A 115,343-nucleotide genomic window follows, 5' to 3' on the forward strand; every position below is an offset into this window, starting at 1 on the left:
TCCTGGTCACCTGGATCTTCGACGCCGACGTCGACGCCCAGGGCGGCGCCTACGCCACCGGCGTCCTGGTTCTCATCAGCTCGGCGGCGATCGCGGTGACGATCGCCGCCCACAAGGCCGGCCAGCGCAACTGGACCGTCGCGTTCGGGGTCATTTCGGCGGTCTTCCTCTACACGACGGTCCTGAACGTCATCGAGCGCCCCGACGGTGTGAAGATCGGCGCCTGCTTCATCGCGGGCATCATCCTGGTCTCGCTGCTGTCCCGGCTGGCCCGCGCCTTCGAGCTGCGCGTGACCAGCATGACGCTCGACCCGATGGCGGAACGATTCATCCGCGACATGGCCAGCCGCAAGATACGGTTCATCGCCAACGAGCCGGACCAGCGCGACAAGGCCGAGTACCGAGACAAGATCGAACAGATCCGGCAGGACAACGACATGCCGGAGCGGGAGGACTTCGTCTTCGTCGAGGTGACGGTGACGGACCCCTCCGAGTTCGAGGCGGGCCTGACGGTACGCGGCGAGGTCCTGCACAACCGCTACCGCGTCCTGACCCTGGAGTCCGCCTCCATCCCCAACGCCCTTGCCGCGCTGCTCCTCCACGTCCGCGACGAGACCAATTGCATCCCCCACATCTACTTCGAGTGGACCGAGGGCACCCCCTTCGCCAACTTCCTGCGCTTCTTCCTCTTCGGCCAGGGCGAGGTCGCCCCTGTCACCCGGGAGGTCCTGCGCGAGGCCGAACCGGACCGGGCCCGCCGCCCCCGCGTCCACACCGGCTGAATCGGCACCGCGTCAGAACCCCGTCAGGATTCGCCCGTCGGCGTAAGGACCCCGTCAGCGCCGGCCTCCCCGCCGCGCGCAGCCGCCTAGCGTCGGCGACATGACTCGGACGGACCCGTGGGCCGCGGCCGGCGACCGCCACTGGCGTGGCAGCGCCCGCCTGGCGGCCACCTGCGCACTGGCGTTCTGCGCGCTCTCCCTGCTCGTGGACTGGGACGCTGAGACGCTGACGCTCCCGCGAGCCGTGCTGTGGCTGACCATGTCCGTCATCGTCTTCACTGTCCTGCTCCCACACCGGGTGACCGCGGGGGCCGGCCGGCTGGCGGTACGCACACCCTGGCGCAGACACCTGGTGCATACGGACGCGCTGGTGGCCGTACGGCAGTACAGCGGCGTCTCCTCGCACCTGGTCCTGTGCGACCTCCACGGCGGGCGCCTGGAACTCGACCCCCGCGTCCTTGCCGCGAACCCTCTGATCTGGCACGAGCTCGACACCGGCGTCCGCCGCTCCGTCGAACGCGGCACGCTCCGCCAAGGCGCGGACGTCCTGGCACAGCTCGGCCACCGGATCGACGACGAGACCACGCGAGCGGTCCTGAAAGCGTCCGAGCTTTCCTGACCTGATGGAGATGACACGAACGTCGGTCGGCTGCCCGCCCTCGCTCTTGCCCTGGCCGGCGCGGCAGCTGGGACATGGCGGCTGGGCCGACGCCGGACCTGAGTCGGCTGCTCCTGCTCCCCTCGGCCGCGCGATCCGTGCGAGTACGGCGGCAGAGCTGCACCGGCCTCGGAGGGCGCCGGTGACCTGCGTAAGGTCCCTCCCATGACCGTTGTGCGCTCCGTTGCCCTGTTCGTCGTTGCCGCCTTGTTCGAAATCGGTGGCGCCTGGCTGGTCTGGCAGGGCGTCCGTGAGAACAAAGGCTGGATCTGGGCCGGAGCTGGTGTCATCGCACTCGGCCTGTACGGGTTCGTCGCCACCTTGCAGAACGACGACAACTTCGGCCGCGTACTGGCCGCCTACGGCGGCATTTTCGTAGCCGGCTCCATAGCCTGGGGCATGGTCGCCGACGGCTACCGCCCGGACCGCTACGACATCACCGGCGCCCTCATCTGCCTCACCGGCATGGCCGTCCTCATGTACGCACCCCGCAGCCACTGACCCGCCTGCGCACAAGTGTCGGCGACCCTCCAGCGTGACGGTCAGATCGCGGCCAGCGCGATGGTCAGCATCCTGCTTGTCGCCCAAGCGGTACGCGAACCCGGGCCGGAGCCGGTCGCCGTCTCGGTCTGGTGCCGCAGCGGTTGTTCACTGCCTTCGGAAGGCGGTTGGATCAGGCCGGGTCGGTGTTCACGAGAGCGAGAGGCATCCCGGTCCGGAGCCTGCTCGACGGCGCATCGGGACGGTCGTCGCTCAAGGGGACTGTGGTGGCGCGGTCAACGGGGCCCTGATGAACGCGGTGCGCCGTCCATGGGGCCGTTTCCTCTTCGGGCAGTTTCCCTGGCCCCTGCTTGTGTGCCAGACGCCGGCATCCGCGCCGCCTTCGGTGCCGACCCAGCACTCGACTCTGCACACGGGGACGACAGCCCATGCCACGAAACCGACAAACGGGACAACGAATCGGTCCGGAAACACCCTCGGCCTGACCCTGGTCGCGCCCTCCCGGCCCCTGTACGGCCCCTGGGTCTTGCCATCGGCCCTCGGGACAGTCACCCGGACCGCGAGCGGCAATCTCGATCACCTGCTCCGCCGCAGGTCAGAGGGCTTGAACTCCCCCGAGCACCGCCGGACCCCAAACCCACGAGCAGCGGATCCAGTCCGTTCAGGCGAAGTTGACGCCCCGACACCCAAAAATGAACGTTTCCGCAGGTCAGAGACCTGCACAGGTGGGGCGGGTGGGACTCGAACCCACGGCCGACGGATTATGAGTCCGCTGCTCTAACCGGCTGAGCTACCGCCCCATAGCGGCGTGTCGCGTACATGTGTGCGCGCCGTCTGCCGCAGCATAGCCGCTCATACGATCTCACGCTTCGGCTGGTCGACCTTGCACGACCATGGGCACAGCACCCCTGGCCTGCACGGTTCCCACCGACATGAAAAAGGACCCCCACGGGGTCCTCGTTCACGATGCTCCCCCGACTGGACTCGAACCAGTAACCTGCCGGTTAACAGCCGGCTGCTCTGCCAATTGAGCTACAGGGGACCGAGCTCCCCCGACTGGACTCGAACCAGTAACCTGCCGGTTAACAGCCGGCTGCTCTGCCAATTGAGCTACAGGGGAATGCCTCGTTTGCATCGAACGTACTCACCTGGGTATTCGCCAGGAAGCGCTCGCTCGCTGCGACACATACATTAGCGCAAGCAGGGGGGTGCTCCGCCAATCGGTTCCCCCGGCGCCCATGTCGTGCCAGGGACTACGCAAGGAGAGGATGGCCGTCATGCGCTACAAGCTCACGTTCGTCGTCGGGCTGGCTGCGGGTTACGTACTGGGCACGCGTGCCGGGCGCGAGCGCTACGAGCAGTTGAAGAAGTCCGCGCGGCAGGTCGCCCAGAACCCCGCCGTGCGCAACACCGCCGAGACCGCCGCCCACCAGGGCCGTCAGTACGCGGGCAAGGCGTACCACGCGGTCAGCGACAAGGTCGGCGACCGGATGCCCGAATCGGTGGCGGGCCGGGTGCGGTCCCTGCGCGACCGCAACAGCAACGGCGCCGGTGGGGACGACTGGGGCACCAGCAACACCTAGCGGCTCCTTCGAGGCGCCGGAGGGTCGCCCCGGGGCCGTGGGGGATGTGACATATACGGCTCCGCCTCGGGGGCCCGACCAGCCACAACGCCCCGCGCCGGGCAGGAGCGGGGCACCCCTGCGGTCTCCGCGGCCCAACCCGAGCGGCGCGTGCGGCAGAATTTTGGCCATGGGGATAGTCGCCGGGTTGGACAGTTCACCCGATTTCACTCGTATCGTCGTCTGCGACGCGGACACCGGAGCCGTGCTCCGGCAGGGGTATGCGCCGCATCCGATGGAAGGCGCCGAGAGTGCGGGAGGGCGGCCCTCCGATGTCGATCCGCAGGCCTGGCTGCTGTCCCTGGGCGAGGCCGCGGGTGGTGGGCTGCTCGAGGGGGTGCAGGCCATCGGCGTGTCCTCGCAGCAGAACGCCGTCGTGCCGCTGGACGCGCAGGGCAACACCGTGCGGCCGGCGATGGTCGGCGGGGACAAGCGGGCGCAGGTCGCGGCGGCCGACCTGATCGACGCGGTCGGCGGGCGCGAGGCATGGGCGCAGGCGGTGGGATGCGTCCCGCAGGCCGCCCAGCCGGTGACCAAGCTGCGCTGGCTGGCGAAGAACGAACCGGACGCCGCCGCCCGGACCGCCGTACTGCTCCAGGCCCACGACTGGCTGGTGTGGCAGCTCCTCGGGCGGCCGGTGCGAAGGACCACCGATCGCGGCGGAGCCTCCGGGACCGGGTACTGGTCCGCCGCCACCGGCGGTTATCGGCCAGATCTCGTCGAGCTGGCGCTCGGTCACCAGGCCATGCTTCCCGAGGTGATCGGACCGTCCGAAGCGGCCGGTACGACGCCGGAGGGACTGCTGATCTCCGCCGGGACCGGCGAGACCATGGCCGCGGCCCTGGGGCTGGGAATCGGACACGGGGACGCGGTCGTCTCCCTCGGCGCCTCCGGGTCGGTGATGGCCGTGCACCACGAGGCGCTCGTCGACCAGAGCGGGATGATCACCTCGCTGGCCGACGCGACGGGCATGCACCTGCCGGTCGTCACCACCCTGAACGCCGTACGGACCCTGCGCGGGGCCGCCGAGCTGATCGGGGCGGCCGATCTGGAGGCACTGTCGGACCTGGCGATGAAGTCGACGCCGGGGTCGCACGGGCTGGTCATGCTGCCCTACCTGGAGGGTGAGCGGACGCCGAACCTGCCGCACACGGCCGGGACGCTGGCGGGCCTGCGCCGCGAGTCGATGAAGCCCGAGCACTTCGCGCGGGCCGCCTTCGAGGGCATGCTGTGCGGGCTCGCGGACGCGCTCGACGTGCTGCGCGGCCGGGGCGTGGAGGTGCGGCGCATCTTCCTCCTCGGGGCGGCGGCCGAGCTGCCGGCCGTGCAGGCGGCGGCGCCCGCGCTGTTCGGCGCGCAGGTCGTCGTGCCGCAGCCGGCGGACTACGCGGCGATCGGAGCCGCCCGGCAGGCCGCGTGGGCGCTCGGAGCGTCCCAGGGCACCCTCGACCCGCGGACCCCGCCGGCCTGGCAGGGCGCGGCCGCGCAGGTCCTCGACCCGGGCGAGGAGCTGGCGGTCGGGCAGGCGGTGCGGCAGCAGTACGTGTCGGTGCGGGAGCAGACGCATCCGGGGGCGTTCCGCGGATAGCAGCGAGGGGTTCCGCGGACGGGAGTGAAGCGTTCCGCGGACAGAGGCGCACGCGGCGTACAGGGCGCATGGGGTGCGTCGGGTGTACAGGTGTGCGTCCGGCTTGCGCAGACGGCCGTAAAAGCACTGCTCTCAGCTTAATCAGTTGAGGTAACGCGGGTGGAGTGTTCAACGATAGGGGCCAGGGGCAACCAATGCCCCTCCCCGCCGACTCCGAGAGACGTAGCGTGCTCATACGACTACTACGGACCTATCTCAGGCCCTACAAGAAACCCATCGCCCTGCTCGTGGCGCTCCAGTTCCTCCAGACCTGCGCCACTCTCTACCTGCCCACACTGAACGCGCACATCATCGACAACGGCGTCGTCGAGGGAGACACCGGATACATCCTGTCCTTCGGCGGCGTGATGATCGGCATCTCGCTGGCGCAGGTCGTGTGCAACATCGGCGCCGTGTACTACGGCGCCAGAACCGCTTCCGCGCTCGGCCGGGACCTTCGGGGGGCCGTCTTCGACCGGGTGCAGTCCTTCTCCGCCCGCGAGGTCGGCCAGTTCGGCGCCCCCTCGCTGATCACCCGGACGACCAACGACGTCCAGCAGATCCAGATGCTGGCCCTGATGACGTTCACGCTGATGGTGTCGGCGCCCATCATGTGCGTGGGCGGGGTGGTGCTGGCGCTCGGCCTGGACGTGCCGCTGTCCGCGGTGCTCGTCGCCGTGGTGCCGGTGCTGGGCATCTGCGTGACGCTGATCGTGCGCCGGCTGCGGCCGCTGTTCCGGTCGATGCAGGTGAAGCTGGACACCGTGAACCGGGTGCTGCGTGAGCAGATCACCGGCAACCGGGTGATCCGCGCCTTCGTCCGCGACGAGTACGAGCAGCAGCGGTTCCGGGAGGCCAACAGCGACCTCACCGACATCTCGCTGAAGACCGGCAACCTGCTCGCGCTGATGTTCCCGGTGGTCATGACCACGGTGAACCTGTCGTCGATCGCCGTGGTGTGGTTCGGCGCCCATCGGATCGACAGCGGTGAGATGCAGATCGGTGATCTGACCGCCTTCCTCGCCTACCTCATGCAGATCGTCATGTCCGTGATGATGGCCACCTTCATGTTCATGATGGTGCCGCGCGCGGAGGTGTGCGCCGAGCGCATCCAGGAGGTGCTGGACACCTCGTCGTCCGTGGTGCCGCCGGTGGCTCCCGTCACCGAGCTGCGCCGGCACGGGCACCTGGAGATCCGGGGGGCCGGATTCCGCTATCCCGGCGCCGAGGAGCCCGTCCTGAAGTCCATCGAGCTGGTGGCGCGGCCGGGTGAGACGACGGCCGTGATCGGCTCGACCGGCAGCGGCAAGTCCACGCTGCTCGGGCTGGTGCCCCGGCTGTTCGACGCCACCGAGGGCGAGGTGCTCGTCGACGGCGTGGCCGTCGCCGAGGTCGACCCGGTGCTGCTCGCGAAGACCGTCGGATTTGTACCGCAGAGGCCGTACCTGTTCGCGGGCACGGTGGCGACCAACCTGCGCTACGGCAATCCGGACGCGACGGACGAGGAGCTGTGGCACGCGCTGGAGGTGGCGCAGGCCAAGGGCTTCGTGGAGGGTCTGGAGAACGGGCTCGACTCCCCCATCGCGCAGGGCGGGACGAATGTCTCCGGTGGCCAGCGGCAGCGGCTCGCGATCGCCCGGACGCTCGTGCAGCGGCCGGAGATCTACCTCTTCGACGACTCCTTCTCCGCACTGGACTACGCCACCGACGCGGCACTGCGGGCGGCGCTCGGGCGGGAGACCGCCGAGGCGACCGTGGTGATCGTCGCCCAGCGGGTGGCCACCATCCGCGACGCCGACCGGATCATCGTCCTGGACGAGGGTCTGGTCGTCGGCACGGGCACCCACCGCGAGCTGATGGCGGCCAACGAGACCTACCGGGAGATCGTGCTCTCCCAGCTCACGGAAGCGGAGGCTGCCTGATGGCCGGGCCCATGGGACGCATGATGGCCGGCACCGGTCCCGACAGCCACTCGCTGGACTTCAAGGTGTCCGGCAGGCGGCTGCTCGCCCAGTTCAAGCCGGAGCGGTTCACCCTCTACGCGATGCTGGCCTGCGTGACGCTGAGCGTCGGCCTCAGCGTGGTCGGGCCGAAGATCCTCGGCAAGGCCACCGACCTGGTCTTCGCGGGCATCGTCGGACGGCAGATGCCGGCCGGGGCGAGCAAGGAGCAGGTCCTCGACTCGATGCGGGAACGCGGCGAGGGCAGCGTCGCCGACATGCTCAGGAGCACCGACTTCACCCCCGGCAAGGGCATCGACTTCGGCTCGGTCGGCGAGGTCCTGCTGTTCGCGCTCGGGGTGTTCCTGATCGCCGGTCTGCTGATGGCGGTGGCGACGCGGCTGGTCAACCGGTCCGTCAACCGCACCATGTTCCGGATGCGCGAGGACGTGCAGACGAAGCTGTCCCGGCTGCCGCTGTCGTACTTCGACAAGCGTCAGCGCGGCGAGGTGCTGTCCCGCGCCACCAACGACATCGACAACATCGGGCAGACGCTCCAGCAGTCGATGGGCCAGCTGATCAACTCGCTGCTGACCGTCATCGGCGTGCTGGCGATGATGTTCTGGGTGTCGTGGATCCTGGCGCTGGTCGCGCTGGTGACCGTGCCGCTGTCGTTCGTCGTCGCCACCCGCGTGGGCAAGCGGTCGCAGCCGCACTTCGTGCAGCAGTGGCGCACCACCGGCAAGCTCAACGCCCACATCGAGGAGATGTACACCGGCCACACGCTGGTGAAGGTGTTCGGCCGCCAGGAGGAGTCGGCACAGCAGTTCGCCGAGCAGAACGACGCGCTGTACGAGGCCGGGTTCAAGGCGCAGTTCAACAGCGGGGTCATGCAGCCGCTGATGATGTTCGTGTCGAACATCAACTACGTGCTGGTCGCGGTGGTCGGCGGGCTGCGCGTCGCGTCGGGTTCCCTGTCCATCGGTGACGTGCAGGCGTTCATCCAGTACTCGCGCCAGTTCTCGATGCCGCTGACGCAGCTCGCGTCGATGGCGAACCTGGTGCAGTCCGGTGTCGCCTCGGCCGAGCGGGTCTTCGAACTCCTGGACGCGGAGGAGCAGGAGGCGGACCCGGTGGCGGCCGAGCGGCCCGCGGAGCTGCGCGGGCGGGTGGCGCTGGAGGGCGTGTCCTTCCGGTACGACCCGGAGAAGCCGCTGATCGAGGACCTGTCCCTGACGGTGGAACCCGGCCACACGGTCGCCATCGTCGGCCCGACGGGCGCCGGCAAGACGACGCTGGTGAACCTGCTCATGCGGTTCTACGACGTCTCCGGCGGGCGCATCACCCTCGACGGTGTCGACATAGCGAAGATGTCCCGCGACGAACTCCGCGCCGGGATCGGCATGGTGCTCCAGGACACCTGGCTGTTCGGCGGCACCATCGCGGAGAACATCGCGTACGGGGCGTCGGGTGAGGTCACCCGCGGCGAGATCGAGGAGGCGGCGCGGGCCGCGCACGCCGACCGGTTCGTCCGCACCCTTCCCGACGGCTACGACACGGTGATCGACGACGAGGGCAGCGGGGTCTCCGCCGGTGAGAAGCAGCTGATCACCATCGCGCGGGCGTTCCTGTCCGACCCGACGATCCTGGTGCTCGACGAGGCGACCAGCTCCGTCGACACCCGCACCGAGGTGCTGATCCAGAAGGCGATGGCGAAGCTGGCGCACGGGCGTACGTCGTTCGTCATCGCGCACCGGCTGTCGACCATCCGGGACGCCGACACCATCCTGGTGATGGAGAACGGCTCGATCGTCGAGCAGGGCGCGCACACCGACCTGCTGGCGGCCGGCGGGGCCTACGCGCGGCTGTACAAGGCACAGTTCGCGCAGGCACTGGCCGAGGTCGACTGACGGTCCCTTCCCGGAGGCGTCCCAGGGGCGTCTCCGGGGCGTCCGCGGGACCGGCGGGGGCCGCTCGCACCGGGTGACGGCGAGCGGCTCCGCTCAGTCGAGGTAGCCCCTCAGCTGGTCCGCGAAGGCGTGGTCGCGGAGTTTGTTGAGGGTCTTGGACTCGATCTGCCGGATCCGCTCGCGTGTCACGCCGAAGATGCGGCCGATCTCCTCCAGCGTGCGCGGCCGGCCGTCCGCCAGTCCGTAGCGCAGCTGGACGACCTTCCGCTCGCGTTCGCCGAGGGTGGAGAGCACGGCCTCCAGGTGCTCGCGCAGCAGCAGGAAGGCCGCCGACTCGACGGGGCTGGCCGCGTCGCCGTCCTCGATGAGGTCGCCGAGGGCCACGTCGTCCTCCTCGCCCACCGGGGCGTGCAGCGAGACCGGCTCCTGGGCCAGCCGCAGGACCTCACCGACGCGTTCCGGCAGCAGGTCGAGCTGGGCGGCCACCTCTTCCGCGGTCGGCTCGTAGCCGCGCTCCTGGAGCATCCGGCGCTGGACGCGGACGACCCGGTTGATGAGTTCGACGACATGGACCGGGACGCGGATGGTGCGGGCCTGGTCGGCCAGCGCGCGGGACATGGCCTGGCGGATCCACCAGGTGGCGTACGTGGAGAACTTGTAGCCGCGGGCGTAGTCGAACTTCTCGACCGCCCGGATCAGGCCGAGGTTGCCCTCCTGGACGAGGTCGAGCATGGTGAGCCCGCGCCCCACGTACCGCTTGGCGACCGAGACCACGAGCCGCAGGTTGGCCTCGATCAGCCGCCGCTTGGCCATCCGGCCCTGGACGACCAGCCGGTCGAGGTCGAGGGCCAGTTGACTGTCCAGGTCGGTCGCGCCGCTCAGCTTCTCCTCGGCGAACAGGCCGGCCTCCACGCACCGGGCCAGCTCGACCTCCTCGGCCGCGGTGAGCAGCGGGATGCGGCCGATCTCCCGCAGGTACTGCCGGAACAGGTCCGAGGAGGGGCTGCCGCTGTCGGTGGTGCGGGCGCGGGGTGGCGGGACGGGTTCGGGGGCGTCCTCGGGAACGTCCTCCAGAGCCTCGGCGGGCGGCTCGGACTCGGGCTCGGACTCGGGCTCGGCCTGCGTCTCCGGATGCGCTTCAGGGTGGGTCTCGGGGTGGTGCGCGGCACGGTTCTGCGGCGGGACGGCGGCCAGGACGTCGGTCTCGGCGTCCGGTTCCGTGCCGTCGGCCGTGCCGGCACCGGTGGTACCGGCCGTACTCTCGGCAGTGCTGACGGTCTGGGTCAGGGTCTGGGTCTGCACGGGGGCGACCTCCAGGATGATCGCTGCTGAGGTGAGCAGCAGCGGTACTTCGGGGGCGGAGTCGGCGGCCACGCCGCGTCCGTCCGGGATCGGCCGCGCTCCGAGGACTCAGGCACCGCACCCCAGTGTGGAGTACGACACACAGCCGCCACGAGGGGCGTGCGACGACTTTTTGAGTCCGGTGCGTGACCGCGTGGTTACCCTGCCGCGGGCGGCGGCTCAGAGAGCGGACGGGCCCTCGTGCTGCAACGCCCTGTCGTACCTGGTCAGGATCATCATCTCGTTCTGGACGGCGGCCGACTGGGCCGGGTCCGTGTGGCCGAGACGGGTCAGCGTGCCCTGGAGATCGGTGAGCCTGCGGGTCACGGCCCTGCGGCGGACCGTCACCAGCTGCTCCCCCGCGTAGTTCTCGTCGACCGTGCGGCGCATGATCGCCTCGACAGCGAGCTCCGTCACCATCGCGCGGACCGCGTCGTCGGGCGCGGCCTCCCGGACCCGGACGAGGTACTCCTGCCCGTCCTTGACGCCGAACTCGGCGCCGCCCGCGTCCTGGATCGCCTGGCGTACGGCGGCGTAGGGCGCGGCGGTGAACTCGTCGATCCCGTACGCGTCGAAGGCCGGGGAGACCAGTTCGGGGCGCTGGAGGGCGAGCTTCAGCAGCTCGCGTTCGGTGGCGTAGACGGCGTTGCGGAGATTGAGGGCGGGGCCGCCCGCGGCGGGCCGGGAGGCGGACTCGTACGGCTGGGGGCCACGGGCCGGCGCCGGGCCCTTGCCGCCCCGGTCGCGGGCCCAACGGGCCAGCTGGGCAACCCTCTTGACGACGAACTGGGTGTCCAGGATGCCGAGCATGCCGGCCAGCTGGACGGCGACCTCGTGCTGGGCGCCGCTGTTCTTGATGCGGGCGACGATGGGCGCGGCCTCGTCCAGGGCGGCGGCGCGGCCCGCGGGGGTGTCGAGGTCGTAGCGGACGACGATCTGGCGGAGCGCGAACTCGAAGAGCGGCGTGCGTGGTTCGACCAGGTCGGCGACCGCCTCGTCGCCCTTCGCCAGGCGCAGGTCACAGGGGTCCATGTTGTCCGGCGCGATGGCGATGTACGTCTCGGCGGCGAACTTCTGGTCGTCCTCGAAGGCGCGCAGGGCAGCCTTCTGGCCGGCCGCGTCGCCGTCGAAGGTGAAGATGACGCGGGCGCTGCCGTTGTCCATGAGGAGCCGGCGGAGGATCTTGATGTGGTCGCCGCCGAAGGCCGTGCCGCAGGTCGCGATGGCGGTGGTGACGCCGGCCAGGTGGCAGGCCATGACGTCGGTGTAGCCCTCGACGACGACCGCGCGGCTGGACTTGGCGATGTCCTTCTTCGCGAGGTCGATGCCGTAGAGGACCTGGGACTTCCGGTAGATCGCCGTGTCGGGCGTGTTGAGGTACTTGGGCCCGTTGTCGGCCTCGTAGAGCTTGCGCGCGCCGAAGCCGACGACCTCTCCGCCGATGTCCCGGATGGGCCACATCAGCCGGCCCCGGAAGCGGTCGATGGGCCCGCGGCGCCCCTCCTGGGAGAGCCCGGAGAGGATCAGCTCCTTGTCGGTGAATCCCTTGCCGCGCAGGAAGCGGGTGAGGTGGTCCCAGCCCTGGGGGCTGTAGCCGACGCCGAAGTGCACGGCCGCGGCCTGGTCGAAGCCGCGCTCGGCGAGGAAGATCCGACCGGTGTCGGCCTCGGATCCGGTGGCGAGCTGTTCCGCGTACCACTCGGCGGCGATCTTGTGCGCCTCGACGAGGCGGATGCGTTCGCCGCGCTGGTGGGCGGGGTTGTAGCCGCCCTCCTCGTAGCGCAGGGTGATGCCGGCCTGGGCGGCGAGCCGCTCGACCACCTCGGAGAAGGTGAGGTGGTCGACCTTCATCACGAACGTGATGGTGTCGCCGCCCTCCTGGCAGCCGAAGCAGTGGAACAGTCCCTTGCTCGGGCTGACCTGGAAGGACGGCGACTTCTCGTCGTGGAACGGGCAGAGGCCCTTGAGGTTGCCGCCGCCCGCGTTCCGCAGCTGGAGGTACTCGGACACCACGGCGTCGATCGGGACCGCGTCCCGTACCGCCTTCACGTCCTCGTCGTTGATCCGTCCTGCCACGAGGTGATTCTACGGGGGCGCGCCGACATCTCCGGCGGGCCGTGGTGTCCTTGGGGTGCGCGGGGCTGTGAGATGTGCGGCGCGCCCGCGGGGGCACGAGCGGCCGCACACGCCCCACGGCCGGCGGACGACGGCCCCGCGGACGACCGGAACCCGGCCTAGGCGCCGAGGCCGTCCAGCGGCACCCTGGGGTCCGCCAGGGCCTCCGTGTCGATCCGCTCGCGCGAGCGGATCAGCTTCTGGATCGGCTCTGTGACGTCCCACACGTTCACGTTCATCCCGGCGAGGAGGCGGCCCTCCTTCAGCCAGAACGCGACGAACTCCCGCTTGCCCGCGTCACCGCGGATCACCACCTCGTCGTACGTCCCCGGCGGGGCCCAGCCGCTGTACTCCATGCCCAGGTCGTACTGGTCGGAGAAGAAGTAGGGCACGCGGTCGTAGGTGACGTCCTGGCCGAGCATCGCGCGGGCGGCCGCCGGGCCGCCGTTCAGGGCGTTGGCCCAGTGCTCGACGCGCAGCCGGGTGTCGAAGAGACCGTGCGGGAAGGACGCGACGTCGCCGGCCGCGTAGATGTCGGGGTCGGAGGTGCGCAGCCGGGCGTCGACCGCGATCCCGCCGCCGTGCGCGCGGTCGGCGAGGGTGAGGCCCGCCGCCTCCGCGAGGCCCGTGCGGGGGGCCGCGCCGATCGCCGCGAGGACGTCGTGCGCCGGGTGTTCCTCGCCGTCGTCGGTGCGGACGGCGAGGACCATGCCGTCCTGGCCGACGATCTCGGTGAGCCGGGCGCCGAAGTGGAAGCGGACGCCGTGCTCGCGATGCAGGTCGGCGAAGACGGAGCCGAGCTCCGGGCCGAGGACGCCGTGCAGCGGGGTGGGCTCCGGTTCGACGACGGTGACCTCGGCGCCGTACCCGCGGGCCGCCGCCGCGATCTCCAGGCCGATCCAGCCGCCGCCGGCGATCACGATATGGCCGTTGTCACGGCCGAGGGCGGCCAGGACGCCCTTGAGGCGCTCGGCGTGCGCGAGCCGGCGCAGATGGTGCACGCCCGCGAGGTCGGTGCCGGGGATGTCCAGCCGACGGGGTTCCGCCCCGGTGACGAGGAGCAGCTTGTCGTAGTGGACGAGCGTGCCGTCGTCACCGAAGCGGACCGTCTTCGCGGTGCGGTCGATCGCGTCGACGGTCTGGCCGAGGTGCAGCTCGATGTCGTTCTGCGCGTACCAGGCGGGCTCGTGCACGAAGACGCTCTCCCGCGTCTCCTTGCCGAGCAGGAAGCCCTTCGAGAGCGGCGGCCGCTCGTAGGGGTGGTCGCGTTCGTCGCAGATCAGTATCACGCGGCCGGTGAAGCCCTCCGCCCTCAGCGTCTCGGCCGCCTTGGCGCCGGCCAGGCCTCCTCCGACGATGACAAATGTCTGATCCGCGTCGACCACGTGATGCCTCCTACCGGGTTTCTGGGGGGTGGTCCCCCAGAGAACACTGTGCGTGCCGCCACATGCGAGCGTCCCGCACGCAGCGTGATGGGGGAAGGGGGACGTGCCCGATCAGGGCACGTCGGGTCACGTTCCGGGCCCGTTCGGGCGCACCCGGTCCGCACTTGTCAGGATCTCGTCCGCTCCGTCAGACGGCTGTGCAGCGAGCGGGCCGAGGCGTCGGTGAGGGAGGCGATCTGGTCGACGACGACCCGCTTGCGGGCGCGGTCGTCGGACGCCTGGTCGAACAGGGCGCGGAACTGGGGGTCGAGGCCGTCGGGGGCGCGGGCGGTGAGCGCCTCGGCGAGCTCGCTGATGATGACGCGCTGGTCGGCGCGCAGGACTTCTTGTTCGGCGCGCTGCATGACGTACCGGTCGGCGACCGCCTTGAGGACCGCGCACTCCAGGCGCGCCTCTTCGGGTACGACGAGTTCGGCGCCGTAACGGGTGAGACGCCCGGTGCCGTACCGCGCGCGGGTGGCGCCCTCGGCGGCCAGGCAGAAGCGGCCGATGAGCTGGCTGGTGGCGTCCTTCAGCCGGGCCTGGGCGGCCGCCGTGCCGTCGTAGCCGTGCGGCCACCAGTCCTGGTCCTGGAGACGGTCGAGGGCGGCGGCGAGCTCGGCCGGATCGGTGCCCGCGGGGACGTAGCGGCCGACGGCGACCCGGAAGATCTCCCGCCGCTCCGGTTCGGCGTGCAGGCAGTTGGGGTCGATGTGCCCCGCGTGCAGGCCGTCCTCCACGTCGTGCACCGAGTACGCCACGTCGTCGGCCCAGTCCATGACCTGCGCCTCGAAGCACGTACGCGTACCGGGGGCCGTTTCGCGGACCCAGTCGAAGACGGGCCTGTCGTCCTCGTAGACACCGAACTTGCCGGACGTCGGGTCGACGGGGTGGGCGTCCCGGGGCCAGGGGTACTTGGTGGCGGCGTCGAGGGCGGCCCGGGTGAGGTTGAGGCCCACGGAGCCCTCGGCGGTGAAGCGTTTGGGCTCGATGCGGGTGAGCAGCCTCAGCGACTGGGCGTTGCCCTCGAAGCCGCCGCAGTCGCGCGCGAACTCGTTCAGCGCCTGTTCGCCGTTGTGTCCGAACGGGGGGTGCCCGAGGTCGTGGGAGAGACAGGCCGCCTCGACCAGGTCGGGATCGCAGCCGAGGGCGGCGCCCAGCTCACGGCCCACCTGGGCGCACTCCAGGGAGTGGGTGAGACGGGTGCGGGGGGTGGCGTCCCAGGCGTCGGTGCGGGTGCCCGGGGTCACCACCTGGGTCTTGCCGGAGAGCCTCCTCAGCGCGGAGGAGTGCAGGACGCGGGCGCGGTCTCGTTGGAAGGCGGTCCGGCCGGGGCGTTTGTCCGGCTCGGGGGCCCAGCGGGCGACTGACGTCGGGTCATAGGCGGTGTCGAGGTGTGCGGTGCCTTCCATGCCTCGACAGTAAGCGGCGGGGGTGACAATCGGGTGGTACCGGGCCCCTGCCCGGCCGTCGGGTCCGGCACGTCGGTGGGTCCGTCCGGCACGTCGGTGGGTGCGGGCCGCCCGGGGGGCTCAGGCCGACGCCAGTTCGGGGGCCGTGCTCGCCGGGGTCGCCCAGGCCTGGTCGTAGCGGTGCAGGAGCAGGCTCGCCATCGCCGGGTGCGTGCCCAGCGGGGCGGACGCGATCCAGGGGGCCGCCTGCGCGCACTCGGTCGCGAAGCGGCCGGGAGCCGTGAAATACGAGGCGACCGCCACCCGGTCACGGCCTCGCGCGGCCAGCGCCCGCAGCGCCGTCGGGACGGTCGGGGTCGCCGTGGAGGCGTACGCGGGGACCACCGGGACGCCCAGTCGGCGCGCCAGGAGACGGGCCGTACGGCGGGTGTCGACGGCCGAGTCGGGGTCGCGGGAGCCCGCCGCCGCGAGGACGACCGCACTCGTCCGGCGTTCCTCCTGCGTCAGGTCCGTGCGCCAGCCCGCCTCGACCAGGCGGGTGTACAGGGTCTCCACGAGGAACGGGTGCGGGCCGAGCGGTGCGGCCACGCGCGTGTGCACCCGCGCCTTCGCGGCCATCTCGGGGATGTCCCGCCTGACGTGGTAGCCGCGGGCCAGGAGCAGCGGGACCAGGACGGCGTCCGTCGTGCCGTGGGCGTCGAGGTCGGCGAGGGTGTCCGTCAGCAGCGGCTCGTTGAGCTCGATGTGACCGAGGTGCACCGGCAGCCCGGGGCGCTGCTCGCGGACGCGGTCCAGGAGCGTGCGGACGGTGCTCAGCGCGCGCGGGTCGCGGCTGCCGTGGGCGACGACGACCAGCGCGGGCGGGCCGGGACGCCGGCGGCCGTCGAGCTGGACGAGGCTGAGCTGGCTGGCGAGCTGGGAGCTGATCCGGTTCATGATGTGCGCCGTACTGTCGAGGTGGACTTCGGACTCGTCGTACTGAGCGGGCGACGCCTTCATGGACAGATCCTGACGGCACGAGGTTGCACCCCCGTTGCCTGACCGTCACGAGTGTTTTCCGGTCGTTCACGCCGGGCCCGGGGGCGGTGTGAGATGTGGCTCGTGGCGCGGGAACGAACCCGATCACCGTCGGCTGCGTCTTCCCGGGCCGAAGGGGCTTGCGACCTGCTCGCCCGTTCGACCCGTTTCGACCTGGGGGATCACCGTATGGACATCCGTCGACCGCGGCTGCCGCGCACCCGAGCCGGCCGGCGGCGGCTGGTGCAGGCCGTGATGGCCGGGTGCGTGCTCGCGCTCCTGCCGGCCACCTGGCTGTACGTCTCCACGGCCGACCGGCTCGGTACGACCGCCGACGCGCCTCGCACCGAGGTCGCCGTCGTGTTCGGCGCCGGTCTGTGGGACGGCGAGCCCTCGCCGTATCTCGCGCACCGGCTGGACGCGGCGGCGAAGCTGTACCGGGAGGGCCGTATCGAGGTCGTGCTCGTGACGGGGGACAACAGCCGCGAGGACTACGACGAGCCCGACGCCATGCGCACCTATCTGACCGGGCACGGGGTGCCCGACGCGCGGATCGTCAGCGACTACGCCGGTTTCGACACCTGGGACTCCTGCGTCCGCGCCAAGAAGATCTTCGGCGTCGACAAGGCCGTGCTGATCAGCCAGGACTTCCACATCCGGCGGGCCGTCGCCCTGTGCGAGGCGGCGGGGGTGGACTCGTACGGCGTCGGGGTCGCCGCCAAGCACGACGTGACCTGGTACTACGGGGGCGCCCGGGAGGTTCTCGCGGCCGGCAAGGCGGCCCTGGACGCGGTCTTCGAACCGGACCCCCGGTTCCTCGGACCGAAGGAACCGGGAGTGACGAGGGCCCTCGCCGACGACCGGTGAGGGGGCGGGTGGGGCGGTGGCCGGGGCAACGGGTGCGCGGCTGGTGCGGCGGTCCCGCCCCGGCGGGCGCCTCACCGCGGGCCCGGTCCGGTGAGGAGGGCACCACCACACCGCCGTAACAGGAGACCGCACGGCGCGTAACACGGCCGAAGCACGCTGGAGCGTATGCCGACCACTTCGACGCCCACCCACTGCCCGTACTGCGCCCTGCAGTGCGGGATGGCCCTGTCGCCCCTGCCCACGGGGGGCGTCGAGGTGGTCGAGCGCCCGGACTTCCCGGTGAACCGCGGCGCGCTGTGCGGCAAGGGCCGTACGGCGCCGGCGGTGCTCTCCTCCCGGGTGCGGCTGACCTCCCCGTTGGTGCGCTCCGGCGATTCGCTCGTGCCGGCCACCTGGGAGGAGGCGCTGGACCGGATCGCCGGGGAGTTCGCCAGGGTGCGGTCCGAGCACGGGGCCGACGCGCTCGGCGTGTTCGGCGGGGGCGGGCTGACGAACGAGAAGGCGTACACGCTCGGCAAGTTCGCGCGGGTCGTGCTCGGTACCTCGCAGATCGACTACAACGGCCGCTTCTGCATGTCGTCCGCGGCGGCGGCCGGCGTCAAGGCGTTCGGGCTCGACCGGGGACTCCCCTTCCCGCTGGAGGACATCCCGCGGACGGGGTGCGTGATCCTGGTCGGGTCCAACCTCGCGGAGACCATGCCGCCCGCTCTGCGGTTCTTCAACGAGCTGCGGGAGAACGGCGGCACGCTGATCGTGATCGACCCGCGCCGCACGAAGACCGCCGAGCAGGCCGACCTGCACCTCGCGCCCCGGCCGGGAACGGATCTCGCGCTGGCGCTGGGTCTGCTGCACCTGATCGTCGCCGAGGGGCGGGTCGACGAGGAGTACGTACGGGAACGGACCACCGGCTGGGAGGACGCGCGGGCGGCCGCCATGGCGCACTGGCCGGAGTACGTGGAGCGGATCACGGGGGTGTCCGTTCCTCAACTCCGGGAGACCGTAAGGCTGTTCTGCGAACCCGAGGCCGCGATGGTGCTCACCGCGCGCGGGCCCGAGCAGCAGTCCAAGGGCACCGACACGGTCGGCGCGTGGATCAACCTCTGCCTCGCGACGGGGCGGGCCGGGCGGCCGCTCAGCGGCTACGGCTGTCTGACCGGGCAGGGCAACGGGCAGGGCGGGCGCGAGCACGGCCAGAAGGCCGACCAGCTGCCGGGCTACCGCAAGCTGGACGACCCGGCGGCCCGGCGGCACGTCGCCGCGGTGTGGGGCGTCGACCCGGACTCGCTGCCCGGCCCCGGTCGCAGCGCGTACGAGTTGCTGGACGCGCTGGGGTCCGACGTCCGGTCGCTGCTGCTGATGGGGTCGAACCCGGTGGTCTCGGCGCCGCACGCCGCGCACATCGAGGAGCGCATCAAGTCCCTCGAGTTCCTCGCCGTCTGCGATGTCGTCCTGTCAGAGACGGCGGCCCTCGCGGACGTCGTCCTGCCGGTCACCCAGTGGGCGGAGGAGACGGGGACGACGACCAGCCTGGAGGGACGGGTCCTGCTGCGCCGCCAGGCGATCACCGCCCCGGAGGGCGTACGGAGCGACCTGGAGGTCCTGCACGAGCTGGCGGCACGGCTGGGCGTCGAGAAGGGCTTCCCGACCGACCCCGAGGAGGTCTTCGACGAACTCCGCCGAGCCAGCGCGGGCGGCGTCGCGGACTACTCCGGCATCACCTACGCGCGCCTGATGGAGGAGAGCGGCGCCGGGGTGTTCTGGCCCTGCCCGGCGGAGACAGAGACGGAGGGCCAAGCGGGGGCCGGGGATCGTGCGCCAGCCGGGGGCGATGCGGGCGCCGAGGGAGGCGAGGCAGGCGAGGCAGGCGAGCAGGTGTACCGGCGGACGGCGGTCGGTACGCCTCGGCTCTTTCTCGACCAGTTCGCCACGGAGGACGGACGGGCGCGCTTCGTGCCGGTCTCGCACCGGCCCAACGCCGAGGAACCGGACGACGACTACCCCGTCCTGCTCACCACCGGGCGGGTCGTGTCGCAGTACCAGTCCGGCGCCCAGACCCGCCGCGTGGACGAGCTGAACGCCGCCGCGCCCGGCCCGTTCGTGGAACTGCACCCCCGGCTGGCGGCGCGGCTCGGAGCGTCCGAGGGCGACCCGCTGGCCGTGGTGTCGCGACGCGGACGGGCGGTGGCCCCGGCCCGGATCACCACCGGGATCCGCCCCGACACCGTCTTCATGCCGTTCCACTGGCCGGGCGAGGGCCGCGCCAACACGCTGACCAACCCGGCGCTGGACCCGACCTCGCGCATGCCGGAGTTCAAGGTGTGCGCGGTGCGGGTGGAGATCGCCGGGTAACCGGCCGCCTTCAGCCGACCGCCGACCGTCGTCAGCCGACCGCCGACCGTCGTCAGCCGACCGCCGACCGTCGTCAGCCGACCGCCGACCGTCGTCAGCCGGCCGCCGCCCAGCCCGGGATCGCGGGCAGGACCTTCTGCGCGATGCTCAGCAGGGCAGCGTCGTCCGGTCGCACGTTGTCCTGGCGCCAGATGGCGAGTTCGTAGGAGCCGCCGCCGTCCTTGGTGTCCGGGGCGACGACCAGCGCGCGGGCGATGCCACCGGGGCCGGTGTCGGACTTGCCGCCGCCGAGGTCGAAGCTGAAGGCGATCGTCTGGCTCGAGTAGAGCACCGCGGGACGGCCCAGGACCGTCTTCGACTCCGCTTCGCTCAGCAGGCCTTCCATCCCCGCGATCGGGAGGTCGTCGTAGGACCGCGAGAGCTTCACGGTGTACGTGTCCAGTTGGACGGTCCCCTCGGGGCTGGGGATCTCGGTACCGCTCGCCATCTTGACCGAGCCGTCACTGCCGTAGGCCGTCAGCGCGTGCTCCTGCGGAGTGCCGAGAAGCGCCGGCAGGTCCGTGCGGTTCAGCGCGGTGCACAGCTGCGTGCCGGAGATGCGGTGCGCCGCGTGCGCCTTCTCGGCGGCTTTCTCGTCCTCGTCGTCGAAGCGGCAGACCGCCGGTTTGTCGGCGGCCACGGCGTCCTTCTTCTGGATCATGTACAGCCCGCCCCCGAGCGCCCCGACCACCACCAGCGCCGCGATGGCTTGAGCCCATGCGTTCGGGCCCTTCTCGGGCGCGGCAACCATCTCGGCCATGTCCCCCATTACCCCCGGTACCCCCTGCTCGCGCCGGATGCGCGCTGGGGGAGCGTAACGGGTGATCCAGCCACGGGGAAGCGAGTTCACCAGTGAGCAACATCGAGCACCCGCGCGCAGTGCGGATCCCCGTCGTCCGCCACCATCTGCTCCGTCTCCCCCCGAACCAGCGAGGGGAGCGCCGAGATCAGCGCCGTGAGCGCCCCGGTCGTCCTGACGTCGGCGGCGGTCACCCCCGGAAGGCCGTCGGCCCGGAAGTACAGCCGCACCCGGTCCTGGTCCAGGAAGAGAAAGCCGTGCAGGAGGGGGTCCGTCGAGTGGTCCTCGTCGAAGCACGTGGCCCGGACCAGGGTCCGCACCAACCGCAGCCCCCGATCGACGGCCGTCTCGTCGGCCCGCGGCACGACCGCCGGGTCCACGGGGACGAGCGGCATCCCCATCACCGTGCCGCCCCCGGCCGGCCGACCGCCCTCCCCGCACAGGGTGCGCAGCATCCCGATGACGTCATACGCGGTGACACAGTCCTCACCGACGAGGAGCGGAATCTCGTAGAGCGTCAACTCACCTGCACTCACCGCACTCAAGGGCCCGACGGCCACCCGCACGGCATCGACGCCACCGGGGGCGGGCAGCACCCCGCGCACGTACGACGTCCCGACGAGCGGGGCGTGAAGATGCTGAAGCACGAGGGGGATCAAGTCCGCCTGATCACGCACGGTCTCTTCGTCCACGGAGGCATTGTCGACGCCTGGGCGCGAGGTGCGGGGCTCCCACGACGGCCGTCCTGAGCGTTTCCATGCGTAGGCCCATGAGACGCCGCAGCCGTACGAAGACCGCGTCGCTCCAGTGTCCGGTCAGCGTCGTCATTCCCCCCGTGGCCGACAGCCGGGCAAGCAGGCGCGCGTGGTTCTGCTCCTCGGCGATGAAGAGCCGGACCGCCTGCGCGTAGTCGGCGTCACCGGCCCGGTCCGCTTTGCCGACGAGGTTCGCGCCGTCACCGTCCTCGCCGACCTCGAAACGCTGGATGCCGGCCCACACCGCCGGATGCAGTGTCGCGCTCTCCCCCCGGTCCGGATCACCCTGGGCGCGCCTGCGCTCACGCTCGTCCTCGAACCGCCTTGTCCACTTGGCGAAGTCGCCCATACGCCCCCGGCCCCCCTTGTCCGGGACACGGCCACCGCGCCGTCTTCTCGCGGCAATTGAGGCGTCAAATACATGTATCCGGCCTACAAATAGACACAATGAGCGCCACTCGCTACGGTCGAATTACAGGCGCCGCAAGTGTGGGAGCAGTCCGAGTCCGCGCACAGGGAAGTCGGCGCCGCAGGCTGGAATCCACCGGCCAAATGGTGCCCAGTTCATCTCGGTATTGATTCCGCCCCTGGACCGCACCCGCGCCCGCCCCCTCACCCGGGAGGCGTCATGGCCAGGTCAAAGCACCAGCGTGTGCGCGTACCGTCTCAAGAAAATGAGGATAGTTATGCACACGAAACGAATCATCGCGATCGTGGCTAGCCCGCTCGTCGCCGGAGCATTGGCGTTCTCGCCGGCGCTGATGACTCAGGCGGTAGCGGACACCGCCCAAGCGCCGGCGGTGTCCGCCTCATCGTCCCTCAAAGTCAAGTCCCCGCAGGAACAGGGTAAGACAGACGGGAAGAAGGCCGGGAAGAAGGACGGCAAGAACTGCGAGCACGGCAAGTCCTACAATCCCAAGGCGAAGCAGGCTCAGTTCACGAAGAAGGATTACACGAAGTACAAGGGCGCCTACAGTACGGCGTACGAGAAGGCCTTCGACGAATACTTCGACGAAGAAGCCTGCGAGGACGACGAGTAGGGATGTTCCCGCTCCCCTGTGGGTCGGCTGCCCCGACGGCCCCGGCCTGCCCGTTCCCTGCGGACCGCCGCTCGTCACGGTGACCGACGGCTGAGAGTGGTGGCCACGCCATGGCCGCCCGGGTCCCGAGGTTCTCCGGACCGGGGCGGCCACGTCGCGCACGAGGGGCGAGGTCAGTTCACGTTGACCGCGGTCCAGGCTGCTGCCACCGCGTTGTACTCCGTGGTGCCGGTGCCGTAGAGGTCGCGGGCCGCGTTCAGGGTGGCCGTTCTGGCTGCCGCGTAGTTCGTCGAGGACGTCATGTAGACGGTCAGGGCGCGGTACCAGATCGCGCCGAGCTTGTCGCGGCCGATGCCGGTGAGCGTCGAGCCGTTGTACGTCGGGGAGTTGTAGGTGACGCCGTTGACGGTCTTCGTGCCGCTGCCCTCCGCGAGGAGGTAGGCGAAGTGGTTGGCGACGCCTGACGAGTAGTGGACGTCGAGGTTGCCGACCGAACTGCTCCAGTAGTCGGCGGAGTTGCCGTCCTTGCTCGGCTTGTCCATGTAGCGCAGGGCGTCCCGGCCGAAGCCGGAGCGGACGATCTTCTCGCCGATGAGGTAGTCACCGGTGTCGGAGGAGTTCCCGGCGTAGAACTCGACCAGGCTGCCGAAGATGTCGGAGGTCGCCTCGTTCAGGCCGCCCGACTCGCCCGAGTAGGTCAGCTTGGCCGTCTTCGAGGTCACGCCGTGGGACATCTCGTGGCCGGCCACGTCCAGGGCGACCAGCGGGCCCAGCTGGGTGCCGTCACCGTCGCCGTAGGTCATGCAGAAGCAACTGTCGTCCCAGAAGGCGTTGTTGTAGCTGTTGCCGTAGTGGACGCGGTTGTAGGAGCCCTTGCCGTCGTTGCCGATGCCGTTGCGGCCGTGCACGTTCTTGTAGTAGTCCCAGGTCACGTCGGTGCCGTACTGGGCGTCGACGGCGGCTGTGGAGCGGTCCGCCGTGGCGCCGGTGCCCCAGTGGTTGTCGGTGTCCGTGAAGAGGGTCGCGGGGGCGCGGCTGATGCAGATGCCGAAGATGCACAGGTCGGTCTTGTTGGCCGCGTCGCCGGTGTACGTGTTGCCGCGGGTCGGGTCCTTGAGCTGGTACGTCGATCCCGAGAGGGTCGTCTCCAGCGGGACCGTGCCGCCGTACAGGGACTTGCCGTCGCCCGTGGCGGTCTCGATGGTGTCCCAGGCGTCGATCTGGGCGCCGGTGCGCGCGTCGGTCAGCACCGCGCGGGCGACCGGGTTGCCGAGCGTGTCCAGAGCGACGACGTCGGTCCGCCAGGCCAGCTTCGGAGCGCCGTGCAGCGCGTCGACGACCAGCTGAGGCTTGGCCTTCACCTGCTTCAGCGTCTCGCCGAGGTTGGCCGCGCGCAGGGCGTTCACGGCGACGTCGGCGGCCTTCGGGGCGGACACCTTCGGGGTGATGCTCGACAGGGAGATCGTCGCCCTCGTCGCCCGGTTCGCGCTGCGGTACGCGCCGTCGGGTGCCAGATGGACGACGAAGTCACCACCCAGTACGGGGAGTTGGCGGTACGTGCGGTCGTAGCGGACGTGCTGTGTGCCGTCCTTGTCGACGACCACGTCACGGACGGAGGTGCCCTGTACGGAGGTGAGGCCGAGGGTCGCCGCGTAGTCGGCGAGTACCGCCGCCGCGTTGTCGAGCGCCGTCGCCCGGGTCGGCCTGTCCGCCGCGTCGGCGACCGGGGAGAGTACGGCGGCCAGGAGCGTGGCCGTGGTGGCGGCGATACCGGCGGTGGCGAGACGGGAACCTCGGACGTGCTGCCGTATCCGACTCATCAGTGTCTTCGGTCTCCTCGAGAAGGCGCCGTGGGGGCGCGTGTGGGGGTGGCCTGTGGGTGGCCTGTGGAGGTGGCGCTGATGTCGTCCTGGCATTTAAGAGGCCATGACATGTCATGTCCATAGCGCATGCGCGATGGACCGGTGAGGGGGCGGTGAGGGGAGAGAATCGTTTCCGTGAGCGCCCCGGAACTCCCCTTCTTCGTCTACGGCACCCTCCGCCCCGGCGAGGTCAACCACGACCTCCTCCTGCGCGGTCGCACCCTCCGCGAGGAACCGGCCCGGCTGGCCGGGGCGGTGCTCTACCAGGGACCCGGCTATCCCTACGCGGTGGAGGAGCCGGGCGGGACGGTGGCCGGCGAACTCGTCACGCCCCTCCCCCGGGCATACGCGCGACTGCTCGCCGAACTCGACCGGCTGGAGGAGTACGTGCCGGGCGACCCGCGCAACCTGTACGAACGGGTCGAGCGCGAGGTGGCACTGCCATCGGTGACGGTGGCAACGGACGGGGATGAGGAGGGGGAGGAGGGAGCGGTCCTTGGGAGCGGGGCTCCTGTCGTGCGCGCCTGGGTGTACGTCGCCGCGCCCGCCGTCGCCGACCGTCTGCGGGCCCGGGGCAAGCTGATCGAGAGCGGGGACTGGCTCACCCGGCGGTGACCCCGCCGGCCCTGCGGCAGCCGTCGACCCGGACCGGCGCGGCCACCCACCAGCGGCGGTCACCCGTTCACCCGCCCCGTGAACGCTTTTCCGTGCCGGGCCCTTCGCACGCCGGTGACCTGGTGAAATCTCGCCCGGGCCACCCGACCGCGCGCACATCTGACACCCATTCATCCCATTCCTGACGCTCCCTCAGGAAGCGCGCTCGCCGCGCTGCGACTTACCTCGGAAGGGCAGGGAGACTCGAAGAGCTCGAAGGAGCACCGATGCGACGCACCGCCCGTCGTGCCGCACGTCGTGCCGCGCATGTGCTGACCGGTACCGCGCTCACCGTCATCGCCACGGCCGGGTTCGCCGCACCCGCTCACGGCGCCGGCGCGGGCGCCGATGCCAGTGCCAGTGCCCGTGCCGGTTCCAGTTCCGGTACCCGTGCGGGAAGTCTGGAGGTGTACCCCTCCACCGTGGTGCCGGGCGGGCAGGTCTCGGTGAGCACGGCGGCGTGCGGGAACGGCGCAGCGGCGACGGGCGACGCCGGGGCGGTGGGCGCCGGTCGCTTCCCGCTGGCGCCCAGCGCGCACGAGGGCGAGGCGATCGGACGGTTCCGGGTGCCGCCGAGCGCGCAGCCGGGAACGTACGAGATCGTCGCGGAGTGCGCCGCGGGCGGGCGGCGCGTCACCGGGGACCTGGTGGTCGTGCTGGCCTCCGACCGGCAGCCGGTGCATCCGCGAGGAAGTGTGAAGACGGGGGTCGGCGGCGCACTGGGCCCCGACCCCGTACAGACCGCGGCCGGTGTGGCGGCCCTCGCCGTCGCCGCCGCGGGCGGTACCTGGCTCCTGCATCGCCGGGCGAGAGGCGACGGGATCTGACGGACACCCTCCGCTGTCCGTCCGCCGGTACCGCATGTCCCCTCCCCCTCCGGGTCCGACGCCCCTCGCGGCCCGGAGGGGGAACGGGGTTCCCCTGACCAGGAAATCCACGGAAAGCGTCCGCGCGAAGAGTCACGCAGAAGGGTCCTGGGATGCGCAGGGTCGGCAACACCGCCATAGCGGCCGTCACCGTGATCGCTCTCGGCGGCGGCGCGTGGCTGCTGCGCAGCGGCGCCGAGACACACGCTCCGCCGCAGCCGTCCGCGGCCCAGGCCCACTCGGCCGGTCCGGACGTACGGGGCCGGTCCGCCCCGGCGCTGCCGCCCTCCCCGCCCGACCGCGTCCGCATCCCCGCGATCCATGTGGACGCCCCGCTGACGGGCCTCGCGCTCACCCCGTCGGGCAGCCTCGACGTCCCGCCCGCCGAGAAGAAGAACCTGGCCGGCTGGTACGAGGCCGGCACCACTCCCGGCGAGACGGGCACCGCGATCGTCGCCGGCCATGTCGACAACGCCGACGGCCCCGCCGTCTTCTACGACCTGGGCGCCCTGCGCAAGGGCAGTGCCATCGAGGTGGACCGGCGGGACGGAAGCGTCGCGGTGTTCACCGTGGACGCCGTCGAGGTCTACCGGGCACGCGACTACCCCGACGAGAAGGTGTACGGGGCGGCGAGCCGGCCGGAGCTGCGGGTGATCACCTGCGGCGGGGGCTATACGAAGTCGACCGGCTATCAGGGGAACGTCGTCGTCTTCGCGCATCTCACGTCCTCGCACGCCTGAACGCTCAACCCACGTCCTGGCGCGCCTGACCGGGACACCTCCGACTTCCTCGGCTCCCGCCGCTCCCGCCCCCGCTGTCTCCGTCTCCCGCCCATCCGCCCCACCGATTGCTTCGGCCTTGTCGCGGATTGGTTAACTCCCCACCGTCCGGGGCGAGATGGCCGATGATCGGTACATGCGTTCACAGGACCAGCAGGACACCACCGCTCGTCCCGCCCGGGCCACGCCCGCTGCCGCGCGCTCGACGGACGCCGTCGGTCCGGCCATGGCCTCCGGACCGACCGTGTCCTCCGGACCCGCAGGACCGGTCGGGCTGTTCGGCCCTGTCGGACTCGCCGGGCCGGTCGGATCGGTCGGGTCCGGTGGCGCGCCGTCCGCCGGGCAGCTGCTGGCGTTGCAGCGCACGGCAGGCAACGCCGCCGTCGTCCAGGCGCTGGAACAGCAGCGGCAGGCCCAGCGTCACACGCACGGACCCTCCTGCGGCCATCACGACTCCGCGGACTCCACTCCCGTACAGCGCCACGCGCACGGGCCCTCCTGCGGCCACCACGGCTCCGCGGCTTCCGCGCCCGTGCAGCGATCGTCCGTGCCGGACGTGCTGCGTGCCGCCGGGCAGCCGCTGGACGGGGCGGTCCGCACGGAGATGGAGGCGCGGCTGGGCGCGGACTTCTCCGACGTGCGGCTGCACACCGGGCCGACCGCCCAGCGCTCGGCTGCCGAGGTGGGGGCCCGCGCCTACACCTCCGGCAGCCATGTCGTCATCGGCGCCGGCGGTGCGGACCGGCACACCCTGGCCCATGAGCTGACGCACGTCATCCAGCAGCGCCAGGGGCCGGTCGCGGGTACCGACAACGGCTCCGGACTCAGCGTCTCGGACCCCTCCGACCGCTTCGAACGCGCGGCGGAGGAGAACGCCCGCCGTGTGCTGGCCGGTCCCTCGCCCACGCAGGCGGCTTCCGTGCAGCGGACGGCGGGCGCTCCCACCGAGGAGACGCCCGTGCAGCGGACGACGGCCGCTCCCGCCCGCGCCGGCGGGGAGATCGTCGTACAGCGCTTCGGCGACGGCGAGGCGCCCTTCGACCACGCCCAGTACTACGCGAAGACCGGCTGGCAGGCCGCGGCCGAGGAGTTCGAGAAGCGGCTGGGCGCGTACTCCTTCGGGCATCCGAGGGCGCTCGCCGCGGCCCGTAAGACCGTGTCCCGGCTCAAGCAGCTGCTCATCGCCTACGCCCGCACGGAGCACAAGGACGTGGCTCTCGCCAACAAGTCGTTCTTCAAGGACGACAAGACGAGCGCCGGACAGGTGGGCGAGGGTTTGACCACCGCCCAGATCAACGAGTTCTTCGCCCGCGACGGCAACGTCCGCGAGCTGATCACGGCCGTCTACAACGCCGCCTACTACAACAAGGGGGCGGAGCTCTCCCTCAAGGACATCCTCAACGGGATCATCGGGCCCAAGCCGCAGCTCGCGTCCACCCTCGGTATGGACCAGGAGGAGCTGAAGAAGCACTCGGCGTTCCTCAACGGCTGGTCCCGCCCGCCTCTGTGGGCCGCGGCGAACCTCGCGGGCAAGGGCTACAACTACGAGAAGGACCCGTACGCGCTGGGCAACCTCCTGTGGCAGTCGGACCCGGAGACCTTCGCCGGCGACACCCGCGAAATGATCAACAGCCAGGGGCCCCGGAAGGAACGGAGCGAGGCCGACAAGGAGGCCAACCGCAAGACCCCCCGCGACTATGAGGAGCGGGGTGCCCCGCTCAGCTCGCGCGAGCTGGCCTTCGTCGGCAAGCCCGGCCCGGACGACAAGCTGCCCTGGAACGAGGGCACGGCCTACTGGGAGATCCAGCAGAACGAGTCCTGGCCGAAGGAGAACGCCGCCCGCGGCGTCCCGGTCGTCGCGGGCATGTCGGGCACGACGACCCGGATGCTCAAGACCTTCCAGTGGATCAAGGTGTCCGGGGTGGACGTCTTCGACTACCGGATGGCCGTGATGGGCTGGATGCTGCCGTCCTGGGACCACTCGCTCTACGAGATCCTGCGCGGCTCCTGGGCGGCCGGGGTGAAGGGGCCCGGCGAGTCCGCGGCGCGGGCCGGCAAGGGCGCGGCGCTGATGTACCAGAACATCGCGCCCTTCACGGAGGAGGAGCTGCGGCAGAACGTCTGCGTCGGCGGTCATTTCCCGCACGAGGCGATGTACTTCGCCGAGGCCAACAAGCCACGGGACACCGATCCCCAGGCGAGCGGCTTCATGGAGCCCGGCCAGAACGCGGCCGGCACGGTGCCGGCCAAGTACAACGCCTTCGTGAGCGGCGACACCGCACCCACCCCGCGCATCGCCAAGTGGAAGGCGGACAACGGGGGCGCCTCCACCGAGGCCGTCGCCGAGAAGTTCAAGCCCGCCCACGCGACCGCGCTGATGGCGTACACCGGCGGGGCCCACCAGATGATCAACTCGGTGGTGCGCAGCCGACTGCTGCCCGAGGGCTACGCGCCGTACGGCACCGGCGGCGTGGCCTCGGCCGGCGCCGAGGCCGTCTCGCTCCAGCAGATCAAGAGTCAGCTCCGTTGGGCCGCCCAGAACGACGGTCCCAGCCAGGAGTGGGTGCCCACGCTCGACGAGGACCCGGTGATCCAGCCGCAGCTCGCGAACGCCCGGGGCACGGACCCGGTGGCCAAGAAGGCGGCGATGGCCGTCATCGACGCGCGGATCGACGTACTCGCCCCCGTCCTCTTCGAGGAACTCAAGGCACACGCCGACATGACGATGGAGGCGCTCAACCGGCTGCCTCCCGTCACCGGCAAGGTCTACCGCGGCGACTGGAATCTCGGCGGGGACGATTCGATCTACCGGCTCGGCAAGCAGGCCGCGCTGAACTACCGGCCCGGCTCCGTCTTCACGACCTCCTTCGACAGCACCAGCCGGGAGAAGTCCGTGGGGCTGGGCTTCATGCGCGGCCAGCGGGTGTCCGGCACGAAGACGCACCGGATCCTCCTGGAGCTGACGCTCACCGGGAAGTACGGCCGTGACATCGACCCGTTCCACCAGTACCAGGGCACCGAGGCGGAGGTCCTGCTCATGCCGGGCGCGAGTTTCAAGGTGGACAGGAGCGAGTGGCTGCAGGACCCGGGCCACGATCCGGCGAACGGCGGCAGCGACTGGTACGAGCACGTCTACGCGACAGAGGCCTGACGGCCCGACCGCCCGACCGCTGCGGCTCCCAGGCCCTACGGGGCCGGGACAACCCGTGCCGGAACGGAGGTGCGCGTGGCCGTGGCCAGGCGGAGGTGGCCGGGCGGGGGTGTCCGGGGCGCAACCCTCACACCCCCGCCCCGGCCCCGCTGAGGGCAGCGTTCCTCGCGGGAAACAACGGTGATGCGGTCGGGTAACGTCGACAACGCACGCTCCTGGACATGACCTCGAATTCGCGTGTGGTGGTGATCGGCGCCGGCCTCGCGGGCGTACGACTCGCCCGCCGGCTCGGCGAGCTGGGCACGCCCGCGCTGCTGATCGGCGAGGAGGAGCACCGGCCCTACAACCGGGTCCTGCTCGCCGAGGTGCTGGCCGGTCGGTACGCCCCCGAGGTGATCGCGCTGCCCGCGCCCGCCGGACTGGTACGGGGCCGGGTCACCGGCATCGACCGCGACCGGCGGACCGTGACCTGCGCGGACGGTTCGGAGATCGCATACGACACCCTGGTCCTGGCCACCGGCTCCAACCCGGTGCTGCCGCCCCTGCGCGGTCTGTTCACCCCCGACCACGTCCTGCCGGAGGGCGTCCACGCCTTCCGCACCATGGACGACTGCCTCGGCCTGTCGAAGGCGGTACGGCCGGGCGTGCGGGCGGTCGTCATCGGCGGCGGACTCCTCGGGGTCTCCGCGGCCCGTGCGCTCGCGGTACGCGGCGCCCAGGTCGTCCTCGCCCAGCAGGCCGAGCGGCTCATGGAACGCCAGCTCGACCCGAACGCGTCCAAGCTGGTGCTCCGGCACCTGAGGGACCTCGGCGTCGAGGTCCACACCGAGTGCCGGGTCCGCGACGTGCGCTGCGTCGGCGGCGCCGTCCGCTCGGTGGAGATGGCCGACGGGTACGCCCTCGACGCCGACCTGGTGGTGCTGGCCTGCGGGGTCTCCCCGCGCGCCGGACTCGCCAAGGCGGCGGGGCTCGCCGTCCACAAGGGAATCCTGGTCGACGACGAACTCCGCACGTCCGACCCGTACATCCGGGCGATCGGCGACTGCGCACAGCACGACGGGAACGTGTACGGGCTGGCGGCGCCCGCGCTGGAACAGGCGGACGTCCTCGCCGAGTCGCTCGCCGGAGACACGGGCTCCCGGTACGCCGGCACCCGCGCCCTCACCCGGCTCACCCTCGCCGGGCACAGCGCCTTCGACCTCGCCGCGTTCGGCGAGACGGAGCCGCGCCCCGGCGACGACGTCGTACAGCTCGCCGACGCCACCCGGGGCACCTACCGCAAGGTCGTCGTCCGCGACGACCGCTTGGTCGGCGGGGTCCTCGTCGGCGAACTCGGCACCGTCGGCGCGCTGGCGCGCGCCTGGGAGGGAGCAGAGCCGCTCCCCTCCGACGGCGGCCCCCTGCTCCACCTGCTCACCAACGATGGAGGCTCCTGATGACCGCCACCCCCGGGGGCACCCCCACGATCGTGCTCGTCGGCCACGGCATGGTCGGCCAGCGCTTCCTCGAGGCGCTCGCCGAGCGCGGCCTGACCGCCACGCACCGCGTGGTCGTGCTCTGCGAGGAGCCGCGTCCCGCGTACGACCGCGTGCAGCTCACCTCGTACTTCTCGGGCAAGACGCCCGAGGACCTCTCGATGACCGACATGCAGTTCATCGCCGACCACGGCATCGAGCTGTACGTCGGTGACCCCGCGGAGACGATCGACCGCGAGGCCCGCAAGGTGACGGCCCGCTCGGGACTGACGGTCGACTACGACATCCTCGTCCTGGCCACCGGCTCCTACCCGTTCGTGCCGCCCGTCCCGAACAAGGACGCCGAGGGCTGCTTCGTCTACCGCACGATCGAGGACCTCCTCGCGATCGAGGAGTACGCCAGGACGAGGACCACGGGTGCGGTCGTCGGCGGCGGTCTGCTCGGACTCGAGGCGGCCGGCGCTCTGAAGGGCCTCGGGCTCACCTCCCACATCGTGGAGTTCGCGCCCCGCCTGATGCCGGTCCAGGTCGACGAGGGCGGTGGCGCCGCGCTGCTGCGCACCATCGAGGACATGGGGCTGTCCGTCCACACGGGCGTGGGCACCCAGGAGATCGTCGTCGACGAGTCCGGCGCCGTCACCGGCATGAAGCTCTCCGACGGCTCCGAGCTCGCCACCGACCTGGTGGTGTTCAGCGCCGGTGTCCGCCCCCGCGACCAACTGGCCCGCGAGTCCGGCCTGACGGTCGGCGAGCGTGGCGGCATCGCCGTCGACGAGCAGTGCCGCACGGTGAACGACCCGCACGTGTTCGCGATCGGCGAGTGCGCGCTGGCCGCCGACGGCCGGGTGTACGGCCTGGTGGCCCCCGGCTACGAGCAGGCCATCACGGTCGCCGCGACCATCGCCGCCGACGAGTCCGAGCAGCTGACCTTCACCGGCGCCGACCTCTCCACCAAGCTGAAGCTGCTCGGTGTGGACGTGGCGTCCTTCGGTGACGCCCACGGCACCGCCGAGGACTGCCTCGACGTCGTCTACTCCGACTCGCGCTCGGGCCTGTACAAGAAGCTGGTCATCGGCCGCGACGGCACGCTGCTCGGCGGCATCCTGGTCGGCGACGCGGAGGCGTACGGCACCCTGCGCGCCTTCACCGGGTCCGTGCCGCCCGTCGCCCCCGAGTCGCTGGTCCTGCCGGCCGGTGCCGGCGAGTCCGTCCAGCTCGGCCCGTCCGCGCTGCCGGACGAGGCGATCGTCTGCTCCTGCCACAACGTGTCGAAGGGCACGATCCGCGGCGCGGTGACGGAGCACTCCTGCACCACCGTGCCCGAGGTGAAGAAGTGCACCAAGGCCGGTACCGGCTGCGGCAGCTGCGTCAAGGTGCTCGGCCAGCTGGTCACCGCCGAGCTGGAGGCGAGCGGCGTCGAGGTCGACAAGGGCCTGTGCGGCTGCTTCTCGCAGACCCGCGAGGAGCTGTACGAGATCGTCCTCGCCCTGCGCATCAACACCTACCAGGACCTCCTCGACCGCTACGGCCGGGACAACGCCCGGGGCGGCGACGGCTGCGAGGTCTGCAAGCCGGCCGTCGGCTCGATCATCGCCTCCCTCGCCCCGACGATCGGCGCGAGCGGCTATGTCCTGGACGGCGAGCAGGCGGCCCTCCAGGACAGCAACGACCACTTCCTCGCCAACCTCCAGAAGAACGGCTCCTACTCGGTCGTCCCGCGCATCCCCGGCGGTGAGATCACCCCCGAGGGCCTGATCGTGATCGGTGAGATCGCCCGCGACTTCGGCCTCTACACGAAGATCACCGGCGGCCAGCGGATCGACATGTTCGGCGCCCGGGTGGAGCAGCTCCCGCTGATCTGGACCCGGCTGGTGGACGCCGGCTTCGAGTCCGGTCACGCCTACGGCAAGTCGCTGCGCACGGTGAAGTCCTGCGTCGGCCAGACCTGGTGCCGCTACGGCGTCCAGGACTCCGTCCGCATGGCGATAGACCTGGAGCTGCGCTACCGGGGGCTGCGCTCCCCGCACAAGCTCAAGTCGGCGGTGTCCGGCTGCGCCCGCGAGTGCGCCGAGGCGCAGTCGAAGGACTTCGGCATCATCGCCACCTCCAACGGCTGGAACCTCTACGTCGGCGGCAACGGCGGCGCCACCCCGCGCCACGCCGACCTGCTCGCGCAGGACCTCACCGACACCGAACTGGTCCGCCTCATCGACCGGTTCCTGATGTTCTACATCCGCACCGCCGACCGCCTGGAGCGCACCTCGACCTGGCTGGACCGGATCCCCGGCGGCCTGGACCACGTACGGGACGTGGTGGTGGAGGACTCGCTCGGCATCTGCGAGGAGCTGGAGTCCCTGATGACCGACCACGTCGCGCACTACGCCGACGAGTGGGCCACCACCATCAACGACCCGGAGAAGCTCGCCCGGTTCGTGTCCTTCGTCAACGCGCCCGACACCCCCGACCCGGTCGTCGGCTTCGTGCCCGAGCGCGACCAGATCAAGCCCGACCTGCCGTTGCTGTCCATCGGCCACCGTCCCCTGGAAGGGAGCGCCCAGCGATGACCCTGGCACTCGAGACGACCGCCCTCAAGGTCCAACTGCGGCTGGAGGACCAGTGGTTCACGGTCTGTGACCTCAGTCAGCTGATCCCCGGCCGCGGTGTGGCCGCCCTGCTGCCCGACGGCCGTCAGGTCGCCCTGTTCCTGGACCGGGCCGGTGAGCTGTACGCCGTCGACAACCGCGATCCGTTCGGCGGCGCGGCCGTCCTCTCCCGCGGTCTGACCGGTACCTTCGACGGCCGAACGTTCGTCGCCTCCCCGCTGCTCAAGCAGCGTTTCGACCTGCTGAGCGGGGAGTGCCTGGACGACGACACGGTGCGCATCGCCACCTACCAGGTGCGCACCGCCTGACGCTCGCCTGTCGTCTGTCGCCGGCCCGGCGTCGTGGACTGCAGACGTCTGGCCGGACGCTGGGCGGGGATGCCGGTGCTCGCGCCGCCGCCCGCGCTCTCGGTGCCGCCGGTGTTCCCGGTGCCGCCGTGCCGGGCCGGTACCGCCGGGAGCCGGACCACCGCGTCCAGGCCGCCGCGCGGCGCGGGCCGCAGGACCACCTCGCCACCGCTCGCGTGGGCGAGGCGCTGCACCAGGGCGAGGCCCAGACCGGTGCCGCCCTTGGGGGCGTCCGGGGCGCGCCAGAAGCGGTCGAAGGCACGCCGGCGCTGCTCCTCGGTCATACCGGGGCCCTCGTCCATGACGTGCAGCTCGACCCAGCCCGGACCGGCCGGGCGGTGCGGATGCCGATGCGGGTGGCGGTGCGGGAAGCGGCGCTCGTGGGGCGTGTGGTGGCGCGGGTCGACGGAGACCGTGGAGCCCGGGGGCGCCACCCGCAGGGCGTTGGAGAGCAGGTTGTCGAGGATCTGCTCCACGGCCCCGGGCAGCGCCAGCACCTCGCCCGCGTAGTCCCCCGCCAGCGCCAGCCACACGCCGTGCTGCTCGAACAGCGGCGTCCAGGCGCGGTGCCGCTCCGCGCACACCCGGCCCAGGTCGACCGGCTCCCGTTCCACGGCACTCTCGTCGAGCCGGGCCATCGCGAGCAGCCCCTCGACCATCCGGGCCAGCCGGTCGGTCTCGGTCAGCGCGGCGGTGAGTGAGCCCCGCGCGTTCAGGGCGATGTCGTTCTCCAGGTTCTCCAGCCGCAGCCGCAGCGCCGCGAGGGGCGTCTTCAGCTGGTGCGAGGCCTCACCGGCGAAGGCCCGCTGGGAGGCCAGCAGGTGTTCCAGGCGGGCGGCGGTCCGGTTGAAGGTGGCGGCGAGACTGCGGACCTCCGGCGGCCCCTTGGTGATCGCCACCGGGACGGCGGTGCCGCCCATCGCCAGCTCATGCGTGGCGTGCTCCAGTTCGCGGATCGGACGGCCGGTCCAGCGGGCGATGACGAACCCGAGCGCGGCCACCGCGGTGAGCGCCGCCAGCCCGCCCAGGGCCAGCAACAGCCAGACGTGGTGCACCCGTTCGGACACCATCCGGGTCGGCACCGTGATCCGGACGGCGCCCTGTTCCTCGACGCCGTGGCGCACCGGGGTGGCCACCGCGAGGTACTGCACACCGCCGATGGTGGAGGTGCGCACGTCGGCCGTCGCGGTACCGCGCAGGGCGGCGGCGATGCCCGGCCAGGAGGCGAGTCCGCCCTCCTCCCGCTCGGTGAGTGGGTGCGAGGAGGCCAGCAGGGTGCCGCTCCCGTCGACGATCAGCACCTTGCCGCCGATGCGTTCGGCGCAGTGCGCGGCCCGCTCGGGCAGGTCCTGCGCCGCCCGGCCCGCCGAGATGGACAGCGAGGCGAACGCCGAGACCGACTCCGCCTCGTCCGTCGCCGCGTTGATCACCCGCTCCCGCTCACCGCGCGAGTACACGAAGCCCAGCGGGATCTCCAGGCAGAGCAGGACCAGGGCGGCGAGGGTGAGATAGCTGAGCAGCAGCCGACGGGTCATCGGTAGGCCGCCGAGTGCTGGTCGTAGGCGTGCGGTTCGTAAGCGTGCGGTTCGTAGGCCGACGGCTCGTAGGCGCCCTGGGGATGGGTGGGCTGAGGGTGAGCGGGCCGGGCGAAGGCCGGTGAGGCAGCAGCCGGTGGGGCGGGAGCCGGTGGTTCGTACGGCTGTCGCGCGCTCGGGGAGGAAGTGTGCACCGCCAGCCGGAAACCCACTCCGCGCAGCGTCTGGATCCAGGCCGGGTTGCCCAACTTCCTTCGCAGGGTGGCCACATGGACGTCCAGCGTCTTGGTCGGCCCCTGGTAGTGCGGGTCCCAGACCCGGTCGAGTATCTGCTGGCGTGAGTACACGGCCCCCGGATCCTCGGTGAGCAGCGCGAGCAGCTCGAACTCCTTGGGCGTCAGGGCCACCACCTCCTCACCCACCCACACCTGCCGGGTCCGCCGGTCGACGACCAGGGGACCGGCGGCGGCTGTGACGGGGGCCGGGGCGGCGGCTGCGGCGGCGGCGGTGGCAGTGGCCGTCGCCGCGCCCTCGAACGCCTCGAACGCCTCGTAGGATCCGGTCGTCCCGAACGCTCCGGTCGGCCCGTACGCTCCAGCCGCGTCGAACGCTCCGCTCGTCTCGGACGTCGGGGAGGCGAGAGGGGCTGCGGCCGCCGGCGCGAAGGACTCACCGCCGACCGGCTCCTGTCCCGTGAGATCCCGTTCGGCCAGGCCCCGGTGCGTCCGCCGGGTCACCGCGCGCACCCGCGCCACGAGCTCACGCATGCTGAACGGCTTCGCCAGGTAGTCGTCGGCGCCCAGCTCCAGGCCCAGCACCCGGTCGGCCTCCTCCCCCCGGGCGCTGAGGATGATGATGGGGACGTCGGAGTTCTGCCGGATGCCCCGGCAGACGTCGATGCCGTCGATGTCGGGCAACCCCAGGTCGAGCAGCACGACATCGCCGTACGGCCCCCTCAACCCCTCGCCGCCGGTGCCGACGTGACGCACCGCCAGCCCGAAGTTCCCGAGGCCCTCGACGAGCGGTTCGGCGATCGTCCGGTCGTCCTCGATGAGCAGGACTCGTACACCCATGCGTTCCCGTCTCTCCTGTGCACCGAATTCACGTGTTCCGTGGATCCGTCACGCTACAAGAACGGTCAGGAAAACGCCTCAGATCTCCCGGACAATGTGAGCAGCAGCTCAACTCCGGACGAAAACTGTCCCATTCTTGTCGGCGCTTTAGTGTTCCTCTAACCTTCGCCTGGCATTGGCTCCTCTACGGTGATGAGGAACTGGTCGGACCCCCATGCCGACCAGCTCTGACCTGGGAGGATCCGTGAAGGCACTGCTGGACCGCGCCCGCTCGTTCAAACGGCGGGTCGACTTCGAAAGCGGCGAATACCGGCGACTGGCCGAGGGCCAATATCCCGAGGCATTGTTCATCACCTGCTCGGACTCACGGGTGATACCCGCACTGATCACGGGCGCGCGGCCCGGTGAGATATTCGAGCTGCGAAACGCGGGAAATATCGTTCCGCCGCACGGCAGGCAGGGTGCCTCCGGCGAGGCGGCCACCATCGAGTACGCACTGGAGGTGCTCGGCGTTCAGGACATCGTCGTGTGCGGCCACTCCCACTGCGGCGCGATGGGCGCCCTCAAGTCCGGCGACGACCTGTCCGCCCTTCCCGGCGTGGACGCCTGGCTCCAGCTGGCCCGCCCCAGGCTCGCGCCCGTCCTGGACGGCGACGTCGAGGACCCGTCGATGCCGGACGTCGCCCAGCTGAACGTCGTCAACCAGCTGGCGGTGCTGCGCAGTTACCCGGCGACGCGGCAGCGTCTCGACGCCGGGCAACTGCGCCTGCACGGCTGGTACTACGAGGTGCACACCGGTCAGGTGCACGAGCTGGACGAGGACGGCCTGTTCCGGGTGCACGCGGCATGAGCGGCGCACACGCCAGGCACGCACGGGGCCGGGGCACGGGCACGGGCACCGCCACGGGCGCGGAGTGGGACCCGGGCGCCGACTGGGCCACGGGCACGGGCTGGGACACGGGCGCGGACCGGGGAGCGGGCGCGGACCGGAGCTCCGGGGACAGTGACGGAAGGGGCCGCACGTTCGGGGAGGCGGCCGGGCTGACCGGTCCGCCGCCCCGGCCGGCGCCACCGCCCCGGCCCATGTCCCCTCCGACTCCCCCGCGTCCACCCGCGCCGGCACCGACACCGACGATCGGGCGGGACACCACCGCGAAGGCCGCCTCGAGGAACACGGCGAAGGCCGCCTCGCAGGAAACGGCGCCGGGCACAGCGACAGGCACGGCGAAGGGTACGGCGATGGCCGCCCTGAAAGCGGCTGCGCCGAAGGGTGACCTGGCCACCGAGATCACCGCGTCCCTCGTCGTCTTCCTGGTCGCGCTCCCGCTGTGCATCGGCGTGGCCGTCGCCTCGGGCGTCTCCCCCGAGCTGGGCATCATCTCGGGCGTCATCGGCGGCCTGGTGGTGGGCGCGGCACGCGGCAGCACGCTTCAGGTGAGCGGCCCGGCCGCCGGTCTCGCCGCGCTGGTCGCGGAGACCGTGCTGGAGTACGGCGTGGCCATGCTCGGTGTGATCGTGCTCTTCTCGGGCCTCCTGCAGATCGTCCTCGGCCTGGTGAAACTGGGCCGGTTCTTCCAGGCGATCTCCCTGGCGGTCGTCCAGGGCATGCTCGCGGGCATCGGCCTGCCGCTGATGTTCAGCCAGGCATACCCGGTGGCGGACGCGAAGGCCCCCGGTACCCCGCTGGAGAACATGGCCGGCATCCCGGGCCTGCTCGCGGACACGGTCGCCGACCCGCAGGCGATGATCGCCGCCGGGCTCGGCATCGTCACGGTCGTCCTGAGCTTCCTGTGGAAGAAGGCACCGGGACCGGTCAAGAAGGTTCCGGCGGCGCTGGTCGCGGTGGGCATCGGCATCACGGTCGCCGCGCTGCCGGGCGTCGACGTCAAGACGCTCCAGGTGGGCAATCTGCTGGCCTCCGTCGACGTGCCGGGGGCGAAGCAGTTCGCGGGTCTGGCGGACGCGGGGATCATCACCGCGATCCTGACCTTCACCGTGATCGCCTCGGCGGAGTCGCTGTTCACGGCAGCGGCGGTGGACCGTATGCACGACGGTCCGCGCACCCGCTACAACCCCGAGCTGATCGCCCAGGGCGCCGGCAACACGCTCGCGGGACTCCTCGGCGCCCTGCCCATCACTGCGGTGGTGGCCCGTAGTTCGGCGAACGTCCAGGCGGGCGCCAAGACCCGGCTCTCCCGCACCCTGCACGGCCTGTGGCTGCTGGCGTTCGCGCTGCTGCTCCCCCAGGTGCTGGCCCTGATCCCGATCTCGGTCCTGGCGGGCGTACTCGTGCACAGCGGCTGGAAGCTCTTCGCTCCCGACGAGTTCCCGAAGATGTGGCGGCAGGACCGGGGCGAGTTCGCCGTCATGACGATCACCACCCTGGTCATCGTGGCGACGGCGCTTCTGGAGGGCGTCCTGATCGGCCTCGCGGCGGGCATCGTGCTGGCCGCGGTGCGCATGTCCCAGACGGTCATCCGGCAGCACACCGAGGACGACACCGCGAAGGTGGTGATGGCCGGCAACGCGACCTTCCTTCGCCTGCCCCAGGTCATCGAGGCCCTGGAGTCCGCCGCCGAGGCCGGCAAACCCCGCATCCGGCTCGACCTCACCGGCGTGACCCACCTCGACCACGCCTGCCGCAGCCAGGTGGAGGAGTTCACCGCCCAGCAACGCGGCAAGGGCCTGCGGGTGGAACTGCTGATGCCGGGCCCGGCGCAACGACCGCCCGCGGAGGAGAAAGCCGCACCGGTGGCCGACGGCTCCCAGCCCTCCGACCTCCGGCACTCCGACCCGCTGCCCCGCCGCCGTACGGCCCCCGCGCCGGCCACCGTCTCCGCCGCCTCCGGGGCCGCTCCCGGCCCCACCGCCGAGTGGTTCTACCTGGACACCACACCGATGCCTGAGGACTTCGCGCAGCGGTACGCGGAGGAGTACGCCCCGGGGTATGCGGAGGGTTACCCGCGGGGGTACTCGGAGGGGTACGAGGACGAGTACACCTCCGGGTTCGCGCGGGGGCAGGCGTAACCGCGGGCACGGTCACGGGTACCGGCGGGTCCCACGGCCCGGACGGCCCGCCCCGCCCGCATGGCTCATCGGTCCTCGGCTCAGCGCTGCCTCGGCTCATCGGCCCCTCACGGCCGCGCCGGTCACACACGGCAGGCCGCCCGTACCACCCTCGTGCTTCCCGCACCCCCGGACCCACCGAAGCGACCGCAACCCGAACGCGCGGACCGGTGTCCCTCAGGGCATCGGCCGCGCTCGGCAGACGCGACCGACGGAGATCGGGGGACGACCGTGAACCTTTCGCAGGCGTCTCCACGGGCTGCAACCGGTCCCTGAGGTGAGCGTCGGGCCGGGGCTCAGCCCTCGAGGGCCTCGTAGGACACCCCGGTCAGCTGCTCGGAGGCGACCCACAGCTGCTCCCCCGCCCGGTCGTCGAGGGTCCAGGGCGCTCGCCGCGACGGCGCGGGCGCCCCGCGCCACATCGCCAGGGACGGCCCGGTGAACGAGTCCGGGCGGACGCCGGGCGCCGTCGCCGCGTACAGGGCGGGCAGCGCGCCGGCCTCGGCGGACTGGGCGAAGACCCGGTTGCCGAGCGCCATCAGCCGCTCGGCGACCCGGCGCCCCTCCGCCCGCGGCCCCGCCGTCTGGAGGTTGGTCGCCGCGTACCCGGGATGCGCGGCCGCCGCGACGACCTCGGTCCCGGCCGCCGTGAGTCTGCGCGCCAGCTCGTGCGTGAAGAGCAGGTTGGCGGTCTTCGTACGGCCGTAGGCGGTCCAACGCCGGTATTTGCGCTCGGAGTTGAGATCGTCCGGGTCGATGTTGCCGAGCAGGTGGCCCATGCTGGAGACGGTCACGATCCGCGTCGCCCCGGCCGGCCGGTCCTGCGCGGCGAGCAGCGCGGGCAGCAGCAGCCCCGTGAGGGCGAAGTGCCCGAGATGATTCACCCCGAACTGCGTCTCGAAACCGTCGGCGGTGGTGCCGTACGGCATCGCCATCACGCCCGCGTTGTTGACGAGCAGGTCGAGCCGGTCGCAGGGCAGGACGTCCGCGAACTCCCGTACGGAGGCGAGGTCCCCGAGATCGAGCCGCCGCAACTCCGCCTCCGCGCCCGGCACTTCCTCGCGCAGCCGCCGGACGGCCTCCCGCCCCCGCGTCTCGCTCCGGCAGGCGAGCAGCACCCGCGCCCCCTTGCGGGCGAGCTCGCGCACGGTGACGTACCCGAGCCCGCTGTTGGCCCCGGTGACGACGGCGGTGCGACCGCCCTGGTCAGGGATGTCGTGCGCGCTCCAGCCGGACATGGCCGTACTCCCTCCGCGGTGTGCACGGCCCGCAGTTCGAACGGCCCGCAGTGGACACGGGCAGCAGCGTGCACGGGCAGCCTACGGCGCTCCCGGTCACCCATCCCGCATCTCCCCGTTACGACATGTCCACGACATAGCTACCCTGCGCTTCTAGCGTTCGGCAGCGCACGACCCTGAACGACCCCGTCGCCGGGACCGGCGTACGGGCCGGTTCACCACACCACCCCTGGGAGTGAGCGTGGAACGTCGTACCTTCCTGCGTGCGGCCGCGATCGGCGGCTCCTCCGCCGTACTCGGCGGAACCCTCTGGCGCGGCGCCGCCCACGCCGCCCCGGCCCAGCCCGGCACGGGCCCGTACGGGGCGCTCGGCGCGGCCGACGCCAACGGCATCCGGCTCCCGAGCGGATTCACCAGCCGAGTGATCGCCCGCTCCGGCCAGACCGTGTCCGGGACCTCGTACGCCTGGCACAACGCCCCCGACGGCGGCGCCTGTTACGCGGACGGCACGGGCTGGATCTACGTCTCGAACTCGGAGATCAACCCGTCGGGCGGCGCGAGCGCGGTGAGGTTCTCGGCGACCGGGGCGATCACGGCTGCGTACCGCGTCCTCTCCGCCACCCGCCAGAACTGCGCGGGCGGCAAGACCCCGTGGAACACCTGGCTGTCCTGCGAGGAGGTCGATCGCGGGTACGTCTACGAGACCGACCCCTGGGGCACCAAGGCGGCGGTCCGCCGGGACGCGATGGGCCGTTTCAAGCACGAGGCGGCCGCCGCCGACCCGGTCCGCAAGGTGCTCTACCTGACCGAGGACGTGACCGACGGCTGCTTCTACCGTTTCCGGCCGACGAGCTGGGGCGATCTTTCCTCCGGGACGCTGGAGGTCCTGGTGGCCGGCACGGCCACGAGCGGCCCCGTGACCTGGTCCCCGGTGCCCGACCCGACCGGCGCCACCGCCACCCGCAACCAGGTCTCCGGCGCCAAGCGCTTCAACGGCGGCGAGGGCTGCTACTACGCCGACGACACCTGCTGGTTCACGACGAAGGGCGACAACCGGGTCTGGCAGTACAACGCGGCCGCCCAGACGATCGAACTCGCCTACGACGACTCGCTGGTGACGTCCGGCACGGCTCCCCTCACCGGGGTGGACAACGTCACGGGCTCCGCCTCCGGCGACCTCTTCGTGGCGGAGGACGGCGGCACCATGGACATCTGCCTCATCACCCCCGACGACGTGGTCGCACCCTTCCTGCACATCGACGGCCAGTCGGGTTCCGAGATCACGGGCCCGGCCTTCTCCCCGGACGGCACCCGTCTGTACTTCTCCAGCCAGCGCGGTACGAGCGGCAGCTCGTCGGGCGGGATCACCTACGAGGTGAGGGGGCCGTTCCGGACATAGGGACGCCTGGGCAGGCACTTCGACCGCGGGCCGGGATTGACAGGAACTCGACAGCAGAACGGAGGAACGCCGCCGGGCGGCGGCTCGTTACTCGCCAACGAAGTCGAAGCGGAGTGAGACCCACCCACCCGGTGGCCACAGCCCCACCCGTCGTGGCCACAGTTCGCCGTGTCACGCCGCACGCGGAGTCACACGGTTCACAGAGTCACACCGTTCACAGAGTCACACCGTTCGCAGAGTTACGCCGTTCGCCGCCCGCACCCCACTCACGGAGGCACGTGACCATGACCCCCGCTCCCACGCCCGCCCCCACCCCGTCCCGCCGCACCGTCCTCGGCGGCGCGGCCCTGGCCGCCCTCACCCTGACGGCCACGGCGGCCCCCACCGCGACCGCGGCCCCGTCCCCTTCCGGTGCCGCCAAGTCCCGTACCGGAGAAGCTGGTTGGCCGACCGAGTACTCACTCCCCGACGGCTGGCTCCCCGAGGGCATCGCCATCGGCGGCAAGCCGTACGCCTACCAGGGCTCCCGCGCCAACGGCGGCATCCTCCGCACCGACCTGCGCACCGGCGAGGGCACGGTCCTGTACGCGGGCGGCACCGGCCAGGTGTCGGTCGGCCTGAAACTCGACCACGACGGCCTGCTGTACGTGGCGGGCAGCACGGGAGTGGCACGCGTGATCGACTCCCGCACCGGTGAGCTGGTGACGACCCACCGACTCAGCGCGGCGGCAGGCCACTTCATCAACGACGTGGCCCTGCTCGGCGACCGGGCGTGGTTCACCGACTCACGGGACGCCGTGCTCTACGGCGTCCCGCGCGGCCGGGCCGACGGCGAGATCCGCGCCCTTCCGCTCACCGGCGACTGGGTCCAGCTCCCCGACGTGAACAACGCCAACGGGATCGTCGGCACACCGGACGGCCGGGGCCTGATCGTCGTCAAGAGCACACCGGGCGAGCTGTACCACGTGAACCTCAGGACCGGTCACGCCACGAGGATCACGCTGGTCGGCGCGTCGGACGTGGTGAACGGCGACGGCCTCTACCGCATCGGCCGCACGCTGTACGTGGTCCAGAACCGCCTCAACCTGATCAGCGTCTGGTCCCTGGACCGCACGGCGACCACCGCCACGCTCACCCGCACGATCACCGACCCCCGCTTCGACGTCCCCACCACGGCCGCCCGCTACGGTGACCGCCTCTACCTGGTCAACGCGCGCTTCACCAGCCCGCAGCTCCCGGAGACGACGTTCACGGCGGTGGCGGTGTCGATCTGACGAACCGTCCGGCGCCGGGGGCGGCACTTCGACGAGCGCGGGGTGCCGCCCCTCCCCCGGACCACCCGAGGGGATGCGCACAGAAAGTAACAGAACGGCCACTCCTCCCACACCCCACGTAAAACGGCCATACCGTCGTCCCCTCACACCACAGCTCGGGGGGACACACATGAGCAACCCGTACACCACCGCACCCGCACCCGCCCAGGACTCCACTCCCCGATGGGCCAGAAAGAGATACGTCCTGCCCGCCCTCGCCCTGGCCCTGTTCATCGGCGCGGGCATCGGCGGAGCCGACGGTGACAGCACTACGGAGGCGAAGCCGACGTCGGCCGAACCGCAGCCCACGGTGACCGTGACGACCACGACGACGGAGACCGCCGTCCCCGAACCGGCGGGCACGGTGACCGCCACGGCGACGGAGACGGTGCGGGTGACGAAGACGGTCACGGCGAAGGCGAAGGCAGCGGCGAACGACGACGGCTCCGGATCCGACACCCCCGACGAGTCCGACGACTCCTCCGGCTCCTCCGGCTCCTCCGGCTCCGGAAGCGTCTACTACGACAACTGCACGGCCGCCCGCGCGGCCGGCGCCGCTCCGGTCCGTGTGGGTGACCCGGGCTATGGGCGCCATCTGGACCGCGACGGCGACGGCGTGGGCTGCGAATAGGGAACGAAGGCGCGACCCGCCGCCCCTGGCTCGGCTTCGCGCTCACGACTCGACAGCCGTCCGCGGTACGAGCAAGTCCAAGTCCTGGGCCCGGTACGGCTCGGCCACCGTCGGCCGTTTGCCGAACCGGCAACAGAATTCGCGACCTGCGCGCCGGGCCCGCACCCTCGGAACCGATGGACGATCTCAAGTCTTGGAGGGTCGATGCCGCAGCAGACCGCGAACGACGTGAAACACCGCATGGTCCCCTCGCCCGCAGGCCGTGTCCATGTGGTGGAGCAGGGCCAGGGCCCCCTGGTCCTGCTCGTGCACGGCTTCCCCGAGTCCTGGTACTCCTGGCGTCATCAGCTGCCGGCACTGGCTGCGGCCGGATACCGCGCGGCCGCCATCGACGTCCGCGGCTACGGCCGCTCCTCCAAACCCCGTGCCGCGGACGCGTACCGCATGCTGGAGCTGGTGGAGGACAACGCCGCGGTCGTCCAGGCCCTGGGTGAGCGATCCGCGGTGATCGTCGGTCACGACTGGGGTGCGACGATCGCGGCCGACTCCGCCCTGCTGCGCCCGGACGTCTTCCACGCGGTGGGTCTGCTGAGCGTCCCCTACACCCCACCGGGCGGACCGATGCCGAGCGAGGTCTTCGCACAGATGGGCGGGACGGGTGCGGCGGGTGGGGAGGAGGAGTTCTACGTCTCCTACTTCCAGGAACCCGGCCGCGCCGAGGCGGAGATCGAGCCCGACGTACGAGGCTGGCTCGCGGGCTTCTACGCCGCCCTGTCCGCGGACACGATGGCGGCGGGCTCCCCCGACCCCCACTTCGTCACCCGGGGCGGAAAGCTGCGCGATCGCTTCCCCACCGGGAGGCTCCCCGCCTGGCTCACGGAGGCGGATCTCGACGTCTACGCGGAGGAGTTCGAGCGAACCGGCCTGACCGGCGCCCTGAACCGCTACCGCAACATGGACCGCGACTGGAAAGACCTCACGGCCTTCACCGGCGCCCCGATCACCCAGCCGTCCCTGTTCATCGGCGGTGCCCTCGACGCCTCCACGACCTGGCTGGCCGCCGCGATCGAAGCATTCCCCACGACCCTCCCCGGCCTCTCCTCGTCCCACATCCTCGATAACTGCGGCCACTGGCTCCAACAGGAACACCCCGAACAAACCAACGAACTCCTCAGCACCTGGCTGTCCACCCTGCCGACGTCCTGACCCCCCACCCCCACAACAAAGGGCGGCACCCTCACACAGGGTGCCGCCCGAATCCACATCCGCCCTACCGACGATCAGTCGCGCCGAATCAACTCCGGATCGATACGCCGGCCGATCAGGGGCAGCGACCCGAGCGCGGCAAGGACCACGACGCCGAGCGCGGAAACGAGAAGCAGCGGCAGCCCGGCCCCGTCCCAGAAGACGGCCCCGCCACCGGTCACCAGGTAACTGGACTCCGCCATCTTCCCGGTCACCACCGCGAGCACGAGCCCGACGGTCAAGGGCAAGACAACCTGCGCGACCTGAACGGCCCGGAGAGTCCGGGGCCTGGCCCCGAGCAACGCCAGGGCAGTGACCTGCGGCCGGCGTTCCACGGCTCGATCAGTGGCGGCGACGAGATACGCCGCCACCCCGATGATCAGACCCAGAATCATGCCCACGGCGAGGAGGGTCTTGATGACGGTGATCTGCTGGAGAGCGGCGGCATCCACGCCGTCCGTCTCGACCTCGATCGTGGGGTCGACCCCCGCGATGCCTTCGAGTACGGAGCGCACGGTCTCGGGAGCGGCGCTGCTGAGGAGCTTGAGAGTGGCTCGGTCCTCGGGACGGAAGCCGGCGGGGAACAGGGACGGTGGGATCAGAACAGCGCCGCTGCTGACCATCTGTGCTGCCGTGTCGTCGTGATACTTGATCGTCTGACGCGGCACCTCCACATTGACGACCCGGCGCTCGCCTTCGGAGTTGCGCAGGTGGAAGGGGAACGTGCTTCCCGGCTTGCTGGCCTCGTCGTAGGTGTGACCCTGAACCATCAGCCGGGCGGGACGTCCGTCGACGCAGTTCTCGACCAATGACGCCATCCTGCGCAACTGCCCGCAAGTGGCGATCACGGCACTGATACTCGTCCACATCTCGCTGCTGGGTTCCGTCCACGACTGCGCCTGAACGGCGTGGCTACGGACGCCCGGGACCTTGGTGAGAGCCCGCTCCTTGCTCTCGGGAACATCGTCGAGCGCCACGGTGTAGAGCTGAACCGGCGAGGTGTTCTTGGAGACCTGGTTCAGCTCGATGAGCACGCCCTGCGTGAGTGACGCCGCGTAGACCAGCAACACCAGGCCGGTCGCCACGCGGAGAGCACCGCCCGGCTCCACTTCGTTGCGGCGCATGGCGAGACCCAGAGAAAGCGAACTCGTGACCCGGGCAACTGTCCGGGCCAGCGCGCGCGAGAGGATCGGCAACGACAGCACGAGGCCGGTACCGACCAGCACGACGGCGAGCGGCATCAGGATCGCGGAGAACGACGTGTCCGTGGGTACGTTCCCCGTCGCGCCGGCCACGCAGTATCCGATGACGATGCCCAGTCCGGGAACGAGCGGGAGCAGGCCCCACAGACGCGGCGGCTTCTCCACGGCACTGCGCCGCACGGCCAGCGGGTTGGCCGCGGCCTTCTTCGCTCCGGCCCGACCCACGAACCAGGCCAACGCCGGACAACCCACCAGACAGACGAGGAGCGCCGTCCCGGGCAACGCACCATCGGCCGGGTACCACTTGAACCCGGGCAGTCCCACCCGCGCAACCAGTTGATTGACGACCCAGTAGGCACCCAGACCGAGCACGGCTCCCAGCAACGCGGCAGCGACGGTCTCGGCCGCGTTGACACGCTGTGTGCCCTTCGTGCTCAGCCCGAGCAGGCGCAACGCGGCCAGCCGCCTCATACGGGAAGCGGCGGACAGCCGGGCGCACACGGAAAGAAACACTGCCAGCGGTAGCAGCACGACACCTGCCAAGGTGAAGCGCAGAATGTCGAGCGTGGAGGGCTCCACGGTCGGGAAGCGCGCATGTTTCCAACCGAATTCCGACAAGTGGCCACCCCCCTTCAGCTCTTCGGGGCTGGCGCCGACGTACGCATAGAGCTCGTCGGGCTGGGCCAGCCCCTGAGCGGAGATGAGCCCGACCTCGTTCCCGGGCAGAAGTTGAGCAAGGCCGGGATCTTTGTCCAGCAGCTCGTGCAGCCGCGGGGATACGAACACCTCACCAGGGCCTGGAAGTTCCGGCAGGCCCGGTGGCGGGGTGATGGGTGCGCCTGTCTGAGCCACGAAGATCCGGGTGAGGGGTTCGGAACCGTAGGGGTCCATTCGGGTGAGAGCCAAGCCATGCGCTCTCCTCGCTGTTGAGGTGCAGCTGCCCAGACCATTTGAGCAATCCGGCTCACGGGCCGCCTTTCGGGCATCCTGTGCCGCCAAGATTCCAGGAATCGCGAGTACAACAGCCAGACAGCACACACCGATCGCGCTGCCTACCACCATGAGCAAGAATCGAATTCGGTTGCTCCGGCCACTACCCAGCAATAGCCGCAAGCCCAGGAGAAGTTCCTTCACGACGCTTCCCGCACCTGAGCCGTCAGCGCGCCGTCGCACATGATGTAGCGGTCGTCCGCCCGGTCTGCCACCTGCGTGTCGTGAGTGACGAGCACCACGGCCGTTCCTTGCGATCGCGCCAGACTGAGGAATTCATCCAAGACAGCCTTGGCATTGCTGCTGTCGAGCGAGCCGGTGGGCTCATCGGCGAAGACGACGGCTGGTCTGTGCACCAACGCTCGGGCGACCGCCACACGTTGGCTTTGCCCCCCAGACACCTGCGACGGACGCCGCTCGCGTAGATCCGCGAGGCCGAGCCGCCCCAGGATCTCACCGGCCGCTGCGAGAGCTTCAGCCTTGCGTTGTCCAGCCAGTCGCAGCGGTAGCGCCGCATTCTCCTCTACCGTCAGCTCGGGTAGGAGTTCGCCGTATTGGAAGACAAATCCGAACCGCTCACGACGAAGCATGCTGAGTTCCTCGTCATTGAGAGCCCCGAGAGAGAGCCCGTCGAAACGGACCTCACCGCACGACACTGGGAGCACACCGGCCAGGCAATACAGCAGTGACGACTTCCCAGACCCACTCTGTCCCGTAATTGCCGCGACCTGTCCCCGCCCTAGCGAAAACTCCACGTTCCGGACTGCCAGCGTCTCACCGTAGAAGAGGTCAACCCCTTTGGCTGACAGGACTTCTGACGTCTTGATCTCGTTCTCCTATCAGGAGCACGAGCCCAGGTAGATACGCCTGGGCTCGAGAAGGCGGACAGGCTCAGCCACGGTCCCAGTCGTGCGTGAAGGTCTCGAGAGGTGCACAGTTGTCCGGACGGAGTGCGCCCCGGTCACGACACACTCGGAGCTTCGCCCTGCTGATGTATCGCTGGGCACCATCCCAATTCGACTGGTGCAGTCGAACCGAACTCCGCTGCTTTCCGTAGTACCTCACCCAGTCGTGCCCTTGGACCTGGACCTCGACATAGACGTTGTGGCGGTCTCCGGCGATCGTGTCAGTCATCCGGCCCCACCATTCGAAGGCACCGTGATTGACGCCGGGCCGGTTGAGTTTGTAGTGCCCTGCGCTGAACTCAACGCCCGTGGATTCGAGGTGCGGGATACCTCCCTCTGCTGGCGAAGCAACCGCCGCCACCGCCCCGCCGAACATCAGACCAACCGCAGCCAAGCCGAGCACTGCCCTCTTCATCCATACCTCCGTAACCATCAGCGACGTGACCATCGCTAGGAGTAACGGACTGTAGCGGCACGTAAGTTGACAGAAACGATCTATCGCCCCACAACCATCACATCAGGCGATCGACTTCCAGCCACGTCGCCACAGAAACGGCCACCCTCACGCCACCGGCAGCTGGGCGTACCGCTCAAGAAGCGATCCACGCGTAAGCGTCGGAAGGGGATTCCGCGAAGGCCGCGTTCTGGGAGCCGTGCAGGTGGGCGTAGGTGCCGCCGTGGGTGAGGAGGTCTAGGTGGCGGCCCGTTTCCATCAGGTGGCCGCGGTCGACGACGAGGATGCGGTCGGCGTCGGGAGCCAGGTTGAGGTCGTGCGTGATCATGATGGTGGTGCGGCCAGCCATGAGCCGGCGCAGCGGTTCGACGATGCGGCGGGTGGCGATCGCGTCCAGTCCGGTGGTCGGTTCGTCGAGGACGAGGACCGGCGCGTCCCGCAGCACGGCCCGCGCGATGGCGAGGCGCTGCAGCTGACCGCCGGACAACCGTGCGGAGTTGGGGTCGATCCAGGTGTCGTACCCCTCGGGCAGCGCGGTGATGAACTCGTGCGCGTCGGCCGCCCGGGCCGCCGCCGCGAGGAACGTGCGGTAGACCGTGGCGTGCACCGCTCCGCGGGCCTCGGTGATGCCGGCACTGAACAACGCGGACGCCGTGCCGATCAGCCCGGAATTGGTCAGCCTTGCGCTCGCTCGGAGAGTTGGAGATCCAATTGTTGAATTTGTTGCAGATGTAGAGACGTGGGCTGACCTTTTCTGGGGCGCTTATAACGGAGGAAAGCATCAAGCGAGCTACGATCCGGATCCGCGAGATATTAGAACTCTGGCCATCTCGGGAAATCTACTGCTCATGGCGTACCTTTTGCACCGCTGCGGAATGTCTAAGCGCGCTCTTGCTGATATGTTCCGAAGCAGAGTGAGCTATGAGCTCCGTGAGCGAGTTAAGAATTTGGTGCAGAATCCGCCAGTCGGTTTGCGGCCGAATTCGTCACGCTAGGCATGTGCATCCTGCTTCCAAGACTCCCACGACTCGGCACCCCCGCGAAGGGGCCCTGACGGGCGAAGCACAGGCGACAGGTCCGGCACGCGCCAAGCTGTATGGCCAACGGGCCCTATGCGGCGTGCCCTTGGGAGGCGGTTCCGGACTAACGCTTTGCCGGGGTTGCGACGACACGTCAGAAGCCGCAGGATCAGCACCTCTATCGGCAGGTATATACCGCTGCGACAGTCATGGGACGATAAATAGCCCCGGTTCTTTCAGCATGCTGACCTGAACCTTGCACTCCTTCAGGTTCAGAGTCACTACCTGCTTATCGAGGGCGGCAAGTGCGGCATCTACTCGATCTTCGGTCTCATCGTTCCTGTAGTCGTCCAAATAGATCGCTGACGAATAGAACCTGTACGCCTCACTGTAGGCGGCGCCAGCGGCATGAAGTTTATCGATTTCGCTTCGCTGTTCGTCGGGCTGCTCTAGTGCGCGCCAGCTTCCTACGAGGTGCCGCATGGATGCGGAGACCTCATCCGCATCGTCCGATGCAGCGGTTCGATCTACTTGCACGGGGTTGTACTTCCGTACTAGCTCCCAGTAAGACGCCCCAAAAGCCTCCATTTTCCGCTCAACTACCGGAAACTCCTGCTCGCAAATCGCGTCTGCCTTAGCTCGCCACTCGCTGAGCTTCGGGGCCCCGCTCTCGCAGCGCGTTAAGAAGAAAGCCAGGATGCCAATGGTTGCTGAGATGACGCCTACCCACCAGCCGATGTGGGTCCGCAGTCCACTTCCTCGTGATTCTGCCGAAGGCTCATCACCCATGACTGCCCCCTAGAGGCGAAACACAGTTTTAGTGTCCCCCTGCATGGCTGCATACGCACGTCGGCAGGAGGATTCACGTTCCCCTTTCAACTGCCCGTCAAGACAAGGCGAACTTAAGGTGATGATCACGCCCCGGCGACCCCGCCCTCCATGCTCGGCACCCGGATGCCCTGCGTTGACTGCTCCTGGTGGCCGCTGTGCCGCCCATGAGCGTGAGGCGAACGCACTGCGCGAGACACCAGGGACGAGCGCGTACGGCCGACGGTGACCGAATATCCAGCGCCGCAGCAAGCCAGCGATGGTGGCTGATCACTTCCTCGGAGTCGCGTCGCTCGCTGGTTGCTCGTGGCAAGCGGTGCTCGTCCGCCCGCCATCTAAGGGATGCCAATCAGGGCGGGGCCCCTCTGGTGACGGCTCGTGCCGGGATCCAGTCGCATGTGGAGGGCACAACGAGGGCACAACGGCGTCACGCAAGTTCAACGGCAACCAACGCCGGCAAACGGCATTCTTCCTGCTCAGCGCCGTGGCTTGACAGTCTCCGCAAGTGATGCACAAGAGGACGGCACCCCCGCACAGGGTGCCGTCCTCCTTGGTGCGCCGGGGCCGTCGCCGATCGGTGAGGGTCGGGGACCGGCGGCGGCTCCGGGGTTGTCGGGACGTCAGCGGTGGTCGCTGCCCGTCGACTGCGAGGCCGCCCGGCCCGCTTCCAGCCGCGCCACCGGGATCCGGAACGGTGAGCAGGAGACGTAGTCGAGTCCCACCTCGTGGAAGAAGTGGACCGACTCCGGGTCGCCGCCGTGCTCGCCGCAGACGCCGAGCTTCAGGTCGGGGCGGGTGGCGCGGCCGGCCTCCACCGCCAGCTTCACCAGGGAGCCCACGCCGTCCCGGTCGATCGTCTCGAACGGGCTGACGCCGAAGATGCCCTTCTCCAGGTAGGCCGTGAAGAACGAGGCTTCGACGTCGTCGCGGCTGAAGCCCCACACCGTCTGGGTCAGGTCGTTCGTGCCGAAGGAGAAGAACTGTGCCGCCTCGGCGATCTGACCGGCGGTCAGCGCGGCGCGCGGCAGCTCGATCATCGTGCCGATCGAGAGCTTCAGCTGGACGCCGGTCGCCGCCTCCACCTCCGCGATGACCTGGTCGGCCTCCTCGCGGACGATCTCCAGCTCCTGAACCGTGCCGACCAGCGGGATCATGATCTCGGCGCGCGGGTCGCCCTTCGCCGTCTTGCGCTCGGCGGCGGCCTCGGCGATCGCCCGTACCTGCATGGTGAACAGGCCGGGGATGACCAGGCCGAGGCGTACGCCGCGCAGGCCCAGCATCGGGTTCTGCTCGTGCAGGCGGTGGACGGCCTGGAGAAGCCGGAGTTCGTTCTCGTGGGGCTCCTGACGGGACTCCGCCAGGGCCACGCGGACCGACAGCTCGGTGATGTCGGGCAGGAACTCGTGCAGGGGCGGGTCCAGGAGCCGGACCGTGACCGGGAGGCCGTCCATCGCCGAGAACAGCTCCACGAAGTCCTGCTTCTGGAGCGGCAGGAGTGCCTTCAGCGACTCCTCGCGCTCGTTCTCCGTGTCCGCGAGGATCAGGCGCTCGACCAGCTCACGACGGTCGCCGAGGAACATGTGCTCCGTACGGCACAGACCGATGCCCTGGGCGCCGAAGCGGCGGGCGCGCAGCGCGTCCTCGGCGTTGTCCGCGTTGGCCCGGACACGCAGACGGCGCTTCCGGTCCGCGAAGGCCATGATCCGGTGGACCGCCTCGACCAGTTCGTCGGCGTCGTTGGCGCCCGCGTGCATCCGGCCCTCGAAGTACTCCACGACGGGGGACGGGACCACCGGGACCTCGCCCAGGTAGACCTTGCCCGACGACCCGTCGATCGAGATCAGGTCGCCTTCCTCCACCACGTGGCCGCCGGGGACCGTCATGCGGCGGCGCTTGGTGTCGACCTCGAGCTCCTCGGCGCCGCAGACACAGGTCTTGCCCATGCCGCGGGCCACCACGGCCGCGTGGGAGGTCTTGCCGCCGCGCGAGGTCAGAATGCCCTCGGCCGCGATCATGCCGTCCAGGTCGTCGGGGTTGGTCTCCCGGCGGACCAGGATGACCTTCTCGCCCGAACGGGACCACTTGACGGCCGTGTACGAGTCGAAGACCGCCTTGCCGACCGCCGCGCCCGGCGACGCCGCGATGCCGCGGCCGACCTGCTGGACCTTCGCCTCGTCGTCGAAGCGCGGGAACATCAGCTGGGCGAGCTGGGCGCCGGTGACCCGCTGGAGCGCCTCGGCCTCGTCGATCAGGCCCTGGTCGACGAGCTGGGTGGCGATGCGGAAGGCCGCGCCCGCCGTGCGCTTGCCGACCCGGGTCTGGAGCATCCACAGCTGACCGCGCTCGATGGTGAACTCGATGTCGCAGAGGTCCTTGTAGTGGTTCTCCAGCGTCTCCATGATCTGCATCAGCTGGTCGTACGACTTCTTGTCGATCGACTCCAGCTCGGCGAGCGGGACGGTGTTGCGGATGCCCGCCACCACGTCCTCGCCCTGGGCGTTCTGGAGGTAGTCGCCGTACACGCCCTGGTGGCCGGAGGCGGGGTCGCGGGTGAACGCCACGCCGGTACCCGAGTCGGGGCCCAGGTTGCCGAAGACCATCGAACAGACGTTGACGGCCGTGCCCAGGTCGCCCGGGATGCGCTCCTGGCGGCGGTAGAGCTTGGCGCGGTCGGTGTTCCAGGAGTCGAAGACCGCGTGGATGGCGAGGTCCATCTGCTCGCGCGGGTCCTGCGGGAAGTCGCGGCCGGCCTCGGTCTTGACGATCCGCTTGAACTTGGTGACCAGCTTCTTGAGGTCGGCAGCCTCCAGCTCGGTGTCGACCGTGACCTTCTTGGCGGTCTTCGCGGCCTCCAGCGCGTCCTCGAAGAGTTCGCCGTCGACGCCGAGGACCGTCTTGCCGAACATCTGGATCAGGCGGCGGTAGGAGTCCCACGCGAAGCGGTCGTCGCCGGCCTGCTTGGCGAGGCCCTGGACCGACTTGTCGGAGAGGCCGATGTTGAGGACCGTGTCCATCATTCCGGGCATCGAGAACTTGGCGCCGGAGCGGACCGAGACCAGCAGCGGGTCGTCGGCCTGGCCGAGCTTCTTGCCCATGCGCTGCTCCAGCGCGTCGAGGTGCGCACTCACCTCGTCACGCAGTGCCGCCGGCTCCTCGCCGCTGTCGAGGTAGACCTTGCAGGCCTCGGTGGTGATGGTGAAGCCCGGAGGGACCGGAAGGCCCAGGTTGGTCATCTCGGCGAGGTTCGCGCCCTTGCCGCCGAGGAGATCCTTGAGGTCCTTGTTGCCCTCGGTGAAGTCGTAGACGAACTTCACGCCCTCAACGGTCGCGGCCTGCTCGGCTACCTGGAGATCTTTGTTTTCCGACACGGGTCTCGACTCCTCGAGGACGCGGTGGCTGCCCTGACGGCCAGGAACATACCCAGATCGAAGGCTCCTGGGTACGTCCACTCGCGCGTCATGTGCCCGTAACCAACCGTCCGCCAGCGGATCGAAAGTCAAGGCTTGGCAAGCGCACGGCCGCGGATGTTTTCACTTCTTGAACGCAAGCACCTCCCGACCGCCTCTCACATGCCCCATATTACGCTCAGATGAGCACTGTGCGGCACGATTGATTTCGATCGATGAACGATCAAGGGGTGGCACTGAGTGCCACCCCTTGGAGAAGTGCAGTCGCTCTTGATTCGCTCATCTGAGCACTACCCCCCTCAGGGGTGGCGAGAATCACGCTGGAATCAGCCTTGTGCGGACGCCCCGATTTCACGATGCGGACGCACCCGAAGACCCGCCCAGGGGTGGAAACCTGCTCGTCACACGAGCATCCCGAGGGTTCCCGGGAGTCCCGTCACACGAGCGTCCCTCACACCCCGAGCGCCAGCAACCGCTCCTCGACCCGCTCCGGCGCGTACAGGTGCTCCACGACCAGCGCACCCGCTCCCACCAGGCCCGCCCGTTCCCCCAGCCGCGAGGTCACCACGTCGAGGTGGGCCGTGGAGCGGGGCAGCGCGCGCTGGTAGAGCAACTCGCGCACGCCCGTCAGGAAGGCGGTTCCGGCCAGATCCCCGGCGATCATCAGAACCCCGGGGTTGAGCAGCGTCACGACGGTCGCCAGTACGTCCCCGACCCTGCGCCCGGCCTCACGGGCCAGGGCGGCCGCCTCCGGGTGGCCGGCCGCGAGCAGGTCGCGCACATCCGATCCCGAGGACGCCGGGACACCCGACTCCGCCAGCCTCCGCGCCACGGCGCCACCGCTGGCGACCGCCGCGAGACAGCCGTAGGAGCCACAGCGACAGAGCGCCTCCGCGCCCACCCGGATGTGCCCGATGTCGCCGGCCCCGCCGTCGATGCCCCGGAAGATCGAGCCGCCGACCACGACCCCCGCGCCTATGCCTGTCGACACCTTGACCAGCACGAACGCCGAGCAGTCGGCGTATCCGGTGCGCTGTTCGCCGTACGCCATGAGGTTCGCGTCGTTGTCGACGAGGACGGGGACCGCCACCGCGCCGCCGTATCCGCCCGCGTTCCCGCCCGCCGTCCGTTCGGTGAAGGCGCGGGACAGCCGGCCCCTTATGTCGTAGCCGTCCCAGCCGGGCATGATCGGTGGCTGGACGACCCGGCCGGTCTCGCTGTCGACCGGGCCGGGCACGGCGAGTCCGATGCCGCACACCTCGTCCGGCCGGTGGCCCGCCTTCTCCAGCAGCTCGGCGAACCAGCCGCCCAGCTCGCCGAGCACCGCGTCCGGCCCGTCCTCGATGACCAGCGTGCCGCCGTGCTCGGCCAGGATCTCCCCGGTCAGCGTCAGCACGGCCGCCCGCGCGTGCCGCGTGTCCAGGTCCGCCGCCAGGACGACGGCGTGGGCGTCGTCGAACTCCAGGGTGATCGAGGGACGGCCGCCCAGCGGGGAGTCGACCGGGCCGCCGGCCCCCTCGCGCAGCCAGCCGGCGCGGAAGAGCCGGTCCAGGCGCTGGCCGACGGTGGCGCGGGAGAGGCCGGTGGCCTGCTGGAGGGCACCACGTGTCGTCGCCCGTCCCCTGCGCACCAGTTCGAGCAGATCTCCGGAGCTGGCCTGGCCTCGTCCCGTCATGCGCACCCCCTTGTGTTTCTCAAGCCTGCATTACATATTGAGTTTTGCGTGTTAAATAGACGTAACCCTATGGTAGCCACTGCCGAACCGGTCGGCCTTGTCGTCTTCGGGGAGCCCCGAGTGGATCGCACCGCCCAGCTCATCGCCCGCCCGGCGGAGTACGCCGTTGCATACGATCCGGCGGGTCCGCCGGGTCCGCCGCAGCTCGGGGCCCCGGCACCCGGGACTCCGCACCTCGCGGCTCTGCGCCGCAGGGCGGCGAGCGTGCTGGCGGGCAACTGGACGGGTTCGTCGACGGTCCCCTCACCCGGTCTGTACCCGCACCAGTGGTCCTGGGACTCGGCCTTCATCGCCATCGGCCTGCGGCACCTCTCGCCGCGCCGGGCGCAGACGGAGCTGGAGACGCTGCTGGACGCCCAGTGGGGCGACGGGCGCATCCCGCACATCGTGTTCAACCCCTCCGTGCCGCTCGACGCGTACTTCCCGAGCCCGGACTTCTGGCGCTCCTCGACCGCGGGGCGCGCTGCGGGCGCCCCGCGCACCGTACAGACCTCCGGCATCGTGCAACCACCGGTGCACGCGCTCGCGGCCTGGCTGGTGCACTGCGCCGACCCGGGACTCTCGCGCGCCCGCGGTTTCCTCACCCGGGTGTACCCCCGGCTGGCCGCCTGGCACCGCTATCTCCTGCACCGGCGCGACCTGGGCGGGGGCGGGCTGGTGTCCGTCGTCCATCCGTGGGAGCAGGGCATGGACAACGCGCCGAGCTGGGACGCGCCGCTCTCCCGGGTCGCCCCGGCCCCGGCCCGCTCGTTCCGGCGCGCCGACCTCGACCACGGAGCGCCCGAGGACCGTCCGACGGACCTGGACTACGGGCGGTACGTGCGGCTGGCCACGGAGTACCGGGACGGCGGATACCGCGACGGCGGAGTGCGCGACAGCGCGTACGGCGAAGGCGGGGTGCGGGACGGCGGACACCTCGACGGCCGAGTACGGGACGGCGGACACGGCGACGGCAGGGACGAGGACGGGCGCAAGCAGGACCGCAGGAACGCGGACGGCAGGCCGCAGGGCGGCGGGCTCGAGGACGCGCCCGGTGCGGGGGGCCAGGGCGGCTCCGGGGGCGCGGAGTTCGCCGTCGAGGATCCCGCCTTCAACGCGCTGCTCATCGCCTCCGAGCACGCCCTCGCGCGCATCGCGTACGAGCTGGGCGCGACCGGCACGGCCCGGCACGCGCGCGCGGAGCGGCTCACGGCGGCGCTCGTCGAGCGGCTGTGGGACCCGGTGGAGGGCATGTTCTTCTGCCGTGATCTGCGCGGCGGGGATCCGGACCCGGGCAGGCGCCCGCTCACCGGCGCCCTCGTCCCGGAGCGGGGCGTCTCCGGCCTCGTCCCCCTTCTCCTGCCCGGCCTGCCACGCGAGGTGGCCTCCGCTCTGGTGCGCACCCTGCGCGGCCCGCACTTCGGCCTGGGCACCACCACCCGTCTCGCGCCCAGCTACGACCTGCTCGGCGAGGCCTTCGACCCGCACCGCTACTGGCGCGGCCCGGCCTGGTTCAACACGAGCTGGCTGCTCGAGCGGGGCCTCAGGCTGCACGGCGACCAGGCCGGCGCGGACGCGCTGCGCCGGGCCGTGCTGGACATCGCAGACACCTCCGACTTCGCGGAGTACGTCGACCCGTACACCGGCGAGGCCTGCGGCGCGACCGGCTTCAGCTGGACCGCGGCGCTCACGCTCGACCTGCTGCACGACGACACCACGTCAGGCACGGGTGTCATGGCCGGCCCGGGAATCCCGGCCGGCACGGGTATCACGGCTCTCAAGGGAGGGGACCGGGGATGACGGACCGGCATCATCTGCTCGTGTACGGCGGGACGTTCGCCGCCGTGGGCGACCGCGGGGACATCAGCGGCGTACGGGGCTCCGGGGTGGCCACGGGATCCCCCGAAGGGTTGTTCGTACGGGACGCCCGGCACCTCAGCCGCTGGCAGCTGACGGTCGACGGCGCCGTGCCGGAGGTGCTCTCGCCGGTCGCGGACGGGGACACCACGCGGTGCGTGCTCGTCCCGCGCGGCGGCCGCAACGAGCCGCCGTCCTGCACGCTGTTCCGTGAACAGGCCGTCGGTGACAGCTCGTTCGTGGAGTCCCTGCGGGTGGTCAGCAACCGCCCGGTGCCGACGACGGTCCGCCTCGCGGTCACCGCCGACGCCGACTTCACCGACCAGTTCGAACTGCGCTCCGACCACCGCACGTACGCGAAGACCGGCGTCGTCCGCCGCCGCCAGATCCTCGACGACGGCGTGGAGTTCACCTACCGGCGCGGCGAGTGGAAGTCCTGTACGACGGTGACGGCCGAGCCCGTGCCGGACGGCATCGAGGAGACCGGCACCGGCGCCCGCCGGCTGGTGTGGAAGCTGGAGCTCGAACCGCACGGCTCCGCCGAGCTGACCCTGCGGGTGATGGCCCGGCCGCACGGCGAGAAGCGGGCGCTGCGGGTGCCCCGCTCACCGGCCTCGGTCACCGGACAGCTCCTGTCGCAGGAGGGCGAGTTCGTCGAGGGCGTGGCCTTCCCGACCGGCTGGCCCGAGCTGGCCGCGGCCTGTGCGCGCGGTCTCGCGGACCTGGCCTCGCTGCAGGTCCAGGCGACCGGGCCGGACGGCGAGGAGCTGCGCGTCCCGGCGGCGGGCGCCCCCTGGTTCCTCACCCTGCTGGGCCGGGACGCCCTGCTCACCTCGCTGTTCGCCCTCCCCTACCGGCCCCGCCCGGCCGCCGCCACGCTGCTCGCGCTCGCCGCGGCCCAGGCCACCGAGACCGGGCCTCGGACGGTGTCCCAGCCCGGCAAGATCGTGCACGAGGTGCGGCACGGCGAGCTCGCCCACTTCGAGCAGGTCCCGTACGGCCGCTACTACGGCTCGGTGGACGCGACCCCGCTGTTCCTCGTCCTCCTCGGCGCGTATGTCGAGCAGACCCGTGATGTGACGCTGGCCCGGCGGCTGGAGCCGCACGCCCGCGCGGCGATCGGCTGGATGCTGGATCACGGCGGGCTCACCTCCCGCGGCTATCTGGTGTACCGGGCCGACCAGGGCGGTCTGGCCAACCAGAACTGGAAGGACTCCCCCGGCGCCATCTGCTCCGCGGACGGCACCCGCGCGACCGGAGCGGTGATGGCGGCGGGGGCCCAGGGCTACGCGTACGACGCCTTGCGCCGCACGGCATGGGTGGCGCGCACGGTGTGGGAGGACGAGAAGTACGCGGCCCTGCTGGAACAGGCGGCCGCCGACCTGCGGGACCGGTTCCAGCGGGACTTCTGGATGCCGGAGCGTTCCTTCCCGGCGATCGCCCTGGACGGCGAGGGCCGCCAGGTCGACGCGCTCGCCTCGGACGCCGGGCATCTGCTCTGGTCGGGCCTGCTGGACAAGGAGTACGGGAAGGTCGTCGGCCGGCGGCTGCTCGAACCGGACTTCTTCTCCGGCTGGGGCGTACGCACTCTGGCGTCCGGGCAGCCGGCGTACCACCCGCTCTCGTACCACCGCGGTTCGGTCTGGCCGCACGACAACGCGCTGATCACGCTGGGCCTCGCCCGCTACGGCCTGCACGACGAGGCCCGTACCGTCGCCCATGCGCTGGTCGACGCGGCGACCGCGACCGGGCACCGCCTCCCCGAGGTTCTCGCGGGCTACGGCCGTGACACCCACGCGGAGCCGGTACCGTACCCGCACGCGTGTGTACGGGAGTCCCGTTCGGCGGCGGCCCCGTTGGCGCTGCTCACGGCGGTCGGGGGCGCGTGACCGGCTGCTTGGCGCGCCGTTTGCGCGGTGTTTGCCGAGCGCTGGCCGAGGGCGGCTGAACGCGAGCCCGAGGCAGGCCGTACGAAACTGTGGCGGATCCGGCCCCATGCCGGATCCCCCGAACCGCCGGGCTTCGTACGGAAGGACCCTCGGGTGCCTGTCACCACTCGCTCATCCCAGCCGCCCACACCGCAAGACCCCGAGACCCTGCCGGCGGAGACTGCGTCAGCCGAGACCTCATCGGAACGGCCCCCGGCCGCCGCGGGCGAGCCCGACGAGGGCGGCAAGCCCACCGAGGTCGGTGAGGCCGCCGAGGCCGGCAAGCCCACTGAGTCCACCGAACCCGGCGACCCGAACAAACCCGCCGAACCTGCCGAGGTCCCCGACGCCGGCGAGGACGGCGAGGCCACCGAGTCCAGCAAGCCCGCCGAGCTGGTCGAGCCCGGCAAGCCCACCGCGGCCACCGAGTCCGGTGAGTCCGGTGAGTCCGGTGAGTCCGGTGAGGTGGGCAAGCCCGCCGAAGCCAAGCCTCGGGGGATTCGGGCGCGGGTCTCGTACTGGCGTGGGTGGCGGGGGCGGTATCCGCGGGCCGCTCGGGTCGTGTGGTGGGCGGTGACCGTCGCTTCCCTGCTGCTCGTGTTCGGGGCGCTGTCGCTGCCGAATCGTCTCTTCGCGTTGCACCTGAGCCGGTTCGTGCGGCTGCCGGGTGAGGCGATCATCGGCGCGGCCGCGCTGCTGGCGCTGCCGCGTCGGCCCCGGGTGGCGCTGGCGGCGGTGGCAGGCGCGGCCCTCGGCGCGCTGACCATAGTGAACGTGCTCGACATGCAGTTCGTGGAGTACCTGGGCCGCCCCTTCGACCTGGTCCTGGACTGGATCCTGCTGGACGACGCGCAGTCCTACGTGGCGGACTCGATGGGCGGGACCGTCGCGTTGGCCGCGACGATCGGGCTGATCGTCCTCGTCGTGCTGATCATGGCCGTCATGGCGCTGGCCACGGTCCGGCTGAGCGGCATCCTGGTGCGCGACACCCGGCGGGCGACCCGGGGCACGCTGATCGCGGGCACCGTCTGGATCACCTGCTCGGTCCTCGGGGTCCAGTACGCCGGGCTGCCGGTCGCCTCCGACCAGGTCGTGAACTCGCTCACCTCCGAGGCCAGGCGGGTGCGGGCGACCCTCCAGGACGAGGCGACGTTCGGGAAGGTGGCCCGCAGCGACACGTTCGGGGCCACCCCGGCCGCCCAGCTCGTGCCGGACCTGCGCGGCAAGGACGTCATCTTCGCCTTCATCGAGAGCTACGGCCGCAGCGCCGTCGAGGACCCGGGCATGGCGCCGGGCGTCGACGAGACGCTGGACACCAGCACCGCGGCCCTGACGAAGGCCGGCTTCAGCGCGAAGAGCGGCTGGCTGACCTCGGCGACGTACGGCGGCAGCAGCTGGCTCGGCCACTCCACCACCCTGTCCGGCCTGTGGGTCGACACCCAGCAGCGGTACCGCACGGTCATGGCCAGCGACCACCTGTCCCTGACCAAGGTGTTCCAGAAGACCGGCGCCTGGGACACGGTCGGCATCATGCCGGGTGTGCAGAAGGGCTGGCCGGAGCAGAAGTTCTATGGCCTGGACAAGGTCTACAACGCCTTCCAGATGGGCTACCAGGGGCCGAAGTTCAGCTGGTCGACCATGCCCGACCAGTACGCCCTGGAAGCCTTCCAGCGGCTGGAGCACGGCCGCACCGACCGCGACAAGCCGCTGATGTCGGAGATCATCCTGACCTCCAGCCACCAGCCCTGGGCGCCGATCCCGAAGATGGTCGGCTGGGACGAGCTCGGCGACGGCTCGGTCTTCGAGGACATCCAGGCGGACGGTGAGAAGGCGTCCGACGTCATCGCCGACTCCGGCAAGTCCAAGAAGGAGTACGGCAGGTCCATCCAGTACTCGGTGACCGCCCTCACCCAGTGGCTGGAGCGCTACGGCACCGACGACACCGTCCTGGTGTTCCTCGGCGACCACCAGCCCATCAGCCGGGTCAGCGGCAACAACGCCAGCCGGGACGTGCCGGTCTCGATCGTCGCCAAGGACCCGAAGGTCCTCGACAAGATCGCCGCCTGGAACTGGACGGACGGCCTGAAGCCGGCTCACGACGCCCCGGTGTGGAAGATGAGTTCCTTCCGCGACAGGTTCCTGAAGGCGTACGGCTCGACCCCGCACCCGTCCACGGGCTGAGCGTCCGACGGGGCCTCGCGTCAGCCGCCCGAGGTGTCCAGTTCCGCGTCCTCGCTGATGCCCGCGCAGTCGTACGGGTCCTTCAGCCAGCCGTCCGGCAGCACGACCCTGTTGTTGCCGGAGGTGCGGCCCCGGGGGCCGTCGGCGCCGGTGGGCCAGGGCTGGTCGAGGTCCAGCTCGTCGAGGCCGGCCCGGAGTTCGGCGAGCGACGAGGTGATGGCCAGCCGCTTGCGCATCTCGGAGCCGACCGCGAAGCCCTTGAGGTACCAGGCGACGTGCTTGCGGAAGTCGATGACCCCGCGCGGCTCGTCGCCGATCCACTCGCCGAGCAGGGTGGCGTGCCGGACCATGATGTCGGCGACCTCGCGGAGCGAGGGCCGGGCGATGTCCTCGGTCCGTCCCTCGAAGGCGGCCACGAGGTCGGCGAACAGCCAGGGCCGGCCGAGGCAGCCGCGTCCGACGACCACGCCGTCGCAGCCGGTCTCACGCACCATGCGCAGCGCGTCCTCGGCCGACCAGATGTCGCCGTTGCCGAGGACGGGGATCTCCGGGACGTGTTCCTTCAGGCGGGCGATCGCCTCCCAGTCGGCGGTGCCGCCGTAGTGCTGGGCGGCGGTGCGTCCGTGCAGCGCGATCGCGGTGACGCCCTCCTCGACGGCGATCCGGCCCGCGTCGAGGTAGGTGATGTGGTCGTCGTCGATGCCCTTGCGCATCTTCATCGTCACCGGCAGGTCGCCGGCCCCGCTCACCGCCTCGCGCAGGATCGCCCGCAGCAGGGGGCGCTTGAAGGGGAGCGCGGAGCCGCCGCCCTTGCGGGTCACCTTGGGGACCGGGCAGCCGAAGTTCAGGTCGATGTGGTCGGCGAGGCCCTCCTCCGCGATCATGCGGACGGCCTTGCCGACGGTGGCCGGGTCGACGCCGTACAGCTGGATCGAACGCGGCTTCTCGGTCGCGTCGAAGTGGATCAGCTGCATGGTCTTCTCGTTGCGCTCGACCAGCGCCCGGGTCGTGATCATCTCGCTCACGAACAGTCCCTTGCCCCCGCTGAACTCCCGGCACAAGGTCCGGAAGGGAGCGTTGGTGATCCCGGCCATGGGGGCCAGGACGACCGGCGGGGTGACGGTGTGCGGGCCGATCCGGAGGGTCGCGTTCTTCGTGGGCGCGGTCGTGGGCATCCACCCATTGTCACGCATCGGACGGTGTGCCCGGCCGCGGGTTTCCCGCGCCGTCCCCCTCCCCCGTACCCGCGCCCCCTCTCCGCCCGCACCCCCACACCCCTGCCCGCACCCGTATCCGCACTGGTGACCACCCCGTGACCACAGGCAGCTCATGTAGCGACCATTAGTTAGGCGCACTATTGATATCGGCGTACGATGAACCGCATGCCCGAGCTCAGCCCTCGCCGACGTCTGCTGGTTCTCGCGATCTGCTGCATGAGCCTGCTGATCGTGAGTCTCGACGTCACCGTCCTCAATGTCGCCCTGCCCGCGATGCAGAGCGATCTGCACGCCTCCACCGCCGGCCTCCAGTGGACGATCGACGCGTACACGCTCGTGCTGGCCGTGCTGCTGATGCTGGCGGGATCGACCGCCGACCGGATCGGCCGCAAGAAGGTCTTCATGGCCGGGCTGGTCGTGTTCACGATCGGCTCGCTGCTGTGCTCGCTCGCCCCGAACCTGGAGCTGCTGATCGCGGCCCGGATGGTGCAGGCGGTCGGCGGCTCCATGCTGAACCCGGTCGCCATGTCGATCATCACCAACACGTTCACCGACCCCCGCGAGCGGGCCCGTGCCATCGGGGTGTGGGGCGCGGTCGTGGGCATCTCGATGGCCGCGGGCCCGCTGCTGGGCGGACTCCTGGTGGAGTCCGTCGGCTGGCGGTCGATCTTCTGGCTCAACCTGCCGATCGGCCTGGTCGCCCTGCTGGCGACCCTGCGGTACGTCCCCGAGTCCCGCGCGCCGAAGGCCCGCCGTCCCGACCCGGTCGGCCAGCTGCTGGTCATCGCCCTGTTCGGCCCCCTCACCTACGCGATCATCGAGGCGCCGGAGGCGGGCGCCTCGACCAGCCTTCCCTTCGCCGCGATGGCCCTGGCCGCGCTGATCGGCCTGCTTTGGTACGAGCCCCGGCGCGATGAACCCCTCGTCGACCTGCGCTTCTTCCGGTCGGTCCCGTTCAGCGGGGCGACCGTGGTCGCGGTCGGCGCGTTCGCCGCGCTGGGCGGGTTCCTGTTCCTGTCCACGCTGTACCTCCAGAACGTACGGGGCCTCGACGCCCTGCACGCCGGGCTGTGGATGCTGCCCATGGCCGTGCCGATGTTCCTGTGCGCCCCGCTGTCCGGACGGCTGGTCGGCAGCCGGGGACCGCGGCTGCCGCTGCTGATCTCGGGCGCCGCGATCACGACGAGCGGGCTGCTGTTCGCCGTCTTCGAGGCGGAGACGTCCGACGTGACGCTGTTCCTCGGGTACGTGCTGTTCGGCGTGGGCTTCGGGTTCGTGAACGCGCCGATCACGAACACGGCGGTGTCCGGCATGCCGCGCGGTCAGGCGGGCGTCGCGGCGGCGGTCGCCTCCACCAGCCGCCAGCTGGGCCAGACGCTGGGCGTCGCGGTGATCGGCGCGGTCCTCGCGGCAGGCGTGAGCACCTCGGCGTACCGCGACACCTTCGTCTCCGCCGCCGTCCCCGGCTGGTGGATCCTCACCGGCTGCGGTGCCGTCGTCCTCGTCCTGGGCGCCGTGACCACCGGATCCTGGGCCCGCCGGACGGCGGAACGGACCGCGCGGCGGCTGGAGTCGCCGGAGATCCGGGAGGCGGCGAGCCTCAGCGCCTGACCCCGCGCTCCACGGCCTCGGCGCCCTCCGCGGTCCCCCCGCTCTCCTCGGCCTCCGCGGAAGGCACCTGCGCGAACGCGTACAGCTTCTCCAGCCGTTCCCGCGTCACCTCGTCCGCCGGTGCGTACGTCACCAGCCGCGCCCCGAGTTCCGGGCTCAGCCAGAGGTCGGTGTGGGTGAGGTCGAGGAGGCCGACGTGCGGGTTGCGGAACTGTTTGGTCTTGCTGCGGGTCGCGACGACCTCGTAGCGCTCCCAGTTCTCGCGGAACTCGGGTGACTCCGCCTGGAGCCGCTTGACCAGCATCTTCCAGGCGGGCTCGGTGAGATGGCCGGCCATGGAGGCGCGGAGCTTCGCGGCCATCAGGCGCATGGTCTCGTCGAGGTGGACGACCGACTCGCGCCACTGCGGGTGGGTGTGGACGAGGATCATGCAGTTGCGGTCCTCGGGCGGGATCGCGTCGAGGTCGCAGAGCAGACGGGCGTAGGTGCGGTTGTAGGCCAGGATGTCGTAGCGGCTGTTCTGGACGCAGGCCGGCAGCGGGTCGAGCTGGTCGAGCACCTCGCGTACGGCGTCCGTGACCCCGGCGCACGACGAGGCGGGGGTCGGGTCGGTCGCGGCGGCCAGCTGGAACAGGTGCGCCCGTTCGCTCGGGTCGAGCAGCAGTGTGCGGGCGAGGGCGTCGAGGACCTGGACCGAGACCTGGATGTCCCTGGACTGTTCGAGCCAGGTGTACCAGGTGACGCCCACCGCCGAGAGATGGGCGACCTCCTCGCGGCGCAGCCCCGGGGTCCGGCGGCGCGCTCCGCGCGGGAGACCCACCTGCTCGGGCGTGATCCGCTCACGGCGGCTGCGCAGGAAGGCGGCCAGCTCGTGGCGCCGGATCTCCGAGCCGCCGGCCTCGCGCGGCTCGCGGGCCTCCCCCGCCTCGCGGACCCCCTGGACCTCACGGTTCCCCTGGGTCTCACGGATCCGCCGGGCCTCGCGCGCGTGTGTTTCCTGGGCCATCGTCGTCATGCCTCCAGCGTGCGGCCGCCCGGACCCTGTTGCCAGGTACTCCTTCTACCAGGATAAGAAGCATCTGGTACCCGTCTGAGCGGCGGCGCAGGCTCGGGAACGTGACTGAAACCATCGCCACCCCAGCCGCCGCACGGACGGTCGCGGCGCCCCGCGCGCTCGGCTCGCTCGGGCTGTTCACCGTGCTGCTCGGCGCGGCACTGCCGCTGATCGACTTCTTCATCGTCAACGTCGCCCTGCCGACCATGGGCCGGGATCTCGCCGCGAGCGAGTCCGTCCTCGAACTCGTCGTCGCCGGGTACGGGCTCGCGTACGCCGTACTGCTCGTGCTGGGCGGCCGGCTCGGTGACCTGTTCGGCCGGCGCCGGCTCTTCCTGGGCGGCATGGCCGCCTTCGGCCTGACCTCACTGGCCTGCGGACTCGCGCCGGACGCGTGGTCGCTGGTCGCGGCGCGGGTCGCGCAGGGCGCGTCGGCCGCCGCGATGGTTCCGCAGGTGCTGGCCACCATCCAGTCGTCCACCGAGGGGCCGCGACGCGCCAAGGCGATGAGCCTGTACGGCGCGACCGCCGGGCTGGCCATGGTCGCGGGCCAGATCCTGGGCGGCGTGCTCGTCGCCGCGGACCTCGCCGGCAGCGGCTGGCGGTCCGTGTTCCTCGTGAACGTCCCGGTCGTGGTCGTCGGGCTCGTCCTCGCCGTCCGTACCGTCCCGGAGACGCGCTCGCAGCACCCCGAGCCCGCGGACGGACCCGGCACCGTGCTTCTCGCCGCCGCCCTGCTGACGCTGCTCGCCCCGCTCACCGAGGGCCGGGCGGCGGGCTGGCCGCTGTGGACGTGGCTGTCGCTGGCCGCGTTCCCGCTGGTGACGGGCGCGTTCCTGGCGGTGGAGCGGCGGGCCGACCGGCAGGGCCGTACCCCGCTGGTGCCGCCGAGCCTGTTCGCGCTCACCACGCTGCGGCGCGGTCTGACGATCATGGTGCCGTTCGCGATCGGCTTCAGCGGGTTCATGTTCGTCATCGCCGTGGCGCTCCAGAGCGGGGCGGGGCTGGGCCCGGTGCCGGCCGGTCTGGCGCTCGCGCCGATGGCCCTGGCCTTCCTCCTCGTCTCGCTGGCCGGGCCACGGCTGGTGGCGCGGTTCGGGGCCCGAGTGGTCACGGCGGGCTCGGTGGTCCAGGGCGTGGGGGTCGTCCTCATCCTGCTGGCGGTGCGCGCCGACTGGCCGGACGTCGGCTTCGTCGAGCTGCTGCCGGGCGCGGCGGTCGCCGGTGCGGGGCAGGCGCTCCAACTGCCCGTCGTCATGCGGATCGTGATGTCCGAGGTGCCGCCGGCCCGCGCGGGCGTCGGCAGCGGGGTGATGGTGACCACCCAACAGGCCTCGCTGGCGCTGGGTGTGGCCACTCTCGGCACCCTGTTCCTGTCCCTGGTCCCGGGGATGGGCATGCGGGACGCCCTGGTCACCACGCTGGCCGTGCAGTTGGGCGGGGTCGTCGTGACGGGGCTGCTGAGCCTGCGACTGCCGCGCAGGGTGGGGTGACTCCGGCGCCCCGGACCGGCCTCGGGAACGGCTTGGTCAACTCGACTGGACGAAACCCCCGTTGATGTTGGTATTGCTGCACACTCCTTGCTGGCCGAGATTTCGGGAGGCGTGGTGCTGGAGATCAACACGAGCAAGGTGAGCCGCTGGGACCAGCACGGGCGGGAGCATGTCGTCAGAGTGCGGCGCGCGGGAGTGCAGCGCACGATCAGATGTGACACCTGCGGCTGGCGCAAGGGGGCGCAGTTCCTGCCCTGGCTGAAGGCCGAGGAACACCTCGCCGAGGCGCATCAGGCGACGGTGGATCCCTCGGAGGGCCGCGAGCCGCGATGACTTCCGGCCGTCCCTGAGGCCATGGGGACGACGAAGGGAAATCGCACGCGAACTCACCGGGGCTCAGCCACGGGTCGGTGGCCGCTCGGACTCCGGCTCCGGCCTTGTCTCCTGCCCCTGCCCCCGTCCCGGCCCCGGTCCCGGCTCCGGCTCGGAAAGACGCGCCACCGTGCGACGCGGCAACAGCAGCGGGGTGGCCAGCAGGAGCACACCGGCCAGGCCGATGGCCGTACGCGGGCCGAGCAGGCCGCCGAGCACGCCCCAGACGGCGGTCAGGAGCGCGGTCGTGGCCTTGGTCGTCACCGCCCAGGCGGACAGTGTGCGGGCGACCCGGTCGGTCGCGGTGCGCTCGAGACGGTAGGTGGCGTACACGGGGTTGAAGACCCCGCAGCAGAAGATGAGCCCGAGCTCGACGCCCATCACCAGCAGCAGCCCGCCGGTGCCCGGCCCGAGGAATGCCAGGCCGACGGGCCAGATCGCGCGCAGTGCCCCCGACCCGACCAGGACCTGGCGCTGCCCGAACCGGGTGACGAGCGGCCGGGCCAGCCGCGAACCGAGCAGCCCGCCGATCGCGGGTGCGGCGAAGGCGAGGCCGTACTGCCACGGTGCGAAGCCGAGCCGGCCGAGCATCAGGACGGTCAGCAGCGGCTGGGTGGCCATCACCAGGCCGTTGAACAGGGCGGTGTTGAAGAACAGGGGACGCAGTGTCGCGTCGGCGAGGATGTACCGCCAGCCGTCGAGCAGGTCCCCGGCCCGCATCCGCGCGGCCTCCCGACGCTCGGTCGGCGGCTCGTGCCCGCCCATCGCGCGCAGGCCCAGGGCCGAGAGCAGGTAGCTGACCGCGTCGGCCACCACCGTCGCCACCGGACCGAGGAGCCCGATCGCCACGCCGCCCAGCGGCGGGCCGATGATCGTGGTCGTCCAGGTGGTGGACTCGAACCGGGCGTTGGCCACGAGCAGGTCCTCGGCCGGCAGCAGTGTCTTCAGGTAGGCGCCGGAGGCGGCACGGAAGGTGATGTCGGCCGCCGCGACGACGACCGAGACCAGCAGGAGCTGAAGGAAGGTGAGGACGCCGCACGCGAACGCGGCGGGGATCGTCAGCAGCGCCGCGCACCGCACCAGGTCCATCGCGATCAGCACCGGCCGCTTACGGCGGAACTCCACCCACGGGCCGAGCGGCACCGCCACGACCGCGCCCACCGCGGCCCCCACGGAGGCGAGCGCGGCGACCTCGGCCGGTCCGGCGTCCAGCACCTGGACGGCGATCAGCGGGAACGCGCCGAAGGCGAGCCAGGTGCCGAGCGCACTGGTCCCGTACGCTCCCCAGAGCCACCCGAACCGCCGCCCCAGCCGATGCCCGGGCAGATGTCCGCGCAACTCGCCCAGCCGGTGCCCGCTCCTCATGCCCGCCGCCCCTCGCCCCTCATCCGCACAACCGATCCGCGTCCGGAAGCATCAAAGCGAGCACCCCACCCGGGGATCAAACAACCACAGGACCCTGCAACCACAACCACCGGTTGTATCCATAGGGTGTCCGCCATGGATCTCGACACCGTCCGGACCTTCGTCGTCGCCGCCGACGCGGGGCAGTTCCAGGAGGCCGCCGCCGAGCTGGCGATCACCCAGCAGGCCGTCTCCAAGCGGATCGCCGCGCTGGAGCGCAACCTCGGGGTGCGGCTGTTCACCCGCACCCCGCGTGGCGCCGAACTCACCATCGACGGGCAGGCGTTCCTGCCCCACGCACGCGAGCTGCTGCGCGTCACCGAGCGCGCGGTCGCGTCCGTGCGCACCGGCCACCGTCCGCTGCGGGTCGACGTGATCGCCTCACGCGGCGCGGCGACGGGTCTGATGCGCGGCTTCCACCGCGCACACCCCGAGATCGACCTCGACGTGGTGATGCTGTTCGACATCGAGAGGGCCGTCGCCGCCATCCGGTCCGGTGCGATCGACGCGTCCTTCCGCGCCGTCGCCGCGCCCGGCCGGCCGCTGCCCGAGGACATCGCGTCCGTCCGGGTGCTCGACGAGCCGCTCCAGCTCCTCACCGGCTCCGCGCACGCGCTGGCGGGCGCCCGGTCGGTGCCCCTGGCCCAGCTCGCCGGGCACCGGATCTGGATGCCCGGCCTCGCCCCCGGAACCGAGTGGACCGCCTACTACGACGACCTCGTCGCCGAGTTCGGCCTCACCATCGAGGCGACCGGCCCCAACTTCGGCTCCGACGCCCTTCTCGACACCATCGCCGACACCCCGGCCCTGGCCACCTTCATGGGCGGACAGACCCGTCTCGTCTGGCCCACCGGCCACGGCCTGCGCCTCATCCCGGTGACCGACCCGACGCCCGTCTATCCGCACTCGCTCCTGTGGCACCGGGACAACCCCCACCCGGCGCTGGCCACCCTCCGCGCCCACCTCGACGCCACGGCGGCCGGCCACGACGACGCCGGGACCTGGGCGCCGGGCTGGGTGCTTCCTCGTTGAACCGGCCGCGTCTACTCGAGCGGGAACGGACCTGATCGTTCTTCGGTCGGTGCGAGGGAAGCGGCTCGGTCGCCGCGGGCGTCGAGGTCGCTGACCAGACCCCGCAGCACCGGCCCGTACTCGGGATGGGCCAGGGCGTGGGCCAGCTGGGCGACGAGGTAGTCGGCCGGGTTGCCGGTGTCGTACCAGCGGCCCTGGATGACCTGGCCGTACACCGCGCGGCCGCGGGCGTAGGCGTTGATGGCGTCGGTCAGGTAGATCTCACCGGTCCGGTGCTCGTACCAGCGGCGGGTCTGCTCGCGCAGTTCGTCGATGATGCCGGGGGTGACGACATAGCCGCCGATGGCCGCGTACGCCGACGGTGCCCGCGCGGGGTCGGGTTTCTCGACGAGGCCGGTGATGCGCAGGGTCCCGTCGCCGAGGTCCTCCTTGACGACGGGGACGCCGTAGCGCTGGGAGTCGGCGGGGTCCATCGGCAGCAGGGCGAGCACCGGGCAGCCGGTCTGCTCGTAGGCGCGGATCAGTTGCTGGGCGCGGGGGGTCTCGGCGACGAAGACGTCGTCGGGCCAGAGGACCAGGACCGGCTCGTCCCCGAAGGAGCGGGCGGCGTTGAGCACCGGCGTGCCGTTCCCGTACGGACCGCGCTGGTCCAGGTAGGTGATGTGGCCCTTGCGGGCCAGCTCGGCGACCTCCTCGACCGCGTCCGCGTAGGCCGTCCTGCCGTCGGCGCGGAGCTGCTCGACGAGGCCCGGGTTGGGGCGGAAGTGGTCCTGGATCAGGCTCTTGCCGCCGGATACGACGATGGTGATGTCGGTGATGCCCGAGTCCACCAGCTCGCGCACGGTGTGCTCGATCACCGGCTTGTCGCCGACCGGGAGCATCTCCTTCGGGATCGCCTTCGTGAGGGGCAGCAGCCGCGAGCCCAGGCCGGCGGCGGGGATCACGGCCCGGCGGATCGTCGGGGCCATCAGAGCGTCCCCCGCAGCCCGCGCACCAGCAGGTCCACCAGCGCCGTGAAGTCCTCCTGCGCCCCCGGTCGCTCCCACACCCGGTGGTAGCCGGGGTCGTGGAAGCGGCCGGTGGCATGGAAGACGGCGCGGGCGGTGGTCCCCGGGTCGGGGACGGCGAAGTCGCCCGCCGCCACTCCCGCCTCGATGATCCGGGTGAGCTGGCCGGTCAGGTCGGCGAGGTGCTCGCCGACCACCTCGCCGGTCTCCCCGGTCAGCACCATGTAGGTGGCGAACAGCTCGGGGTCGTCGCCCGCCTTGCGCCGCTTGGCCTCGAAGAGGGCCGCGAGCCAGTCACGCAGCCGGGCCTGCGGGGCGCGCGTCTCGTCGGCGGTGATGGCGGAGAGGGACTCGGACGTACGGTCCAGCCACCGCTTCGTGACCGCCTCGCGCAGCGCCGCCTTCGTCCGGAAGTGCCGGTAGACGCTGCCGTGACTGACGCCGAGCGCGCGCGCCACGTCGACCACGGTGGCCTTGGCCGGGCCGTGGCGGCGCAGCACCTCCTCGGTCGCCTCGAGGATGCGCTCGGCGGTCAGGGTCTCGGTGGTCGGTGACATGCTCAGACCGTACCCGGAGAGCGGGTCAGCGCTCGCTGTCGAGGTGGGCCATCGCGGCGGCCGAGTAGCGTTCACCGGCGGCCGCGTCGGCCGGGACGGCGTCCTCGATCGCGGCGAGGTCGGCGGCCTCCAGGACGACGTCCAGCGCGCCCAGCGACTCCGCCAGCCGCTCCCTGGTCCGGGCACCGACCAGCGGCACGATGTCCTCGCCCTGGGCCAGCACCCAGGCGATCGCGATCTGCGCGACGGAGACGCCCTTCTGCTCGGCGATCTTCCGCAGGGCCTCCACCAGGTTCAGGTTGTGCTGGAGGTTGTCGCCCTGGAACCGCGGCGAGTAGAGCCGGAAGTCGTTCGCGGCGAGCTTGCGGTCGGGGGTGAAGTGCCCGGAGATCAGCCCGCGCGACAGCACGCCGTACGCCGTGATGGAGATCCCCAGCTCCCGGGTGACCGGCAGGATCGACCGCTCGATGCCCCGCGAGATCAGCGCGTACTCGATCTGCAGGTCGGCGATCGGCGCGGTGGCGGCGGCCCTGCGGATGGTCTCGGCGCCGACCTCGCTGAGGCCGATGTGCCGGACGTACCCCTTCTCGACCAGCTCGGCGATCGCGCCGACCGTCTCCTCGATCGGTACGTCGGGGTCGAGCCGGGCGATGCGGTAGACGTCGATGTGGTCGACGCCCAGGCGCTGGAGGGAGTAGGCGGCGAAGTTCTTCACGGCCGCCGGGCGGCCGTCGTAGCCGCTCCAGCCGCCGTCCGGGTCGCGCAGGGCGCCGAACTTCACGCTCACCTGTGCCTGTTCGCGGCGGGCCGCGGGTGCGGAGCGCAGCGCTTCGCCGATCAGCAGCTCGTTGTGGCCCATGCCGTAGAAGTCGCCGGTGTCCAGCAGCGTCACGCCGGCCTCGAGGGCGGCGTGGATCGTCGCGATCCCCTCGGTCCGGTCCGCGTCGCCGTACAGCGCGGACATGCCCATACAGCCGAGGCCGAGGGCGGAGACCTGGGGACCGGTGGTGCCGAGGGAACGGGTTCGCATCGTCATGCCCACCAGCCTGGCATGACAGCTGACAGATTTCAACATCTGTCAGCTGTCATCTGTCATCCGCCATCTGTCATTCCATGTCTGTCATTCACCGTCCGCCCGGTCGACGGGCCGTGCACACCGAGGACAATGAGAGATGTCGGTGCGCAGTCACCTCGGCGGCGCCTGCCGCCGACCGAGCGGCCCTTCGCGCCGCCATGGAGGCTGCCATGAGCATCCGCATCGCCACCTTCAACATGGAGAACCTCTTCCGCCGACCCACGGCCTTCCGCATCGAGGATCCGGTGCAGCGCAAGGAGATCCTCGACGACTTCGTCGCACTGACCGCCCTCCTCGATCTTCCGACGTACGAGGACACGGACAAGACGAAGATCGAACGGATCATCAAGAAGCACCGGGCGTACGAGATCGACCCGAAGGACCCGCCGCCGATCTTCATCAACCAGTCCCGACCGGTCAAAGAGTCCAGGCTGTTCAACAAGTCCGGATCGGGAAAGGACACCGTCATCAAGGTCACGGCCGCAGGCCGCGCCTCGTGGTCCGGCTGGGCCGAACTGGGCCAGGACGACCTCGACCTGGACGTGGTGCGCAACACCGGCCGGGTGGTCTCGGAGGTCGACGCCGACATCATGCTCACGGTGGAGGTCGAGAACCGACTGGCCCTGGAGCGCTTCAACACACAGGTGCTGGCCGGAGCTCTCGACCGGCGGCCGTACCCCTACGCCCTGCTGATCGACGGCAACGACCCCCGGGGCATCGACATCGGGATCTTCAGCCGGTACCCGATCACGTCCATCCGGACCCACCTCTTCGAAACCAACCCGGACCGCCCCAGCCAGCGCCTCTTCAGCCGCGACTGCCCCGAGTTCGAGATCCAGCTCAACGGCACGCCCTTGGTGATCCTCGGCAACCACCTGAAGAGCAAGTCCCAGGACGACCCGGAGCTGCGGCTGGCCCAGGCGAAGCGGGTCGCGGAGATCTACCGCGCCGCGCTGGAGCGCACCCCGCACGTCATCGTCGCCGGTGACCTCAACGACCACCCGACCAGCGACGCGGCAGCGGCGCTGGAGGGCGCCGGGCTGCGGGACGTGATGAGCCACCGCTCGTATCGCGGGCTGCCCGGCACGTTCGGGGAGTGCAAGAACGCGCGGGACAAGTTCGACTACCTGCTGCTGTCACCGGAGGTGTGGCAGGAAGTGCAGCAGGTCGGCCTCGAGACACGTGGCATCTTCGCGGACGGCATCAAGCCCTTCGACACCGTGACCTCGGAAGCCAACGCCGCCTCCGACCACGCGGCGCTCTACATGGACGTGGACCTGTAGGCGCCGACGAAGCGGCCCCAGGCTTCCGCACCGAACGCCAACACCCCTCGGGCGGGGTCTTTGCTGTCCCGGACCGGGACGAGGGAGGGGTGGTGGTCGGCGACTTCGAGGCACTCGCCGCCGCTTGAGTTGCTGTAGGAGCTCTTGCGCCAACTGACACTGCTCAGGTCGATGGCTCGCACGGCATTTCCTCCAACATCCGCAAGATGAACGTCCGTGACTCGGCCGGGTTCAGCGCCAGGTCACGTACCGCATCATAAGTGCGGTGCAGGCCCTCAACCCTGCTTGATTCCTCGATCAGTTCACCCCGCAGGTCGTTCTCGGTGTAAGCCACGGTCCGGCCTTCGGCGAGGCGCAGGAACATCATGGCGCTGCCGTCCAGGGCATGCAGCCCCTTGCCGAACGGCAGCACATGGATGGTGATGGCGGGACGCTCCGCGGCCTCCACCAAGTACTCCAACTGCCGTCGCCATTCACCCGGGTCGCGCAGGGTGTTGCGCAGAACCGCCTCGGAAAGGATCGCGCGGAACGGTGGCGCGTCGGGTTCATCCAGCACCTTCCGTCGACCGACGCGGGCCTCGACCTGCTGCTCCAGTTCTTCATCCTTGAGACCGCCCGCCGCGAGCGCTTCCCGTGCGTATCCAGGCGTCTGAAGCAGCCCCGGCGGCCTGCTCACGCTGTAGTGCCACAGGCCCACCGCCTCAGCCTCCAGCGACATGTACCGCCGATATTGCTCCAGGAACTGCGAGGTGTCGGAGACCGCCAACTCCCATAACGCCAGCAGCAATCCCGGTGTCCCGTAGTACTGATCGAGCGCCTGGGCGACCTCCGGGCTGCCCAACGTGCGCCCCGTTTCCAGCTTGCCGAACTGAGACGGATCCCAGCCGACGACCTCGGCCAGCTTTTGCAGACTCACGCGCTTCTCGTGCCGCAGAAACCGCAGCTCCTCCGCGAACCGTTGCCGCGGCTCCTGGCTCCGGCCCGTGATCACCCGCCTCGGCGGCATCGCACCCTCCCTGGAATTTATGGAACTAACGCCGCCGAACACCGAAGAACCCCACGTCAGCGGCGTGCCGATCCCGATCTCGGGCCATCCTGACGACGACCCCCACCACGCAGAGTAGCCCAACTGTCACAATTGGTATGTAAGTTGGGTGAAAGGAGCGAAAGACATGCACGACACGCAGCACGAGCCGGGCGCCCTGCTCTACGACCCCGCGACGGACAAGGTCGGCGAGTACCAGGACCGGTCCGGGCCCTACGCGATGCTGCGGCCCGTCGGTGGCGGCCGGGAGTGGCAGGCCGACCCGGCGACACTGCGGCCGGCGACCGCCGAGGAGCGACTGAGCGCGGGCGTACGGGCGGCGAACCGGCGCGCACGGACCGACGCGCCGTTCATGGTCGGCATCGGCACGCCCCGTCCGCCCGCCCCGGAGCCCGACTGCGCCGAGTGCGAGGACCTGGGGTCGCGTCGGGAGAGCGCCCGAGCCGCGCACGACTGGAGCGCGGAGACCGACGCGAACGTGCTGCTGCGCGGCCATCGGCGAGAACGGCACGAGTGACCACGAACAGGCCACGCAGACACAGAGCGTGATCGTGCAGCACCGCTCACCCATCGGGCCGGAACGGGCCGACGCCGATCACACGTCGCCGACATACCGAACCCGTCCGTTCACAGCGCGCCGTGCGCGCCCCGCGCCCGGCCCTGAACTCCACCTCCTGTAACTGTCCGCATTGGATCTAGTGCGTTGAGTAATCAGCCTCATAGGGTCAAAGCGTCGCCAACACCGCATCCTTGGAGGATTCGTGGCAAGGTTCCGCACTCGACTGGCCCTGCTCGGTTCGGCCGCGGCTCTCACCGCCGGCGCCCTCGCTCCCGCACAACCCGCCGGGGCGCAACCCGCCGCCGCGGCGTCCTACGAGTGGGTCGCCCTGGGCGACTCCTACACCGCCGGAGTCATCCCGGCGGCGGGCGAAACCTTCGAAGTCCCCCGGGACGGCTGCGAGCGCACCGCCCTGTCCTACCCGCAGGTCATCGACCGTGACCTCGGCTCGCTGATCGAGCTGACCAACGTCAGCTGCGGAGCCGCCACCATCGAGGACGTCACCTTCAACGCCCAGCATCCGATCGGCCGCCACCTGCCGCCCCTCTCCGAGGACCCGGACTACCCGTTCCCCCCGGTGCCTCCCCAGTCCCAGGCGGTTCGCTCCGGCACCGACGTGGTCACCGTCGGCGTGGGCGGCAACACTCTCGGATTCGCCCAGATCCTCTTCACGTGCCTTCAGCTGGGCGACGGCAGCGGTGGCGTGGGCACGCCGTGCCGGGACGACCTCGCCGACAACATCCCCGGCCGACTCGCCAAGGTGAGCGGGGACTACGACGACATGCTCGCCACCCTCCACGAGCGCGCCCCGCACGCCAAGATCGTGACCGTCGGCTACCCCACGGTCATCCCGGAGGACACCTCCAGGTGCCGGTACAACGACTGGGAGCAGTTCGCCTCGATCACCCCGGGAGACCTGGACTGGCTGCGCGACGACGTCCTGGGGCCGCTCAACGCGACCATCGAGAAGAGGGCCGGTGAGCACGGCGACGCGTTCGTCGACCTCGCCCCCTCCACCCGGAACCACAGCGTCTGCGACGCGGGCCGCTGGGTGGAGGGCGTGTTCAGCACCTTCCCGAGCGAGGTGGCCTTCGTGCACCCCAACTCCAAGGGCCACAAGAACGCCGCCGATCACGTCTCCGCGGCCATCCTGAACGCCTTGGGCGTGAACTGACCCGCACGCACACGGCGCGAGGCCGGCCCCGACGGGGAGTACCCGTCGGGGCCGGCCTCGATGCGCCGGGTGCCGCGGGCGGCTACGCGCCGATCAGGCGGCCGGCGAGGTAGCTCTCGATCTGGTCGAGGGAGACCCGCTCCTGCTTCATCGAGTCACGCTCGCGGACGGTGACCGCGTTGTCGTCCAGGGTGTCGAAGTCGACGGTCACGCAGTACGGCGTGCCGATCTCGTCCTGGCGGCGGTAGCGGCGGCCGATGGCGCCGGCGTCGTCGAACTCGATGTTCCAGTTCTGGCGCAGCGCGGCGGCGAGGCCCTTGGCCTTGGGCGACAGCTCCGGGTTGCGGGACAGCGGCAGGACCGCGACCTTCACCGGGGCCAGGCGGTGGTCGAGACGCAGAACGGTCCGCTTCTCCAGCTTGCCCTTGGCGTTGGGCGCCTCGTCCTCGATGTAGGCGTCGAGGAGGAAGGCCAGCATCGCGCGGCCGACACCGGCCGCGGGCTCGATGACGTAGGGGGTCCAGCGTTCCTGGGCCTCCTGGTCGAAGTAGGAGAGGTCCTGGCCGGAGGCCTTGGCGTGGGCGGAGAGGTCGAAGTCCGTGCGGTTGGCGACACCCTCCAGCTCGCCCCACTCGTTGCCGCCGAACTGGAAGCGGTACTCGATGTCAGCGGTGCGCTTGGAGTAGTGGGAGAGCTTCTCCTTGGGGTGGTCGTACCACCGCATGTTCTCCTCGCGCAGGCCCAGGCCGGTGTACCAGTTCCAGCGCTGCTCCATCCAGTACTCCTGCCACTTCTCGTCCTCGCCCGGCTTGACGAAGAACTCCATCTCCATCTGCTCGAACTCGCGGGTGCGGAAGATGAAGTTGCCGGGCGTGATCTCGTTGCGGAAGGACTTGCCCATCTGCGCGATGCCGAACGGCGGCTTGCGGCGCGAAGTGGTCTGCACCTGGGCGAAGTTGGTGAAGATGCCCTGGGCGGTCTCGGGGCGCAGGTAGGCGATGGAGCCGGTGTCCTGCGTGGGGCCGAGGTGGGTGGAGAGCAGACCCGAGAACTGCTTGGGCTCGGTGAACTGGCCCTTGTTGCCGCAGTTGGGGCAGTTCACGTCCGCCAGGCCGTTCTCCGGCAGGCGGTGGTGCTTGGCCTCGTACGCCTCTTCCAGGTGGTCCGCGCGGAACCGCTTGTGGCAGGAGGTGCACTCGGTCAGCGGGTCGGAGAAAGTGGCGACGTGGCCGGAGGCCACCCAGACCTCGGGGGCCAGGATGACGGACGAGTCGATACCGACCACGTCCTCGCGCGACGTCACCATGTAGCGCCACCACTGGCGCTTCAGGTTCTCCTTGAGCTCGACACCCAGCGGTCCGTAGTCCCAGGCGGCCTTCTGGCCGCCGTAGATCTCACTGCACGGGAATACGAAGCCACGGCGCTTGCTCAGGCTGACGATGGTGTCGATCTTGTCGGCGGCCACGGTGCTCTCTTCATAACGACGACGGGCGGCGAAGCGAGATGCGCTTCCAGAGAAGACTTCAGGGTACCGGCGGGGACTCCCCCTCGACCAAATCGGATCCCTACCCAGACCCTTACCCAGCCGTTACCAGGCCTTGTTGACAACGGTTTCCATATTTGTTGAAAATGACTGTCATGAACGTACGACGACGACTCATATCCGGCACCGCGGTCGCGGCGGTCACGGCCCTCGGCCTCGGCACCCTCTCCGCCTGCTCCTCCGACAGCGCGGCCGCGACCAACACGGACAAGTTCGACGTCGTCGCGTCGTTCTACCCGATGGCCTTCCTCGCCGAGCAGATAGGCGGGGACCATGTGAACGTCACCAGCCTCACCGAGCCCGGCCAGGAGCCGCACGACCTGGAGATCAGCGCCAAGCAGACCGCCGCGCTCCAGGAGTCCGACGCGGTGCTCTACCTCAAGGACCTCCAGCCCTCCGTCGACGACGCGGTGGCCCAGTCCGAGATCAAGACCAAGATCGACGCTGCCTCCCTCACCACGCTGGAGAAGCACGGCAACGAAGTCGGCGGCCATGCGGCCGAGCACGACGACCACGAGAACGAGGAGCTGTCCGGCCTCGACCCGCACATCTGGCTCGACCCGGTGCGCTACTCCCAGGTCGCCGAGGGCGTCGGCAAGGCCTTCGAGAAGGCCGACCCGGACCACGCGGCGGACTACAAGACGAACACCGCAGCCCTCGTGAAGAAGCTCGACGCCCTGAACACACAGTTCAAGGACGGGCTGGCGAACACCAGGACCAAGGTCTTCGTCACCACGCACGCCGCCTTCGGCTACCTCGCCGAGCGCTACGGCCTGACCGAGGAGGCCATCAACGGCCTCGACCCCGAGTCGGAGCCCAGCGCCGCCCGCGTGAAGGAGCTTGAGAAGATGGCGAAGGCCGACGGCGTCACGACCGTGTTCTACGAGACGCTCGTCAGCGACAAGACCGCGAAGACCATCGCCTCCGACGCGAACCTCAAGACCGACGTCCTCGACCCGATCGAGGGCATCACGAAGAAGTCCCGGGGCACGGACTACTTCTCGGTCCAGGAGGCGAACCTCAAGGCGCTGAAGACAGCCCTGGGAACGAAGTGATCTCTACGGAGGGCGTCATGGACGCGAGCGTCACCGGCGCGAAGGCCGAATCCGTCTCAGCGGAGTCCGTATCGCCGGAGTCCGTCTCAGCGGAGTCCGCATCGTCGGAGTCCGTCATCTCCCTGCGCGGTGTGCGCGCCGAGCTGGGCTCGCGCCCGGTCCTGCGGGGCATCGACCTCACCGTGCGGCGCGGTGAGGTCGTCGCCCTGCTCGGCGCGAACGGCTCGGGCAAGTCGACCGCCGTACGCAGCGTGATCGGGCAGGTCCCGGTCAGCGCCGGGGAGATCGAGCTGTTCGGTACCCCGCAGCGCCGGTTCCGGGACTGGGCGCGGATCGGATACGTCCCGCAGCGCACGACGGCCGCCGGCGGGGTCCCGGCCACGGTGACGGAGATCGTCTCCTCGGGCCGGCTCTCCCGCACCCGCTTCGGCGTCTTCCGCAAGGCCGACCGGGAGGCCGTACGGCACGCCCTGGACCTCGTGGGCATGGCCGACCGGGCCAGGGACAACGTCGACGCCCTCTCAGGCGGCCAGCACCAGCGCGTGCTCATCGCCCGCGCGCTGGCCGCCGAACCCGAACTGCTGATCATGGACGAGCCGATGGCGGGCGTCGACCTGGCCAGCCAGGAGGTCCTGGCGCGGACCCTGCGGGACCAGGTCGCGGCCGATACGACGGTCCTCCTCGTCCTGCACGAACTGGGCCCCCTGGAGCCCCTGATCGACCGGGCGGTCGTCCTGCGCGACGGCTGCGTCCAGCACGACGGCCCGCCCCCGCGCGCCCTCGGCCAGCACGCGCTGCCCGGCCACGACCACGTACACCCGCACGCACCCGCGGGCGCCGAACCGATCCGCACGGGACTGCTGAGCTGATGGACTTCCTGAACTACGCCTTCATGCAGCGGGCGCTGCTGGCCGCCGTCCTGGTCGGCATCACGGCCCCCGCCGTCGGCATCTACCTCGTCCAGCGCCGCCAGGCCCTCATGGGCGACGGCATCGGCCATGTCGCGATGACCGGTGTCGGCCTGGGCTTCCTGCTGTCCTGGTCCCCGGTGTGGATGGCCACCGCCGTCTCGGTCCTGGGCGCGGTGACCATGGAACTGATCCGCTGGTACGGCAGAACCCGCGGCGACATCGCCCTCGCCATGCTCTTCTACGGCGGTATGGCCGGCGGCGTGATGTTCATCAACCTCGCGCCGGGCGGCTCGAACGCCAACCTGACGTCGTACCTGTTCGGATCGCTGTCCACCGTCTCCGAGTCGGACGTCACCGCGATCTGCCTGCTCGCGGCCTTCGTGGTCGTCGTCACCCTGGGCCTGCGCCGCCAGCTCTTCGCGGTCAGCCAGGACGAGGAGTTCGCCCGGGTGACCGGCCTGCCGGTCCGCGCGCTGAACCTGCTGACGGCGATCACGGCGGCGGTCACCGTGACGGTGGCGATGCGGGTGGTCGGCCTGCTGCTGGTGTCGGCCCTGATGGTGGTCCCGGTGGCCGCGGCCCAGCAGCTCAGCCGCAGCTTCGCCGCCACCTTCGCGATCGCGGTGGCGATCGGCGTGACGGTGACCATCGGCGGCACGGTCACCTCGTACTACCAGGACGTCCCGCCCGGTGCGACGATCGTGCTGCTGACCATCGCCGCGTTCATCGCGCTGAGCGTGCTGGCCGCTCCGCTGGCCCGCCGCCGCGCACGCGCCCTGGCGGCGGCCCAACCCGCCGGCGATCCGGCGGAGTGCGCGATTCCCGCCACCCGGGCGGCGGGGGACGAGGTCGGCGTCTGACCGCGCACAGCCCGGGCTGGCACAATGGCCCGGCAAGCCGCAGACGTGAGGAGGCAACGGTGACAACCGCTGGACCGCCCGTGAAGGGCCGTTCCACCCGGCAGCGTGCCGCCGTGGCGGCGGCGCTCGACGAGGTCGACGAGTTCCGCAGCGCCCAGGATCTGCACGACATGCTCAAGCACAAGGGCGACTCGGTGGGCCTGACCACCGTCTACCGCACCCTCCAGTCCCTCGCCGACGCGGGCGAGGTCGACGTCCTGCGCACCTCGGACGGCGAGTCGGTGTACCGCCGGTGCTCCACCGGCGAGCACCACCACCACCTCGTCTGCCGCGTCTGCGGCAAGGCCGTGGAGGTGGAGGGACCGGCGGTGGAGACGTGGGCCGAGGCCATCGCCGCGGAACACGGCTACGTCAACGTGGCCCACACGGTGGAGATCTTCGGCACGTGTTCCGACTGCGCGGGTGCCTCCGGCGGCTGAGCGGGTGTGCGGTGCGGGTCGGGTGGGGTCGCCGGCCCCTGGGGCTGCGCCCCCAGACCCCCGCTTCCGGCCCTGAAGGGGCCTCGTCCTCAAGCGCCGGACGGGCTGGAAGCAGCCGGCCGGGGCTGAGAACTCATCGCCTCACGGCCGGCCGAAGCACTTCTCCAACTCGTCCAGGTCGTAGAACTTGCTGCCCTTGGACATCGGGGTGCAGGCGGCCTTGAAGGGCGTCTCCTGCTCGTTGTAGAGCATGCGGACCAGGAACCGGCCGTTCTTCTCGTAGACGTCCCACTGGATGTTCGAGCCCAGCGGTGCCACCGTCGCGCCCCGCCACGGGTTCGAGGCGTAGGTGTACGGCCGGGCCGCGGTGACCGGCTTCGTGCTGCCGGGCAGGCCCATCAGGGCGGCCAGCGGGATGATCTCCTCGGCGTGGGTGAAGCGGAGTTCGGCGCCCAGCGTGCTGGTGCCGGACCGCTTGGCCTCCACCTGCCGGAAGAAGTCGTCGAGCAGGACGTCCGCCATCTTGTAAGTGATGTCGCTGTCGGCGAAGCCGGGACCCTTCTCGTAGAAGTCCTCGGCGTCGCTCAGGTACCCGAACCAGGCGGCGTCGGAGGTGGAGAGGTACCGCTGCATCCCCCAGCCCTTCCCGCCCGGGCTCTCCTCGCTCATCGCGGGGGCGATGGCGTACAGGTTGTAGACCGCCTGGGCCGCGGCGACCCGGTCGGCGTCGGCGAGCCGATCGACGAAGGCGGGCTTGAAGAGGCGCCGCAGGACGCTGTACGCGGCCCGGTGGGTCTTCGGCTGGTCGGTGATCTTCGTCAGGGTGTCCGCGAGGCGCTGGTCGTTCGCGATGTAGTCGCGGTAGGCCGCGCCGCCGTCGGCCTTGTGGAAGTAGAGCAGGTCCTTGTCGGTGCGGGTCGCGCCGATCAGCGGTCCGAGAGCCGGGTCGGCGTCGGCGAGGGCGCCCGCGTACAGGTCGGCGCTGTCGGTGGCCCGGCCCTGGCCGGAGCTGACGACGTCGATCTTCTCGCCGTCACGCGCGATCCCGGCGAAGAGGGAGGGCAGCCGGGCGGCCGTGCGGGCGGCCGTGTCCTGGATCTCCTCCTTGCCGAGGCCGCTCAGGTTGCCGTAGCCGACCTTCGCCATGGCGGCCTGGAGGGCGCGCACCTTCGGGCCGAACTCCTCACCCTTGCCGGTGAGTTGGCCCGCGGCCTCGGCCTTGTCCCAGAGGGCGAGGATCAGGTCGCCGTCCTCGCTGTCGGTGGCGGAGCGGGAGCCGTGCCGGGAGACGTTCTCCGTGAAGACGGGGGTGAAGCCGGCCGGCGGCCGCTGGTAGGAGCGTGCGCTCTGCTCGGGCGCATAGGTGGCTTTCGTGCCGTAGCTGTCGCGGTGCGCGAGGTGCGTGCCGGATCCGCCGGTGTCGGCGGCGTGGGCGGGCAGCGCGGTGAGCACCAGCGCGCCGAGGGCGGTGGCGAGGGCGGGGGTGACGCGGTTCATGTGCGGGCCGTTTCAGCGAGCGGGAGACCGGGATCGGACTGATCTCCCGCAGCGTCGACGGGCCGGGTGAACGCACGGGGGCTAGGAGGTGACCTCCTGGTCCGGAGTCTTCCCCTCCATGGCCAAGAGTTCCTCATTCGTCACCGCGCCGCCGAAGCGACGGTCCCGGGACGCGAACTCGACGCACGCCCGCCACAGGTCACGGCGGTCGAAGTCGGGCCACAGGACGTCCTGGAAGACCAGCTCCGCGTACGCGCTCTGCCAGAGCAGGTAGTTGGAGGTGCGCTGCTCGCCGCTCGGCCGCAGGAACAGGTCGACGTCCGGCATGTCCGGGTAGTACAGGTACTTCGCGAGGGTCTTCTCGTTGACCTTCGACGGGTCGAGCCGGCCCGCCTTCACATCCTCGGCGAGCGCCTGCGCCGCGTCCGCGATCTCCGCCCGGCCGCCGTAGTTCATGCAGAAGTACAGGGTGAGACGGTCGTTGTCCTTGGTCTGCTCCTGGGCGACCTGGAGCTCCTTGGCGACCGACTTCCACAGCTTGGGCATCCGGCCCACCCAGCGCACCCGGATGCCGAGCTCGTCGAGCTGGTCGCGGGTCTTGCGGATGAAGTCGCGGTTGAAGTTCATCAGGAAGCGGACCTCGTCGGGCGAGCGCTTCCAGTTCTCGGTGGAGAAGGCGTACAGCGAGATGTTGCGCACACCCATCTCGACCGCGCCCTGCAGCACGTCGAGGACCTGCTCGGCACCGACCTTGTGCCCCTCGGTGCGCGGCAGCCCGCGCTCCTTGGCCCAGCGGCCGTTGCCGTCCATGACGATCGCCACATGCTCGGGGACCAGCTCGCCCGGGAGCTTCGGCGGGCGCGCGCCGGACGGGTGCGGCTCCGGCGTCCGGTACTCACGACGCTGCCGCCCCAGGAACCCGCGTACCACCATGTGCCTCTCGTCTCCTCTGGTTTTTCGCTTGCTTATTTCTCTACGTACCTGAGTGAGCGCAGCCCGCGCTCCAGGTGCCAGTGCAGATAGGCGGACACCAGCCCGCTGCCCTCCCGGACGTGCCGCGCCTCGCACGCGTCCGCCGTCTCCCAGTCTCCCGTGAGCAGCGCGCCCAGCAGGACCAGGGTCTGTGGCGAGGGTACGACGCTGCCGGCCACCCGGCAGTCGACGCAGACGGAGCCGCCGGCCGCGACGGAGAAGAACCGGTTGGGTCCCGGCATTCCGCACTTGGCGCAGTCGCCGAAGCTCGGCGCGTATCCGTTGACGGCCAGCGACCGCAGCAGGAACGCGTCGAGGACGAGGTGCGGGGCGTGCTCCCCGCGGGCCAGGGTGCGCAGCGCCCCGACGAGCAGCAGGTACTGCTGGACGGCCGGTTCGCCCTCGTGGTCGGTGAACCGCTCGGCGGTCTCCAGCATGGCCGTCCCGGCGGTGTAGCGGGCGTAGTCGGTCACGATCCCGCCACCGTAGGGAGCGATGATCTCGCTCTGCGTGCACAGCGGCAGCCCGCGTCCGACCAGTTCGCTGCTGCCCCGCGCGAAGAACTGCACGTCGACGTGGGAGAAGGGTTCGAGGCGGGCGCCGAACTTGGACTTCGTCCGCCGTACCCCCCGCGCCACGGCCCGCACCCGCCCGTGCCCGCGCGTGAGCAGCGTGATGATGCGGTCGGCCTCGCCGAGTTTCTGGGTCCGCAGGACGATGCCGTCGTCCCGGAAGAGACTCATCGGGCACCTCCGGGGGCGGCCTGCCGGGGGTGCGGCATGCCGCGGTCCGCCGCACCCGGCCGTCGGGTGGGGGGCACGGTGCCGTCGTCGCGGAACAGGCTCATGCGCCCATTCTCGCCTACACCGGAGGAGCGGTGTGCCCGCCTGCCGTGATCCCTCGGACGCTGCGCCCGCGACCGGGGACGGCGCAACCGACGGGAGCGGCGAGACGTCCGTGACAGAGGAGACCATGATCCTCGACGGACGGAGAGAACGATCTTAAGCTCGCACCTTTCCCCCAGGCCCTCCCGCCGCACCCTGCTGACGGCCGGCGCGGCCACCACGGCCGTCCTGCTCACCGCGGGACCCGCCGGGGCCGCCATGGACCCCGTCACCGACCGCCTGCGTGACCTCGAAGCCGGGCACGGCGCCCGCCTCGGCGTGTTCGCGTACAACGTCCGCACCGGGCGCTCGGTCCGCTACCGGGCCGACGAACGCTTCCCGGTCTGCTCCCTGTTCAAGACCCTGGCGGTCGCTGCCGTCCTGCGGGACCTGCCCGAGGGAACACTGGACCGCCGCGTCTTCTGGACGTCGACGGAGGTGGTGGAGAACTCCCCCGTCACCCAGGACCATGTGGCCGACGGCATGACGATCGCCGAGCTGTCCGCCGCGGCCATCCAGCGCAGCGACAACACGGCCGGCAACATGCTCCTGCGCGAGCTGGGCGGCCCCACGGCGATCACCCGCTTCGCCCGCTCCGTCGGCGACCGCGTCACCCGCCTCGACCGCTGGGAGCCGGAACTCAACTCGGCAGAGCCGGACCGGGTCACGGACACCACCACCCCCTATGCGATCGGCCGCACCTACGCGCGGCTCGTCCTCGGCGACGCGCTGGCCTCCGCCGACCGCCGACGCCTGACCGACTGGATGCTCGGCACGATCACCAGCGCCAACCGCTTCCGCGCCGGGCTCCCCCCGACCTGGACGATCGCCGACAAGACCGGCGGCGGCTGGTACGGCGCGAACAACGACGCCGGAATCGCCTGGACCCCGGACGGCGCCCCCGTCGTCCTGGTCGTCCAACTCACCAAGCCGGACCGGGAGGCGGCCTACGACAACGAACTGATCGTGGAGACGGCGAGGGTGCTGGCGGAGACGCTGGGCTAGGGCCGGGCAGGCCGCAGGCCACAAGCCCTAGGATCCGTCGGGCCTCAGCCGGACGCTGTCGGGAACGCCGTTCGGGGAGGTTCCCGGGGCGGCGGCCTCCCACAGCTGGTCGAACCGGCGGATCAGGGGCTGGACCTCGTCGGCTCGGGCGTTCACCGTCGTCGAGGTGTTCACGCTGAGCTGGTCCGCGTGGATCTCGTACGACAGCACCCCGTCGAAGACGATGCAGTCGATCATCTTGCCGCGCCGCAGGAACAGCGGGAGTTCCTCCAGGGCCACCACCTGGACCTGGATGCCCATCTCCCGCTGCTCCGCGCAGATCGGTTCCAGGGCGGCCAGTTCCTCGGGCCGCTTCACGATGAACAGGCGCCGGACCGAGATGCTCCGTTCGAGGATCGCCTCGCGCTGGGCGGTCAGATAGCGTCCGGCGGGCTCGGTGTTCCAGAACCCGTCGTCGACGACGGTGGTGCTGATGGCGTCGATGCTCGTCCTCGCGCACTTGGTGAGGGTCAGGAGCCAGTCGTGGTTCTCGCCCGCGCACTCGGCGCTGAGGTTGGTGAAGTCCTCCATCTGCGCGGCGAGACGGTCGATCTCCGTATGCGCGAACTCGTGCAGGATGTCGGGCCCCATGGCCACGACCTTGGTGGCGTGCTCGGCGAGCCGGGGCACCCCGTCGCCCCGCAGCTTCTCCACCTCGGTGAAGAGCTTCGTCGCCTCGCCTATGTCGGCGAACCGCTTGTCGACCGACTCCCTGAGATCGCCCAGCTGGCTGACGAAGGACGCCAGGAACTGCACGATCAGCACGATGCCGCCGCACAGCACGGACAGCACGAGCTGCCACGGGCCGTCCTCCTCGGACGGTCCGACGACATTGGTGAGCAGGTAGACGACGCCGCCCGCCACCACGGTGATCAGGATCTTCTGCGTCACGTGCCGGGCGCCCTCGCCGTCCCGGATCCGGTCGCCCCGGAAGTTCGGGTTCGTCGGTGCATGCATCTCTCTGTCTCCCCCCGTCGGGATGCTGCGCGAACAGATGTCGTGTTGCCGTCAGGACAGGGCCGGCACCTCACCCCGGACGAGGTTCTGCAGTGCCAGCTGGTCCCGGATGCGCTGTGCCATGGTGTTCCACTGTCTGCTGAACCCCGGGTGCCGCTCCAGCTCCTCCCAGGGCGGGCTCAGGGCCCGGTCCAGGCGCGCCCGGGGCATCCACAGGTGCAGCAGATGGTCGACGAGCGGACGCAGCACCTTCATCGCGGCCGCCTGGTTCTCGGAGCCGGGCGGCAGGCCGTCGAGCTTGTCCCCGACGGTCGTCAGCAGCCAGTCGTGCAGGGCGAGGTCCTCGCAGAGCGTGGCCGCCGCCACGGGTGTGGTCCCTCGCGGCAGCCGCAGTTCGACGATCCGCCGCCCTGAGCCGAGTTCGGTGAAGAGCGCCGACGCCGGCTCGCCGTCGTCGGCCGGTGACGCGGTCCAGCGCAGGCTGGTGTCGGTGGTGGTGAGCGGAGCGTCGTGGTCCAGGAGGTCGTGCCGGCGGGAGATCCTCGCCAGCAGACTCTCGGAGATCGAACCGACGTCCAGCCGGTCCTGCTGATGTCCGGTCAGGAAGCCCTCGGTGACGGACTTCTCGGGCAGCCTGCCGACCGGGACCAGGGAACCGGGCCGGACCAGGTAGTACCCCCAGGGCCGGCGCCGGTCGGGCCCGGTGGCCGGGGCGGAGAAGTACGCCGTCGACTGCAGGACGCGGCCCTCGACGAGCCCGGCGTGCGCGGCCACGGTGCCGACCGCGCGGACCTTGGCCCCGTCGGCGGTGGGCAGCCGGCAGTCGACGCCGGTGAGGACGTCCGGGGAGAGGGCGTGCCGGTTGGGGCGCCGCGAGGTCCGGACGGGTTCGTCGGCGCGCAGCCGCAGCAGCCGCACGGCGGTCCGCTCGTCCACCGCCCTGCGGGTGGGCAGCAGACAGGTCCGCACCTCACCGCAGATGAGGACGGGACCGGAGGTCGTGCCCAGGCCGCTCATGTCACAACCCCGGCGGGAACACGTAGGACGTGCGGTCCACGACCCCCGCGGGCACCGTGAAGCCCTCGGCGGCGGACCGCGCGGCGACCTGTCCGAGCGCCTCGGCCTCCACGTGGACCTGGTCGAGGATGACGCGTACGGCGTGCTCAACGGGCAGGAACCGGGTCGGCAGGACGCTGCACGTGACGTAGGCGGTGAAGGGCGTCGCGGCGGGGTTGAGCTGGAGGACGGGCGGCAGCGCGTCCCACTCGGCCGGGAACTCCGCACCCTGCCACCGGGTGGGGGTCAGCACGGCCGCGCCGTTGTCCCGCAGCAGCCCGAGCCGGACCAGCTGCCAGACGGAGGCCAGGAAGGCGCAGGACCAGGTGCGCGCGTCCTCGGGCCCGTTCCACAGTTCGACGTCCAGGAACACGGAGTGGCCGCGGGCCTCGGTCTCGCTCGGCGGCTGCCAGACGCCGGTGGAGTCCAGGGCGGCCGAGGTCCGCTGGGAGGGGGTGCGGCGGCCGTTGGTGAGCCAGCCGGTGCGGCCGACGGGCGGACGGAAGCCGTTGCTGCCGGGCGGCGGGGACTCCACCAGCCGGTGCAGGACGGACTCGGCCGGTCGGGCCCGGTCGCGGTGGTCGGAGCCGCCGGGGCCGGGGGCGGGGCCCGCGCAGCCCGACTCGCGGGCCAGGTAGTCGATGGTGAGCCCGGCCTCGGCCGCCGCGTCCAGGAGGGGCGGGATCAGCTCGGCGGGGGTGGCCAGCCGGGAGAAGTAGTCGTCGATCAGGAAGCAGGTGCTGATCCGGGGCCGGCGGCCCGGCGGCAGCGGACCGAGACCGGCCCGTGCGGCCTCCACCCAGGGCCGTACGCCGGCGAAGTGCCGACGCAGCCGGGCGGCCCCCTCGGCGAAGTCCTCCATGTACAAGTGGCCTAATTCCAGGGAGAGATGGGAGAAGGGCACGGATTCGGTGCGCGGGTCGGCGCTGCTCTCCCGGAAAACGGTGCCCGGCCCGTTCACAACTGCCCCCAGAACTTGTCGTCGGTCAGCCGCTGCGCGAGATCCCCGATGGCCTGCCAGGTCTCGTTGTTGGCGATCCGACGGTCGTGCACGTCCTCGTCGGTGATGAGGCGTTCCTGCCACTGCAGGACGGGTTCCAGCGGAATGGACGCCAGCACCCGGGTTCTGCCGATGCCTCGGCCGGCCGCGAGTTCCTCGAGTTCCTTGTCGCACTGCCGCATCCACGCGTACTGCGCGGGCGACACCTGGGACCACAACGGCGACTCGAGATCGGGCACCGCGGCGCGGACGAACCTGATGGCGCCGCCCAGCACGTCGGGGTCGTGTCCGATGGCCGTACCGGCTTGCACTATCCCCTGTTTCCCGAATACGAGTTCGGCCGCCGCCATGACGTGCTGGCGGGTCCACCGGTGATAGACGAGCCAGCGGTTCTTGAGGCGGCCGAGCCCGCCTCGGGGCGAGGTGGCGGCGAGAGCCAGGTCCATCGCATAACTGCGTCCGGCGCTCAGGTCGATGATGATGACGTCGAATTCGCGTTTCAGCCGAAGGACGAGGTCCACACAGCGGTGCAGGTTCTCCTCGTCGGTGACGAATTCACCGGCCGTGCGGTCTCCGGGCAGCAGTACCAGCCGCCCTGAGCCACCGGGCCTGCCGCGCAGCACGGGGTGTTCGGTGCGCGCCCAGACGTCGACCCGCAGCGGCTCGCCCGTCTTGCCCTTCAGATACGAGTGCAGGCCGCGCCCCTCGGCCTCGGAGAGGACGTCGGGCAGGTCGAACACGGCGGCGGCGGTGGGCGAGCCGAAGTCGAAGTCCAGGTAGCAGACGTCGTCCCCGTCCAGCGCGCGGTGATACGCGAGGTTGGCGCTGGTGACGGAGCGGCCGGTGCCTCCCTTGTCGGAGGCGGCGAAGACGAGCACCTTCACACCCCCCGGGCGTCTGCGCCCCGGGCGCGGGCCAGGGCGTAGAGCCGGGCGAGGACGCCGAGGGCGAGCGCGTGGGCGGTGCCGGGCTGTTTGTCGACGAGCTGACGGGCACGACGCAGGTCGGCCTCGATGCCCTTGATCTCTTCTCCCTGGGGACTCTTGGGAGCGGGAGCGGGCTGCTCCAGCTGCTCCTTGCCGAACAGGTGGGCGGCCTCGCTGAGCGCCGCCTGGGCGAGGGCGGTCATCTCGGAGCTGCGGATCGGGTCCTGCGCGTAGAGGGCGTGCGCGGCGACCATGCACTCGGTGACGCGCTCGGTGATGCTCCAGGACAACGGCCCTGTGCGGACCGGGGATTCGGGGTACACGGCGTGCACGTTGTCCCACAGGCCGACACCCTCGCCGTCGCTGACGCGACGCGCCCAGAGGTGGTCGAGGATGTTCTCGGCGAGCGTGAGCAGACGGTCCTGCGAGCCGATGTTCCGGGACAGCGCGCACAGTTGGACGGTCCGCTTGAGCAGCTGCGCGGAGAAGTCGCCCATCGTCCACTTCATGGCCGGGCCGATCTCCTCACTGCCCAGCAGCGGGAGGGTGACCCCGGGGTTGTGCAGACCGATCGCCGGGTCCTCACGGGCCGTGCGGCTGGTGATGCGGCCGCGTTCGGCGAGGCGTTCCATGACGGCGACGGTGCGGGTGAGGTCGTCGTCGGTGGCCCGGCGGCGCACCAGGTCGTGGACGAGGATCGAGGCCACGGACAGGGAGAAGTACTCGGACTCCAGCTGCTGGAGCGTGGTGCGCCAGGGGATCTCCTCGAGCGGCCAGGTGGCGGCGTCGAAGCGGGCGATGCCCGACCAGTACTGCTGGGTGATCTCCCAGCGCAGCCGCAGCGCGTCGGCCAGCTTCTGCTGTTCGGCGGTGAGCAGGCCGAGGACGAGGGTGCGCTCGGAGGACAGGTCGGGAATGCCGTCGAGGGCGACGACGGTGAAGTACAGGTACGGCACGGCGTGGGCGACGCCCTGGGGCTGCTTGCCGATGTCCTGGGCGGTCTGCGCCTCGACCTCGACCTCGGGTGCGTCCTTCACCAGGCTCCAGGCCCAGCCGCACTCGAACAGCCGGTTCTCGTTGCGGAGTTGGTCGGCGACATCGGTGTCGAGGCCGAGGGTGACGCTCTCGCTGATGAGGGCGCGCAGCGACTTGAACCGGTCCTGGAAGCGTTGCAGGACCTGACGGTCGGACAGCCGGCCCCGGCCGAGCAGCCGGGCGAGCGCCTGCCCCTGGTCGGAGGCGATGTCGACGACGTTGACGGTGAAGGAGCGCAGCAGGCTCACCATGGCCGCGGTCAGGCGGGCACTGGTCGCCTCTCTCAGCTTGTCGATGCGGGCGAGGGTGCTGGCCCGCTGGGTCTTGCCCCGGTACACCTTGAGGAAGCCGAGGGTGGCCAGGCAGAGCGTGATCGACATGGAGTAGGAGTCGACGACTCCCACTTCCTCCTGCTCCTTGGAGAGTTCGTGCTCCGGGTTCTCCGGGGCGAAGTAGTAGCCGCCCGCGAAGGTCGGACTCTCCTCGCCGCGGTGGTTCTCCATGAAGTCGCCGAGAATCTCGAGGAGGTTCATGGGAATCTCGCTGGAGTCACCCGCGTTCCTGAGGGCCCGCTCCACGTCCAGCTGGGTGGTGTCGGGGTCGTCCAGACGGAACGGTTCGATTTCGGTGGCGGGGTACAGAAGGCAGAGCAGGCGCTCCGCGTCGGCGACGCTGCTGCGGCCGCCCCATTCACCCCATTGCCATTCTCCGTTGTCGAAAGAATGACGAGCGATGGCCTGCCACACCTCGAGCAGGTTCTGTCTCGGCTTGATCTGCATGCCCATTCCCCTCGCACAGGCCCGTCACCATGTAGAAGAACTCCGACATCTTATTCGTCGCGTCGCTCTTTACGTTGCCCGCACGCCAGGATCATACCGGTGTAGCCGTCCCGTACAAGCTGCTTCGGATTGGCCGTGCGGTGAATCTCCACATGGTCCGCGTATCCGCTGAGAACCGCCCGGACTTCGGATTCGTCGATATCACGGGCGGGAAATGTGTGAGAACCGACGCGATACCCTTCGGAATGTTCCATGAAGGCGGCGGCGAAAGGTGCCCCGGAATCCAGGGCGTTCATGAAACACCCCACCCCTCGCCGGAATTCGGCGAGCGAGGTGGTGATGGACTCGGCGACGAAGAACATCGTGCCGAGGTCCCAGCGGCGCGTATCGGCGCAGAGATCGAAGAGACTGCCCGACTCGGGCTGCTGGACGGCCTCCTTGAACCGGACCCTGGGCGTCATGCCGAGCGTGGCATATGCCTCGTCCTTGCACAGGACGTTCCAGAACTGATCCCAGTGCGGGTCGTAGTCGGGGCACTGCCTCCGGAGATACTCGAGATTCCGGGCGGACCGCTCCAGCAGCGTGATCCGGTCGCACCAGGGAAGCATGGCGAGGGCCGGATAGAGATTGGGTCCGGCGCCGACGTCGATACCGGAAGCCACCCGCCCACGACCTCGGAAGTGATCACTGAAGTGATCGCGCACATGGGAGAGGATCTCCTCGTCCACGGCCTGCATCTCGAGGTAATTGTGGCTGATGTAGGTGCCGGGATCGAAGTCGTCCCAGAGCACGTCATCATTCAGCTTTTGGTCAGCGGCGGACGGTCCCGAGGTCATGATTCAGCGTAGCAGGATGCATGGGTCTTGAAGGAGTGGGTGCGCAGAGCAATGATGGAGATCAGGTACGCAAATCGCACTGGCTGCAATTCGATTTGTCGACATTCACAAGGGGACGGTATGACTCCTCTTCCCGGAGATCGTTTTCCGTCGGGCATCGGTTCGATAATGAGCCAGATGTCCGGAGAAAGACCCTTACGGATCAGAGCGGTCACCGAGGCGGATCTACCCCATATCGTGCGCCTCGATGCCGACGCGTTCCCCCACGGCCCCTACCCCTACTTCGTCCTGCGCCAGCTCCTCGCCGCCTACGCCGACCTCGTGTACGTCGTGGACGACGGCACGGATCTCTACGGATACGTGCTCGCGACCTCGCCGAACGACGCGCAGAGCTGGGTTCTCAGCCTCGCCATCACCCCTGGGCTGCGCGGAAAGGGTCTCGGCCGGCAACTGATGACGAAACTGCTCGGCCTGCTACGGACGAAGGGCGCCCATTCCGTCCGGCTCTCCGTGGAGCCGCGCAACGACTCGGCCATCGCGCTGTACCGCTCCCTGGGCTTCGTCCCGGATCCCGGCGGGCCCCGCGCGGACTACTTCGGCCCGGGCGAGGACCGTCTCCTCATGACGCTCACCCTGTGAAACTCACCCTGCAGCGCTCAACCTGTGACGCTCACTCGGTGAGCCCCCCGAACCCCCGCACGTACCTGCGCTGCCAAGGCGTCTCCACCGCGCGTCGGTCGTAGTGGCGGCGGACGTAGTCCACCGCCTCGTCCGCCGGTACGCCGTCCAGGACCGCCACACAGGCCAGGGCCGTTCCGGTGCGGCCGCGGCCGCCTGCGCAGGCGATCTCCACGCGTTCGTCGGCCGCGCGGCGCCACGCCTCGGTGAGGGTCGCGTGGGCCTGCGCGCGGTCGCTCGGGAGACGGAAGTCGGGCCAGCGGAGCCAGCGGGACTCCCAGGGCGGCCGTGGGGGCCGCGCGCCGAGGAGGTAGACGCCGTACGCGGGGGTCGGGGCCGTACGGTCGAGCGGGCGGCGCAGGCCGCGGCCGCGGATCAGGCGGCCGGACGGCAGCAGGAGCACCCCGGGGTCACCCTCACGCCAGACCCACGCGTCGTTTCTCATCTCCCCATTCGAACGCGGTCACGGGGGACGGGCAACCGATTCGGCGCAACCGGTGGTCTGGAGGGCGAGGAGGGTGCTTGATGCAGGCCGAACAAGAAGACCGGTTCCAGGAGTTCGTCAGAGCCCGGTGGTCCCGGCTCGTACGGACCGCGTATCTGCTCACGGGGGACGTCCACCACGCGGAGGACCTGACGCAGACCGCGCTGGCCAAGGCGTACCGGTCGTGGCGGCGGATCTCGCGCAGCGACAACCCGGAGGCGTATGTGCGGCGGATGCTGGTCAGTTGCAACAGCGACCGGTTCCGCAAGCGGCGGGTCACCGAGGCGCTGACCGCGGCGCCGCCGGAGCGGGCGGGGCGCGACGAGGGCGCGGGGCGGGTGGAGGAGCGTGGCTCCCTGCTCGCCGGGCTGGCCCAGCTGCCGCCGAAGCAGCGGGCGGTGGTGGTCCTGAGGTACTGGGAGGACCTGTCCGAGGCGGAGGTGGCCGAAGTGCTCGGCTGCTCGCCCGGCACGGTCAAGAGCCAGGCGTCGAAGGGGCTCGCGAAGTTGCGTATGAACCCGGGGCTGGCCGCCGACCGCACGGTTTCCGGTGGTCGGGAGCAGAGTCAGGGTCAGGGCCCTCAGGGTCGGGGCCACAGTCACGTTCCGATCCATGGTCAGGTTCAGGGAGGCAGCAGGTGAACGGGGCGGGAGAGCAGGCGGACCAGGGGGATTTCGGGTTCGAGGAGCGGATGCGTGAGCTGCTCGCCGAGGACGCGTACACCATCCAGCCCTCGTCGGCGCCGTATCCGGCGATCCGGCGGCGTGGACTGGCCGAGCGGCGGCGGCGCGTGGCGCTGACCGGGGCGGCGCTGATGACGCTGGCCGCGGTGCCCGTCGGGGCGTACGCCGTGGCCGGGGGGAACGGGGGGCGGGGCGCGGACACGGCGGCACCCAAGCCGTCGGTCAGCGCCCCGCACAGCCCGGCCGGGAGCCCGGCCGCGACACCGGGCGGCACGGCGGGCGGGCCCGCTCAGCCGGCCACGGACGGGCAGTTGCTCGACGGGATCACCTTCGCGCAGGCGGCGGACGGGCTGAAGAAGTGCCTGGCCGCCGAGGGCGGGCCGCCCGGGAGCGCCGCGGATCTGGGCGAGGCCGAGGACTACCGGATCATCCTGGCGATCAAGAGCACCGGAGACTCCAACGCCCCCGGCGACGGCATCTACGTCACCGCGGTGGAGGAGCGGTCCGCGGGCCGCTGGGTGGTCTGCTCCATCAAGGACGGTGTGGCCTCGGGCATCAGCGCCGGCACGATCGACACCGGGGTGCCGGGCACGGGCCCGGTCGTGGTCGACAGCAACGGCGAGCAGCTGTACCAGCAGTCGTTCATGGACAAGGGCAGGTGGAAGCTGCCGTTCAGGTGGGGAATGATCGGCACCGTCGAGGCGTCGGTGGCCGAGGTGACCGTCTCCTACGGCGACGGCAGCCCCGTGACCGCGACCCTGGACCACGGCTGGTTCGCCGTCGCCGGTCTGCTGAACCAGCAGGTCACGCTGGCCCCGCACATCAAGGGCTACGACGGCTCAGGCAAGCTGGTCTACGACTCCGACCAGGACGGGACGTACCAGCGCACGCTGCCCTAGGGCGCGCTCGGCCCCGGTGTCACCAGCCCCGACTCGTAGGCCACGATGACCAGTTGGGCCCGGTCCCGGGCGCCCAGCTTGCCCATGATCCGGCTGACGTGGGTCTTCGCGGTGAGCGGGCTGAGACCCAGTTCCTCGGCGATCCCGGCGTTGGTCAGGCCGCGGGCGACCAGGGCCAGCACCTCGCACTCCCGTTCGGAGAGGCACTCCGGGCCGCCCACCGTCGGCGGTCCGGAGGGGCCGCGCAGGAACTGGGCGATCAGCCGGGCGGTGGGCCCCGGCGACAGCAGCGCCTCGCCCGCGGCGACCGTGCGGATGGCGTCCAGGAGGTCGGCGGGCCGGGTGTCCTTCACCAGGAATCCGGCCGCCCCCGCGCGCAGTGCCTCGACGATGTTCTCGTCGGTGTCGTACGTGGTCAGGACGAGGACGCGTACCCCGGCCAGCTCCTCGTCGGCGGCGATCAGCCGGGTCGCCTCGATGCCGTCGAGGTCGGGCATGCGGATGTCCATCACCACCAGGTCGGGGCGTTCGCCGCGGGCCAGCGCCACCGTCTCCCGGCCGGTGCCGGCCTGCCCGACCACCCGCATGTCCGGCGCCGACTCGACAAGCATCGCGAACGCCTCCCGTACGAGGGTCTGGTCGTCGGCGAGCAGCACTCTGAGCGGCTTCATCGGTCCTTCCCGTGCGGCAGTACGGCGCTCACCTCGAAGCCCTTCCCGTCGTCGCGCGGTCCGGCCTCCAGCGTGCCGCCGACGCTGCGCGCCCGCTCCCGCATCCCGACGATCCCGAAACCGGGCGCACGACCGCCTTCCACCGCACGGCCGCCTCCCCCCGCGCCGCCTCTCCCCATGCCGCCGTCTCCCCCCGTGTCCACGCCCGCTCCGTCGTCGGTGACCCTGAGCCGCAGGGCGTCCTGCTCCTCGTACACCCGGACCCGGACCCCGACCCCCGCCGTCAGGTCGTCCGGCCCGCCGTCCCGGCCGCCGTGCCGCACCGCGTTCGTCAGCGCCTCCTGGACGATCCGGTAGGCGGCCGCGCCGACCGCGGGCGGTACCTCCCCGGACCGTACCGTCAGTTCGACCCGCGCACCGGCCGCACGGGCCGTCTCCGCGAGGTCGGGCAGACCGTGCAGGCCGGGGAGCGAACCCCGGGCGTCCGGTGTGCCGAGGTCGCGCAACACCTCCAGCGTCGTACGGAGTTCGCCGCGCGCGCTGCGACAGGTCCCGGCGATGTCGTCGAGGGCCTTGGCGACGGCCGCGCGGTCCAGGCGGTCGGGATCGGCGGCCAGGACGTGCGCGGCGACGGAGGTCTGCACGCCGATCAGGGTGATGGTGTGGGCGAGCAGGTCGTGCAGGTCACGGGCGATGCGCAGGCGTTCCTCGGCGACGCGGCGGCGGGCCTCCTCCTCCCGGGTGCGTTCGGCGCGCTCGGCGCGCTCGACGATGGCGGCGACGTACCGGCGGTAGTAGCGGACGTCGATGCCGCAGAAGAGGACGGCGATGATCCAGCCGGAGATCCGCAGGAGCTCCAGCGCCTCGTCCGGGTTGGTGAGGGCGTTGATGATCAGTGCCGGGCCGAGGACGGCGCACCCGGTGATCAGTGTCCGGCGCACCGTGCCGGTCGCCGCGACCGTGTAGAGCGCCACCATGGTCGCGGGGACGGGCGCGGCGTGGTTGTTGTCGAGGGCGTGGTACGGGACGACGCAGACCACCACCGCGAGCAGGGCCGGCACCGGACGGCGGCGCCGCCACGCGAGGGGCACGTTCGCGGTGAGCAGCAGCGTCCAGCCCAGCGCGTCGGGCCGGGGCCCGTCGACGCCGAGCAGGGCGAGGGCCGTGGCGAGGGCGGTCGTCGCCACGGCCAGCAGTACGTCGTTGCGGGTGCCGTGCGGGGCGGTGCGGGGGTCGCGGTTGATCGCCGCCATGATCCGCTCGCCCGGACGGGGCCGCGCCCTTGCCGTCGTGGTCTCCTGCACGGGTTCATCCTGCGGCACGGGGGCGCCCCTCCGGGAGAGGAGGGGCGCCCCGTCGGTCGACGAGCGGCTCACACCGGCTCCGTCTGCCGCTCCGGCCGGCCCGGCTGCTCGGGCCGCGCCGTCTCCGGCGCCCGCGACAGCCGCCCCGGCCACCACACCTTGCGTCCCAGCGCCACGCTCGCGCTGGTCACGAGATAGGTGCGGACGAGGAACGTGTCCAGCAGCACCCCGACCGCGATCACGAAGCCCAGCTCGACGAGTTGGACGAGCCCCATGTTCGTCAGCACGGCGAAGGTCGCGGCGAGGACGAGGCCGGCGGAGGCGATGACCCCGCCGGTCGTGCGCAGCGCGGTCAGCGCCGCGGCGACGGGATCGGCGCCGCGCATCGACTCCTCCCGCATCCGGTGCATGAGGAAGATGCCGTAGTCGACACCGAGGGCGACCAGGAACACGAAGGACAGCAGCCCCAGCCCCGGATCCGTGCCCTCGAAGCCGAACACCGGCCCGAACATCAGCCCGCCCAGGCCGAGCGCCGCGCCCCACACCGCGACCACGGCGGCGACGAGCATCAGCGGCGCGACGAGCGACCGCAGGAGCGCGATCAGGATGAGCAGGACGGAGACGAGGACGAGCGGCACGACGACCAGCCGGTCGCGGGCGTTGGTGTCCACCAGGTCGATCTGCTGGGCGCTCGGCCCGCCGACGTAGGAGCCGGTCAGGCTGTCCCGCAGTGCCTCGATGGTCGCCGTCTCGGCCGCGGACTGCGGTGGTGCGGCGGCGGTCACCGTGATCTCCGTCCAGCCTTCTCCGGTACGGCCCTGCCGTACGTCGGCGACGCCGTCCGTGTCCCGGATCGCGGCGAGGGTGGCCTCGGTCCGGCCGGCCGGGGTCATCACCTCGATGGGCTGGGCGGACTGCTCCGGGAAGGCCTTGGCCAGAGTCCCCATGGCGACGACCGACTCGGGCCGGTCGACGAAGGAGTCCTGCTGCTTGACCGCGCCGGGCAGGTTCAGCGCGCCCAGCGCGAGCGCGCCGAGCAGAACGGCGCCGGCCGCCAGGACGGTCCGCGGACGCCGCCCGGCCGAGGTGCCCATCGCGGCGAACAGCGACCGGCGGACCTTGGGCGTGCTGCCGTAGGCGGGCACCAGCGGCCAGAACACCCGGCGGCCCAGCAGGACGAGGAGCGCGGGCAGCAGGGTCAGCATCGTGACGAGCGCGCACAGCACGCCCACCGTGCCCAGCGGTCCCATGCCCCGGTTGGAGTTGAGGTCGGCGGCGAGCAGGCACAGCAGTCCGGCGGCGACGGTCCCGGAGGAGGCCAGCACGGCCGGCCCGCAGCCGCGCAGCGCGGCCAGCATGGCGTCGTACGGGCGCTCCACGCGCCGCAGTTCCTCCCGGTAGCGGGAGACGAGCAACAGCGCGTAGTCCGTCCCCGCGCCGAACACGAGGATGGTCATGATGCCCGAGCTCTGTCCCGACACCGTGGTGCCGAAGCCCTGGTTGAGGCCGTAGGCGACGCCCATGGACAGGTAGTCGGCGATCCCGGCCACGACGAGCGGCACCAGCCACAGCACCGGGCTGCGGTAGATCAGGATCAGCAGGACGGCGACGACGCCCACGGTGGTGTAGAGCAGTGGCCCGCCGAGCGAGTCGTAGACCTTGGCGGCGTCGGTGGCCAGCGCCCCCGTCCCGCCCACCTCGACGGTCAACCCGCCCTCGCTGTGGGCGACTTCGCGTACGTCCTCGACGAAGGCGTCCCGTTTCTCCTCGTCGGTGCCGGGCTCGTTGGTGGCGACCGGGTACATGAGCGTGGCGCCGTCGGCGGACGGGACGCCTCGCGGGGCCCCGGTCAGCGCGTGGTCCCCGGCGACCTGTGCGACCTGCTCCCGCGCCGTCGTCCGGTCGGCGGCGGTCAGGCCGCCGTCGCGGTGGTAGACCAGCACCAGCTCGGTGCTCTCACCGCCGGGCAACTGCTCCTGGAGCCTCGCGACCCTGGTCGAGTCGGCGCTCGCCGGCAGGTAGTCGGTGACCCGGTCGTGCTGTACGTCGGCGAGCTTGGCGGCGAACGGCGAGGCGAGCGCGAGCACGCCCACCCACAGCGCGAGCACCACCCAGGGGATGGCACTGCGCCGGCTCTTCGCCTTCCCGGCCCCCATGAAATCTCCGGCCCCCATGTGCGGGCCCTCCCTTCGGCACGGCTGTCTGGTTGCGCTCTCCAGACTTCCGGTACGCGGGGGGCGGATCGTCGCGCGTGAGGGCGAGTTCGGGAGTACTGCCGGGGGTGGCCGGGCGGGGGGACTACTCCCTGGGGAGTATCAGGACGGCGTCCGGGCCGCGACCAGCAGGCGGGTCACGTCCTCCGCGCGGATCGTCAGGGCCGCGCCCACCGTCGTGAGGACCTCTCGCTCGGCCGGGGTGTACGGGCCGTCCGCGAGGGCGATGCGGGCGCCCTGGAGCAGGATCGATTCGCGGCCGACCGCGGCGAGGTGCGGGGCGAGCGGGTCGAGTGCCTCGTGGAGCTCTATGGCGAGACCCGCGCCGTACGGTTCGCCGTAGTTCTGACCGGTGTCGGAGGCGACGGCGGCGACGAGCGCGGCGAGCTGCTCCTCCGTGCAGTCGGTGAAGCCGGCCGCACGCACGGCGCCCGCCGCCGTCTCCAGGGACGTACGGGAACAGGTGCCGCCCGCGGACAGGACCGCGAGGGCGACGGTGTGGACGGCGTCGCGGAGCATCGCCGAGAAGCGGATGGTGGTGGGGTGGTCGAGGACGTCGGTGCCGAAGTGGCGGCGGCAGGCCGCGCACTCGACGACCGGGCCGGTCTCGCCGCGTGGCACGACCGGCATGCCGAGGAGGGTGAAGCGGCGGTGGCCGGTCAGCCGCTGGTAGTTGCGGTCGCCTCCGCAGCCTGGGCAGAAGAACTCACCGTCGCCCGCGGGCGTCCACGCGGTGCGGGTCCCCAGGATGCGGGCAAGCCCGGTGACACGGCCGTCACGTCCCCGTTCTGGCAGCACGTCGCACCTCCGTAACCCCGCGGCAACATCGCCGCACGCCTCCGTGATGTTAGCCACATCCATGAGGTGTAGTCAGCACCCAGGACGAGACCTTCCCGTGACCTCCATACGGTGATGGCCGATAAACGACGGGGCCCCGACCGCCGTATACAGCGGTCAGGGCCCCGAAAGTCCCGGTCAGGCCGGTCAGCGGGTCGCGCGGTTGACGGCGGAGACGACCGCCTTCAGCGACGCACGCGTCGTGTTCGCGTCGATGCCGATCCCCCACAGGATCTTGTCGTCGATCGCGCATTCGATGTAGGAGGCGGCCTGCGCGGAGGCGCCCTCGCTCATCGTGTGCTCCTGGTAGTCCAGCAGGCGTACGTCGATGCCGACGGACTCCAGGGCGTTGAAGAAGGCCGAGATCGGACCGTTCCCGGTGCCGGTCAGGACAGTGTCCTCGCCGTCGACCGTAGCCTCGACGGTCAGGGTGTCGACGCCGTCGGTGTCGGTCGTGGACTGGCCCGCGCGGACCTGGATGCGGCCCCAGGGGTTCTCCGGGTTCGGCAGGTACTCGTCCTGGAAGACCGACCAGATGGCGCCGCCGGTGACCTCGCCGCCCTCGGCGTCCGTCTTCGCCTGGATGAGCTTGGAGAACTCGATCTGCATGCGGCGCGGCAGGTCCAGCTTGTGGTCGTTCTTCAGGACGTACGCGATACCGCCCTTGCCGGACTGCGAGTTGACGCGGATGACGGCCTCGTAGGAGCGGCCGACGTCCTTCGGGTCGATCGGCAGATACGGGACCGCCCACTCGATGTCGTCGACGGTGACGCCCTTGGCCGCCGCGTCGGCCTCCATCGCGTCGAAGCCCTTCTTGATGGCGTCCTGGTGGGAGCCGGAGAAGGACGTGTAGACCAGGTCGCCCACGTACGGGTGGCGCGGGTGGACCTCCATCTGGTTGCAGTACTCCCACGTACGACGGATCTCGTCGATGTCGGAGAAGTCGATCTGCGGGTCGACGCCCTGGGAGAACAGGTTCATGCCCAGGGTGACCAGGTCGACGTTGCCGGTGCGCTCGCCCTGCCCGAACAGACAGCCCTCGACGCGGTCGGCGCCGGCCATCAGCGCCAGCTCGGCGGCGGCGACGGCCGTGCCGCGGTCGTTGTGCGGGTGGACGGAGACGCAGACGTGCTCGCGGCGGGAGAGGTTGCGGCTCATCCACTCGAAGCGGTCGGCGTGGGTGGACGGCGTGGAGCGCTCGACGGTGGCCGGCAGGTTCAGGATGATCTCGCGGCCCGGGCCGGGCTGCCAGACGTCCATGACCGCCTCGCAGACCTCCAGGGCGAAGTCCAGCTCGGTGTCGGTGAAGATCTCGGGGCTGTACTGGTAGCCGAACTCCGTCTCGGGGCCCAGCAGCTTCTCCGCGTACTCGACGACCAGACGGGTGCCGTCGACGGCGATCTGCTTGATGTCGTCCTTCGAGCCGCGGAAGACGACCCGGCGGAACACGGGGGCCGTGGCGTTGTACAGGTGGACGGTCGCCCGCTTGGCGCCCTTCAGGGACTCCACGGTCCGCTCGATCAGGTCCTCGCGGGCCTGGGTCAGTACGGAGATGGTGACGTCGTCCGGGATCGCGCCCTCTTCCTCGACGATCGAGCGCACGAAGTCGAAGTCGGTCTGGCCGGAGGCGGGGAAGCCGACCTCGATCTCCTTGTAGCCCATCTTGACCAGCTGGTCGAACATCCGGCGCTTGCGCTCGGGCGACATGGGGTCGATCAGGGCCTGGTTGCCGTCACGCAGGTCGGTGGAGAGCCAGCGGGGGGCGACGGTGATCCGGTTGTCGGGCCAGGTGCGGTCGGCGATGTCGACCTGGTCGTACTGTCCGTACTTGTGGATCGGCATGTGGCTGGGCTGCTGGCGGTTCGCCATGGGGCGTGGGCTCCTCGGGGTGACCGGAGAATCTCCGGGCGGAAGGACGGCCGACGCGCAACACCAAGCACCGCGGGGAGGGGGTCGGCCTCGACTACAGGCCCTCGCCGCGGCAGCTAAGGAGAAGCAGCCCGAAATGCATAGTGCTCGGCAGCCTAGCGGAGCCGCTCTGGTCGCGCGGGTTCGTTCCAGTATGCGGGACCGGCGGGATGAACCATAGGAAAAGGTACAGAACGTGCGCCACGCCACTCGTCACCCCTCCGCCATACCACCCGGCCCCGCAGATCAGGCCCCTATGTCACCGTATTTCACCAATCATGGTTGCCGGTGGTGACAGCCGCGTAACGCAGTGCAAGGGTGCCGGGCATGACGACTCACGGGGGCTTCGAGCCCGTCTTCTGCACCGTCGTACCGCCACACGTCCTCGACCGGCTGGCGCGCAACGACAACCCCGCTCTCTCCGGTCCCGCCCGCCGCACCATCCTGCGCGACAGCGAGCTGCGCGCCCTGCGCCAGGTGAACACCGAGTACGGCCTCCTGGCCGCCCCGACGGCGAAGGCACCGTCGGACCAGCCGCTGCGCACGATCTACGACGCCGAGCACGGCACCTCGCTGCCCGGCACCAAGGTCCGCGCCGAGGGCCAGGACCCCGGCCGGGACGCCACCGTCAACCGCGCCTACTCCGGGCTCGGCGCCACTTTCGACCTGTATCTCAAGGCCTACCGGCGCCACTCGATCGACGGCGACGGCCTGGCCCTCGACGCCACCGTGCACTACGACGAGGGCTACAACAACGCCTTCTGGAACGGCGAGCAGATGGTGTTCGGCGACGGCGACGGCGAGATCTTCGTCGACTTCACCAACTCCATCGACGTCATCGGGCACGAGCTCACCCACGGCGTCACGCAGTACACGGCGAACCTGACCTACAACGGCCAGCCGGGCGCCCTCAACGAGTCGATGTCCGACGTCTTCGGCTCGCTCATCAAGCAGTACTCCCTCGGCCAGACCGCCGCCGAGGCCGACTGGCTGATCGGCGCGGGCCTGCTCGCCCCGGCCGTCACCGGCACCGCCCTGCGCTCCATGAAGGCGCCGGGCACCGCGTACGACGACGACGTCCTCGGCAAGGACCCGCAGCCCGCGACGATGGACGAGTACGTCCGCACCGGGCGCGACAACGGCGGCGTCCACATCAACTCCGGCATCCCCAACCACGCGTTCTACCTGGCCGCCACGGCCCTCGGCGGCTACGCCTGGGAGAAGGCCGGGCAGATCTGGTACGACGTCCTGACCGGCGGCGAGCTCTCCGAGCGGGCCTTCTTCACCGACTTCGCCAAGCTGACGGTGCAGGCCGCGCGTGAGCGCTTCGGCAGCGGCGGGGAGGAGCTCCAGGCCGTGGAGAAGGCGTGGGAGCAGGTGGGGGTGCGGATTCTCTGAGTCCGTAATAGACAGGGACCCATGCGTATTCAGGTGAGTCGCACGGGCGGGTTCGCGGGCATCGAGCGCCGTGCCGAGGTGGACACCTCGGGACGGCCCGACGCCCACGAGTGGCGCGCCCTGGCCGAGCGGGCGGTCGCCGCCGGCCGGGGCGCGCCTTCGGTCGGCGTACCGGACGGCTTCAGCTACGAGATCACCGTGGACGGCAGGACGGTGTACGCGGCCGATCCCCGACTCACGGAGGAGCAGCGCGAGCTGATCTCACGGGTGCTGAAGGAAGGGGCCTGAGGGGCGCGCGGGGGGCTTTCGGGAGGCCTGCGGGGCGCTTACGGACGGGGCATAACTGGCAGTTCACGCCGGGACGTTGACTTCCTTACCCAGCGGTAAGGATGATCCCGCCCATGGCGAACGATCCGCGCGACGCGGCGAACCCGATGCCCCGGTTTCCGGCAGACTTCCTGTGGGGCGTGTCCACCTCCGCGCATCAGATCGAGGGCGCGGCGGACCAGCGCGAACCTTCGGTCTGGGACACCTTCACCGCCGCGCCGGGACGGGTGAAGGACGGCTCCACGGCGGCGGTGGCCTGCGACCACTATCACCGCTACCCCGAGGACGTGGCGCTCCTGTCGGGCCTCGGCGTGGACGCCTACCGCTTCTCGGTCTCGTGGCCGAGGGTGAACTCGCCCGGCGGTCTCGACTTCTACGACCGGCTCGTCGACGAACTGTGCGCGGCCGGCGTCCGCCCGGTCCCCACCCTCTTCCACTGGGACCTGCCGGTCCGGCTCGACTGGCTGGAGCGGGACACGGCGGCCCGGTTCGCCGAGTACGTGTCGGTGGTGGCCGGGCGTCTCGGTGACCGCGTGACGAAGTGGATCACCCTCAACGAGCCCGCCGAGCACACCCTGTTGGGGCACGCCCTCGGCACCCACGCGCCCGGCAGGCAGCTGCTGTTCGACGCGCTCCCGGCCGCCCACCACCAGCTGCTGGGACACGGTCTCGCCGTCCAGGCACTGCGCGCGGCCGGCGCCACGGACATCGGCATCGCCAACTCGCACGGCCCGACCTGGCCGGCCTCTCAGGAACCCGCCGACGTGGAGGCGGCCGCCTTCTACGACCTCCTGCTGAACCGGCTGTTCGCGGAGCCCGTGCTGCTGGGTGAATACCCGGATGGACTAGGCGAGTTGATGCCGGGGGACGTCCAGGCCGACCTCAAGGTGATCTCGGAGCCGCTCGACTGGTACGGGATCAACTACTACGCCCCGACGAAGGTGGGCGCCCCGCAGGGCACGGAGATCGAGTTCGGCGGCATCCGCATGCCGGCCGAACTGCCCTTCTCCGTGCAGCAGATAGAGGGCGTCCCGGTGACGGACTTCGGCTGGCCGGTCGTCCCGGAGGGCCTGACGGAACTCCTGACCGCCTTCCGCGACCGTTACGGCGACCGGCTCCCCCCGATCGTCATCACGGAGAACGGTTGCAGCTACGACGGCGTGGACGACCAGGAGCGCATCGCCTACCTGGACGGTCATATCCGCGCCCTGCACCGGGCCGTGGAGGCGGGCGTCGACGTGCGCGGCTACTTCGTGTGGTCGCTGCTGGACAACTTCGAGTGGGCGGAGGGGTACGAGCGCCGCTTCGGCCTGGTCCACGTGGACTTCGAGACCCAGGCCCGGACCCCGAAGGCGTCGTACGCCTGGCTGCGGGACGTCCTGCGGGCGCAGAGATGACGACGGCGGACAGGGCCCCGGTGGCCGCGCTGGCCGAGCCCGTCGAGCGGGTGGGCCGGGGCTGGACATCGGCCCTGTCCCTCGCCAACGGAGCGATCTGGGTGGGCTGGTACGGCCCCCTCCAGATCCTGCTGGCCTCCCAGGCCGAGGACTTCGCGCCCGGCTCGGGCATGTCGAAGGAGACCGTGCTGGCCTGGGTGACGGGCGTGGGCGCGGTGGTGTCCCTGGCCGCGAACCCCCTCTTCGGCGCGCTGTCGGACCGGACGACCTCCCGCCGGGGCCGCCGTACGCCGTGGATCGTGGCGGGAACCGCGGGCGGCGCCCTCTCGCTGCTGCTGCTCGCCGGAGCGGACGGCGTCTGGACCATGGCGGCGGGCTGGTGCCTGGTCCAGCTGACGCTGAACGCGGCCTTCGCGGCGGTGACGGCCGCCGTCCCCGACCGGGTCCCCCGGCTCCAACGGGGCTCGGTGGGCGGCTGGCTGGGCGCCGCGCAGATCCTCGGCGTGGTCGGCGGCACCGGGCTCGCGACGGCCGCCGGGGGCGTCGGAGCGGGGTACGTGGCGTGCGCGGTGTTCACGACGCTGGGCGTGCTGCCGTACGTGCTCCGGTACGAGGATCTGCGGCTGGCCGAGGAGGACCGGCCGGCGTGGTCCTGGCGGGGCTTCGCGGCCGGGTTCTGGCTGAGCCCGCGCGCCCACCCCGACCTGGGGTGGGCGTGGCTGACCCGCTTCCTGATGAACCTGAGCAACGCGCTGGTGCTGCTGTACCTCCTCTACTACCTGCGCGACCGCCTGCACCACTCCGACCCCGAGCAGGGCGTGCTGATCCTGACCGCGGTGAACGGGCTGACGCTGCTCGCCACGGTGGTCGTCGGGGGCGCCTGGTCGGACCGGGTCGGCAGGCGCAAGCCGTTCGTGATCTGGTCCGGCGTGCTGATGGCGGTGGCGACGGCGGGACTGGCGGTCTGGCAGACCTGGCCGGGCGCGATCGTCGCGGCGGCGGTGCTGGGCATCGGCTTCGGCGTGTTCACGTCGGTCGACTTCGCGCTGATGACGGACGTGCTGCCGAAGGCCGGGGACCGGGGCAAGGACCTGGGCGTCATCAACGTGGCCAACGCCCTGCCCCAGGTCGCGGCCCCCGCCCTCGCCGCGCCGATCGTCACCTACCTGGGCGGCTACCGGGTGCTGTACCTGGTGGCGGCGGTCGTCGGGCTGGCGGGGGCGGTGCTGGTGGGGCGGATCCGGGGGGTGGACTGACCCGTCAGAGGGCTCCGGCGTCCCGGGCCGCGTAGACGCTGGGGTACAGCGGGCGGAAGCCGAGTTCGCGGCGGATGCGTTCGGTGGAGGTCAGCTGGAAGAACGGGTCGGGGTCGGTGCGCTCGTAGAGCTCGGCGGGCACGTCGACCCCGTTGAGCTGGTGCAGTTCGACCGCCGTGACGGGGGCGTCGTCGGCGATGTTGTAGGCCCGCCCGGCGGCTCCCGGCGCGTGCAGGAGACGCAGCAGTCCCTGGGCGACGTCCACGTGATGGACCATGTGCAGCCGCTGGGCCGCCGCCCAGTTGCCGGCCCACATCAGCGACTGGGCGAGGTGCGGATCGCCCTCGCCGTAGACGAAGGCGAGGCGGCCGACGCGCACGTCCAGGCCGTCCAGCGCGAACAGCTCCCGCTCGGCCACCCCCTTCGCCTCGGGGTAGGCGCCCCACATCGCGCCGCCGCCGGGCCGGACCTCGTCGTCCTCGACCAGCGGGCGGCCCCGCCCGAGGCCGTACACCAGTCCCGTGCTGACCTGCACGAAGCGCCGCACACCCGAGGCCAGCGCGGCGCGGCCCAGTTCCACCGCCGCGTCCCGGTTGACGGCCCACGCCTCCTCGTCCGGCACCCCGCGGAAGGACGCCGCGACATTCACGACCGCGTCCACCCCGGCCACCGCCTTGCCGAGCACCTCCGCGTCCCGCAGATCCCCGAGCACGACCTCGGCGCCCAGCTCCGCGAACCGCTCCCCCCGTGCCGCGTCCCGGACCAGGACCCGCACCCTCTCCCCCGCCGCGGCCTGCGCCAGCAGCCTCGGCACGAAGCGCCGGCCGACCTGTCCCGTCGTACCCGTCACCAGTGTCAACATCGTCAGTCACTCCTCTTGGTCGGTGCCACCAGCCTCGGACGGAGCCGGGACGACCGGGAGAGACCCGTCGATCAGGGGACCGGCAGTCCCTGGCTAAGACGGCCGGCCTGCCGCAGCCTGGAGGGGTGAACCGAACCGAACTCGCCGACTTCCTGCGCCGTGGCCGGGCCCGTCTGAACCCGTCGGACGTGGGTCTGACGCCGGGGGCCCGCCGCCGTACGCCCGGACTGCGCCGCGAGGAGGTGGCCCAGCTGGCGGGCATGTCGGTCGACTACTACACGCGCCTGGAACAGTGCCGCGGTCCGCGCCCGTCCCGTCAGATGCTCACGGCGCTGGCCCGCGCCCTGCGCCTCACCGACGACGAACGCGACCACCTGTTCCATCTGACCGGCGAGGAGCCCCCGCGCCGCGAGACGGCGTCGGCGCACGTCCCACCCGGCCTGATGCTGATCCTGGACCGCCTGCACGACACACCGGCGCAGGTCGTGACCGACTGCGGCGAGGTCCTGGCCCAGAACGCGATGGGCAGGGCGCTGACCCGCGATGTGATGTCACGCCCCCGGCGCGAGCGCAACCTGCTCCGTCTCTACTTCCTGGATCCGCAGGCCCGCAGCCTGTTCCCGGCGGAGGACCGGCCGGACCACGCCCGCGCCCAGGTGGCCAACCTGCGCGCGGTGACCGCCGCCCGCCCCGACGACCCCGAACCGGCCGCGCTGGTCGCCGAACTCCGGGCATCGAGCGAGGAGTTCGCCCGCCTCTGGGACGAACACGAGGTGTCCCTGCGCCACAAGGCGACGAAACGCTTCCTGCACCCGCTGGTCGGCCTGCTGGAACTGGACTGCGAGGTCCTGCTCAGCCACGAGCACCACCAACTCCTGGTCATCCACACGGCCCGCCCGGGCACGGAGGCCTACGAACGGCTCCAGTTGCTCCGGGTGGTGGGGTTGCAGGACATGTCCCCGCAGGCCGTCTGAAAGCCCCTGACGGCCTCAGAACCCCAGCTTGCGCAGCTGCTTCGGGTCGCGCTGCCAGTCCTTCGCGACCTTCACGTGCAGGTCCAGGAAGACAGGCGTGCCCAGCAGTGCTTCGATCTGCTTGCGGGACTTGATGCCGACGTCCTTCAGACGGTTGCCCTTGGGGCCGATGATGATGCCCTTCTGGCTGGGGCGCTCGATGTAGATGTTCGCGTGGATGTCGAGCAGCGGCTTGTCCGCCGGACGGTCCTCGCGCGGGAGCATCTCCTCGACGACCACCGCGATGGAGTGCGGGAGCTCGTCCCGGACGCCCTCCAGCGCCGCCTCGCGGATCAGCTCGGCGACCATCACCTGCTCGGGCTCGTCCGTCAGGTCGCCCTCGGGGTAGAGCGGCGGGCTCTCCGGGAGCATCGGGGCGAGCAGGTCAGCCAGCAGTCCGACCTGCTGGTCGCCGACCGCCGAGACCGGCACGATCTCCGCCCACTCGAAGCCCAGCTCCTTGCCGAGCTGGTCGATGGCGATGAGCTGCTCGGCGAGCGTCTTGGAGTCCACGAGGTCGGTCTTCGTCACGACCGCGACCTTCGGCGTCCGCTTGATCCCGGCCAGCTCCTTGGCGATGAAGCGGTCGCCGGGGCCCAGCTTCTCGTTGGCCGGCAGGCAGAAGCCGATGACGTCCACCTCGGCCCAGGTGGCGCGCACGACGTCGTTGAGCCGCTCGCCGAGCAGGGTGCGCGGCTTGTGCAGGCCCGGCGTGTCGACCAGGATCAGCTGGGCGTCCGGGCGGTGCACGATGCCCCGCACCGTGTGCCGGGTGGTCTGAGGTCGGTTCGAGGTGATCGCCACCTTCTTCCCGACCAGAGCGTTCGTGAGGGTGGACTTGCCCGCGTTGGGACGGCCCACGAAGCAGGCGAAGCCGGCGCGGTGGATGGCCTCGGCCGACTGCTCGGATGACTGGTTACGAACGCTCATGGCCCCCATTCTCCCTGATCCACGAAGCCCCGCCGCACACACGAGCGGCAGTGCCCTCCACCGTGAGCTCCCGGAAACCTCCACGCAACGAAACGTCACGGAAACACACCTGTACGCGACCGGAAACCGGAAGCGGTGAACCTCTGACGAGCCCCCGCATCGTTGGAGACTCCCGTGACTCTGGCCGCCGCCCACGCGAACACCGGCGACACCGCCTGGCTGCTCGCCGCCACCGCCCTCGTCCTGCTGATGACCCCGGGTCTCGCCCTCTTCTACGGAGGCATGGTCCGCACGAAGAGCGTCCTCAACATGCTCATGATGAGCTTCGTGTCGATCGCGCTGGTCACGGTGGTGTGGCTGACGGCCGGCTACTCGCTCGCGTTCGGCGACGACGCCGGGGGCGGGCTGATCGGCGGCCTCGAGCACGCCGGGATGGCGGACCTCGGCCCGGACAGCGTGCAGGGCACGGTCCCCACCCTCCTGTTCGCCGCCTTCCAGCTCACCTTCGCGATCATCACGGCCGCCCTGATCAGCGGCGCGATCGCGGACCGGGCGAAATTCGGCGCGTGGCTGGTCTTCGTGCCGGTCTGGGCGCTCCTCGTATACGTTCCCGTGGCGCACTGGGTGTGGGGCCCCGGTGGCTGGATCCTCGACCGGCTCGGCGCCCTCGACTTCGCCGGCGGTCTCCCGGTCGAGATCACCTCGGGCGCCTCGGGCCTGGCGTTGTGCCTGGTCCTGGGCCCGCGCCTGGGCTTCAAGAAGGACGCGATGCGTCCGCACAACCTCCCCATGGTGATGCTGGGCGCGGGTCTGCTCTGGTTCGGCTGGTTCGGCTTCAACGCGGGCTCCGCGCTGGGCGCGAACGGTCTGGCGGCGGCCGCTTTCCTCAACACCCTCACCGCGGGCTGCACCGGTCTGCTCGGCTGGCTCTTCGTCGAGCAGCGGCGCGACGGCCACCCGACGACGCTGGGCGCGGCGTCCGGCGCGGTCGCGGGCCTGGTGGCCATCACGCCCTCCTGCGGCTCGGTCTCCCTGCTCGGCGCCCTGGTCGTCGGCCTCGCGGCCGGTGTCGTCTGCTCCTACGCCGTGAGCTGGAAGTTCAAGCTGAACTACGACGACTCCCTCGACGTGGTCGGGGTCCACCTGGTCGGCGGGATCATCGGCACACTCCTCATCGGCGTCTTCGCGGTGGACACCATGACCGGCGGCGCCGAGGGCCTCCTCTACGGCGGCGGGCTCGGCCAGCTCGGCAAGCAGCTGGTCGCCGTGGTCGTCGTGGGGGCGTACGCCTTCACCGTCACGTACGGCATCGCCAAGGTGCTCGACAAGGCGATCGGCCTGCGCGCGCACGAGGACCACGAGCACACCGGCCTGGACCTTACGGTGCACGCCGAGACGGCATACGATCACGGCGTCCTGGGCCACGGCGCCCCGGTCGGCTCGCACCCCGTCCTCTCCGCCCAGAAGGTCAAGCCACAGGAATGAAGCTCATCACCGCGATCGTCAAGCCCTACCGCCTCGACGAGGTCAAGACGGCTCTCCAGGAGCTCGGCGTGCACGGCCTGACCGTGACCGAGGCCAGCGGCTACGGCCGGCAGCGCGGCCACACCGAGGTGTACCGGGGCGCCGAGTACCAGGTCGACCTCGTGCCCAAGGTGCGCATCGAGGTCGTCGTCGACGACGCGGAGTCCGAGGCCGTGATCGACGCGATCGTGCGCGCCGCGCACACCGGGAAGATCGGTGACGGCAAGGTGTGGGCGCTGCCGGTCGAGACGGTCGTGCGGGTGCGGACGGGCGAGCGCGGGCCCGACGCGCTTTAACCTCCGGCGGTTCGGCTCAGTTTCGGCTGCGGGTCCGCTGGGGCTGGTCGCGCAGTTCCCCGCGCCCCTGGGCGGCTGGGCCCCGCGGGCCCTCGCCTCCTTCTGATCAGGAACCACCCCCCTGCTGCGATCGCCGCCGCCACTGACCCCACCACCAGCCACGGCACCGCCACGAAGGACGTTGTCGCGGACTCCTCGGTGCCCTTGGCGGTCGCCGTCAGCTTGACGTCGGCCCGGTCGAGCTGGGGGGCGTCGCGCCAGCGTTCGGTGAGGCGGACGCGTTGGCCCGGGAGGAGCTGGGAGGGGATCTTCGTCAGGTCCCGGGTCAGCAGGGTGCGGCCGAACAGCCCGCTCGCCTTCAGCTCCACCTTCGGTGCGAGGGTGACGTTGCCGGTGTTGTGCAGGGTGTAGGAGATCGTCGCCGTGCTGTCGCCGAGGCCGGGGACCAACGGCTGGTCGTGGCCGACCGTGACGTTCTCGACGGCGAGCGCGGGCAGCGTGGGCCCGCCGACCTGGAGGTAGACGCGGGCGCCGACGGCCCGCTGGACGCCCAGCGCGACCCCGCCTTCGCCCTGCTCGACCCGTTCGTCGAGGGCGACGATCGCCCCCGGGTGGTCGCCGGGCTCGGCCCCCTCGGGCACCCGGACGGTGAACGGCACGGTGACCGTCGCACGGCCGGGCACGGTGACCCGGTCCTTCGGCAGCTCGGCCCAGGCGCCCACGCCGCGCATCTTCTCGCCGAGCGACTTCACGGCGAACCCGCCGTCGCGCGCGGTGTTGTAGGCGTCGGCCGCGTACAGCCGGAAGGTGAGGGGCTCGGCCGTCTTGTTGGCGACGACGACCTTGTCCTCGATCGTCTGGCCGGGATCGGCGGAGACGTAGAAGTAGGGCCGCGCGGCGACGGCCGAGGAGACGGGGTAGACCGACCAGCTGCCGTTGTCGGCGGCGCGGGCGGGGGTCGCGAGCGTCAGGAACAACAGCAGCGGCAGGAGGAGGACGTACGGCTTGCGCATGGGTGCGGACCCCCCAGCGGACGGGCCCCGGCCGGCGGGCCCCGGCGAACGGGCTTCGATGAACGTGCTTCGACGAACAGGCTTCGACGGCTGGGTGGTCGGGCGGGTGCGGACCTGTGGGGCGGGCGCCCGGCCACCGGTGGACGTGGTGCGTACGGCTCAGGTGAGCGTGAGGGTCAGGACGCCGGCGTAGCTGCCCGGAGGCGTGAACGACGGTACGTCGAGGGACAGTTGGGCGCCGGTGGTGAACTCGCCGCCGGTGGCCGTGCCGTCGGGCGTGGACGCCAGGGTCGCCCCCGCGGCGCCGACCGTGCCCGCCGAACCGGCCTGACAGGTGCTCGGGCTGCCCGCCTTGGTGGTGCACGCGGGCGTCCAGCTCAGCTTGCCGGCGTCGATCTTGGCGCCGGGGCCGCTGAAGTCGGTGACCTTGCCGGTCAGGGACCAGCCCGCGGGTCCGCCGCGGAAGTCCTTGACGGTCACGGTCTGGAGCGCGCCGGTCGAGGCCCCGCCCTGGCCGAAGTCGACCGCGGACAGCTGGACGGCGTCCCCGGCCTGGGACATCGACAGCGTGCCCGCCCGGACCGTGGTGGTCACCTTCTGGCTGCCCTCCGGTACGGGCTGGTCGTCGATCACGACGTACGCGACCGGTCCGGCACCGAGGTCCGAGCTCCACGCGCCGCCCTCGTACGCCACGACACCGGTCGTGGTGAGGTCGCTGACGACGAGCGAGCCGGAGATGCCGCCCTGCGCGTTGGCGGTCACGGTCGCCGTGTCCGCGGTCTGGGTGGACGCGGAGCGCCCGGCCAGCGTGACGGTCGCGCCCGCGGTGAAGCCGCTGCCGGTGACGGCGACGGCCGCGCCCGGACTGCCGGAGGCCGAACCCAGTGAGATCGCACGGGTGTTGGCCGGCGGGTTGTCGGCGGCGGTGACGGTCTCCGACACCGGGGCGGGCGGGTTGGTCACCGTGCAGGGGGTGTCCAGCTCCAGGATGTAGCTGGTGTGGATGTTGTAGTCACCGGGCGAGAGGGTGATCGCGCCGGGCGTGGTGACCGTGAAGGTGCCGGTCATGGAGAACGACGGGAAGGCTCCCCTGCCGGGCACCGGGGGGTTCTGCCTCGGCCCCGTGACCGTGACGCTGCCGGTCTGCGCGCCACCGAGGGTGACCTTGCCCGTCGGCGTCATGATGTCGGCCGGCAGGGCCAGGTCGGTGGGGTTGCTCGCGGCGGGTGTGACCACCGTGTACGTCACGGTGACGGTGTCGCCGACCTGCGGACTGGTGTTGTCCGCCGTGATCTTCGCGGTGGTGGTGCCGTCGATCGGCGGGAGGCCCGCGATGGCCGGCGGGATGCAGTGCGTGTCGAAGTCGACGTTGGACGCGGCGACGGCCGGGGCCGCCAGCGCTCCGCCGGCGGTGACCGCGAGCGCGGTCGCCCCGAGCAGCGACGCCCAGCGCCGTCTTCGGGAACCTCGGGTGCTTCCGGAACTTCGGGGTGAACCCATGTTGCCCCCTCCTCCAGGGTGCGGGCGCAGCGGCTCTTCTGCGCCGACAGGGGGCATTGAGGTGCGGATCGCGTGAGAAGTCAATGGACATCACGTGGTGAACTGATGGGCCGTCAGTTTCCTGGCTCAGCCGGAAAACTGACGGCCTGTCGGCTCAGTTTCCAACCGCTATCAGCTGAACACGAACGGGCCCGGCGTCTGCGCCGCGCTCGTCGTACAGGTGACGGTGATCCCGAAGACGACCATCTTCAGGGAGCCGCCGTAGAAGTTCAGGCTGTCACCGGAGGCCACGGTCCCGTTGAGCGGACCGACCGTGATCGTGGAGCCCGCCGGCATGGCGGGGTTCACCGTGCCGGAGAAGACCCTGGCGGGACCGGTCGAGTTCGCCATCGTGAGCGTGGAATTGATGCTGTTCGCGCCGATCGCGATCGGCGTGGTGATCGCGGTGGACGTCAGCTTGAGGGTGGCGGCCGTGCCCGTCTGGGTGGCCGTGAGGGTGGCTGCGCCGCCTCCGAAGAGACCGCAGCTGGCGGTGACGTTCGCCGTCAGCGGGGTGACGGCGACAGCCGAGGGCGCGAGGGCCAGTCCGGTGACCGCGAGGGCCCCGACCAGCATTGCCGCACCTGATCCGATTCGCTTGCCTCTCATGGGATCCGCTCCCTTCCCGAGTACGGGAATCCATGTGGGGGGTGGATGGACGGGAGATGCCGACGGACCACCGCCCGGGAGGGATGGGTGCGGACACCCTGCCCAGGTGGAGATCTGACGTCCGGATCCGACATCCGGATCCGACGTCAGGATCTGACGGTCCGTCGGAACTTGCGGTTCCATTGATGCGCGAGCGAAGCGGGAACGGCAAGGTTGAATTCCGGCCTACCTCCGACCGGCCCCCCGTGGCCTGCTTCCGGCTGCCGTCAGCCCGCGGAGACGGTGCGCCGGACGGTCCCGTCCGGCGAGGCCACCAGCACCGGCGTACCCGCCCCGCCGAGGTCCCGCACGGCGGCCAGATCGGCCTCGTCGGCCGTCTCCGACGCGGTCACCACCGCCGCCGCCTCCAGCGACTCCGCCCCCGAGGCCACCGCCATGGCCACCGCCGTCCGGAGCGCGCTCAACCGCAGCGACGGCAGCTCCACCGTCGCCGCGACATACGTACGTCCGGTCTCGTCCCGTACGGCGGCCCCCTCGGGCACACCGTTGCGGGCCCGCGCGGAGCGGGCCAGGGTGACGATCTTGCGGTCCTCGGGGTCGAGCGCGTTGCTGTCGGTCATGCCCCGAGCATACGAAGAACCGATCCGCGCACCGCGTCTGCCCTGCGCGACCGCGTGACGGGTGGTGCCGCCACCACCGGTAGGGGCGACTGCCACCCCCGTTCCGGTGGCCGGAAGAGCTCGGGCCGCGCGGCCGCGTGGCCGCCGGACGGGCTCAGGGACGGTCGAGCTGCAGCCGCTCGGCCCGCGGCAGACCGGCGACCACCAGGTCGTAGGAGTCCTCGACGAGCTCCCGGACCAGCCGG

95 protein-coding genes, 3 tRNA genes and 3 pseudogenes (2 of these 101 running past the window's edge) are annotated in these 115,343 nt (G+C 70.9%); 48 read left to right on the forward strand and 53 right to left on the reverse strand.

From position 1 onward, the window contains the following. The 3 genes from OG736_RS15195 to OG736_RS15205 all read left to right on the forward strand — a co-directional run. Positions 1–782, forward strand: partial view of an APC family permease gene (locus OG736_RS15195; RefSeq protein WP_230195804.1) — the end only. Its footprint begins 1,174 nt before the window's first position; 782 of the gene's 1,956 nt are visible here — the last part of the coding sequence; its start codon lies off the left edge, out of view; its stop codon occupies positions 780–782. 100 nt (positions 783–882) lie between these two features. After that, entirely contained in the window at positions 883–1,401 is a 519-nt protein-coding gene (locus tag OG736_RS15200) for a hypothetical protein (RefSeq protein ID WP_142264183.1), read from the forward strand. 204 nt (positions 1,402–1,605) lie between these two features. Further along, a complete protein-coding gene (locus OG736_RS15205; protein ID WP_142264184.1) occupies positions 1,606–1,941 on the forward strand; it encodes a YnfA family protein in 336 nt (111 codons plus the stop codon). A gap of 726 nt (positions 1,942–2,667) precedes the next feature. On the opposite strand, the gene OG736_RS15210 is transcribed toward OG736_RS15205, so the two are convergent. The 3 genes from OG736_RS15210 to OG736_RS15220 all read right to left on the reverse strand — a co-directional run bounded on the left by OG736_RS15210 (position 2,668) and on the right by OG736_RS15220 (position 3,061). Next, positions 2,668–2,741, reverse strand: a tRNA-Ile gene (locus OG736_RS15210). 169 nt (positions 2,742–2,910) lie between these two features. Beyond that, positions 2,911–2,983: transfer RNA gene (locus tag OG736_RS15215), tRNA-Asn, on the reverse strand. Between the two features lie 5 nt (positions 2,984–2,988). After that, a tRNA-Asn gene (locus OG736_RS15220) sits at positions 2,989–3,061 on the reverse strand. A 157-nt stretch (positions 3,062–3,218) separates the two neighbouring features. Here OG736_RS15220 and OG736_RS15225 point away from each other — a divergent pair. From OG736_RS15225 to OG736_RS15240, 4 genes are all read left to right on the forward strand, one after another. Beyond that, positions 3,219–3,524: a hypothetical protein gene (locus OG736_RS15225; RefSeq protein WP_057600990.1), complete on the forward strand. Its 306-nt coding sequence runs from the start codon at positions 3,219–3,221 to the stop codon at positions 3,522–3,524. 169 nt (positions 3,525–3,693) lie between these two features. Further along, positions 3,694–5,151, forward strand: a complete 1,458-nt coding sequence (locus tag OG736_RS15230) for a xylulokinase (RefSeq protein WP_028806369.1) — start codon at positions 3,694–3,696, stop codon at positions 5,149–5,151. 227 nt (positions 5,152–5,378) lie between these two features. Beyond that, positions 5,379–7,112, forward strand: a complete 1,734-nt coding sequence (locus OG736_RS15235; RefSeq protein ID WP_327182922.1) for an ABC transporter ATP-binding protein — start codon at positions 5,379–5,381, stop codon at positions 7,110–7,112. After that, positions 7,112–9,040, forward strand: coding sequence for an ABC transporter ATP-binding protein (locus OG736_RS15240; RefSeq protein WP_327182923.1), 1,929 nt, complete (start codon positions 7,112–7,114; stop codon positions 9,038–9,040). The genes OG736_RS15235 and OG736_RS15240 overlap by 1 nt, the downstream gene beginning before the upstream one ends. 93 nt (positions 9,041–9,133) lie before the next feature. Here OG736_RS15240 and OG736_RS15245 read toward each other — a convergent pair. The 5 genes and pseudogenes from OG736_RS15245 to OG736_RS15265 form a co-directional block, all read right to left on the reverse strand. Continuing rightward, a pseudogene (locus tag OG736_RS15245) lies at positions 9,134–10,458 on the reverse strand (RNA polymerase sigma factor). 103 nt (positions 10,459–10,561) lie between these two features. Beyond that, positions 10,562–12,457 carry a DNA primase gene (gene dnaG / locus OG736_RS15250; RefSeq protein WP_327182925.1) on the reverse strand — a complete coding sequence of 632 codons (1,896 nt, stop codon included), beginning with the start codon at positions 12,455–12,457 and terminating at the stop codon, positions 10,562–10,564. A 158-nt stretch (positions 12,458–12,615) separates the two neighbouring features. After that, positions 12,616–13,881 (reverse strand): NAD(P)/FAD-dependent oxidoreductase, encoded by a 1,266-nt coding sequence (locus OG736_RS15255; RefSeq protein ID WP_327182926.1) that lies wholly within the window; start codon positions 13,879–13,881, stop codon positions 12,616–12,618. A 167-nt stretch (positions 13,882–14,048) separates the two neighbouring features. Next, the gene (locus OG736_RS15260) at positions 14,049–15,332 is read right to left on the reverse strand and encodes a deoxyguanosinetriphosphate triphosphohydrolase (protein ID WP_327182927.1); all 1,284 of its coding nucleotides are present in this window, start codon (positions 15,330–15,332) and stop codon (positions 14,049–14,051) included. 120 nt (positions 15,333–15,452) lie between these two features. Further along, on the reverse strand, positions 15,453–16,331 hold the full coding sequence (locus OG736_RS15265; RefSeq protein WP_327182928.1) for a sirohydrochlorin chelatase: 879 nt from the start codon (positions 16,329–16,331) through the stop codon (positions 15,453–15,455). Between the two features lie 207 nt (positions 16,332–16,538). On the opposite strand from OG736_RS15265, the gene OG736_RS15270 reads away from it, so the two are divergent. Further along, a complete protein-coding gene (locus OG736_RS15270) occupies positions 16,539–17,216 on the forward strand; it encodes a SanA/YdcF family protein (RefSeq protein WP_327182929.1) in 678 nt (225 codons plus the stop codon). A gap of 165 nt (positions 17,217–17,381) precedes the next feature. Continuing rightward, positions 17,382–19,565 (forward strand): molybdopterin oxidoreductase family protein, encoded by a 2,184-nt coding sequence (locus OG736_RS15275; RefSeq protein ID WP_327182930.1) that lies wholly within the window; start codon positions 17,382–17,384, stop codon positions 19,563–19,565. 94 nt (positions 19,566–19,659) lie between these two features. On the opposite strand, the gene OG736_RS15280 is transcribed toward OG736_RS15275, so the two are convergent. From OG736_RS15280 to OG736_RS15290, 3 genes and pseudogenes are all read right to left on the reverse strand, one after another. After that, on the reverse strand, positions 19,660–20,364 hold the full coding sequence (locus OG736_RS15280) for a DUF6215 domain-containing protein (protein WP_327182931.1): 705 nt from the start codon (positions 20,362–20,364) through the stop codon (positions 19,660–19,662). Positions 20,365–20,450: 86 nt separating this feature from the next. After that, the gene (locus tag OG736_RS15285; protein WP_327182932.1) at positions 20,451–21,095 is read right to left on the reverse strand and encodes a hypothetical protein; all 645 of its coding nucleotides are present in this window, start codon (positions 21,093–21,095) and stop codon (positions 20,451–20,453) included. A 55-nt stretch (positions 21,096–21,150) separates the two neighbouring features. Continuing rightward, positions 21,151–21,507: pseudogene (locus OG736_RS15290) on the reverse strand (ferritin-like domain-containing protein); the annotation flags it as partial. A gap of 337 nt (positions 21,508–21,844) precedes the next feature. On the opposite strand from OG736_RS15290, the gene OG736_RS15295 reads away from it, so the two are divergent. Continuing rightward, the gene (locus OG736_RS15295) at positions 21,845–22,198 is read left to right on the forward strand and encodes a hypothetical protein (protein WP_327182933.1); all 354 of its coding nucleotides are present in this window, start codon (positions 21,845–21,847) and stop codon (positions 22,196–22,198) included. A gap of 173 nt (positions 22,199–22,371) precedes the next feature. Here OG736_RS15295 and OG736_RS15300 read toward each other — a convergent pair whose 3' ends face one another. Continuing rightward, positions 22,372–24,018, reverse strand: coding sequence for a M4 family metallopeptidase (locus OG736_RS15300; RefSeq protein ID WP_327182934.1), 1,647 nt, complete (start codon positions 24,016–24,018; stop codon positions 22,372–22,374). Between the two features lie 177 nt (positions 24,019–24,195). On the opposite strand from OG736_RS15300, the gene OG736_RS15305 reads away from it, so the two are divergent. The 7 genes from OG736_RS15305 (at position 24,196) to nirD (ending at position 33,896) form a co-directional block, all read left to right on the forward strand. Beyond that, positions 24,196–24,675 carry a gamma-glutamylcyclotransferase family protein gene (locus OG736_RS15305; protein ID WP_327182935.1) on the forward strand — a complete coding sequence of 160 codons (480 nt, stop codon included), beginning with the start codon at positions 24,196–24,198 and terminating at the stop codon, positions 24,673–24,675. A 266-nt stretch (positions 24,676–24,941) separates the two neighbouring features. After that, entirely contained in the window at positions 24,942–25,541 is a 600-nt protein-coding gene (locus tag OG736_RS15310) for a GVDTG sorting domain-containing protein (protein ID WP_327182936.1), read from the forward strand. Positions 25,542–25,693: 152 nt separating this feature from the next. Then, complete coding sequence (locus tag OG736_RS15315) at positions 25,694–26,320, forward strand: class F sortase (RefSeq protein WP_327182937.1); 627 nt, start codon at positions 25,694–25,696, stop codon at positions 26,318–26,320. 175 nt (positions 26,321–26,495) lie between these two features. Then, on the forward strand, positions 26,496–29,510 hold the full coding sequence (locus OG736_RS15320; RefSeq protein WP_327182938.1) for an eCIS core domain-containing protein: 3,015 nt from the start codon (positions 26,496–26,498) through the stop codon (positions 29,508–29,510). 221 nt (positions 29,511–29,731) lie between these two features. Then, the gene (locus OG736_RS15325) at positions 29,732–30,946 is read left to right on the forward strand and encodes an NAD(P)/FAD-dependent oxidoreductase (RefSeq protein ID WP_327182939.1); all 1,215 of its coding nucleotides are present in this window, start codon (positions 29,732–29,734) and stop codon (positions 30,944–30,946) included. Then, the gene (gene nirB / locus OG736_RS15330; RefSeq protein ID WP_327182940.1) at positions 30,946–33,549 is read left to right on the forward strand and encodes a nitrite reductase large subunit NirB; all 2,604 of its coding nucleotides are present in this window, start codon (positions 30,946–30,948) and stop codon (positions 33,547–33,549) included. The genes OG736_RS15325 and nirB overlap by 1 nt, the downstream gene beginning before the upstream one ends. Continuing rightward, on the forward strand, positions 33,546–33,896 hold the full coding sequence (gene nirD, locus OG736_RS15335; protein WP_327182941.1) for a nitrite reductase small subunit NirD: 351 nt from the start codon (positions 33,546–33,548) through the stop codon (positions 33,894–33,896). The genes nirB and nirD overlap by 4 nt, the downstream gene beginning before the upstream one ends. Here nirD and OG736_RS15340 read toward each other — a convergent pair. Then, entirely contained in the window at positions 33,875–35,470 is a 1,596-nt protein-coding gene (locus OG736_RS15340; protein ID WP_327182942.1) for a sensor histidine kinase, read from the reverse strand. The two genes, nirD and OG736_RS15340, sit on opposite strands and share 22 nt — an antisense overlap. After that, on the reverse strand, positions 35,467–36,543 hold the full coding sequence (locus tag OG736_RS15345; protein WP_327182943.1) for a response regulator transcription factor: 1,077 nt from the start codon (positions 36,541–36,543) through the stop codon (positions 35,467–35,469). Before OG736_RS15345 ends, OG736_RS15340 begins: the two co-directional genes overlap by 4 nt. A gap of 244 nt (positions 36,544–36,787) precedes the next feature. On the opposite strand from OG736_RS15345, the gene OG736_RS15350 reads away from it, so the two are divergent. Together OG736_RS15350 and OG736_RS15355 are read left to right on the forward strand one after the other, a co-directional pair. Then, positions 36,788–37,393 (forward strand): carbonic anhydrase, encoded by a 606-nt coding sequence (locus tag OG736_RS15350; RefSeq protein WP_327187613.1) that lies wholly within the window; start codon positions 36,788–36,790, stop codon positions 37,391–37,393. Positions 37,394–37,782: 389 nt separating this feature from the next. After that, positions 37,783–39,570, forward strand: coding sequence for a SulP family inorganic anion transporter (locus OG736_RS15355; protein WP_327182944.1), 1,788 nt, complete (start codon positions 37,783–37,785; stop codon positions 39,568–39,570). A gap of 335 nt (positions 39,571–39,905) precedes the next feature. Here the strand turns inward: OG736_RS15355 and OG736_RS15360 are convergent, their stop codons facing one another. Then, positions 39,906–40,847, reverse strand: a complete 942-nt coding sequence (locus OG736_RS15360; protein ID WP_327182945.1) for an oxidoreductase — start codon at positions 40,845–40,847, stop codon at positions 39,906–39,908. Between the two features lie 241 nt (positions 40,848–41,088). On the opposite strand from OG736_RS15360, the gene OG736_RS15365 reads away from it, so the two are divergent. The 4 genes from OG736_RS15365 to OG736_RS15380 all read left to right on the forward strand — a co-directional run bounded on the left by OG736_RS15365 (position 41,089) and on the right by OG736_RS15380 (position 45,396). Further along, positions 41,089–42,246 (forward strand): alkaline phosphatase PhoX, encoded by a 1,158-nt coding sequence (locus OG736_RS15365; RefSeq protein ID WP_327182946.1) that lies wholly within the window; start codon positions 41,089–41,091, stop codon positions 42,244–42,246. Positions 42,247–42,530: 284 nt separating this feature from the next. Beyond that, entirely contained in the window at positions 42,531–43,520 is a 990-nt protein-coding gene (locus OG736_RS15370; protein ID WP_327182947.1) for an SMP-30/gluconolactonase/LRE family protein, read from the forward strand. Positions 43,521–43,689: 169 nt separating this feature from the next. Beyond that, positions 43,690–44,190: an excalibur calcium-binding domain-containing protein gene (locus OG736_RS15375; protein WP_327182948.1), complete on the forward strand. Its 501-nt coding sequence runs from the start codon at positions 43,690–43,692 to the stop codon at positions 44,188–44,190. 204 nt (positions 44,191–44,394) lie between these two features. Then, positions 44,395–45,396, forward strand: coding sequence for an alpha/beta fold hydrolase (locus OG736_RS15380; protein ID WP_327182949.1), 1,002 nt, complete (start codon positions 44,395–44,397; stop codon positions 45,394–45,396). A 74-nt stretch (positions 45,397–45,470) separates the two neighbouring features. Here the strand turns inward: OG736_RS15380 and OG736_RS15385 are convergent, their stop codons facing one another. From OG736_RS15385 to OG736_RS15415, 7 genes and pseudogenes are all read right to left on the reverse strand, one after another. Beyond that, positions 45,471–47,528, reverse strand: coding sequence for an FtsX-like permease family protein (locus OG736_RS15385; RefSeq protein WP_442817169.1), 2,058 nt, complete (start codon positions 47,526–47,528; stop codon positions 45,471–45,473). Positions 47,529–47,767: 239 nt separating this feature from the next. Then, complete coding sequence (locus OG736_RS15390) at positions 47,768–48,397, reverse strand: ABC transporter ATP-binding protein (protein WP_327187614.1); 630 nt, start codon at positions 48,395–48,397, stop codon at positions 47,768–47,770. Positions 48,398–48,518: 121 nt separating this feature from the next. Beyond that, positions 48,519–48,947, reverse strand: a complete 429-nt coding sequence (locus tag OG736_RS15395; RefSeq protein WP_327182951.1) for a hypothetical protein — start codon at positions 48,945–48,947, stop codon at positions 48,519–48,521. Positions 48,948–49,122: 175 nt separating this feature from the next. After that, positions 49,123–49,557, reverse strand: a pseudogene (locus OG736_RS15400) (ATP-binding cassette domain-containing protein); the annotation flags it as partial. Positions 49,558–50,212: 655 nt separating this feature from the next. Beyond that, on the reverse strand, positions 50,213–50,794 hold the full coding sequence (locus OG736_RS15405; RefSeq protein ID WP_327182953.1) for a hypothetical protein: 582 nt from the start codon (positions 50,792–50,794) through the stop codon (positions 50,213–50,215). Positions 50,795–51,453: 659 nt separating this feature from the next. Further along, positions 51,454–54,201 carry a pyruvate, phosphate dikinase gene (gene ppdK, locus OG736_RS15410; protein ID WP_327182954.1) on the reverse strand — a complete coding sequence of 916 codons (2,748 nt, stop codon included), beginning with the start codon at positions 54,199–54,201 and terminating at the stop codon, positions 51,454–51,456. A 490-nt stretch (positions 54,202–54,691) separates the two neighbouring features. Continuing rightward, positions 54,692–55,915 carry an ROK family protein gene (locus OG736_RS15415; protein ID WP_020132988.1) on the reverse strand — a complete coding sequence of 408 codons (1,224 nt, stop codon included), beginning with the start codon at positions 55,913–55,915 and terminating at the stop codon, positions 54,692–54,694. Between the two features lie 120 nt (positions 55,916–56,035). On the opposite strand from OG736_RS15415, the gene OG736_RS15420 reads away from it, so the two are divergent. From OG736_RS15420 to OG736_RS15430, 3 genes are all read left to right on the forward strand, one after another. Continuing rightward, complete coding sequence (locus OG736_RS15420) at positions 56,036–57,754, forward strand: MGH1-like glycoside hydrolase domain-containing protein (protein WP_327182955.1); 1,719 nt, start codon at positions 56,036–56,038, stop codon at positions 57,752–57,754. After that, the gene (locus OG736_RS15425) at positions 57,751–59,700 is read left to right on the forward strand and encodes an amylo-alpha-1,6-glucosidase (RefSeq protein WP_327182956.1); all 1,950 of its coding nucleotides are present in this window, start codon (positions 57,751–57,753) and stop codon (positions 59,698–59,700) included. The genes OG736_RS15420 and OG736_RS15425 overlap by 4 nt, the downstream gene beginning before the upstream one ends. 153 nt (positions 59,701–59,853) lie before the next feature. Continuing rightward, positions 59,854–61,920 carry a CDP-alcohol phosphatidyltransferase gene (locus OG736_RS15430; protein ID WP_327182957.1) on the forward strand — a complete coding sequence of 689 codons (2,067 nt, stop codon included), beginning with the start codon at positions 59,854–59,856 and terminating at the stop codon, positions 61,918–61,920. 20 nt (positions 61,921–61,940) lie between these two features. On the opposite strand, the gene dusB is transcribed toward OG736_RS15430, so the two are convergent. Continuing rightward, positions 61,941–63,095: a tRNA dihydrouridine synthase DusB gene (dusB, locus tag OG736_RS15435; RefSeq protein ID WP_267020017.1), complete on the reverse strand. Its 1,155-nt coding sequence runs from the start codon at positions 63,093–63,095 to the stop codon at positions 61,941–61,943. 207 nt (positions 63,096–63,302) lie between these two features. Between dusB and OG736_RS15440 the strand changes: the two genes are divergently transcribed. Beyond that, complete coding sequence (locus OG736_RS15440; protein WP_327182958.1) at positions 63,303–64,748, forward strand: MFS transporter; 1,446 nt, start codon at positions 63,303–63,305, stop codon at positions 64,746–64,748. Here the strand turns inward: OG736_RS15440 and OG736_RS15445 are convergent. Next, positions 64,738–65,763 carry a helix-turn-helix transcriptional regulator gene (locus tag OG736_RS15445; protein ID WP_327182959.1) on the reverse strand — a complete coding sequence of 342 codons (1,026 nt, stop codon included), beginning with the start codon at positions 65,761–65,763 and terminating at the stop codon, positions 64,738–64,740. The genes OG736_RS15440 and OG736_RS15445 overlap by 11 nt on opposite strands. Positions 65,764–65,864: 101 nt before the next feature. Here OG736_RS15445 and OG736_RS15450 point away from each other — a divergent pair, with 101 nt between their 5' ends. Both OG736_RS15450 and OG736_RS15455 read left to right on the forward strand, forming a co-directional pair. Beyond that, complete coding sequence (locus OG736_RS15450) at positions 65,865–67,295, forward strand: MFS transporter (RefSeq protein WP_327182960.1); 1,431 nt, start codon at positions 65,865–65,867, stop codon at positions 67,293–67,295. A gap of 114 nt (positions 67,296–67,409) precedes the next feature. Next, on the forward strand, positions 67,410–67,628 hold the full coding sequence (locus tag OG736_RS15455; protein ID WP_020132980.1) for a hypothetical protein: 219 nt from the start codon (positions 67,410–67,412) through the stop codon (positions 67,626–67,628). Positions 67,629–67,691: 63 nt separating this feature from the next. Here the strand turns inward: OG736_RS15455 and OG736_RS15460 are convergent, their stop codons facing one another. After that, positions 67,692–69,032: an MFS transporter gene (locus OG736_RS15460; RefSeq protein WP_327182961.1), complete on the reverse strand. Its 1,341-nt coding sequence runs from the start codon at positions 69,030–69,032 to the stop codon at positions 67,692–67,694. A gap of 135 nt (positions 69,033–69,167) precedes the next feature. Between OG736_RS15460 and OG736_RS15465 the strand changes: the two genes are divergently transcribed. After that, positions 69,168–70,103, forward strand: a complete 936-nt coding sequence (locus tag OG736_RS15465; RefSeq protein WP_327182962.1) for a LysR family transcriptional regulator — start codon at positions 69,168–69,170, stop codon at positions 70,101–70,103. Positions 70,104–70,114: 11 nt separating this feature from the next. On the opposite strand, the gene OG736_RS15470 is transcribed toward OG736_RS15465, so the two are convergent. Genes OG736_RS15470 through OG736_RS15480 form a run of 3 tightly spaced genes read right to left on the reverse strand, consistent with a single transcriptional unit; the run spans position 70,115 to position 72,703 of the window. Then, positions 70,115–71,071 carry a UTP--glucose-1-phosphate uridylyltransferase gene (locus tag OG736_RS15470; protein WP_327182963.1) on the reverse strand — a complete coding sequence of 319 codons (957 nt, stop codon included), beginning with the start codon at positions 71,069–71,071 and terminating at the stop codon, positions 70,115–70,117. Continuing rightward, on the reverse strand, positions 71,071–71,667 hold the full coding sequence (locus OG736_RS15475; RefSeq protein ID WP_327182964.1) for a TetR/AcrR family transcriptional regulator: 597 nt from the start codon (positions 71,665–71,667) through the stop codon (positions 71,071–71,073). Before OG736_RS15475 ends, OG736_RS15470 begins: the two co-directional genes overlap by 1 nt. Before the next feature lie 25 nt (positions 71,668–71,692). Then, positions 71,693–72,703 carry an aldo/keto reductase gene (locus tag OG736_RS15480; RefSeq protein ID WP_327182965.1) on the reverse strand — a complete coding sequence of 337 codons (1,011 nt, stop codon included), beginning with the start codon at positions 72,701–72,703 and terminating at the stop codon, positions 71,693–71,695. A gap of 209 nt (positions 72,704–72,912) precedes the next feature. Between OG736_RS15480 and OG736_RS15485 the strand changes: the two genes are divergently transcribed. Next, positions 72,913–74,025, forward strand: coding sequence for an endonuclease/exonuclease/phosphatase family protein (locus OG736_RS15485; RefSeq protein WP_327182966.1), 1,113 nt, complete (start codon positions 72,913–72,915; stop codon positions 74,023–74,025). On the opposite strand, the gene OG736_RS15490 is transcribed toward OG736_RS15485, so the two are convergent. After that, complete coding sequence (locus OG736_RS15490; protein WP_327182967.1) at positions 74,004–74,207, reverse strand: DUF397 domain-containing protein; 204 nt, start codon at positions 74,205–74,207, stop codon at positions 74,004–74,006. The two genes, OG736_RS15485 and OG736_RS15490, sit on opposite strands and share 22 nt — an antisense overlap. Continuing rightward, a complete protein-coding gene (locus tag OG736_RS15495; RefSeq protein WP_327182968.1) occupies positions 74,189–75,031 on the reverse strand; it encodes a helix-turn-helix domain-containing protein in 843 nt (280 codons plus the stop codon). Before OG736_RS15495 ends, OG736_RS15490 begins: the two co-directional genes overlap by 19 nt. Before the next feature lie 166 nt (positions 75,032–75,197). On the opposite strand from OG736_RS15495, the gene OG736_RS15500 reads away from it, so the two are divergent. Both OG736_RS15500 and OG736_RS15505 read left to right on the forward strand, forming a co-directional pair. Next, positions 75,198–75,587 (forward strand): hypothetical protein, encoded by a 390-nt coding sequence (locus tag OG736_RS15500; protein WP_327182969.1) that lies wholly within the window; start codon positions 75,198–75,200, stop codon positions 75,585–75,587. Between the two features lie 244 nt (positions 75,588–75,831). Further along, positions 75,832–76,803 carry an SGNH/GDSL hydrolase family protein gene (locus OG736_RS15505; protein WP_327182970.1) on the forward strand — a complete coding sequence of 324 codons (972 nt, stop codon included), beginning with the start codon at positions 75,832–75,834 and terminating at the stop codon, positions 76,801–76,803. A gap of 82 nt (positions 76,804–76,885) precedes the next feature. On the opposite strand, the gene OG736_RS15510 is transcribed toward OG736_RS15505, so the two are convergent. After that, positions 76,886–78,268: a glycine--tRNA ligase gene (locus tag OG736_RS15510; RefSeq protein WP_020127696.1), complete on the reverse strand. Its 1,383-nt coding sequence runs from the start codon at positions 78,266–78,268 to the stop codon at positions 76,886–76,888. 173 nt (positions 78,269–78,441) lie between these two features. Here OG736_RS15510 and OG736_RS15515 point away from each other — a divergent pair, with 173 nt between their 5' ends. From OG736_RS15515 to OG736_RS15530, 4 genes are read left to right on the forward strand one after another with little or no spacing between them, the layout of a single operon-like run. Further along, complete coding sequence (locus OG736_RS15515; RefSeq protein WP_327182971.1) at positions 78,442–79,401, forward strand: metal ABC transporter substrate-binding protein; 960 nt, start codon at positions 78,442–78,444, stop codon at positions 79,399–79,401. 17 nt (positions 79,402–79,418) lie between these two features. Continuing rightward, positions 79,419–80,270 (forward strand): metal ABC transporter ATP-binding protein, encoded by an 852-nt coding sequence (locus OG736_RS15520; RefSeq protein ID WP_327182972.1) that lies wholly within the window; start codon positions 79,419–79,421, stop codon positions 80,268–80,270. Next, complete coding sequence (locus OG736_RS15525; protein ID WP_327182973.1) at positions 80,270–81,172, forward strand: metal ABC transporter permease; 903 nt, start codon at positions 80,270–80,272, stop codon at positions 81,170–81,172. The genes OG736_RS15520 and OG736_RS15525 overlap by 1 nt, the downstream gene beginning before the upstream one ends. 59 nt (positions 81,173–81,231) lie before the next feature. Continuing rightward, positions 81,232–81,651, forward strand: coding sequence for a Fur family transcriptional regulator (locus tag OG736_RS15530; protein WP_327182974.1), 420 nt, complete (start codon positions 81,232–81,234; stop codon positions 81,649–81,651). Positions 81,652–81,792: 141 nt separating this feature from the next. On the opposite strand, the gene OG736_RS15535 is transcribed toward OG736_RS15530, so the two are convergent. The 3 genes from OG736_RS15535 to recO form a co-directional block, all read right to left on the reverse strand. After that, entirely contained in the window at positions 81,793–83,148 is a 1,356-nt protein-coding gene (locus OG736_RS15535) for a histidine-type phosphatase (protein WP_327182975.1), read from the reverse strand. Positions 83,149–83,229: 81 nt separating this feature from the next. Next, complete coding sequence (locus OG736_RS15540; RefSeq protein WP_327182976.1) at positions 83,230–84,081, reverse strand: isoprenyl transferase; 852 nt, start codon at positions 84,079–84,081, stop codon at positions 83,230–83,232. Positions 84,082–84,113: 32 nt separating this feature from the next. Further along, positions 84,114–84,863 (reverse strand): DNA repair protein RecO, encoded by a 750-nt coding sequence (gene recO, locus OG736_RS15545; protein ID WP_062649449.1) that lies wholly within the window; start codon positions 84,861–84,863, stop codon positions 84,114–84,116. Between the two features lie 360 nt (positions 84,864–85,223). Between recO and bla the strand changes: the two genes are divergently transcribed. Beyond that, complete coding sequence (gene bla / locus OG736_RS15550; protein ID WP_327182977.1) at positions 85,224–86,009, forward strand: class A beta-lactamase; 786 nt, start codon at positions 85,224–85,226, stop codon at positions 86,007–86,009. Positions 86,010–86,036: 27 nt separating this feature from the next. On the opposite strand, the gene OG736_RS15555 is transcribed toward bla, so the two are convergent. Genes OG736_RS15555 through OG736_RS15580 form a run of 6 tightly spaced genes read right to left on the reverse strand, consistent with a single transcriptional unit; the run spans position 86,037 to position 92,637 of the window. Further along, positions 86,037–87,005, reverse strand: a complete 969-nt coding sequence (locus OG736_RS15555) for a hypothetical protein (RefSeq protein ID WP_327182978.1) — start codon at positions 87,003–87,005, stop codon at positions 86,037–86,039. 51 nt (positions 87,006–87,056) lie between these two features. Next, a complete protein-coding gene (locus OG736_RS15560; protein WP_327182979.1) occupies positions 87,057–88,022 on the reverse strand; it encodes an SCO2521 family protein in 966 nt (321 codons plus the stop codon). Between the two features lies 1 nt (position 88,023). Next, entirely contained in the window at positions 88,024–89,034 is a 1,011-nt protein-coding gene (locus OG736_RS15565) for an SCO2522 family protein (protein WP_442817170.1), read from the reverse strand. After that, complete coding sequence (locus tag OG736_RS15570; protein ID WP_028806490.1) at positions 89,019–89,939, reverse strand: SCO2523 family variant P-loop protein; 921 nt, start codon at positions 89,937–89,939, stop codon at positions 89,019–89,021. Before OG736_RS15570 ends, OG736_RS15565 begins: the two co-directional genes overlap by 16 nt. 2 nt (positions 89,940–89,941) lie before the next feature. Beyond that, positions 89,942–91,801: an SCO2524 family protein gene (locus tag OG736_RS15575; RefSeq protein WP_327182981.1), complete on the reverse strand. Its 1,860-nt coding sequence runs from the start codon at positions 91,799–91,801 to the stop codon at positions 89,942–89,944. Positions 91,802–91,851: 50 nt separating this feature from the next. After that, the gene (locus OG736_RS15580) at positions 91,852–92,637 is read right to left on the reverse strand and encodes an SCO2525 family SAM-dependent methyltransferase (RefSeq protein WP_327182982.1); all 786 of its coding nucleotides are present in this window, start codon (positions 92,635–92,637) and stop codon (positions 91,852–91,854) included. Between the two features lie 177 nt (positions 92,638–92,814). On the opposite strand from OG736_RS15580, the gene OG736_RS15585 reads away from it, so the two are divergent. Then, on the forward strand, positions 92,815–93,276 hold the full coding sequence (locus tag OG736_RS15585; RefSeq protein WP_327182983.1) for a GNAT family N-acetyltransferase: 462 nt from the start codon (positions 92,815–92,817) through the stop codon (positions 93,274–93,276). Positions 93,277–93,307: 31 nt separating this feature from the next. Here the strand turns inward: OG736_RS15585 and OG736_RS15590 are convergent, their stop codons facing one another. Then, complete coding sequence (locus tag OG736_RS15590; protein WP_327182984.1) at positions 93,308–93,760, reverse strand: protein-tyrosine phosphatase family protein; 453 nt, start codon at positions 93,758–93,760, stop codon at positions 93,308–93,310. 80 nt (positions 93,761–93,840) lie between these two features. Here OG736_RS15590 and OG736_RS15595 point away from each other — a divergent pair, with 80 nt between their 5' ends. Further along, the gene (locus OG736_RS15595; protein ID WP_327182985.1) at positions 93,841–94,440 is read left to right on the forward strand and encodes a SigE family RNA polymerase sigma factor; all 600 of its coding nucleotides are present in this window, start codon (positions 93,841–93,843) and stop codon (positions 94,438–94,440) included. Then, complete coding sequence (locus tag OG736_RS15600; RefSeq protein WP_327182986.1) at positions 94,437–95,381, forward strand: hypothetical protein; 945 nt, start codon at positions 94,437–94,439, stop codon at positions 95,379–95,381. The genes OG736_RS15595 and OG736_RS15600 overlap by 4 nt, the downstream gene beginning before the upstream one ends. Here the strand turns inward: OG736_RS15600 and OG736_RS15605 are convergent. From OG736_RS15605 to leuA, 5 genes are all read right to left on the reverse strand, one after another. Continuing rightward, complete coding sequence (locus OG736_RS15605; protein ID WP_327182987.1) at positions 95,378–96,052, reverse strand: response regulator; 675 nt, start codon at positions 96,050–96,052, stop codon at positions 95,378–95,380. The two genes, OG736_RS15600 and OG736_RS15605, sit on opposite strands and share 4 nt — an antisense overlap. Next, positions 96,049–97,356, reverse strand: coding sequence for a sensor histidine kinase (locus OG736_RS15610; RefSeq protein WP_327182988.1), 1,308 nt, complete (start codon positions 97,354–97,356; stop codon positions 96,049–96,051). The genes OG736_RS15605 and OG736_RS15610 overlap by 4 nt, the downstream gene beginning before the upstream one ends. A 68-nt stretch (positions 97,357–97,424) precedes the next feature. Continuing rightward, entirely contained in the window at positions 97,425–99,512 is a 2,088-nt protein-coding gene (locus OG736_RS15615; protein WP_327187615.1) for an MMPL family transporter, read from the reverse strand. Positions 99,513–99,671: 159 nt separating this feature from the next. Then, positions 99,672–100,367: a TerB family tellurite resistance protein gene (locus OG736_RS15620; RefSeq protein WP_327182989.1), complete on the reverse strand. Its 696-nt coding sequence runs from the start codon at positions 100,365–100,367 to the stop codon at positions 99,672–99,674. A 186-nt stretch (positions 100,368–100,553) separates the two neighbouring features. Continuing rightward, positions 100,554–102,275, reverse strand: coding sequence for a 2-isopropylmalate synthase (gene leuA, locus OG736_RS15625; protein ID WP_327182990.1), 1,722 nt, complete (start codon positions 102,273–102,275; stop codon positions 100,554–100,556). A gap of 366 nt (positions 102,276–102,641) precedes the next feature. Here leuA and OG736_RS15630 point away from each other — a divergent pair, with 366 nt between their 5' ends. From OG736_RS15630 to OG736_RS15645, 4 genes are all read left to right on the forward strand, one after another. Next, entirely contained in the window at positions 102,642–103,712 is a 1,071-nt protein-coding gene (locus tag OG736_RS15630; RefSeq protein WP_327182991.1) for a M4 family metallopeptidase, read from the forward strand. Between the two features lie 21 nt (positions 103,713–103,733). Continuing rightward, positions 103,734–104,000, forward strand: a complete 267-nt coding sequence (locus OG736_RS15635) for a protealysin inhibitor emfourin (protein ID WP_327182992.1) — start codon at positions 103,734–103,736, stop codon at positions 103,998–104,000. A gap of 113 nt (positions 104,001–104,113) precedes the next feature. Then, entirely contained in the window at positions 104,114–105,436 is a 1,323-nt protein-coding gene (locus tag OG736_RS15640) for a GH1 family beta-glucosidase (protein ID WP_327182993.1), read from the forward strand. Beyond that, the gene (locus OG736_RS15645; RefSeq protein ID WP_327182994.1) at positions 105,433–106,692 is read left to right on the forward strand and encodes an MFS transporter; all 1,260 of its coding nucleotides are present in this window, start codon (positions 105,433–105,435) and stop codon (positions 106,690–106,692) included. Before OG736_RS15640 ends, OG736_RS15645 begins: the two co-directional genes overlap by 4 nt. Positions 106,693–106,696: 4 nt before the next feature. Here OG736_RS15645 and OG736_RS15650 read toward each other — a convergent pair whose 3' ends face one another. Beyond that, positions 106,697–107,554: an NAD-dependent epimerase/dehydratase family protein gene (locus tag OG736_RS15650; RefSeq protein WP_327182995.1), complete on the reverse strand. Its 858-nt coding sequence runs from the start codon at positions 107,552–107,554 to the stop codon at positions 106,697–106,699. 125 nt (positions 107,555–107,679) lie between these two features. Here OG736_RS15650 and OG736_RS15655 point away from each other — a divergent pair, with 125 nt between their 5' ends. Continuing rightward, the gene (locus OG736_RS15655; RefSeq protein ID WP_327182996.1) at positions 107,680–108,528 is read left to right on the forward strand and encodes a helix-turn-helix transcriptional regulator; all 849 of its coding nucleotides are present in this window, start codon (positions 107,680–107,682) and stop codon (positions 108,526–108,528) included. Between the two features lie 15 nt (positions 108,529–108,543). On the opposite strand, the gene era is transcribed toward OG736_RS15655, so the two are convergent. Further along, positions 108,544–109,497 carry a GTPase Era gene (gene era / locus OG736_RS15660; protein ID WP_327182997.1) on the reverse strand — a complete coding sequence of 318 codons (954 nt, stop codon included), beginning with the start codon at positions 109,495–109,497 and terminating at the stop codon, positions 108,544–108,546. Between the two features lie 174 nt (positions 109,498–109,671). On the opposite strand from era, the gene OG736_RS15665 reads away from it, so the two are divergent. Both OG736_RS15665 and OG736_RS15670 read left to right on the forward strand, forming a co-directional pair. Further along, complete coding sequence (locus OG736_RS15665) at positions 109,672–110,982, forward strand: ammonium transporter (RefSeq protein WP_327182998.1); 1,311 nt, start codon at positions 109,672–109,674, stop codon at positions 110,980–110,982. Next, positions 110,979–111,317 carry a P-II family nitrogen regulator gene (locus OG736_RS15670; protein WP_142264251.1) on the forward strand — a complete coding sequence of 113 codons (339 nt, stop codon included), beginning with the start codon at positions 110,979–110,981 and terminating at the stop codon, positions 111,315–111,317. Before OG736_RS15665 ends, OG736_RS15670 begins: the two co-directional genes overlap by 4 nt. Here OG736_RS15670 and OG736_RS15675 read toward each other — a convergent pair. The 5 genes from OG736_RS15675 to OG736_RS15695 form a co-directional block, all read right to left on the reverse strand. Next, positions 111,314–112,330, reverse strand: a complete 1,017-nt coding sequence (locus OG736_RS15675) for a WxL protein peptidoglycan domain-containing protein (RefSeq protein ID WP_327182999.1) — start codon at positions 112,328–112,330, stop codon at positions 111,314–111,316. The two genes, OG736_RS15670 and OG736_RS15675, sit on opposite strands and share 4 nt — an antisense overlap. Before the next feature lie 159 nt (positions 112,331–112,489). Next, entirely contained in the window at positions 112,490–113,830 is a 1,341-nt protein-coding gene (locus OG736_RS15680; RefSeq protein ID WP_327183000.1) for a beta-xylosidase, read from the reverse strand. Between the two features lie 171 nt (positions 113,831–114,001). Next, positions 114,002–114,478 carry a hypothetical protein gene (locus OG736_RS15685; protein ID WP_327183001.1) on the reverse strand — a complete coding sequence of 159 codons (477 nt, stop codon included), beginning with the start codon at positions 114,476–114,478 and terminating at the stop codon, positions 114,002–114,004. A 266-nt stretch (positions 114,479–114,744) separates the two neighbouring features. Then, positions 114,745–115,098 (reverse strand): cytidine deaminase-like protein, encoded by a 354-nt coding sequence (locus tag OG736_RS15690; RefSeq protein ID WP_327183002.1) that lies wholly within the window; start codon positions 115,096–115,098, stop codon positions 114,745–114,747. A gap of 154 nt (positions 115,099–115,252) precedes the next feature. Next, positions 115,253–115,343 carry the end of an MmcQ/YjbR family DNA-binding protein gene (locus OG736_RS15695; RefSeq protein WP_327183003.1) on the reverse strand. It continues 269 nt past the right edge of the window, so only the last 91 of its 360 coding nucleotides appear in the window; the start codon falls outside the window, past its right edge; it ends in the stop codon at positions 115,253–115,255.

This window comes from Streptomyces sp. NBC_01334, assembly GCF_035983595.1.
Lineage (GTDB): Bacteria > Actinomycetota > Actinomycetes > Streptomycetales > Streptomycetaceae > Streptomyces > Streptomyces coriariae.

Excerpts from the sequence above, each read along its gene's own strand:
- OG736_RS15200 (WP_142264183.1), top strand. The coding sequence starts at position 883 with ATGACTCGGACGGACCCGTGGGCCGCGGCCGGCGACCGCCACTGGCGT.
- OG736_RS15205 (WP_142264184.1), top strand. The coding sequence starts at position 1,606 with ATGACCGTTGTGCGCTCCGTTGCCCTGTTCGTCGTTGCCGCCTTGTTC.
- OG736_RS15225 (WP_057600990.1), top strand. The coding sequence starts at position 3,219 with ATGCGCTACAAGCTCACGTTCGTCGTCGGGCTGGCTGCGGGTTACGTA.
- OG736_RS15230 (WP_028806369.1), top strand. The coding sequence starts at position 3,694 with ATGGGGATAGTCGCCGGGTTGGACAGTTCACCCGATTTCACTCGTATC.
- OG736_RS15240 (WP_327182923.1), top strand. The coding sequence starts at position 7,112 with ATGGCCGGGCCCATGGGACGCATGATGGCCGGCACCGGTCCCGACAGC.
- OG736_RS15260 (WP_327182927.1), bottom strand. The coding sequence starts at position 15,332 with ATGGAAGGCACCGCACACCTCGACACCGCCTATGACCCGACGTCAGTC.
- OG736_RS15265 (WP_327182928.1), bottom strand. The coding sequence starts at position 16,331 with ATGAAGGCGTCGCCCGCTCAGTACGACGAGTCCGAAGTCCACCTCGAC.
- OG736_RS15270 (WP_327182929.1), top strand. The coding sequence starts at position 16,539 with ATGGACATCCGTCGACCGCGGCTGCCGCGCACCCGAGCCGGCCGGCGG.
- OG736_RS15275 (WP_327182930.1), top strand. The coding sequence starts at position 17,382 with ATGCCGACCACTTCGACGCCCACCCACTGCCCGTACTGCGCCCTGCAG.
- OG736_RS15280 (WP_327182931.1), bottom strand. The coding sequence starts at position 20,364 with ATGGCCGAGATGGTTGCCGCGCCCGAGAAGGGCCCGAACGCATGGGCT.
- OG736_RS15295 (WP_327182933.1), top strand. The coding sequence starts at position 21,845 with ATGCACACGAAACGAATCATCGCGATCGTGGCTAGCCCGCTCGTCGCC.
- OG736_RS15300 (WP_327182934.1), bottom strand. The coding sequence starts at position 24,018 with ATGAGTCGGATACGGCAGCACGTCCGAGGTTCCCGTCTCGCCACCGCC.
- OG736_RS15310 (WP_327182936.1), top strand. The coding sequence starts at position 24,942 with ATGCGACGCACCGCCCGTCGTGCCGCACGTCGTGCCGCGCATGTGCTG.
- OG736_RS15315 (WP_327182937.1), top strand. The coding sequence starts at position 25,694 with ATGCGCAGGGTCGGCAACACCGCCATAGCGGCCGTCACCGTGATCGCT.
- OG736_RS15320 (WP_327182938.1), top strand. The coding sequence starts at position 26,496 with ATGCGTTCACAGGACCAGCAGGACACCACCGCTCGTCCCGCCCGGGCC.
- OG736_RS15325 (WP_327182939.1), top strand. The coding sequence starts at position 29,732 with ATGACCTCGAATTCGCGTGTGGTGGTGATCGGCGCCGGCCTCGCGGGC.
- nirB (WP_327182940.1), top strand. The coding sequence starts at position 30,946 with ATGACCGCCACCCCCGGGGGCACCCCCACGATCGTGCTCGTCGGCCAC.
- nirD (WP_327182941.1), top strand. The coding sequence starts at position 33,546 with ATGACCCTGGCACTCGAGACGACCGCCCTCAAGGTCCAACTGCGGCTG.
- OG736_RS15340 (WP_327182942.1), bottom strand. The coding sequence starts at position 35,470 with ATGACCCGTCGGCTGCTGCTCAGCTATCTCACCCTCGCCGCCCTGGTC.
- OG736_RS15345 (WP_327182943.1), bottom strand. The coding sequence starts at position 36,543 with ATGGGTGTACGAGTCCTGCTCATCGAGGACGACCGGACGATCGCCGAA.
- OG736_RS15355 (WP_327182944.1), top strand. The coding sequence starts at position 37,783 with ATGGCCGCCCTGAAAGCGGCTGCGCCGAAGGGTGACCTGGCCACCGAG.
- OG736_RS15360 (WP_327182945.1), bottom strand. The coding sequence starts at position 40,847 with ATGTCCGGCTGGAGCGCGCACGACATCCCTGACCAGGGCGGTCGCACC.
- OG736_RS15370 (WP_327182947.1), top strand. The coding sequence starts at position 42,531 with ATGACCCCCGCTCCCACGCCCGCCCCCACCCCGTCCCGCCGCACCGTC.
- OG736_RS15375 (WP_327182948.1), top strand. The coding sequence starts at position 43,690 with ATGAGCAACCCGTACACCACCGCACCCGCACCCGCCCAGGACTCCACT.
- OG736_RS15380 (WP_327182949.1), top strand. The coding sequence starts at position 44,395 with ATGCCGCAGCAGACCGCGAACGACGTGAAACACCGCATGGTCCCCTCG.
- OG736_RS15385 (WP_442817169.1), bottom strand. The coding sequence starts at position 47,528 with ATGGACCCCTACGGTTCCGAACCCCTCACCCGGATCTTCGTGGCTCAG.
- OG736_RS15395 (WP_327182951.1), bottom strand. The coding sequence starts at position 48,947 with ATGAAGAGGGCAGTGCTCGGCTTGGCTGCGGTTGGTCTGATGTTCGGC.
- OG736_RS15405 (WP_327182953.1), bottom strand. The coding sequence starts at position 50,794 with ATGGGTGATGAGCCTTCGGCAGAATCACGAGGAAGTGGACTGCGGACC.
- OG736_RS15415 (WP_020132988.1), bottom strand. The coding sequence starts at position 55,915 with ATGACGGGACGAGGCCAGGCCAGCTCCGGAGATCTGCTCGAACTGGTG.
- OG736_RS15425 (WP_327182956.1), top strand. The coding sequence starts at position 57,751 with ATGACGGACCGGCATCATCTGCTCGTGTACGGCGGGACGTTCGCCGCC.
- dusB (WP_267020017.1), bottom strand. The coding sequence starts at position 63,095 with ATGCCCACGACCGCGCCCACGAAGAACGCGACCCTCCGGATCGGCCCG.
- OG736_RS15440 (WP_327182958.1), top strand. The coding sequence starts at position 63,303 with ATGCCCGAGCTCAGCCCTCGCCGACGTCTGCTGGTTCTCGCGATCTGC.
- OG736_RS15445 (WP_327182959.1), bottom strand. The coding sequence starts at position 65,763 with ATGACGACGATGGCCCAGGAAACACACGCGCGCGAGGCCCGGCGGATC.
- OG736_RS15460 (WP_327182961.1), bottom strand. The coding sequence starts at position 69,032 with ATGAGGAGCGGGCACCGGCTGGGCGAGTTGCGCGGACATCTGCCCGGG.
- OG736_RS15465 (WP_327182962.1), top strand. The coding sequence starts at position 69,168 with ATGGATCTCGACACCGTCCGGACCTTCGTCGTCGCCGCCGACGCGGGG.
- OG736_RS15470 (WP_327182963.1), bottom strand. The coding sequence starts at position 71,071 with ATGGCCCCGACGATCCGCCGGGCCGTGATCCCCGCCGCCGGCCTGGGC.
- OG736_RS15475 (WP_327182964.1), bottom strand. The coding sequence starts at position 71,667 with ATGTCACCGACCACCGAGACCCTGACCGCCGAGCGCATCCTCGAGGCG.
- OG736_RS15480 (WP_327182965.1), bottom strand. The coding sequence starts at position 72,703 with ATGACGATGCGAACCCGTTCCCTCGGCACCACCGGTCCCCAGGTCTCC.
- OG736_RS15485 (WP_327182966.1), top strand. The coding sequence starts at position 72,913 with ATGAGCATCCGCATCGCCACCTTCAACATGGAGAACCTCTTCCGCCGA.
- OG736_RS15495 (WP_327182968.1), bottom strand. The coding sequence starts at position 75,031 with ATGCCGCCGAGGCGGGTGATCACGGGCCGGAGCCAGGAGCCGCGGCAA.
- OG736_RS15500 (WP_327182969.1), top strand. The coding sequence starts at position 75,198 with ATGCACGACACGCAGCACGAGCCGGGCGCCCTGCTCTACGACCCCGCG.
- OG736_RS15515 (WP_327182971.1), top strand. The coding sequence starts at position 78,442 with ATGAACGTACGACGACGACTCATATCCGGCACCGCGGTCGCGGCGGTC.
- OG736_RS15520 (WP_327182972.1), top strand. The coding sequence starts at position 79,419 with ATGGACGCGAGCGTCACCGGCGCGAAGGCCGAATCCGTCTCAGCGGAG.
- OG736_RS15525 (WP_327182973.1), top strand. The coding sequence starts at position 80,270 with ATGGACTTCCTGAACTACGCCTTCATGCAGCGGGCGCTGCTGGCCGCC.
- OG736_RS15535 (WP_327182975.1), bottom strand. The coding sequence starts at position 83,148 with ATGAACCGCGTCACCCCCGCCCTCGCCACCGCCCTCGGCGCGCTGGTG.
- OG736_RS15540 (WP_327182976.1), bottom strand. The coding sequence starts at position 84,081 with ATGGTGGTACGCGGGTTCCTGGGGCGGCAGCGTCGTGAGTACCGGACG.
- recO (WP_062649449.1), bottom strand. The coding sequence starts at position 84,863 with ATGAGTCTCTTCCGGGACGACGGCATCGTCCTGCGGACCCAGAAACTC.
- bla (WP_327182977.1), top strand. The coding sequence starts at position 85,224 with ATGGACCCCGTCACCGACCGCCTGCGTGACCTCGAAGCCGGGCACGGC.
- OG736_RS15555 (WP_327182978.1), bottom strand. The coding sequence starts at position 87,005 with ATGCATGCACCGACGAACCCGAACTTCCGGGGCGACCGGATCCGGGAC.
- OG736_RS15560 (WP_327182979.1), bottom strand. The coding sequence starts at position 88,022 with ATGAGCGGCCTGGGCACGACCTCCGGTCCCGTCCTCATCTGCGGTGAG.
- OG736_RS15575 (WP_327182981.1), bottom strand. The coding sequence starts at position 91,801 with ATGCAGATCAAGCCGAGACAGAACCTGCTCGAGGTGTGGCAGGCCATC.
- OG736_RS15580 (WP_327182982.1), bottom strand. The coding sequence starts at position 92,637 with ATGACCTCGGGACCGTCCGCCGCTGACCAAAAGCTGAATGATGACGTG.
- OG736_RS15585 (WP_327182983.1), top strand. The coding sequence starts at position 92,815 with ATGTCCGGAGAAAGACCCTTACGGATCAGAGCGGTCACCGAGGCGGAT.
- OG736_RS15590 (WP_327182984.1), bottom strand. The coding sequence starts at position 93,760 with ATGAGAAACGACGCGTGGGTCTGGCGTGAGGGTGACCCCGGGGTGCTC.
- OG736_RS15595 (WP_327182985.1), top strand. The coding sequence starts at position 93,841 with ATGCAGGCCGAACAAGAAGACCGGTTCCAGGAGTTCGTCAGAGCCCGG.
- OG736_RS15605 (WP_327182987.1), bottom strand. The coding sequence starts at position 96,052 with ATGAAGCCGCTCAGAGTGCTGCTCGCCGACGACCAGACCCTCGTACGG.
- OG736_RS15615 (WP_327187615.1), bottom strand. The coding sequence starts at position 99,512 with ATGGGGGCCGGGAAGGCGAAGAGCCGGCGCAGTGCCATCCCCTGGGTG.
- leuA (WP_327182990.1), bottom strand. The coding sequence starts at position 102,275 with ATGGCGAACCGCCAGCAGCCCAGCCACATGCCGATCCACAAGTACGGA.
- OG736_RS15630 (WP_327182991.1), top strand. The coding sequence starts at position 102,642 with ATGACGACTCACGGGGGCTTCGAGCCCGTCTTCTGCACCGTCGTACCG.
- OG736_RS15635 (WP_327182992.1), top strand. The coding sequence starts at position 103,734 with ATGCGTATTCAGGTGAGTCGCACGGGCGGGTTCGCGGGCATCGAGCGC.
- OG736_RS15640 (WP_327182993.1), top strand. The coding sequence starts at position 104,114 with ATGGCGAACGATCCGCGCGACGCGGCGAACCCGATGCCCCGGTTTCCG.
- OG736_RS15645 (WP_327182994.1), top strand. The coding sequence starts at position 105,433 with ATGACGACGGCGGACAGGGCCCCGGTGGCCGCGCTGGCCGAGCCCGTC.
- OG736_RS15650 (WP_327182995.1), bottom strand. The coding sequence starts at position 107,554 with ATGTTGACACTGGTGACGGGTACGACGGGACAGGTCGGCCGGCGCTTC.
- era (WP_327182997.1), bottom strand. The coding sequence starts at position 109,497 with ATGAGCGTTCGTAACCAGTCATCCGAGCAGTCGGCCGAGGCCATCCAC.
- OG736_RS15670 (WP_142264251.1), top strand. The coding sequence starts at position 110,979 with ATGAAGCTCATCACCGCGATCGTCAAGCCCTACCGCCTCGACGAGGTC.
- OG736_RS15675 (WP_327182999.1), bottom strand. The coding sequence starts at position 112,330 with ATGCGCAAGCCGTACGTCCTCCTCCTGCCGCTGCTGTTGTTCCTGACG.
- OG736_RS15680 (WP_327183000.1), bottom strand. The coding sequence starts at position 113,830 with ATGGGTTCACCCCGAAGTTCCGGAAGCACCCGAGGTTCCCGAAGACGG.
- OG736_RS15685 (WP_327183001.1), bottom strand. The coding sequence starts at position 114,478 with ATGAGAGGCAAGCGAATCGGATCAGGTGCGGCAATGCTGGTCGGGGCC.
- OG736_RS15690 (WP_327183002.1), bottom strand. The coding sequence starts at position 115,098 with ATGACCGACAGCAACGCGCTCGACCCCGAGGACCGCAAGATCGTCACC.